At 42.5% G+C, this 115,343-nt stretch carries 108 protein-coding genes, 3 tRNA genes, 2 pseudogenes and 1 riboswitch (1 of these 114 running past the window's edge); of the genes and pseudogenes, 41 read left to right on the forward strand and 72 right to left on the reverse strand.

Annotation, left to right across the window (positions count from 1 at the left end):
- Window positions 1-86 precede the first annotated feature (86 nt).
- The 4 genes from JC606_RS03430 to orn form a co-directional block, all read right to left on the reverse strand.
- Window positions 87-163 (reverse strand) — tRNA-Met (locus JC606_RS03430).
- Window positions 164-212: 49 nt separating this feature from the next.
- Window positions 213-288: transfer RNA gene (locus tag JC606_RS03435), tRNA-Gly, on the reverse strand.
- Between the two features lie 51 nt (window positions 289-339).
- A tRNA-Gly gene (locus JC606_RS03440) sits at window positions 340-415 on the reverse strand.
- Between the two features lie 180 nt (window positions 416-595).
- A complete protein-coding gene (gene orn / locus JC606_RS03445) occupies window positions 596-1,141 on the reverse strand; it encodes an oligoribonuclease (RefSeq protein ID WP_004741326.1) in 546 nt (181 codons plus the stop codon).
- A 149-nt stretch (window positions 1,142-1,290) separates the two neighbouring features.
- Here orn and rsgA point away from each other — a divergent pair, with 149 nt between their 5' ends.
- The 5 genes from rsgA (at window position 1,291) to JC606_RS03470 (ending at window position 8,245) form a co-directional block, all read left to right on the forward strand.
- Window positions 1,291-2,346, forward strand: a complete 1,056-nt coding sequence (rsgA, locus tag JC606_RS03450) for a small ribosomal subunit biogenesis GTPase RsgA (RefSeq protein WP_198777996.1) — start codon at window positions 1,291-1,293, stop codon at window positions 2,344-2,346.
- Between the two features lie 125 nt (window positions 2,347-2,471).
- A complete protein-coding gene (gene asd / locus JC606_RS03455; protein ID WP_102426556.1) occupies window positions 2,472-3,383 on the forward strand; it encodes an archaetidylserine decarboxylase in 912 nt (303 codons plus the stop codon).
- A 266-nt stretch (window positions 3,384-3,649) separates the two neighbouring features.
- Entirely contained in the window at window positions 3,650-5,065 is a 1,416-nt protein-coding gene (locus tag JC606_RS03460) for an SLC13 family permease (protein WP_198777997.1), read from the forward strand.
- A gap of 277 nt (window positions 5,066-5,342) precedes the next feature.
- A complete protein-coding gene (locus JC606_RS03465) occupies window positions 5,343-7,223 on the forward strand; it encodes a methyl-accepting chemotaxis protein (RefSeq protein WP_198777998.1) in 1,881 nt (626 codons plus the stop codon).
- A 134-nt stretch (window positions 7,224-7,357) separates the two neighbouring features.
- Window positions 7,358-8,245 (forward strand): DMT family transporter, encoded by an 888-nt coding sequence (locus tag JC606_RS03470; RefSeq protein WP_198777999.1) that lies wholly within the window; start codon window positions 7,358-7,360, stop codon window positions 8,243-8,245.
- 36 nt (window positions 8,246-8,281) lie between these two features.
- Here JC606_RS03470 and epmA read toward each other — a convergent pair whose 3' ends face one another.
- A complete protein-coding gene (gene epmA, locus JC606_RS03475; protein WP_198778056.1) occupies window positions 8,282-9,256 on the reverse strand; it encodes an elongation factor P--(R)-beta-lysine ligase in 975 nt (324 codons plus the stop codon).
- Between the two features lie 417 nt (window positions 9,257-9,673).
- Between epmA and frdA the strand changes: the two genes are divergently transcribed.
- From frdA to frdD, 4 genes are read left to right on the forward strand one after another with little or no spacing between them, the layout of a single operon-like run.
- Window positions 9,674-11,524 carry a fumarate reductase (quinol) flavoprotein subunit gene (frdA, locus tag JC606_RS03480; RefSeq protein ID WP_198778000.1) on the forward strand — a complete coding sequence of 617 codons (1,851 nt, stop codon included), beginning with the start codon at window positions 9,674-9,676 and terminating at the stop codon, window positions 11,522-11,524.
- Window positions 11,524-12,303: a succinate dehydrogenase/fumarate reductase iron-sulfur subunit gene (locus JC606_RS03485; protein ID WP_198778001.1), complete on the forward strand. Its 780-nt coding sequence runs from the start codon at window positions 11,524-11,526 to the stop codon at window positions 12,301-12,303. Before frdA ends, JC606_RS03485 begins: the two co-directional genes overlap by 1 nt.
- Before the next feature lies 1 nt (window position 12,304).
- Window positions 12,305-12,688 (forward strand): fumarate reductase subunit FrdC, encoded by a 384-nt coding sequence (gene frdC / locus JC606_RS03490; RefSeq protein WP_128162225.1) that lies wholly within the window; start codon window positions 12,305-12,307, stop codon window positions 12,686-12,688.
- Between the two features lie 12 nt (window positions 12,689-12,700).
- A complete protein-coding gene (gene frdD / locus JC606_RS03495) occupies window positions 12,701-13,087 on the forward strand; it encodes a fumarate reductase subunit FrdD (protein WP_004741337.1) in 387 nt (128 codons plus the stop codon).
- A gap of 109 nt (window positions 13,088-13,196) precedes the next feature.
- On the opposite strand, the gene JC606_RS03500 is transcribed toward frdD, so the two are convergent.
- Together JC606_RS03500 and JC606_RS03505 are read right to left on the reverse strand one after the other, a co-directional pair.
- The gene (locus JC606_RS03500) at window positions 13,197-13,625 is read right to left on the reverse strand and encodes a hypothetical protein (RefSeq protein WP_198778002.1); all 429 of its coding nucleotides are present in this window, start codon (window positions 13,623-13,625) and stop codon (window positions 13,197-13,199) included.
- Between the two features lie 205 nt (window positions 13,626-13,830).
- Window positions 13,831-15,234: an SPFH domain-containing protein gene (locus JC606_RS03505; RefSeq protein ID WP_004741339.1), complete on the reverse strand. Its 1,404-nt coding sequence runs from the start codon at window positions 15,232-15,234 to the stop codon at window positions 13,831-13,833.
- A gap of 379 nt (window positions 15,235-15,613) precedes the next feature.
- On the opposite strand from JC606_RS03505, the gene JC606_RS03510 reads away from it, so the two are divergent.
- Complete coding sequence (locus JC606_RS03510) at window positions 15,614-15,862, forward strand: hypothetical protein (RefSeq protein WP_137406281.1); 249 nt, start codon at window positions 15,614-15,616, stop codon at window positions 15,860-15,862.
- 440 nt (window positions 15,863-16,302) lie between these two features.
- Window positions 16,303-17,550: an aromatic amino acid transport family protein gene (locus JC606_RS03515; RefSeq protein ID WP_137406282.1), complete on the forward strand. Its 1,248-nt coding sequence runs from the start codon at window positions 16,303-16,305 to the stop codon at window positions 17,548-17,550.
- Window positions 17,551-17,985: 435 nt separating this feature from the next.
- On the opposite strand, the gene efp is transcribed toward JC606_RS03515, so the two are convergent.
- Window positions 17,986-18,552 (reverse strand): elongation factor P, encoded by a 567-nt coding sequence (efp, locus tag JC606_RS03520; protein WP_198778003.1) that lies wholly within the window; start codon window positions 18,550-18,552, stop codon window positions 17,986-17,988.
- 33 nt (window positions 18,553-18,585) lie between these two features.
- On the opposite strand from efp, the gene epmB reads away from it, so the two are divergent.
- Window positions 18,586-19,608 (forward strand): EF-P beta-lysylation protein EpmB, encoded by a 1,023-nt coding sequence (gene epmB, locus JC606_RS03525; protein ID WP_198778004.1) that lies wholly within the window; start codon window positions 18,586-18,588, stop codon window positions 19,606-19,608.
- Between the two features lie 196 nt (window positions 19,609-19,804).
- Here the strand turns inward: epmB and JC606_RS03530 are convergent, their stop codons facing one another.
- Complete coding sequence (locus JC606_RS03530) at window positions 19,805-20,782, reverse strand: DUF3187 family protein (protein ID WP_137406284.1); 978 nt, start codon at window positions 20,780-20,782, stop codon at window positions 19,805-19,807.
- A 433-nt stretch (window positions 20,783-21,215) separates the two neighbouring features.
- Between JC606_RS03530 and JC606_RS03535 the strand changes: the two genes are divergently transcribed.
- On the forward strand, window positions 21,216-21,704 hold the full coding sequence (locus tag JC606_RS03535; RefSeq protein WP_004741346.1) for an MgtC/SapB family protein: 489 nt from the start codon (window positions 21,216-21,218) through the stop codon (window positions 21,702-21,704).
- A gap of 75 nt (window positions 21,705-21,779) precedes the next feature.
- Here JC606_RS03535 and JC606_RS03540 read toward each other — a convergent pair whose 3' ends face one another.
- The 7 genes from JC606_RS03540 to JC606_RS03570 all read right to left on the reverse strand — a co-directional run bounded on the left by JC606_RS03540 (window position 21,780) and on the right by JC606_RS03570 (window position 29,052).
- Complete coding sequence (locus JC606_RS03540; RefSeq protein WP_137406285.1) at window positions 21,780-23,258, reverse strand: sensor domain-containing diguanylate cyclase; 1,479 nt, start codon at window positions 23,256-23,258, stop codon at window positions 21,780-21,782.
- Window positions 23,259-23,453: 195 nt separating this feature from the next.
- Window positions 23,454-24,011 (reverse strand): VC2662 family protein, encoded by a 558-nt coding sequence (locus JC606_RS03545; RefSeq protein WP_198778005.1) that lies wholly within the window; start codon window positions 24,009-24,011, stop codon window positions 23,454-23,456.
- Window positions 24,012-24,402: 391 nt separating this feature from the next.
- On the reverse strand, window positions 24,403-25,335 hold the full coding sequence (locus JC606_RS03550; protein WP_105025743.1) for a KpsF/GutQ family sugar-phosphate isomerase: 933 nt from the start codon (window positions 25,333-25,335) through the stop codon (window positions 24,403-24,405).
- The gene (gene kdsB, locus JC606_RS03555) at window positions 25,328-26,083 is read right to left on the reverse strand and encodes a 3-deoxy-manno-octulosonate cytidylyltransferase (protein WP_198778006.1); all 756 of its coding nucleotides are present in this window, start codon (window positions 26,081-26,083) and stop codon (window positions 25,328-25,330) included. The genes JC606_RS03550 and kdsB overlap by 8 nt, the downstream gene beginning before the upstream one ends.
- A gap of 3 nt (window positions 26,084-26,086) precedes the next feature.
- Complete coding sequence (locus JC606_RS03560; RefSeq protein ID WP_198778007.1) at window positions 26,087-26,650, reverse strand: KdsC family phosphatase; 564 nt, start codon at window positions 26,648-26,650, stop codon at window positions 26,087-26,089.
- 412 nt (window positions 26,651-27,062) lie between these two features.
- Window positions 27,063-28,709: a chaperonin GroEL gene (groL, locus tag JC606_RS03565; RefSeq protein WP_137406287.1), complete on the reverse strand. Its 1,647-nt coding sequence runs from the start codon at window positions 28,707-28,709 to the stop codon at window positions 27,063-27,065.
- A gap of 52 nt (window positions 28,710-28,761) precedes the next feature.
- The gene (locus JC606_RS03570; protein WP_004741353.1) at window positions 28,762-29,052 is read right to left on the reverse strand and encodes a co-chaperone GroES; all 291 of its coding nucleotides are present in this window, start codon (window positions 29,050-29,052) and stop codon (window positions 28,762-28,764) included.
- 554 nt (window positions 29,053-29,606) lie between these two features.
- Between JC606_RS03570 and JC606_RS03575 the strand changes: the two genes are divergently transcribed.
- The 4 genes from JC606_RS03575 (at window position 29,607) to JC606_RS03590 (ending at window position 32,451) form a co-directional block, all read left to right on the forward strand.
- Window positions 29,607-30,950, forward strand: a complete 1,344-nt coding sequence (locus JC606_RS03575; protein ID WP_198778008.1) for an MATE family efflux transporter — start codon at window positions 29,607-29,609, stop codon at window positions 30,948-30,950.
- A gap of 306 nt (window positions 30,951-31,256) precedes the next feature.
- Window positions 31,257-31,742, forward strand: a complete 486-nt coding sequence (locus JC606_RS03580; RefSeq protein ID WP_198778009.1) for a methylated-DNA--[protein]-cysteine S-methyltransferase — start codon at window positions 31,257-31,259, stop codon at window positions 31,740-31,742.
- Window positions 31,743-31,850: 108 nt separating this feature from the next.
- A complete protein-coding gene (locus JC606_RS03585) occupies window positions 31,851-32,102 on the forward strand; it encodes a type II toxin-antitoxin system Phd/YefM family antitoxin (RefSeq protein ID WP_004741356.1) in 252 nt (83 codons plus the stop codon).
- A gap of 1 nt (window position 32,103) precedes the next feature.
- Complete coding sequence (locus JC606_RS03590; protein WP_198778010.1) at window positions 32,104-32,451, forward strand: type II toxin-antitoxin system RelE/ParE family toxin; 348 nt, start codon at window positions 32,104-32,106, stop codon at window positions 32,449-32,451.
- A gap of 336 nt (window positions 32,452-32,787) precedes the next feature.
- On the opposite strand, the gene gpmM is transcribed toward JC606_RS03590, so the two are convergent.
- From gpmM to JC606_RS03680, 18 genes and pseudogenes are all read right to left on the reverse strand, one after another.
- On the reverse strand, window positions 32,788-34,320 hold the full coding sequence (gpmM, locus tag JC606_RS03595; protein ID WP_198778011.1) for a 2,3-bisphosphoglycerate-independent phosphoglycerate mutase: 1,533 nt from the start codon (window positions 34,318-34,320) through the stop codon (window positions 32,788-32,790).
- Window positions 34,321-34,859: 539 nt separating this feature from the next.
- Window positions 34,860-36,803 (reverse strand): polysaccharide biosynthesis protein, encoded by a 1,944-nt coding sequence (locus JC606_RS03600; protein WP_198778012.1) that lies wholly within the window; start codon window positions 36,801-36,803, stop codon window positions 34,860-34,862.
- Window positions 36,804-37,472: 669 nt separating this feature from the next.
- Window positions 37,473-38,639 (reverse strand): nucleotide sugar dehydrogenase, encoded by a 1,167-nt coding sequence (locus JC606_RS03605; RefSeq protein WP_198778013.1) that lies wholly within the window; start codon window positions 38,637-38,639, stop codon window positions 37,473-37,475.
- 83 nt (window positions 38,640-38,722) lie between these two features.
- Entirely contained in the window at window positions 38,723-39,157 is a 435-nt protein-coding gene (gene tnpA / locus JC606_RS03610; protein ID WP_198778014.1) for an IS200/IS605 family transposase, read from the reverse strand.
- A gap of 142 nt (window positions 39,158-39,299) precedes the next feature.
- Complete coding sequence (locus tag JC606_RS03615; protein WP_198778015.1) at window positions 39,300-39,848, reverse strand: sugar transferase; 549 nt, start codon at window positions 39,846-39,848, stop codon at window positions 39,300-39,302.
- A 5-nt stretch (window positions 39,849-39,853) separates the two neighbouring features.
- A complete protein-coding gene (locus JC606_RS03620; protein WP_198778016.1) occupies window positions 39,854-40,804 on the reverse strand; it encodes a UDP-glucose 4-epimerase family protein in 951 nt (316 codons plus the stop codon).
- Window positions 40,801-41,253, reverse strand: coding sequence for a PssE/Cps14G family polysaccharide biosynthesis glycosyltransferase (pssE, locus tag JC606_RS03625; protein WP_198778017.1), 453 nt, complete (start codon window positions 41,251-41,253; stop codon window positions 40,801-40,803). Before pssE ends, JC606_RS03620 begins: the two co-directional genes overlap by 4 nt.
- A 1-nt stretch (window position 41,254) precedes the next feature.
- Window positions 41,255-41,722: a hypothetical protein gene (locus JC606_RS03630; protein ID WP_198778018.1), complete on the reverse strand. Its 468-nt coding sequence runs from the start codon at window positions 41,720-41,722 to the stop codon at window positions 41,255-41,257.
- On the reverse strand, window positions 41,722-42,807 hold the full coding sequence (locus tag JC606_RS03635) for a glycosyltransferase family 4 protein (protein WP_198778019.1): 1,086 nt from the start codon (window positions 42,805-42,807) through the stop codon (window positions 41,722-41,724). Before JC606_RS03635 ends, JC606_RS03630 begins: the two co-directional genes overlap by 1 nt.
- The gene (locus JC606_RS03640; RefSeq protein WP_198778020.1) at window positions 42,804-43,664 is read right to left on the reverse strand and encodes a glycosyltransferase family 2 protein; all 861 of its coding nucleotides are present in this window, start codon (window positions 43,662-43,664) and stop codon (window positions 42,804-42,806) included. The genes JC606_RS03635 and JC606_RS03640 overlap by 4 nt, the downstream gene beginning before the upstream one ends.
- A complete protein-coding gene (locus JC606_RS03645; RefSeq protein WP_233090069.1) occupies window positions 43,658-44,497 on the reverse strand; it encodes an O-antigen ligase family protein in 840 nt (279 codons plus the stop codon). The genes JC606_RS03640 and JC606_RS03645 overlap by 7 nt, the downstream gene beginning before the upstream one ends.
- Before the next feature lie 486 nt (window positions 44,498-44,983).
- The gene (locus JC606_RS03650; RefSeq protein WP_198778022.1) at window positions 44,984-46,117 is read right to left on the reverse strand and encodes a polysaccharide pyruvyl transferase family protein; all 1,134 of its coding nucleotides are present in this window, start codon (window positions 46,115-46,117) and stop codon (window positions 44,984-44,986) included.
- A complete protein-coding gene (locus JC606_RS03655) occupies window positions 46,114-47,190 on the reverse strand; it encodes a nitroreductase family protein (protein WP_198778023.1) in 1,077 nt (358 codons plus the stop codon). Before JC606_RS03655 ends, JC606_RS03650 begins: the two co-directional genes overlap by 4 nt.
- Window positions 47,187-48,509, reverse strand: a complete 1,323-nt coding sequence (locus JC606_RS03660; protein WP_233090077.1) for a flippase — start codon at window positions 48,507-48,509, stop codon at window positions 47,187-47,189. The genes JC606_RS03655 and JC606_RS03660 overlap by 4 nt, the downstream gene beginning before the upstream one ends.
- 143 nt (window positions 48,510-48,652) lie before the next feature.
- A complete protein-coding gene (locus JC606_RS03665; protein ID WP_332873231.1) occupies window positions 48,653-49,033 on the reverse strand; it encodes an ISAs1 family transposase in 381 nt (126 codons plus the stop codon).
- Window positions 49,034-49,055: 22 nt separating this feature from the next.
- Window positions 49,056-49,415, reverse strand: a pseudogene (locus JC606_RS03670) (ISAs1 family transposase); the annotation flags it as partial.
- A gap of 422 nt (window positions 49,416-49,837) precedes the next feature.
- Complete coding sequence (locus JC606_RS03675; RefSeq protein ID WP_198778026.1) at window positions 49,838-50,158, reverse strand: hypothetical protein; 321 nt, start codon at window positions 50,156-50,158, stop codon at window positions 49,838-49,840.
- Window positions 50,159-50,242: 84 nt separating this feature from the next.
- The gene (locus JC606_RS03680) at window positions 50,243-51,352 is read right to left on the reverse strand and encodes a helix-turn-helix domain-containing protein (RefSeq protein ID WP_198778057.1); all 1,110 of its coding nucleotides are present in this window, start codon (window positions 51,350-51,352) and stop codon (window positions 50,243-50,245) included.
- Window positions 51,353-51,640: 288 nt separating this feature from the next.
- Here JC606_RS03680 and JC606_RS03685 point away from each other — a divergent pair, with 288 nt between their 5' ends.
- The 3 genes from JC606_RS03685 to JC606_RS03695 all read left to right on the forward strand — a co-directional run bounded on the left by JC606_RS03685 (window position 51,641) and on the right by JC606_RS03695 (window position 53,161).
- A complete protein-coding gene (locus JC606_RS03685) occupies window positions 51,641-52,054 on the forward strand; it encodes a hypothetical protein (protein ID WP_198778027.1) in 414 nt (137 codons plus the stop codon).
- Window positions 52,054-52,518: an N-acetylmuramoyl-L-alanine amidase gene (locus tag JC606_RS03690; protein ID WP_198778058.1), complete on the forward strand. Its 465-nt coding sequence runs from the start codon at window positions 52,054-52,056 to the stop codon at window positions 52,516-52,518. The genes JC606_RS03685 and JC606_RS03690 overlap by 1 nt, the downstream gene beginning before the upstream one ends.
- A 307-nt stretch (window positions 52,519-52,825) precedes the next feature.
- Window positions 52,826-53,161 (forward strand): hypothetical protein, encoded by a 336-nt coding sequence (locus JC606_RS03695; RefSeq protein WP_102424685.1) that lies wholly within the window; start codon window positions 52,826-52,828, stop codon window positions 53,159-53,161.
- A gap of 715 nt (window positions 53,162-53,876) precedes the next feature.
- Here the strand turns inward: JC606_RS03695 and JC606_RS03700 are convergent.
- From JC606_RS03700 to JC606_RS03740, 9 genes and pseudogenes are all read right to left on the reverse strand, one after another.
- On the reverse strand, window positions 53,877-56,048 hold the full coding sequence (locus tag JC606_RS03700; RefSeq protein WP_198778028.1) for a polysaccharide biosynthesis tyrosine autokinase: 2,172 nt from the start codon (window positions 56,046-56,048) through the stop codon (window positions 53,877-53,879).
- Window positions 56,049-56,199: 151 nt separating this feature from the next.
- A complete protein-coding gene (locus JC606_RS03705) occupies window positions 56,200-56,640 on the reverse strand; it encodes a low molecular weight protein-tyrosine-phosphatase (RefSeq protein WP_137406311.1) in 441 nt (146 codons plus the stop codon).
- Window positions 56,641-56,778: 138 nt separating this feature from the next.
- Complete coding sequence (locus tag JC606_RS03710) at window positions 56,779-57,915, reverse strand: polysaccharide export protein (RefSeq protein ID WP_198778029.1); 1,137 nt, start codon at window positions 57,913-57,915, stop codon at window positions 56,779-56,781.
- A gap of 719 nt (window positions 57,916-58,634) precedes the next feature.
- On the reverse strand, window positions 58,635-60,920 hold the full coding sequence (locus JC606_RS03715) for a YjbH domain-containing protein (RefSeq protein ID WP_198778030.1): 2,286 nt from the start codon (window positions 60,918-60,920) through the stop codon (window positions 58,635-58,637).
- Complete coding sequence (locus tag JC606_RS03720) at window positions 60,920-61,843, reverse strand: capsule biosynthesis GfcC family protein (RefSeq protein WP_198778031.1); 924 nt, start codon at window positions 61,841-61,843, stop codon at window positions 60,920-60,922. Before JC606_RS03720 ends, JC606_RS03715 begins: the two co-directional genes overlap by 1 nt.
- 22 nt (window positions 61,844-61,865) lie before the next feature.
- Window positions 61,866-62,573, reverse strand: coding sequence for a YjbF family lipoprotein (locus tag JC606_RS03725; RefSeq protein ID WP_198778059.1), 708 nt, complete (start codon window positions 62,571-62,573; stop codon window positions 61,866-61,868).
- 83 nt (window positions 62,574-62,656) lie between these two features.
- Window positions 62,657-62,902 carry a hypothetical protein gene (locus JC606_RS03730; RefSeq protein WP_004741388.1) on the reverse strand — a complete coding sequence of 82 codons (246 nt, stop codon included), beginning with the start codon at window positions 62,900-62,902 and terminating at the stop codon, window positions 62,657-62,659.
- Window positions 62,903-63,127: 225 nt separating this feature from the next.
- A pseudogene (locus JC606_RS03735) lies at window positions 63,128-63,355 on the reverse strand (sugar transferase); the annotation flags it as partial.
- A gap of 434 nt (window positions 63,356-63,789) precedes the next feature.
- Entirely contained in the window at window positions 63,790-64,911 is a 1,122-nt protein-coding gene (locus tag JC606_RS03740) for an LPS O-antigen chain length determinant protein WzzB (protein ID WP_198778033.1), read from the reverse strand.
- 428 nt (window positions 64,912-65,339) lie between these two features.
- Between JC606_RS03740 and wecA the strand changes: the two genes are divergently transcribed.
- Entirely contained in the window at window positions 65,340-66,404 is a 1,065-nt protein-coding gene (gene wecA / locus JC606_RS03745) for a UDP-N-acetylglucosamine--undecaprenyl-phosphate N-acetylglucosaminephosphotransferase (protein WP_198778034.1), read from the forward strand.
- Between the two features lie 1,013 nt (window positions 66,405-67,417).
- Here the strand turns inward: wecA and JC606_RS03750 are convergent.
- The 10 genes from JC606_RS03750 to rfbB form a co-directional block, all read right to left on the reverse strand.
- The gene (locus tag JC606_RS03750) at window positions 67,418-68,542 is read right to left on the reverse strand and encodes an acyltransferase family protein (RefSeq protein ID WP_198778035.1); all 1,125 of its coding nucleotides are present in this window, start codon (window positions 68,540-68,542) and stop codon (window positions 67,418-67,420) included.
- Between the two features lie 387 nt (window positions 68,543-68,929).
- Window positions 68,930-69,481, reverse strand: a complete 552-nt coding sequence (locus tag JC606_RS03755) for an acyltransferase (protein WP_198778036.1) — start codon at window positions 69,479-69,481, stop codon at window positions 68,930-68,932.
- A 104-nt stretch (window positions 69,482-69,585) separates the two neighbouring features.
- Window positions 69,586-70,734, reverse strand: coding sequence for a DegT/DnrJ/EryC1/StrS family aminotransferase (locus JC606_RS03760; RefSeq protein ID WP_198778037.1), 1,149 nt, complete (start codon window positions 70,732-70,734; stop codon window positions 69,586-69,588).
- Window positions 70,735-70,748: 14 nt separating this feature from the next.
- Window positions 70,749-71,732: a hypothetical protein gene (locus tag JC606_RS03765; RefSeq protein ID WP_105025714.1), complete on the reverse strand. Its 984-nt coding sequence runs from the start codon at window positions 71,730-71,732 to the stop codon at window positions 70,749-70,751.
- Window positions 71,733-71,736: 4 nt separating this feature from the next.
- Entirely contained in the window at window positions 71,737-73,002 is a 1,266-nt protein-coding gene (locus JC606_RS03770; protein WP_198778038.1) for a capsular polysaccharide export protein, LipB/KpsS family, read from the reverse strand.
- Entirely contained in the window at window positions 72,971-74,269 is a 1,299-nt protein-coding gene (locus JC606_RS03775; protein WP_198778039.1) for a hypothetical protein, read from the reverse strand. The genes JC606_RS03770 and JC606_RS03775 overlap by 32 nt, the downstream gene beginning before the upstream one ends.
- Window positions 74,253-75,650 carry an oligosaccharide flippase family protein gene (locus JC606_RS03780; RefSeq protein ID WP_198778040.1) on the reverse strand — a complete coding sequence of 466 codons (1,398 nt, stop codon included), beginning with the start codon at window positions 75,648-75,650 and terminating at the stop codon, window positions 74,253-74,255. The genes JC606_RS03775 and JC606_RS03780 overlap by 17 nt, the downstream gene beginning before the upstream one ends.
- 34 nt (window positions 75,651-75,684) lie before the next feature.
- A complete protein-coding gene (gene rfbC / locus JC606_RS03785) occupies window positions 75,685-76,230 on the reverse strand; it encodes a dTDP-4-dehydrorhamnose 3,5-epimerase (protein WP_004741399.1) in 546 nt (181 codons plus the stop codon).
- Window positions 76,231-76,239: 9 nt separating this feature from the next.
- Window positions 76,240-77,115 (reverse strand): glucose-1-phosphate thymidylyltransferase RfbA, encoded by an 876-nt coding sequence (gene rfbA, locus JC606_RS03790; RefSeq protein ID WP_004741400.1) that lies wholly within the window; start codon window positions 77,113-77,115, stop codon window positions 76,240-76,242.
- The gene (gene rfbB, locus JC606_RS03795) at window positions 77,115-78,200 is read right to left on the reverse strand and encodes a dTDP-glucose 4,6-dehydratase (protein WP_004741401.1); all 1,086 of its coding nucleotides are present in this window, start codon (window positions 78,198-78,200) and stop codon (window positions 77,115-77,117) included. Before rfbB ends, rfbA begins: the two co-directional genes overlap by 1 nt.
- Before the next feature lie 288 nt (window positions 78,201-78,488).
- Here rfbB and JC606_RS03800 point away from each other — a divergent pair, with 288 nt between their 5' ends.
- The 5 genes from JC606_RS03800 to JC606_RS03820 all read left to right on the forward strand — a co-directional run bounded on the left by JC606_RS03800 (window position 78,489) and on the right by JC606_RS03820 (window position 83,047).
- Window positions 78,489-78,923, forward strand: a complete 435-nt coding sequence (locus tag JC606_RS03800) for a rhodanese-like domain-containing protein (RefSeq protein ID WP_004741402.1) — start codon at window positions 78,489-78,491, stop codon at window positions 78,921-78,923.
- A 98-nt stretch (window positions 78,924-79,021) separates the two neighbouring features.
- Window positions 79,022-79,489: a protein-export chaperone SecB gene (gene secB, locus JC606_RS03805; RefSeq protein ID WP_004741403.1), complete on the forward strand. Its 468-nt coding sequence runs from the start codon at window positions 79,022-79,024 to the stop codon at window positions 79,487-79,489.
- A 177-nt stretch (window positions 79,490-79,666) separates the two neighbouring features.
- On the forward strand, window positions 79,667-80,731 hold the full coding sequence (gpsA, locus tag JC606_RS03810) for an NAD(P)H-dependent glycerol-3-phosphate dehydrogenase (protein WP_198778041.1): 1,065 nt from the start codon (window positions 79,667-79,669) through the stop codon (window positions 80,729-80,731).
- Between the two features lie 204 nt (window positions 80,732-80,935).
- Complete coding sequence (gene cysE, locus JC606_RS03815; RefSeq protein WP_102424919.1) at window positions 80,936-81,757, forward strand: serine O-acetyltransferase; 822 nt, start codon at window positions 80,936-80,938, stop codon at window positions 81,755-81,757.
- A gap of 138 nt (window positions 81,758-81,895) precedes the next feature.
- Window positions 81,896-83,047: a murein hydrolase activator EnvC family protein gene (locus JC606_RS03820; protein ID WP_137406328.1), complete on the forward strand. Its 1,152-nt coding sequence runs from the start codon at window positions 81,896-81,898 to the stop codon at window positions 83,045-83,047.
- Between the two features lie 53 nt (window positions 83,048-83,100).
- Here the strand turns inward: JC606_RS03820 and JC606_RS03825 are convergent, their stop codons facing one another.
- Entirely contained in the window at window positions 83,101-83,739 is a 639-nt protein-coding gene (locus JC606_RS03825) for a TetR/AcrR family transcriptional regulator (RefSeq protein WP_137406329.1), read from the reverse strand.
- Between the two features lie 108 nt (window positions 83,740-83,847).
- Window positions 83,848-85,011: a nucleotide sugar dehydrogenase gene (locus JC606_RS03830; protein ID WP_198778042.1), complete on the reverse strand. Its 1,164-nt coding sequence runs from the start codon at window positions 85,009-85,011 to the stop codon at window positions 83,848-83,850.
- Window positions 85,012-85,163: 152 nt separating this feature from the next.
- Here JC606_RS03830 and rfaD point away from each other — a divergent pair, with 152 nt between their 5' ends.
- The 3 genes from rfaD to JC606_RS03845 all read left to right on the forward strand — a co-directional run bounded on the left by rfaD (window position 85,164) and on the right by JC606_RS03845 (window position 88,389).
- The gene (gene rfaD, locus JC606_RS03835; protein WP_198778043.1) at window positions 85,164-86,105 is read left to right on the forward strand and encodes an ADP-glyceromanno-heptose 6-epimerase; all 942 of its coding nucleotides are present in this window, start codon (window positions 85,164-85,166) and stop codon (window positions 86,103-86,105) included.
- A gap of 120 nt (window positions 86,106-86,225) precedes the next feature.
- Complete coding sequence (lpxM, locus tag JC606_RS03840) at window positions 86,226-87,179, forward strand: lauroyl-Kdo(2)-lipid IV(A) myristoyltransferase (RefSeq protein WP_198778044.1); 954 nt, start codon at window positions 86,226-86,228, stop codon at window positions 87,177-87,179.
- Between the two features lie 10 nt (window positions 87,180-87,189).
- Complete coding sequence (locus JC606_RS03845; RefSeq protein WP_198778045.1) at window positions 87,190-88,389, forward strand: O-antigen ligase family protein; 1,200 nt, start codon at window positions 87,190-87,192, stop codon at window positions 88,387-88,389.
- On the opposite strand, the gene JC606_RS03850 is transcribed toward JC606_RS03845, so the two are convergent.
- The 5 genes from JC606_RS03850 to JC606_RS03870 are packed head-to-tail and all read right to left on the reverse strand — an operon-like array spanning window position 88,322 to window position 93,402.
- A complete protein-coding gene (locus tag JC606_RS03850; protein ID WP_198778046.1) occupies window positions 88,322-89,431 on the reverse strand; it encodes a glycosyltransferase in 1,110 nt (369 codons plus the stop codon). The genes JC606_RS03845 and JC606_RS03850 overlap by 68 nt on opposite strands.
- Window positions 89,428-90,477: a glycosyltransferase family 52 gene (locus JC606_RS03855; protein WP_198778047.1), complete on the reverse strand. Its 1,050-nt coding sequence runs from the start codon at window positions 90,475-90,477 to the stop codon at window positions 89,428-89,430. Before JC606_RS03855 ends, JC606_RS03850 begins: the two co-directional genes overlap by 4 nt.
- Window positions 90,478-90,479: 2 nt before the next feature.
- Window positions 90,480-91,559 carry a glycosyltransferase family 4 protein gene (locus JC606_RS03860; protein ID WP_198778048.1) on the reverse strand — a complete coding sequence of 360 codons (1,080 nt, stop codon included), beginning with the start codon at window positions 91,557-91,559 and terminating at the stop codon, window positions 90,480-90,482.
- 10 nt (window positions 91,560-91,569) lie between these two features.
- Window positions 91,570-92,361 (reverse strand): glycosyltransferase family 2 protein, encoded by a 792-nt coding sequence (locus JC606_RS03865; protein WP_198778049.1) that lies wholly within the window; start codon window positions 92,359-92,361, stop codon window positions 91,570-91,572.
- Window positions 92,362-92,370: 9 nt separating this feature from the next.
- Window positions 92,371-93,402, reverse strand: a complete 1,032-nt coding sequence (locus tag JC606_RS03870) for a UDP-N-acetylglucosamine 2-epimerase (protein WP_198778060.1) — start codon at window positions 93,400-93,402, stop codon at window positions 92,371-92,373.
- Between the two features lie 132 nt (window positions 93,403-93,534).
- Between JC606_RS03870 and waaA the strand changes: the two genes are divergently transcribed.
- The gene (gene waaA, locus JC606_RS03875; RefSeq protein WP_198778050.1) at window positions 93,535-94,797 is read left to right on the forward strand and encodes a lipid IV(A) 3-deoxy-D-manno-octulosonic acid transferase; all 1,263 of its coding nucleotides are present in this window, start codon (window positions 93,535-93,537) and stop codon (window positions 94,795-94,797) included.
- Between the two features lie 16 nt (window positions 94,798-94,813).
- On the opposite strand, the gene JC606_RS03880 is transcribed toward waaA, so the two are convergent.
- Entirely contained in the window at window positions 94,814-95,527 is a 714-nt protein-coding gene (locus tag JC606_RS03880; protein WP_198778051.1) for a 3-deoxy-D-manno-octulosonic acid kinase, read from the reverse strand.
- Between the two features lie 95 nt (window positions 95,528-95,622).
- Here JC606_RS03880 and JC606_RS03885 point away from each other — a divergent pair, with 95 nt between their 5' ends.
- The 3 genes from JC606_RS03885 (at window position 95,623) to JC606_RS03895 (ending at window position 98,074) form a co-directional block, all read left to right on the forward strand.
- The gene (locus JC606_RS03885) at window positions 95,623-96,687 is read left to right on the forward strand and encodes a glycosyltransferase family 9 protein (protein ID WP_198778052.1); all 1,065 of its coding nucleotides are present in this window, start codon (window positions 95,623-95,625) and stop codon (window positions 96,685-96,687) included.
- Window position 96,688: 1 nt separating this feature from the next.
- Window positions 96,689-97,171, forward strand: a complete 483-nt coding sequence (coaD, locus tag JC606_RS03890) for a pantetheine-phosphate adenylyltransferase (protein WP_004741421.1) — start codon at window positions 96,689-96,691, stop codon at window positions 97,169-97,171.
- A gap of 147 nt (window positions 97,172-97,318) precedes the next feature.
- The gene (locus tag JC606_RS03895) at window positions 97,319-98,074 is read left to right on the forward strand and encodes a glycosyltransferase family 25 protein (protein WP_004741422.1); all 756 of its coding nucleotides are present in this window, start codon (window positions 97,319-97,321) and stop codon (window positions 98,072-98,074) included.
- 47 nt (window positions 98,075-98,121) lie between these two features.
- Here the strand turns inward: JC606_RS03895 and JC606_RS03900 are convergent, their stop codons facing one another.
- The 6 genes from JC606_RS03900 to radC form a co-directional block, all read right to left on the reverse strand.
- Window positions 98,122-99,126, reverse strand: coding sequence for an NAD-dependent epimerase (locus tag JC606_RS03900; RefSeq protein ID WP_004741423.1), 1,005 nt, complete (start codon window positions 99,124-99,126; stop codon window positions 98,122-98,124).
- A 91-nt stretch (window positions 99,127-99,217) separates the two neighbouring features.
- Window positions 99,218-100,027: a bifunctional DNA-formamidopyrimidine glycosylase/DNA-(apurinic or apyrimidinic site) lyase gene (gene mutM, locus JC606_RS03905; RefSeq protein ID WP_004741424.1), complete on the reverse strand. Its 810-nt coding sequence runs from the start codon at window positions 100,025-100,027 to the stop codon at window positions 99,218-99,220.
- 17 nt (window positions 100,028-100,044) lie between these two features.
- Entirely contained in the window at window positions 100,045-100,560 is a 516-nt protein-coding gene (locus tag JC606_RS03910) for a hypothetical protein (protein ID WP_198778053.1), read from the reverse strand.
- A 202-nt stretch (window positions 100,561-100,762) separates the two neighbouring features.
- Complete coding sequence (gene rpmG / locus JC606_RS03915; protein WP_002535344.1) at window positions 100,763-100,930, reverse strand: 50S ribosomal protein L33; 168 nt, start codon at window positions 100,928-100,930, stop codon at window positions 100,763-100,765.
- A gap of 13 nt (window positions 100,931-100,943) precedes the next feature.
- Window positions 100,944-101,180: a 50S ribosomal protein L28 gene (rpmB, locus tag JC606_RS03920; RefSeq protein ID WP_004728407.1), complete on the reverse strand. Its 237-nt coding sequence runs from the start codon at window positions 101,178-101,180 to the stop codon at window positions 100,944-100,946.
- 291 nt (window positions 101,181-101,471) lie between these two features.
- Window positions 101,472-102,146, reverse strand: coding sequence for a RadC family protein (radC, locus tag JC606_RS03925; protein ID WP_004741426.1), 675 nt, complete (start codon window positions 102,144-102,146; stop codon window positions 101,472-101,474).
- Between the two features lie 225 nt (window positions 102,147-102,371).
- Here radC and coaBC point away from each other — a divergent pair, with 225 nt between their 5' ends.
- From coaBC to lpxL, 3 genes are all read left to right on the forward strand, one after another.
- Window positions 102,372-103,619 carry a bifunctional phosphopantothenoylcysteine decarboxylase/phosphopantothenate--cysteine ligase CoaBC gene (gene coaBC / locus JC606_RS03930; protein ID WP_137406346.1) on the forward strand — a complete coding sequence of 416 codons (1,248 nt, stop codon included), beginning with the start codon at window positions 102,372-102,374 and terminating at the stop codon, window positions 103,617-103,619.
- A gap of 169 nt (window positions 103,620-103,788) precedes the next feature.
- The gene (gene slmA / locus JC606_RS03935) at window positions 103,789-104,379 is read left to right on the forward strand and encodes a nucleoid occlusion factor SlmA (protein WP_004741428.1); all 591 of its coding nucleotides are present in this window, start codon (window positions 103,789-103,791) and stop codon (window positions 104,377-104,379) included.
- 17 nt (window positions 104,380-104,396) lie between these two features.
- Window positions 104,397-105,380: an LpxL/LpxP family Kdo(2)-lipid IV(A) lauroyl/palmitoleoyl acyltransferase gene (gene lpxL, locus JC606_RS03940; protein WP_061033129.1), complete on the forward strand. Its 984-nt coding sequence runs from the start codon at window positions 104,397-104,399 to the stop codon at window positions 105,378-105,380.
- A gap of 91 nt (window positions 105,381-105,471) precedes the next feature.
- Here the strand turns inward: lpxL and pyrE are convergent, their stop codons facing one another.
- Both pyrE and rph read right to left on the reverse strand, forming a co-directional pair.
- The gene (gene pyrE, locus JC606_RS03945) at window positions 105,472-106,113 is read right to left on the reverse strand and encodes an orotate phosphoribosyltransferase (protein WP_004741430.1); all 642 of its coding nucleotides are present in this window, start codon (window positions 106,111-106,113) and stop codon (window positions 105,472-105,474) included.
- 107 nt (window positions 106,114-106,220) lie between these two features.
- Complete coding sequence (rph, locus tag JC606_RS03950; RefSeq protein ID WP_004741431.1) at window positions 106,221-106,937, reverse strand: ribonuclease PH; 717 nt, start codon at window positions 106,935-106,937, stop codon at window positions 106,221-106,223.
- A 248-nt stretch (window positions 106,938-107,185) separates the two neighbouring features.
- Here rph and JC606_RS03955 point away from each other — a divergent pair, with 248 nt between their 5' ends.
- Window positions 107,186-108,052: a YicC/YloC family endoribonuclease gene (locus tag JC606_RS03955; RefSeq protein WP_061033127.1), complete on the forward strand. Its 867-nt coding sequence runs from the start codon at window positions 107,186-107,188 to the stop codon at window positions 108,050-108,052.
- Window positions 108,053-108,130: 78 nt separating this feature from the next.
- Here the strand turns inward: JC606_RS03955 and JC606_RS03960 are convergent, their stop codons facing one another.
- The 3 genes from JC606_RS03960 to JC606_RS03970 all read right to left on the reverse strand — a co-directional run bounded on the left by JC606_RS03960 (window position 108,131) and on the right by JC606_RS03970 (window position 110,957).
- Window positions 108,131-108,763: an alternative oxidase gene (locus JC606_RS03960; protein WP_063525479.1), complete on the reverse strand. Its 633-nt coding sequence runs from the start codon at window positions 108,761-108,763 to the stop codon at window positions 108,131-108,133.
- 212 nt (window positions 108,764-108,975) lie between these two features.
- Complete coding sequence (locus JC606_RS03965) at window positions 108,976-109,401, reverse strand: phosphate-starvation-inducible protein PsiE (protein WP_063525624.1); 426 nt, start codon at window positions 109,399-109,401, stop codon at window positions 108,976-108,978.
- 185 nt (window positions 109,402-109,586) lie between these two features.
- Window positions 109,587-110,957: an NCS2 family permease gene (locus JC606_RS03970; RefSeq protein WP_198778054.1), complete on the reverse strand. Its 1,371-nt coding sequence runs from the start codon at window positions 110,955-110,957 to the stop codon at window positions 109,587-109,589.
- 58 nt (window positions 110,958-111,015) lie between these two features.
- Window positions 111,016-111,115: riboswitch (purine riboswitch) on the reverse strand.
- A gap of 301 nt (window positions 111,116-111,416) precedes the next feature.
- Here JC606_RS03970 and gmk point away from each other — a divergent pair.
- The 4 genes from gmk to recG all read left to right on the forward strand — a co-directional run.
- Window positions 111,417-112,040, forward strand: a complete 624-nt coding sequence (gene gmk, locus JC606_RS03975) for a guanylate kinase (protein ID WP_004741436.1) — start codon at window positions 111,417-111,419, stop codon at window positions 112,038-112,040.
- Window positions 112,041-112,159: 119 nt separating this feature from the next.
- Entirely contained in the window at window positions 112,160-112,432 is a 273-nt protein-coding gene (gene rpoZ, locus JC606_RS03980; protein ID WP_004741437.1) for a DNA-directed RNA polymerase subunit omega, read from the forward strand.
- Window positions 112,433-112,471: 39 nt separating this feature from the next.
- Window positions 112,472-114,598, forward strand: coding sequence for a bifunctional GTP diphosphokinase/guanosine-3',5'-bis pyrophosphate 3'-pyrophosphohydrolase (spoT, locus tag JC606_RS03985; RefSeq protein ID WP_063525476.1), 2,127 nt, complete (start codon window positions 112,472-112,474; stop codon window positions 114,596-114,598).
- 418 nt (window positions 114,599-115,016) lie between these two features.
- Window positions 115,017-115,343, forward strand: partial view of an ATP-dependent DNA helicase RecG gene (gene recG / locus JC606_RS03990; RefSeq protein WP_198778055.1) — the beginning only. Its footprint extends 1,752 nt past the window's final position; the window shows 327 of its 2,079 coding nt (coding positions 1-327); its start codon is at window positions 115,017-115,019; its stop codon lies off the right edge, out of view.

The raw sequence follows: 115,343 nt of genomic DNA on the forward strand, positions 1-115,343 counted from the left end.
CCGATGACCTCAACCTTGGCAAGGTTGCGCTCTACCAACTGAGCTAGTATCGCATGAGTTAACCGCTGTCGCGTTTAACTGTAATGTGGTTGCGGGAGCCGGATTTGAACCGACGACCTTCGGGTTATGAGCCCGACGAGCTACCAAGCTGCTCCATCCCGCGTCCGGATGCATTGTTTAAGTCAATGAGTCTTGCCTTTAAAAGGCGAATTTGGAGCGATACATCGGGTTCGAACCGATGACCTCAACCTTGGCAAGGTTGCGCTCTACCAACTGAGCTAGTATCGCATAGAAAGGTCTTTCACCTTCTGATTACCGCTTTCGCCATAATCTACAAATTGGAGCGACACACGAGGTTCGAACTCGTGACCTCAACCTTGGCAAGGTTGCGCTCTACCAGCTGAGCTAGTGTCGCATTCTGAAAACGTCTTTCGCCGTTCAGGGCTGCGAATTATAAGAGCATTTTTTTGTGATGCAAGTCCTTAATGCAAAATTACGAAACTTTTTATTCAACTGCTGTAAAAGCACACAGATTTGCAAAAAAATTGGCTCTTATGTCCCTGAAAAGTTAGACAAACGTGATCAGTTTATCCGGCTAGATGTTAATAATTGTTTTTCGGTAGTATTGCAGTTCGGCAATTGACTCGCGAATATCGTCTAATGCTAAGTGACTTCCTGACTTAGAAAAACCATCTAATACTTCAGGTTTCCAACGACGAGCTAGCTCTTTAAGCGTACTGACATCTACATAGCGGTAGTGGAAGTACTCTTCTAATTCAGGCATGTGCTTGTATAGGAAGCGGCGGTCTTGGCCAATGCTGTTACCACAAATCGGCGATTTACCTTTTGGTACCCACTTTTCAAGAAACGCGATCGTCTGTTCGATAGCGTCTTGCTCAGTGATGGTGCTTTCTTGAATACGCTTCACTAGCCCGCTGCCAGTGTGCGTCGTTGTACACCACTCGTCCATCTTGTCTAATTCACTCTGAGGTTGGTGAATAGCCAAAACAGGTCCTTCAGCAAGGATGTTAAGCTCACTATCAGTCACGATAGTCGCAATTTCAATGATTTTATGAGTTTCAGGATCCAGTCCCGTCATCTCTAGATCTACCCAAATTAGGTTCTGATCGCTAAAGGACATAAGGCGTCGCCTATTTGTTTATGTTTAAAAGAGGTACTATACCCAAATAACTATACTCAAACTAGCTTTAGGACCATCGAAATCAAATGGCACCAGCAACACCAGTTTGAGTTCCCAATCATCAAGTTAGATGTGTTAAGTGAAAAATTGTGGCTAAAAAAAAGAAGTTAACTAAAGGTCAGGTACGTCGAGTACGTAGCAACCAGAACAAGCGACTCAAGAAAGAAGATTCTATCCAGTGGGATGAGAACATGCTTGGTGGCACCAAAAGCGGACTCGTGATTACACGCTTTGGTCAACATGCTGATATCGAAGATCTTGAAACAAACGAAGTTCATCGTTGTAACTTACGCCGTAGTATCGAGACTTTAGTTTCTGGTGACCGAGTGACTTGGCGTGCAGGCTTAGAGTCGATGGCTGGTATTTCAGGTGTTGTGGAAGCGGTTGAACCAAGAACCTCAATGCTGACTCGCCCAGATTACTACGACGGCCTAAAACCGGTTGCGGCTAACGTAGACCAGATGGTTATCGTGTCTGCTGTACTTCCAGAGCTATCGCTTAATATTATCGACCGTTACTTAATTGCTTCAGAAACAGTAAAAATCGCACCGCTTGTTGTACTCAACAAGGTCGACCTACTGACTGAAGAGCAAATTGCTGAGTACCAAGAGACACTGAAAATTTACGAAGAGATCGGCTACAAGGTGATGTTCGTGAGTAAAGAGTCTGGCTACGGCATTAAAGAGCTAGAAGCTGAACTTAAAGGCCGTATCAACATCTTTGTTGGCCAATCTGGTGTAGGTAAGTCCAGCCTAGTGAATGCGCTAATGCCGACACTCGACATCGAAGAAGGTGAAGTTTCTGAAAACTCAGGCCTTGGTCAGCACACCACTACAGCAGCTCGCTTGTACCACTTCCCTTCAGGTGGTGACCTAATCGATTCACCTGGAGTTCGTGAATTTGGCCTATGGCACTTAGAAGCCGATGAAATCACCGAAGCTTTCGTCGAGTTCAAACCTTACCTTGGCGGCTGTAAGTTCCGCGATTGTAAGCACAATGATGATCCAGGATGCATCCTGCGTGAAGCCGTTGAGGATGGGAAGATCAGTCGACTGCGCTTCGACAACTACCACCGCATCATTGAGAGCATGGTCAACAACAAAGACAATCGTCAGTATTCACGAAACAAAAAAGCAGATCTTTAATCGCGTTTTTGTGAACAAATATGTGCAGTTACTGACAATTGGCGCGAATTTAAGTAACATCTCGCGCCCTAAAGCGTCATCGACAGATTGAATTGAAAAACACATAGCATTGGAAAATTAATACAATGGATAAGATTAAAGTTGGATTGCAGTACTGGATTCCACAACATGGACTAACTCGTCTAGTCGGCAAACTGGCGTCTGCTAAAGCGGGCGGCTTAACGACAGCGATCATCAATTGGTTCATCAAACAATACAAAGTGAACATGGATGAAGCGCTACATAGCGACCCAAAACACTTTAAAACATTCAATGAATTCTTCGTACGTGAATTGAAAGACGGCATGCGCCCTATCGCTGAAGGCGACTCTGTTATCGTTCACCCAGCAGACGCTCGCGTAAGCCAATTTGGCCCAATTACTGACGGCCAACTGATTCAGGCGAAGGGCCACGACTACTCTGCACGTGAGCTGCTAGGTGGTGATGCCGGTCTTGCTGAAGAGTTTAAAGACGGTGAATTCGCAACGCTTTACCTATCTCCAAGTGATTACCACCGCGTACACATGCCATGTGACGGTACGCTGCGTCAGATGATCTACGTTCCAGGTGACCTTTTCTCTGTTAACCCATTAACAGCTGAGAATGTTCCAAACCTATTCGCACGTAACGAGCGCGTAGTGTGTATCTTTGATACTGAGTTTGGCCCAATGGCACAAGTGCTGGTTGGCGCAACTATCGTAGGTAGCATCGAGCAAGTATGGGCTGGCACGATTACTCCACCTCGTGGCAACTCGGTTTACAAGTGGGATTACCCAGCACAAGGTGACAAAGCAATCATCTTGAAGAAAGGCGAAGAAATGGGCCGCTTTAAACTTGGCTCTACCGTGATCAACTTATTTGCAAAAGATGCAATCAAGTTCGACGACACGATGCAAAATGGCGAGAAAACGGTTCTTGGTACGCCTTACGCACACATCGCTGGTAAAGACGTTGAGACTGAAGCTGTTGATTCAGTAGAGAACACAGACCAAGCGTAATAATTTGAGCGAACTCATGTAGCTTTCAAGGCACGTTATTTGAATGAATAACGTGCCTTTTTATTACCCAGCCCTCTAACCTTCCAATACCCCTAAGCCCTGACCTAAAAAAGCAATGCATAAATCAGCGCTATAAAAGATTGACCAAAAACAAAACAGTTGCCGAAACCTTAAACAACTTTTTGATTTTCCAACCCGTCTCCAAGTACCAAAAATCCAGATAACTTACTCTATTTGAAGATATTTTATTCATAGGGTCTTTGTACATGCCTAAACTCAATGTTGGCGTTCTGGTCAAGCTGTTGATTTGTTTTGCGATTCCCTTGGGCGTGTTATTCATGCCAATAGATTCAATACCTATCGATGACCTGACGCTGATTCAACACCGCCTGCTAGCGATATTTCTACTTGCTGCCCTACTTTGGGTACTTGAACCCGTTCCAGTTTTCGCCACCTCAATACTGATCATTGCACTTGAACTGGTGATGATTTCCGACAAAGGTCTGCACCTATTTCGAAATCCACCAGCGGGACACGATCTCGGTGAATTAATTAAATATACCGACATATTCGGTGCATTTTCATCACCAATCATCATTCTATTCATGGGTGGCTTTGCTCTCGCAATCTCGGCATCTAAGTACGAACTCGATAACAACCTAGCTCGAGTGCTGCTGAAACCATTCGGTACAGAACCGCGCTTCATCATGCTTGGCTTAATGCTGATCACCGCCGTGTTCTCAATGTTTATGTCGAATACCGCAACCACTGTCATGATGCTAGCTCTGCTTGGGCCTATCTTAGCTTCTGCACCAAAAGGCGATATGGGGATCAAAGCACTCGTATTGTGTATTCCGATTGCCGCTAATACTGGTGGTATCGCAACACCAATCGGTACGCCTCCCAATGCCATCGCACTGCAATACCTGACCGGTGAAAACACCATCGACTTCCTGAGCTGGATGATGATGGGCTTACCCTTTGTGATCATCCAGCTCACCATTGCTTGGTTCCTTCTTCAGAAAATCTTCCCTTCCACGCAGAAAAACATGGTGCTTAAACTCGATGGGCAATTCAGAAAGAGCTGGCGAGCGATCGTGGTTTACGTCACCTTTGCCGCCACCATCTTATTGTGGATGACCACCAAGCTGCACGGCATGAACACCTATGTGGTCTCTATCATTCCACTGGCGGTCTTCACCTTGACGGGCATCATGGGTAAAGAAGAGCTCAAGCTGATCAACTGGGATGTGTTGTGGCTAGTCGCCGGTGGTATTGCGATTGGTATCGGCTTAGATAAAACAGGCTTGGCCTCTGCATTAGCACACGCGATAGACTATGAGTCGCTGTCCCCTGCAGCTGTAGTCATCACGCTATCCATCGTGTGTTGGTTAATGGCAAACTTCATGTCGAACACCGCTACGGCCAACTTACTAATGCCAATAGCCGCTGCGATTGGCGCTTCAATGGAGAGCTTGGCAACGATTGGTGGCTTACAAGGATTATTGGTTGTGGTTGCCTTCTCAGCATCACTCGGCATGATTCTTCCCGTATCAACGCCACCTAATTCACTGGCTTACTCAACCGGGCTTATCGAAAGCAAAGACATGGCGAAGATGGGGATCATATTGGGTCTTGTCGGCTTGCTGTTGGTCTACCTCGCCCTGTTTATCATCACCTAGTAGACGCTAACCCTCCCTTTTGATTCTCTAGGGCGCTAAATTTACATTTAGCGCCACATTTAAATAGGCAGTAAATAACTGATACTAAAGTCAATTGTGGAAATGTGATTCTACTTCATTATTTATAAAAAAGCAGAATAGATATATTCAGTTTTTTGATATTAAACACATTTATTATCCTTCAGACAACGACACTATTCGGCCAACAAAGACACACCCATTTCCCCACTCAGCACGTCGCTACCAATAAGGTTTTGTCTAAAAAGAGGAGTGCACCTTGAGACACACAATCAAATTTAAAATCCAAATGGCAATTACAATTATCATTGCCACTGTGAGTGGCGCTCAAGCTTGGATATCAGTAAATCAGCTCACTCAAGAGACGGAAGTCGCGATCAATCAAGAAATGAAGAATGTAAGCGTAGGGATAAACAACTACATTGCAGATTGGATCTCGACTCGAAGTAATATGATGTTGGCCAATGAGCCGACCATAGCAAATAACAGTAACTCTGACCGTGAGCTATTATTGACTAAACAAGCTGGTCAATTCCTATCGGTTTATGCGGGTTTTAGTGACGGTACGATCGCTTATGGTGATAAAACGGAAAGCTGGCCAGCAGACTACGACCCTCGTACCCGCCCTTGGTACAAGGATGCCAACACCGCATCCGATCTTATCATTACTGAACCGTATCAAGATTTCGATGGCAGTATCGTCATCAGCTTTGCGAAAGCCTTTAGCGGCCAAAAGCAGGGCGTACTGGCTGCGGACTTAACCGTGACGAGCATTATCGATACGGTTCTTAACGTGAAACTGGATAACGATGGCTTCGCCTTCTTGGTGGATGGTAACAACAACATCGTTGCGTACAGCGATGAAGCGTTAAGTCAAAAACCACTCACAAGCTTAAACCCAGAGTTGACCGCAAACCGAGTGTCACAACTGATTCAGAACCAAACCATCACCACATTAGCTTGGCCTGGTCAGGGAGATAAGTTGGTTTACATTGCTAACGTGCCGAATACCGATTGGTCTCTGGGCATTGTTATCGATAAAGGGCTAGCGTTCTCTGCGGTCACTGATGCGATTCAATTCATCGCACTAACCTCACTTGTTCTGTACATCGTAATTTCAATCGCTAGCACCATGGTCATCAACCGACTGCTTTACCCATTACAAACCTTGTCAGAAGCGCTGACCCAACTTGCTCAAGGTCGAGGTGACCTTACTCAACGTATCGATATCACCCGCATGGATGAGATAGGTAAACTTGCTGAGCTGGTAAACCAATTCTTGAGTCAAATGCAGAGCATGCTGAAAGGCGTCGTTGAGCACAGCCACGATTTAAACAACCACGCCGAAAAAGCCAACCAACTGGCAACGCAATCCTCTATTCGAGTGGAGAATCAACAAAACGATATCAACCAGATTGCGACTGCAATTCATGAGATGTCGGCTACCGCAGCCGAAGTAGCGAGCCATGCAGAATTAACCGCATCCGCTTCTCAAGCCTCTGCAACCGCGTGTAATGACGGCCAAGAAGTGATTCAACAGAACCGCGATGCCATCACTCGCCTTGCGAGCCAAGTGGAAGACGCTGCCAATGTGATCCGAGAACTGGAAAACAACGCGCAAAGCATCAACCAGATCTTATCCACCATTCAAGGCATCGCCGAGCAAACTAACCTGCTGGCATTAAATGCTGCCATTGAAGCAGCTCGTGCTGGTGAACAAGGTCGTGGGTTTGCGGTTGTCGCCGATGAAGTGCGAGTGCTCAGCCAAAGAACGCATGGCTCGACGGAAGAGATCCGCGTGATGATTGATACCCTGCAGAAGAATACCGAACATGCCGTAGAAAGCATGACCACCAGCACTCAACTGGCAGAAAACAGTGTTGGCTTCGCAGAACAAGCACACGACAGCCTGTCTAAAATCACCCAAGCCATCAGTGAAATCAACGACATGGCTCTACAAATAGCGAGTGCAGCCGAAGAACAACGAGCAGTGAGCGAAGACATCAGTCGTAATACACAAGGAATCAAAGATGCCTCTGACGACCTAGCCCAACAAGCGGAAAGCAGCCGCAATAGCTCAAATGAAATGAGTAGCGCTGCTGAGTCGATGCGTAGAGATGTGGAGCGCTTTAAAGTGTAACGCGTAATTAATCACATCAAGCTAAGCCGAGCTGTAAACCTTCATGATTCTTTTGTTAAGAATCACTTTGTTCTCAGTTCGGTTTGATGCATATTGATGAGCTAATTTATCCCAGACAGAAGGACTGTTAATCGATGGGTTTTGAATGGTTGGCTCTCGCCGCTGCTTTTCTTTGGGCTATCGCAAGCCTAATGTCCGTAAAGCCTGCTCAACACTTAGGTTCTTTTGCCTATAGCCGATGGCGCATGGGCTGCACTGCGGTCATCTTATCAAGCATGGCTTGGTTTACTGGTGGCTGGACAACCGTCGAAACAGAGCTAATCACGCCGATGATGCTGTCTGGCCTGATTGGCATCTTCATTGGTGATACTGCCCTATTTGCCTGTTTGAACCGAATGGGCCCGCGCCAAGCTGGCTTGCTGTTCTCTTGTCACGCCGTGTTCTCTGCGATTCTCGGTTACTTCCTGTTTAGTGAGAGCATGACCTCGGGCGAGCTTATTGGCTCGGCCTTGGTTTTCAGTGGCGTATTAACCGCGATATTCTTTGGTCGTCGAGGCCAAGCTAATAACCAACTTGAAACCATCAAGGGCACCGTGTGGATTGGTGTCGCTCTCGGAATCACGGCGGCTATCTGCCAAGCATTGGGGGGGATCATCGCAAAGCCCGTGATGCAAACTAGCATCGACCCGGTAGCTGCCTCTGCGATTCGAATGATCACCGCCTTTGTTGCTCACTCCGCATTTCGTTTAACGGGCGCCAAACTTTCACGCGCAATCAACCCAATGAATGGTCAAATATTCGCGATTACCGCAGTGAACGGCTTTCTTGCAATGGCGGTAGGAATGACGCTGATCTTGTATGCACTGCAAGAAGGAAATGTCGGCATGGTTGCTCTACTCTCTTCAACCACACCTATCATGTTGCTGCCAATTCTATGGCTGTACACCAAGCAGAGACCAAACGCCTATGCTTGGATCGGTGCCATTGTTGCCGTCGTTGGCACTGGTATTCTTGTCAGCTAGTCGATCTGCTCGCTAACTTCTACTAGCTAACTAACATTAAGAACGTGGGAATGGGAAAGCGGTCACGTCATCGATATGGTCGTAACCTAAAGCCAACATGATTAGCCTATCGATACCCAATGCAACACCCGCACAATCAGGCAAACCCGCTTTTAATGCCTCAATCAAGAGATGGTCAATCGGTTGAGGCGATAAGCCCATATCGATACGCTTAGCATTGTCATCTTCAAAGCGCTGCAACTGCTCTTGCGGGTTATCTAACTCATGAAAGCCATTTGCCAACTCGATACCTTTGAAGTACACCTCAAAACGGTCAGCCACTCGCGAGTCGTTTAGATTAATCTTAGCCAGTGCCGCTTGAGACGCAGGGAAATCATAAACGAATGCTGGCACAGTTTGACCAATTTTAGGTTCTACACCAATGCTAAACAGTAACTGCAGCAAAGTATCCCTGTCTTGTTCAGGGTCAGCAATATCGCTCAAACCTAATGTACCAGCACAAACCTTTAGCGCTTCCATTGAACCTTCTAATGGACACACACCCAGCACTTCAAGAAACGCGTTTTGGTAAGTCATTCGTTCAGCCGCCCGAGAATTCAGCACCAGCTGCAACAAGTCATCCATCTCATCCATCAACTGATGGTGGTCGAAACCAACACGATACCACTCCAACATCATAAACTCAGGGTTATGGTAACGGCCGTTCTCTTCGTTGCGGAATGCCTTAGCTATCTGATAAATACAGCCGCTTCCTGCCGCCAAAAGACGTTTCATATGGAACTCAGGGCTGGTCATGAAGAACAGCTTTTGCCCACCCGCATACCCTGGCCCTACAAACTCAGTTTTGAAAGTATGTAAGTGCACATCTGTCACAGTGGCATGGCTCATGGCTGGGGTATCCACCTCCAACACATCACGCTCAAAAAAGAAATCGCGGATCTGACGAATCAGTAAAGCACGTTGTTTTAACTGCTTGATCGGCGCAGCTGGCTGCCAGTTAGCTTGGTTCATGATTTTAGAATTACTCACTGAAATAACTGGATCGAAAGATACCGTTTGTTTAGCCAAAAATCATCTCTTCTTAAACTCGACCTACCACACTGAGATTGATAATTAGCGTCAATAGCAATTAACAACATCAACAACAATGCACTCAATATCGATACATTTATCGACACGTTTCTTAACTTTTCGCAACGAACAAACTCTTGCTGTGATTAGCATCACATAACCTAGAATTTCTATGCCTCCACATGCATTACCGAAGCAAAAACCTAATTAAATCAATATTTGAAATTACACCCTCTCTTACACTGAACCTACCACTTAAGGCTTAGAGGTGATAATCGGTTGATGCCGTTTACTGCTCTCTAAATAGGCTTTTTATAATAACAAGCGGAATACTCCGCATCACACTGGAGAATAACTGTGAAGACAATTACCACAGATATCGCAGTCATCGGCGCAGGCGGCGCTGGTCTTCGTACAGCTATTGCAGCAGCTGAAGCGAATCCTGATTTGGAAGTAGCACTGATTTCTAAAGTTTACCCAATGCGTTCGCACACGGTAGCAGCAGAAGGCGGTTCAGCAGCGGTAATTAAAGACGAAGATAGCCTAGATAACCACTTCAACGATACGGTTGGCGGTGGCGACTGGCTATGTGAACAGGATGTTGTTGAATACTTTGTTGAAAACGCGACTCGCGAAATGATCCAAATGGAACAATGGGGCTGCCCATGGAGTCGTAAAGAAAACGGTGAAGTAAACGTACGCCGATTCGGCGGTATGAAGGTAGAAAGAACGTGGTTCGCAGCGGATAAAACTGGCTTCCACATGCTTCATACTCTGTTCCAGACTTCGATGAAGTACGACCAAATCAAACGATTTGACGAGTACTTTGTGGTGGACCTTCTTGTGGAAAGCAAAGACAGCGCTGAAGAAGGTGAAGTACAAGGCCTTATCGCGATTCATATGTCTGAAGGTGAGCTTGTTACCATCAAAGCAAAATCGGTTGTTCTAGCAACCGGTGGCGCAGGTCGTGTTTATCACTGTAATACTAACGGTGGCATCGTGACCGGTGACGGTATGGCAATGGCTTATCGCCACGGTGTGCCACTACGTGACATGGAGTTTGTTCAATACCACCCAACAGGCCTACCGGGCACGGGTATCTTGATGACCGAAGGTTGTCGTGGTGAAGGCGGTATCATCGTCAACAAGAACGGCTACCGTTACCTACAAGATTACGGCATGGGCCCTGAAACTCCAGTGGGCGAGCCGAAGAACAAATACATGGAACTGGGTCCTCGCGACAAAGTTTCTCAAGCATTCTGGCACGAGCAGCAAAAAGGCAACACCATCAAGCACCCGCTTGGTGATGTAGTACACCTTGACCTTCGCCACCTTGGTGAAGAGTACCTGCAAGAGCGTCTACCGTTCATCTGTGAGCTGGCAAAAGCCTACGTAAACGTCGATCCAGCAAAAGAGCCAATCCCAATTCGTCCGACTGTTCACTACACCATGGGTGGTATCGAAACTAACGGTACTTGTGAAACTCGCATCAAAGGCCTATTCGCGGTGGGCGAATGTGCGTCGGTTGGCCTACACGGTGCAAACCGCCTAGGTTCAAACTCTCTGGCTGAGTTCGTAGTATTTGGCCGCGTTGCCGGTGAACACGCTGTGAAACGCGCAGCAGAGTTCAAAGACTGGAATGAAGAGTCTATCGCTAAGCAAGTAAAAGCGGTTGAAGATCGCATCGCTGCGCTAATGAACCAAGAAGGCGACGAAAACTGGGCAGATATCCGTACTGAAATGGGTCACACCATGGAAGCGGGTTGTGGTATCTACCGTCAAGAAGACTTGATGCAAGAGACCATCAACAAGATCACTGAACTGAAAGCGCGCTACAAGAAGATCAGCATCAAAGACAAAGGCAAGGTGTTCAACACTGACCTACTTTACGCTATCGAAGTCGGTTACGGCCTAGAAGTCGCAGAAGCGATGGTTCACTCAGCGATCCTTCGTAAAGAATCTCGCGGTGCACACCAACGTCTAGACGACAACTGCACAGAGCGTGATGACGTGAACTTCCTAAAACACTCACTCTCTTTCTTCAATGAAGATGCAGCACCAACCATCGATTACAGCGACGTTAAGATCACCAAGTCTCAACCAAAAGCACGTCTGTACGGTGAAGCAGCAGAGAAAGCCGCGGCCGCTGAAAAAGCTGCTGCAGCGAATGTCGCTCAAGATGAGAACCGTGAAGAGGAGAAAGCGTAATGTCAGCGAATCGTATCCAAAAAGTAGACATTCTGCGCTACGACCCAGAGAAAGATGCAGAACCTTATATGCAGACTTTCGAAGTGCCTTTCGATGAGACCATGTCGGTACTAGACGCGATTGGTTACATTAAAGACCACCAAGACAAAGACCTTTCATACCGTTGGTCTTGTCGCATGGCGATCTGTGGTTCTTGCGGCATCATGGTTGATGGCGTGCCTAAGCTAGCGTGTAAGAGCTTCTTACGTGACTACCCGAACGGCCTAACTATCGAGCCGCTTGCTAACTTCCCAATCGAGAAAGATTTGATTGTCGACATGACACCGTTCATCGAGCGCCTTGAAGCGATCAAACCTTACATCATTGGCAACGACCGTAAGCCTGAAGACGGTACTAATATTCAGACCCCTGAACAAATGGCGAAGTACAAACAGTTCGCTGGCTGCATCAACTGTGGTCTTTGTTACGCAGCGTGTCCTCAATTTGGTCTGAACCCTGAGTTCATCGGCCCTGCGGCACTGACTCTTGCTCACCGTTACAACTTAGATAGCCGTGACAACGGTAAAGATGAGCGTATGAAGCTTATCAATGGTGAAAATGGCGCTTGGGGCTGTACGTTTGTTGGTTACTGTTCTGAAGTATGTCCGAAGAAAGTAGATCCAGCAGCGGCGGTTAACCAAGGTAAAGTTGAGTCTTCAATGGACTTCGTTATCTCGATGTTCAAACCTGACGGTACATCAGTTAGCAAGAACCAAGTAAAAACAACAGAGGAGGTATAAGATGAGCAATCGTAAGCCTTATGTTCGTGAGATGAAGAGAACGTGGTGGAGCAACCATCCGTTCTATCGCTTCTACATGCTACGTGAAGCAACTGTACTGCCTTTGATTCTGTTCACGGTATTCCTAACCTTTGGCTTGGGTGCACTAGTGAAAGGCCCTGAAGCGTGGGCTAGTTGGTTGAGCTTTATGGCTAACCCTATCATTGTCGGTATTAATATCGTGGCTCTGCTAGGCAGCTTAATGCACGCTCAAACCTTCTTCAGCATGATGCCTCAAGTAATGCCAATCCGCCTAAAAGGTAAATTGGTAGATAAAAGAATCATCGTACTGACTCAGTGGGCAGCGGTGGCTTTTATTTCTTTAATCGTTCTTGTTGTGGTGTAAGGAGCTTTCGTTATGAACACAAACTACAAAGTTAAGCCTGTTAACCACAACCCTCAACGCTCTGATGAGCCAATCTGGTGGGGTCTATTCGGCGCTGGCGGTACTTGGTTTGCGATGATCACACCAATCACGATTCTAGTGTTAGGTATCTTAGTGCCAATGGGCATCATCGATGCAGAAGCAATGAGCTACGAACGTGTGTCTGAATTTGCCACCAGCATTATCGGTGCACTATTCATCATCGGTACGCTAGCACTGCCTATGTGGCATGCTATGCACCGTCTTCACCACGGCATGCACGACCTGAAATTCCACGTCGGCGTTGCTGGTAAAGTGGGCTGCTACTTCTTTGCAGGCCTAATTAGCGCATTGTCTGTTATTTTCATCTTTATGATCTAAAAGCAGATTCGGGATTCGAGTAATCGAGATGCGAAAAGCTTAAGAGCAGAAAAGCGAAAGCAGAGCGAGATTATCTCGTTCTGCTTTTTCACATATACATTTTCAAGCTTCACTGATTCAGTAATTTTATGCTGCAATTGACCGCAACATTAGAACTGATAGCGCGTGGCCTACCATCTGGATGGTAGGCTTTCAACCTTGCCTTTGTGACTTCCCCGTTAGAGATTGAAAAATGCAGTTGATAAGTCGCGCCTTTTACTGTCATGGTGCCAGATGGGCCGAAAGCCCCTTTTGACCTCTTTGCATCATTCACCGACCGGTATTGGGTTAAGCAGTGATGCATCTTACCTAATTTCCCTTTTAGCGCTACGCCATACTTTTGTGCGCTGTACTCGTCTATCGTATAGGGTGAATCTGCGCTTAATGAATGGATTTCAACATACTCTTTCCTGCTATGGTAAGTGAGCAACTGCAAGGCAATATTTAGAGTTACTACAGTTACCACTCCTATCCATAATACTGATTTGTTGTTTTTCATTTCTTTACTCATTATTGATTATTCGCATTAATGGCTTTCGCTAAGTGATGAGTTCTTTCACAACAACTTGTTATCAATGAACCCATGTTGGCGGCCTTACTTGTCGATGCGCAGCTAGAGTAGACAGATAAAGAGGCCAATACCCGTATATTGGCCTTGTTGTTCTATATCATTGAGCACTTAGAGCTCTTGATTACCCATGCTCTTATTGCTGTGTAACCTTCTTGGTTTGGTCCATTAACCCCAATGCTCCGAAGCCTGTAATGACATCGAGGTTGGTTTTCAAACCCGTTTCATCACTGCCGCCGATATAGTTTTGTGGCATCTGAACCTGGAAGTTCTGCAGGTTGTTATACAGCGAGTTAGCGACCTCACGGTTCAACTCGGCCAGATACACCTCGCGGTTGGCCCCTAGCGCAGCATATTTCGCTTTCAACACTTCCGCTTCCGCTCGACCTTTTTCAAGAATCGCTCTTGCTTCAAATTCAGCAGATAATGCATTGGCCTTTTGAATCGCCAAATTGGCTTCTGCGGTTGCCAATTCTTTCTCTTTTTCAACTTCAGCTAATCGCTTAGTCTTCTCGACTTCGACAATTTCACGTTCAGCAATTTGACGAGCTATTTCCACTTCTTTCTGCTGGGAAATAATCGCTAACTCTTTGCCTCGTTGTGCGTCTTGGACTTCTCGAGTACGCTGAATCTCTTTACGGAGTTGCTCGGTTTCAGCTTGCGCTTTTGATGTTTCTTGCTCCTGAATCGCACGGATACGGTCGGCCACCAAACGCTTCTTATCCGCCAGTAACTGATCAAGTTGCTTTTCTGGTTGCGGATCACCAATCGTGACCTGGGTTACTTGAATGCCGTATTGTGATAACGGGTTGTCCTGACGGATAGGCTGACCCGTGTTATCCACCACCGGCACTGTCTTCCAAACCAGTTGATTGGTTCGTTGCAATTGATTCGAGTTCGATTGATTGACCCCGACCGGCGCAAGATCTAACTCTTCCACTTCAACCTGACGACGCTCCGTCAGGTAAATGCCTTCGCGTAGCTGATCGCCCAATTTAGATTTAAATTGGTTTAAACCACCTTGGAAGAACTCCTCGCCCGTGTATTGAGTCGCCGTAATCACTGTCACATTACGCGCATTTTTAACCAACAACGCATCGATCAAATTACTGTTGTTGCGAAACTCCTTATGCATCTTTTCCACTGCCTTCGGGTCATTGCTGAGCTTAAAGCGGAATGTCACCGGAATCTCACCAATGTACGTATCAGCAAAACGCACCTGCACCGGATCTAACCTTTGATAAAAATCTTCCCCTTTGCTGTTGCCAAAAGAGACTGTAATCACCTGATCATACTGGGTTATCTTGGATAAAAACGGCATTCGAAAATGAATACCGGGCTCGGTAAAGACATCCAACTCACCAGTAATATTGTTTTGATGCACGTAGCTGTAACCGGCATCGGTCATCAAAACTGAGCTATTAATTGTTAAGCCTAAAGCCAGCAGTGGTACGCCGAATACTGCCGCTTTCAGCCCTTTATGTAGTAACTGACGTCGTTCTTCTATTTTCAAACCTCTTCCCAAGCCTCGATTTTCCATGTCATTCTCCTTTAGGGTTGTCATTGAGTTAAATCGAAATAAATCAAACTGATATGCAACTCGCTGACCACGAGAAATAATGTATCAAATTGTTACACTTCGGAACATTCGAAAGATTCATCAAATAAATAAGTTTTTACCGAACAATAAAAATAACCTCTACATTCACAAGCTTTGAATTTATGAACTTTGGCTGTTCAGAACGGTAGGAAAATTGAAGCGGTGATCAAAAGGAAAGACCGACACTACTTAGGAATAGAAAGGAGAAAAGTTACACTTTCCAAAGAACGGACTATTGATTGCTCAAGGCGCCATTTATGCGTTGATAGAGAGAAGCACCTATACTGTTAGATGCTAAATCGCGTTTGAGGATATCATTATGAAAATTGTTTCACTTACCTGTATTCTGGCTCTATCTTTACCAACCACAGCCTTGGCTGTCGATGTCACGAAACTGGCAGAATCTGTAGACAAGGAAAAAGCCACTGAATCTGTTGATGTAGAAGAATTGAAATCATCGGTTGATGGGACCGACATTGATTATCAAAAAGCTTATGAAGCTATCGATAAAGAAAAGGCGAAAGAAGCCGTCGATGTCGATAAAGCAAAGGCAGCTCTGCTTGAATAACAATGCTAATCAGAGATAAAACAAGCAAAAGCAACCCCAGTGTTAGCACGCTTTATTCGCTGATATACGAGCGTGCTAACGCAGGAGTTATCTCATAATAATGAAATATCGGCGTACCCTACTTTTTATCCGTCACTCGCGTCATACCACTCAGAGTTTTCATCAATTCAAACGTACACCCGCCCCTTCCTCTCACATCGGCCTAAAACCCAAAGACGACACCGAAAATGAGCGTTCATAAATTGATAATAAGATCACAAAAAACCACTGAAACATCTTTTCCTAATCAGTGGATATGAAGGTGAGGAACACGATCCCAGTCACTAATATGTAGCAAACCAGTGATATTTTTGCGATTGCCATAATCTCAACATATTGTTGAATTTGAAGTTATTTACAAATGAGATAGTATCCATTTTTTTCATACAAGTGGTCTCCTCATGCACCAACTAGATACAGCCTTAAATAATAAAAGCGGGCGCTGGACACAGCACGATACTCAATGGGTGTTGAGTTTATTTGGTACAGCTGTCGGCGCTGGTATTCTCTTCTTACCGATCAACCTAGGCCTCAGTGGTTTCGTTCCATTGCTCATCATGGCAACCTTAGCGTTCCCTATGACTTTCTTAGCGCACCGTGGCTTTACTCGGTTCGTTCTATCTTCCAGCCAAAAAGACGCAGACTTTACCGATGTCGTTGCTGAGCACTTTGGAGCCACTGCGGGACAAATCATTTCACTGCTGTACTTTTTATCTATCTTCCCGATTTTATTAATTTATGGTGTCGGGCTAACGAATACCGTCGATAGCTTTATGGTTAACCAAGCTGGGCTAGAGTCACTGCCGCGACCTTTGCTTTCGGGGGCCTTAGTGACAGGGTTAATCGCGGTGATGATCGCTGGCGAGAAGATCATACTTCGTACACTCTCGTTGATGGTTTATCCCCTAGTCGCGATTCTGCTATTTTTGTCCGTATACTTGATTCCAAGCTGGCAAGCTCCTGAACTGACAATGCCTTCATTATCTTCTTTGGGCAGCACGCTTTGGCTATCGACGCCAGTAGTGATCTTCTCATTCAGTCATTTAGCAGCACTCTCTTCTTTTGCCCACGCTCAACGCAGCCATTACGATGACAGCGCAAGAGTAAAATCAGAGCACATCTTACAACGCACCAGCATCATGCTGATCCTGTTTGTGATGCTGTTTGTATTTTCTTGTGTTCTGACACTGTCTCCTGAACAGCTAGCACAAGCGAAGGAACAAAACGTGTCGATTCTGTCTTATCTGGCCAACGTTAAAGACAACCCGTTTATTGCGACACTTGGCCCGATTGTGGCTTTCCTAGCAATAACATCATCATTTATTGGCCACTTCTTGGGCGCGAGAGAAAGCATGGTCGGGATGCTAACCAAAAGTACCTCCCTATCCACACCTTTGGCTCATAAAGTGACAATAATCTCGCTGTTTGCATCGATCTGGGTGGTAGCGATTGTCAACCCGAGCATTTTAGGGATGATGGAAGCCTTGTCTGGGCCTGTAATTGCGATGATCTTGTTCGTTATGCCTATGGTGGCCGTGTATAAGGTAGAGGCATTGCGCCGCTACAGAAAGGATTTATCCTGCGTCTTCATCTTGTTGGTGGGTGTCGTCGCCGTGAGCGCTTTAGTGTTTAGCTTGCTTAAGCCATAGCGGGTTAGGGACGAAAAGCAGATACGGGATTCGAGTAAACGAGTATCGAATAGCTTACGAGCAGATACGGGATTCGGGTAAACGAATATCGAAGCGCTTAAGAGCTGATACGGGATTCGGGTAATCGAGATGCGAAAAGCTTAAGAGCGAAAAGACTAAAAGCAGAACAATACAATTTTGTTCTGCTTTTTTTGTTTTTCATATCTCATATACTCTCATCTGCCCTTCAAGCTCTTCGTATCCCGTATCTCGCTTACGCGCATCTGCCTTTCAAGCTCTTCGCATCCCGTATCTCGCTTACGCGCATCTGCCTTTCAAGCTCTTCGCATTCCGTATCTCGTTTACTCGCATCTGCTTTTTAAATGCAAAAAAGGCCGCACAAGCGACCTTTTTCATTTCATTGAACCACCTTAAATCAAGGTGAGCACAATCAAATTACTTTACACGACCAACGTATTCGCCAGTACGAGTATCGACTCTTACCACTTCACCGATAGCGATGAATAGAGGTACACGAACGACCGCGCCAGTGGCTAGAGTTGCAGGCTTACCACCCGTACCTTGCGTGTCGCCTTTTAGGCCAGGATCAGTCTCAGTAACTGCGATCTCAACAAAGTTTGGTGGAGTTACTGTGATAGGGTTATCATTCCACAACGTTAGAGTACATACGTCGTTTTCAACTAGCCATTTAGCTGTCTCGCCAACTGCTTTTACTTCAGCAGCGATTTGCTCGAATGTCTCGTTGTTCATGAAGTGGTAGAATTCACCATCGCTGTATAGGTAGCCTAGTTCAACGTCTACAACGTCAGCTAGTTCTACTGTGTCGCCTGACTTAAATGTTTTCTCTAACACTTTGCCTGACAGCAGTTTACGAAGTTTTACACGGTTAAACGCTTGGCCTTTACCCGGCTTAACGTATTCATTTTCGATAATTGAGCAAGGCTCGTTATCCATCATGAATTTTAAACCGCCTTTGAATTCATTGGTGCTTACTGACGCCATGATTTCCTCTTACACATCTTTGAGTTGATTTCAATGCCGCATATCATAACCCGAAAAGTCGAATCTGTTGAGCAAAACTGGCTCAAACAACTATCGAATGCGATCTCAGACCCGACAAAACTCCTTGAAGCATTGGAAATAGACCCAACACCATGGCAAGCAGGCTTTGCCGCACGCAACCTATTTGCGTTGCGAGTACCGTTAAGCTTTGTCGAGCGAATGGAAAAAGGCAACCCGCATGACCCGCTATTACGCCAGGTCTTGCCATTGAGCGAGGAGTTCGAAGTTCATCAAGGCTACTCTGCCGATCCATTAGAGGAGCAAGACAACGCGATCCCGGGGTTATTGCATAAATACAAAAACCGAGCCTTGATGATTGTGAAAGGTGGCTGTGCGGTCAACTGCCGTTACTGCTTTCGACGCCACTTCCCGTATCAAGACAACAAGGGCTCAAAGTCGGTGTGGCAAACCAGCCTCGATTATGTCGCTCAACACTCTGAGATTAACGAGGTCATCCTTTCGGGTGGCGACCCACTGATGGCCAAAGACAGCGAAATCGAGTGGCTGATTCACGCTATCGAACAAATCCCACATGTGAAAACCGTTCGTATTCATAGCCGTTTACCCATCGTGATCCCAGCTCGTATTACTGACGAACTGTGCCAAATTTTATCTAAGACTCGCCTCAATGTAGTGATGGTGAGCCATATTAATCACGCCAATGAAATCAATGCAGAGCTCAAACAAGCCTTCCTTAAATTAAAGCTTATTGGCGCGACTCTGCTTAACCAGGGCGTGATGCTAAAAGGCGTGAACGACAGTGCTGACGCATTAAAAGCACTCAGTGAAAAGCTATTCAACGCTGGCATTCTACCGTATTACATGCATGTACTGGATAAGGTTCAGGGCGCCGCTCACTTCTGTATCTCAGATGAAGAGGCGAAGCATCACTTCAAGGGATTAATCTCTGAGGTTTCGGGCTACCTAGTACCCAAGTTAACCCGCGAGATCGGTGGCCGCAGCAGTAAAACACCTCTCGACCTACACATTGAGTGATAAAGCATAATATTGAATGATAAAGCAAACAAAAGGGCCAGCAACATCCGTTGATGGCCCACAAGTCGGTTAATGGTTCTTAAACCCTTCACATTTTCACTCAAACACGGCTTAGGTTAGCGGCTGTTTAATTAAGTCCCTTTTCAGTTAGGTAAAACAATAACCTTTGGCCACGTACAGCACACGATCAAACACATCATAGGAAGTAACGAATACCGAGCCCAAAAGCAATGTCCGCAGAATTATCCATGTTGATAATGTTTTCGATCATACTGGCTTCTAACATGGCGTTGCCAAGGTTCAAACGATAGCCCAGAACCACTTCATTAGAGGCTTCAGAGAATGCCCCCTCATCTTCCAACAAACCTTGGTACCAGTGATATTCAACAAGCACTTCATGAAAATAGCCAAATTTGTAGCCATACCCAAAGGCGACCGCTCCGGTAAAATCGCGGATTTCAGTGCCTATTAACGCACTATTGTTGTCATTGTGCGTGACACCAGCGCTCGCAAAAAATGAACTCGCCCCTCGGGCAAGGCTGTAATTCAACTGTACAGCTTGCTCAAAAGCACTTTTTTTGAATGGACCGCTGTCGACATTTTTATAATAAACGCTTCCCCCGATGGCAAGAGCACTCGTATTCGAAGAAAAAAGCTGGTACTGAGTGTACCAATGCAAGGCTTTCGCTAACGCTTCCCCCTCGAAATCATCAATCGATACACCGTATTCATCACTGGATATATGGAATTGATGTTTGCCTGCTTCATCACGTCCGTTTTGTCCAATGCCGAAAAAACTGTGGAAATCCATGGTCAATGAATCTAGGTGATTATTGGCCGCATAGGTGTATTGATATTTCACTTCAGTTTGCAATTGAGGGTTTACCTGCCAATTAGCACCGACGAAAATGTGATTCTGGTAATAATCAAGATCTGCAGCAGCAGAGCTTGCCCAAACACTCGCCATCGTGCCCGATGCAAACAGCTCTACACCATGGTTTCCAACCGGAAAAGCTGAACGTAGCTCCGTGGTTAAATGGGTCGATTGCTCGGGAGATTGGGCATAAGTACGAAGCGGGGTTGGAGGTTGAGCTGCGATAGCAGAGAGTGAAGTAAAAGTCGTCGCAATAAGAAACAGAATCGATATGACTTTATTAGAGAGAATCTTAACCATTACAAAACATCCTATAGTTATTAACTTAATGATAGTTAAATAAATTAAATGCTTCTAGAGAATGTTGGGATTTCGAGCTTATTTTTTTGCGCCTTAACAGTATTTCCACGTCAAGCGTGATAGCGATGCATAACATAACAATATCAATAACTTAGAAAACCATTCAAAGCGGTGACACCCTTGATACTCAAAGGAAAGATAGACAGCCAACGCGCTGATACCTTACTGAAAAGAGTATGCCCAAAAGCCATCCCTATTTTGCTCTCACTGATCGCTCACGCCCCTCTTAGCCGTAGAATCAATAACACTTGTATGTTCCTTTTATCCATTGCGGGATCAATAAAATTAATCGAGAAGACAACAAATATTTGTTCGATCGTCAGGCTGATTATCAGCATACTCGGCTCTATTCTAAATTTTTAGGAGGGGTGATATGTCACAATTTATAGAACAAACGTTAAACCTTGCCCCCTTTAGCTGGGCAGGGCTAGCAGTGTGTATGCTGTGTGGTTCGTTAATCGGTATCGAGCGACAAACACGCGGCAAACCAGTAGGTATCAGAACCTCGATTCTGATCATCAGCGGTACCTATTTCTTCCTTACCATGGCGATTAGCCTATCTCCAAACACACTCGATCAGGCTCGTGTACTTGGCCAGATCATTACTGGTGTTGGTTTCCTGGGTGCGGGTGTGATGATGACACTCGATGGCAAAATTCATGGTGTGACTTCAGCTGCCATTATTTGGGTATTGGCGGCACTTGGGATGATGATAGCGCTTGGTCACCTTTCACAATCGGTTATTATCACGCTATTAGCGTTGGCGATCTTACTTGGTGTCGACAAAGTGGAAAACAGCTTCCAGAGCCTACGTCGTGGTGTTCACCAAAAGTGGATGAGAAAAGGCCGCGTGAAGAAATAAAGCTGCACTCAGTCACCTGTGAGCAAGACCACAAATACAAAGAAGCCTAGTCACACGACTAGGCTTCTTTGTATATCAATGAACGTGGATACACAGTTGATTTGCGCCCAAGGACTTAGCAATGCTCAGCTGTTTACTTGAAGAACGGACACTCTGATTTTTCCATAGGTGTCCGATACTCTCGAACTTATGTAAAGAGTAGAGCACTGCTCCCCCAGAAACCGAAATAGCCACTTTCTCTCCTGTCGAACACTGGTAGTTCTGTAAACTAATATCGCTCTGGATTCGTTCAAATATTGAAGAAAGCAATTCTAACGACTCTCCCGCAATCGCCACCACGAACTCCCGGCCATCAAATCTCGCCACGATATCGTGTTGCCTCACGCTGTTGACGATAAGTTTAGCAACGTGACAAATCACCCTATCACCAATCTCATTGCCATACCGATCGCAGATCGCCTTTAAATCATCGATTTCAAAGACACCAATCCCTAAAATATTTCTCTCATCTTGCGCCAAAAATTGCGCTTCAAAGCCACTGCGATTGAGTAACCCTGTTAATGGATCGGTCATTGAAAGATCATTTAAGCGGCGGTGTCTTTGCTCACGATAAAATCGCCATAGCCGCCATGCTGCAACCACATACAAGAACAAGAGTACCAGTAACCCTTTGTAGTCCCTTTCCAGTATGTGTAAGAAGTGCTCGCTCTTCGTTTCTTGAATGGTCAAATACAGCTGCGTATTCACCCCATCCACGTACAAGGGTTGTGAAAAAGAGTAATCCAACAAGCCATATTTATTCCTGCCGCTGACACTAGTAATCTCATAGCCATGCTTCGCATTCGAAAATAAGCTAGAGGTATAGCCATCAATACCTAATACCCCTTTAAACTCACCGTTGATATAGATCCCTTTGGTTAAGGTCACCACTTTCTCACCAGTCAGGTAATCGTCGTATTGGCCGGTATACACAACCTTATCTCTATTTTGAGATACGCCATAGCGGATGGTATTGATCCAATAGGGCCGACGACTAACGATCGAGTCAAACGTATCGCCTTTCATATATTGGGCAATATCCGAGGGGGCCGAGATGATAAATTTATCTTTGGAAATAAAATAAATGGCGGAGACACTACTGATGGTGTTCGTAAAGTAAGCCATCGTTGGAGCAATAAACAGACGCTTGCTCGCTTCCCTATACAGCGCAGATTGAGAGTCACACATCTCGGTAGGGCCTGAGAACATAAAATCAAAAAGAGGGTCTTTCTGCCCTTCACTAATAAAATAGCAGGTATCGTCCTCCGTCTTTTTTTCATGCGAAAAGGTATAAGTCTCACCATGTAATGGGTGGAGCGCTGTAATGTTGTACTCTAACGCATTCAGTATCTGAGTGAGCTCAGTGAGTGCATGGGTTACGCCTTGGTTTTCTGATCCATACTGTGTGTCTGATTCTTCCGCTGAATCAACGAGCAATAAGCTCAAAACTACTAAAAAACTGGCGGTCAGGCCTAAGAAAGCCTTCTTAAAATCGATAGTATGGGGATTAATCAAAGCATATAAATCATCGTTGTGAATTTAGCGCACATTGTACTTATGAATAAACTCACTGCAACAATAAATATAAAACAACATGCTTATATTATTCAGTACGAGAGAGTTTGAACCTGGATATTAAAATACAGAGTAGAAATAACGCCTAAGTAAGAAGCACTTAGGCGTTACGAATCAGAGTAGTAAAACTATACCTTACTTCGCAAAGTTCACAATTGGGAAGCACGGGAAGAAACCGTTATCCGCACAGTTGAGCAAGCCTATTTGTACACCTTCAATTTTTTTAGTTTTGTTGAAGATGCCAACCTGTACCGTAGAAGCCTCTGAAAGGTTCGCCGCACCAACATCAACCATAGTGTCGCCTTCAGAGTAGTTTACGAAGCTCACGTTGGCACCTTTTACATCGTTAGTGATGTTCACAGCACCTAGGTTAAGACCCGTTGTTTTACCCGTATTCCAGTTGAAGAAACCTAGCGATGCACCTGTCATCTCTTGGTTCACTTTAGATGCACCAAAAATACCAAGGTTCACACCCGTTGTTGTTTGAGTCTCAGACATACCCACAACCGCAAGGTCGACACCCTTAAGGTCGTTTACTTGTCCGTGAAGCAGAGCCAAGCGCACACCACCAACTGCATCTGAATCAGGTGCGTTGAAGCCGTTGATTGTTGAAAACATAACAGGCGAAGAAGCGAATGCCGCTGGTGCCATTACTGCTGCCGACACAGCAAGTACTGAAAGTAGTTTTTTCATTGGGGAGTCTCCACTGACTTATTGTTAACTTGATTTATACATTATCAATCAAGCGTTTATTGTCCTTTATTCAACAGCTATCCATGTTATATCAATGTCATAACTGTACTGTTGAATATAAGACGGTAAATCAGAAAGAGCAATATAAAGAAAGGGATACGATAAGAGGTAAGAGTAGCCATCGACACACATTTCGATGCATAACACTAAAGATTACCTATTACACTCGCATCTCGCTGTAGGGAATGACTATGTCAGAACATAAAAAAACGGAGACCGAAGTCTCCGTTTTCAAGGTGTTAGCATGGTTAAATAATGACGAGAGATGTGGAGATAGAAAAAGCCCCTTACCTCTTTAATAGAATCAAAGCCAAAACCACAAAGCCCACAACTATTTTTTCAAAATACCCACTACAGAATTATTCTCTACGACGATCAATGAGGTAATTCCTTTATTCTCCATTACCTCGTAAGCCTCTTGTACATGCGCTTCAGGAGATATTGAGGCTGGGTTGAGCGTAGCAATATCTTTTGCAACAAGATCAAAAGCATCTCGTCCTTTCGACTCCATCGCTCTTCGCAAATCCCCATCTGTGATAATAGCTAAAGACTCATCATTCAAATTAACCAATGTTAAGCCTAAATGGCTCGATGATATTTTATGGATGATAGATGTAAAATCTGCATTTGATGCAACACTAGGAAGGCTATCAGAGAGCATTTCATCTTGTACCTTAGACAGCAGTCTTCGACCTAAGCTTCCCCCAGGGTGGAAACGAGCGAAGTTTTCGGGTTGAAAACCACGAACGTCCATAAGGGCTACAGTCAAAGCATCCCCCATAACCAGAGTAGCTGTTGTTGAAGATGTAGGGGCAAGCTGCAAAGGGCACGCTTCTTTAGGCACAGCAATATCTAAATGACAGTGTGAGTTTACTGCTAGTGTAGAGCTTTCTCTTCCTGTAATAGCAATGATGAAGTTTCCATTATCTCGTAAGAAAGGTAATAGCTTCAAAACTTCATCCGTCTCACCTGAGTTCGAGATAGCAATAAATACATCTTCAGATTTGACCATTCCCAGATCACCATGAAAAGCTTCTCCAGGGTGCATGAAAAAGCTAGGAGTGCCTGTACTCGCAAAAGATGCAGCTATTTTCTTTCCTATAATCCCAGATTTTCCCATCCCACAGATAATGGTACGGCCTTTGGTATTAATAATAGCGTTTATAGCAACTTCAAATTCAGAGCCTAATCTCTTTGCCATATAATCCAAACCGTCAATTTCAGTCTGAATTACTTGTTTTGCGATATCAATTGAGTTAGCCATCGGTTTTTTCTTCCATTATTTTTCTAGTATTTTCATAGTCTTCAATAGTATCAATCCCATGAGGTACAGCCCCTTCAAACACTATTGCACCAATATTCATGCCATGGCTCAAGGCTCGCAATTGTTCTAGCTTTTCATAATTCTCAAGCTCATCTTCAGGATATGAACAAAATTGTTTTAGAGATGAAGCCCGATAAGCATAAATTCCGATATGTCTTTTGGCCAATGACAAATCATTTGGGGTATCACGGTTCATTGGCGATGCTGAGCGAGTAAAGTACAGTGCACGACCATTATGGCCAACAATAGCTTTGACCACATTGGGATTAACAAAATCATCAGCAGAAACCAAAGGAACGACAGCTGTTGTGATATCATATGAAGTATGTAACTGAGTAAAAGATACAATCCGTTGAATGAGTGCAGGAGGGATCATTGGTTCATCACCTTGCACATTCACAATGATAGTATCTTCACTCCAACCTTTAATGAAAGAAACTTCATTTATACGATCAGTACCAGATTGGTGCTCTGGTGAAGTTAAAACCACTTGAATATTTTCAGATTTTAATGCATCGACTATGCGTTGATCATCAGTCGCAACAAAAATATCATTCGGCTCAATACCAGCTTCTTTACAACGTTCAATCACATGCCACACCACTGGCTTTTCAAGCAACGTGAGTAGAGGCTTTCCTGGCAGCCTAGATGAACCATATCTTGCGGGAATTACTACTTTAACACTCATCTTTTATTGCTCCATTGTTGCCACATCATCAAGGCGAATCTTATCAAGCAAAGGTTTGTAAACTTCTTTTAGTGAAAGGTTGAGTTGGTTCGTCAGAAGTAAATCGACAAACTCTCTGACCATCCCGTCTCCCCCCTTCAGACTTGATACCCAATCAGCACTGCTAATAGCTAGACTATGAGCATCAATAGGAGCGACGGCTAACCCAACTTTTTCGAAGATAGGGATATCTAGGACATCATCTCCCAAGAATGCAATTTGATCTGCTGATATTTTATATTTAGAGCAGATATCAATCAAAGCAGGTAATTTATTCTTACAACCGGTAATTATTTCATCAAACCCCAATTGCTGACAACGAGTATCTAAAGCAGCACTTGCTTTACCTGAAATAACACCAACAAGAATATTATGACTACGTAATAACTCGATAGCTAAACCATCTTTAACATTAAATGATTTAAAAAACTCACCGTCTTTATTAATGTATATGGAACCATCAGTCATAACACCATCAACATCAAGCAATACCATTTTTATATTTTTACAAACTAACTTATCCAACATAACTAGACCAACTTAGACTCAATAAATGCTCTTGCGATGAACTGCTTCATCGACTTCCGATAGTTTTCCATATACTTACGTGGCAATATAGTTGGGCTATCACGCAATATTTGTTCAGCCCCTGAGAGTCCCTATAAAAACTCATGTTGTACATATTGCCGACTGATTAGGCAAAGTATGTGTTCCATACTTTTGAATATGGAGCATCCTAAAAATTTGAGGGGTATGATAACACTCCTGCTGAATGTTGAGTACCCATGCATACAGTGCCACTTCATAGTCTTGTCGGATTAATTATTAACGACGCTATTGAAGTCTTCAGAGGACAACATTCAATTATTCCTAATGGTCTGTAACAAAAAACGGAGACCGAAGCCTCCGTTTTCAATTTCACTATGAATAGCGAGGGGGATTACATCATACCACCCATGCCACCCATACCGCCCATGCCGCCCATATCAGGCATTGCTGGAGCTGCTTCTTGAGGCTTGTCTGTAACCATTGCTTCTGTTGTGATCATAAGACCAGCAACTGATGCAGCGAACTGTAGTGCAGAACGAGTAACCTTAGTTGGATCTAGGATACCCATAGCGATCATGTCGCCGTATTCGCCAGTCGCAGCGTTGTAACCGTAGTTACCTTCGCCAGCGCGAACGTTGTTAGCAACAACAGACTCTTCGTCACCTGCGTTCTTAGTGATTTGACGGATAGGCGCTTCCATTGCACGTAGTGCAACGCGGATACCTACGTTTTGCTCTTCGTTGTCGCCTTCAATGTTAGCCACTTTAGATGCAGCACGGATAAGTGCAACACCACCACCAGCAACCACACCTTCTTCAACTGCAGCGCGAGTTGCGTGAAGTGCATCTTCTACGCGGTCTTTCTTCTCTTTCATCTCAACTTCAGTCGCAGCGCCAACTTTGATTACTGCAACACCGCCAGCTAGCTTAGCAACGCGCTCTTGTAGTTTCTCTTTGTCATAGTCAGACGTTGCATCTTCGATTTGTTGACGGATTTGAGAAACGCGACCTTGGATCATCGCTTCTTCACCCGCGCCATCGATGATGGTTGAGTTTTCTTTAGTGATAGTTACACGCTTAGCTTGACCTAGGTCTTCTAGCGTTACTTTTTCTAGGTCTAGACCGATCTCTTCAGAGATAACCGTACCGCCAGTTAGGATAGCGATGTCTTGTAGCATTGCTTTACGACGGTCGCCGAAACCAGGTGCTTTAACAGCAGCAACTTTCACGATACCGCGCATGTTGTTTACAACTAGAGTTGCAAGCGCTTCGCCTTCTACATCTTCAGCGATGATTAGAAGTGGACGAGATGCCTTAGCTACTGCTTCTAGAGTCGGAAGAAGTTCACGGATGTTTGAAACTTTCTTGTCGATAAGAAGGATAAATGGGCTTTCTAGATCAACAGAACCTGCTTCTTGGTTGTTGATGAAGTAAGGAGATAGGTAACCGCGATCGAACTGCATACCTTCAACTACGTCTAGCTCGTCTTGTAGAGCCTGACCTTCTTCAACTGTGATAACGCCATCACGACCTACTTTTTCCATCGCTTCAGCAATGATGTTACCTACAGTCGCATCAGAGTTTGCTGAGATAGTACCTACTTGCGCGATAGCTTTAGTATCAGCACATGGAACAGAAAGGCCTTTTAGCTCTTCAACAGCAGCTGTTACTGCTTTGTCGATACCGCGCTTAAGGTCCATTGGGTTCATGCCAGCTGCAACGGCTTTTAGGCCTTCAGTGATGATAGCTTGAGCTAGAACTGTAGCGGTAGTTGTACCGTCGCCCGCCGCGTCGTTCGCTTGCGAAGCCACTTCTTTAACCATTTGTGCGCCCATGTTTTGGAACTTGTCTTCAAGCTCGATTTCACGTGCCACAGAAACACCATCTTTAGTGATCGTTGGTGCGCCAAATGATTTGTCTAGAACAACGTTACGGCCTTTAGGACCTAGCGTTACTTTTACTGCGTCAGCCAGAACGTTTACACCTTCTAGCATTTTAACTCGTGCGTCGTTACCAAATTTAACGTCTTTAGCAGCCATCTTTATTTCCTTTAAATTCTTTATTCAGTCAGTTCAGTTTGTATAGCGCGGATTACTCAACGATCGCCATGATGTCGTTTTCAGACATGATCAGAACTTCTTTACCGTCGATTTTTTCAGACTTAGTGCCGTAGCCTTCAGCAAAGATAACAGTGTCGCCAACTTTAACGTCCAATGGTTGTACTGAACCGTTTTCTAGGATGCGGCCTTTGCCTACAGCTAGAATTACACCGCGTGTTGACTTTTCAGCGGCAGAACCAGTTAGAACGATGCCACCAGCAGATTTAGATTCAACTTCTTGGCGCTCAACGATAACTCGGTCGTGTAGAGGACGGATATTCATCGGTCGTATCTCCTGATAATTTCCATTTAATTTGATAGTTGCCACGATTGGCATGGGGTTAAAGAGTATGTTGGGGCGAAGTGAAAGATCCCAAGGGGTGGAAGGGAAATTTTGTGATCTAAGGGGCAGATAAGGGATGAGAGCAGATACGAGTAAACGGGATGCGAGATACGAAGAGCTTGAAGACTAGATACAAGTATATGAGAGACGAAAAGCAAAGAAGGCGGCACCTACTTTCTCCGCTTTTAGCTCTTCGATACTCGTTTACCCGCATCTGATCTTTAAACTTATCCCGTCATTCCAGAACTGAGGAACGAAGTGTCTGGAATCTCAAACAACACGTGGATAACTAGATAGTCGCCAGAGATTCCCTACTGCACTCGTGCCTCGCTATAGGGAATGACGAAGATTAACCTCATTACTCATTAACCTCAGATATATTTTCTTAAGCTTTTTGCATCTCGTTTACTCGAATCTCTCATCTGCTTTAGCTTTCCTTCCCTTCCCGCCAACATCTGTTTATCCTACACCTTTCGTTCCAACTGGCGTTTTACATGCAAGATAAGCACGGGCTATTAACCGCCCCAATTGCGAGTACATTACGTACCATGACCATTCCGACTATCTTCGGCATGGTTGCGATCTTGATGTTTAACTTGGTCGATACCTTCTTTATCTCACTACTCGGCACACAAGCACTTGCAGCAGTGAGCTTTACCTTTCCAGTTACCTTCGCCATCAATTGCATCACCATGGGCATCGGTGTGGGGCTTTCTACCTGTATTGGGCGCTTGCTGGGCCAAGGCTGCGCACAAAATGCCGCTCGCTTTACTTGCCATGGATTATTGCTTGCTGTGTTGCTTGTTGGATTTGCATCAACACTGGGGCTTGTAACGCTAGAACCCATGTTTACCTTATTGGGGGCAGAACCAGAATTACTGCCACTGATATCTGAATACATGACAGTTTGGTACTTAGCCATTCCGCTGCTTGTTATCCCAATGGCAGGCAACAGCGCGATACGAGCGAGTGGCGATACCAAAACCCCCGCAAAGATCATGATGTTGGCAGGCCTAATTAACGGCATTCTCGATCCGCTGCTGATCTTCGGTTACGGGCCTTTTCCTGAGCTAGGGATTCAAGGCGCAGCCATTGCAAGTGGTTTCAGTTGGTTTGGTGCGTTATGTGGCTCACTGTATGTGTTAACCATACGAGAAAAGCTGCTTGCTCCACCCAAACTAAAAAACATCATTGATGACTGGAAACAAATCCTCACCATTGGAACACCCGCCGCACTTTCAAACGCGCTAAACCCACTCGCGGGGGCCATCATTATGATGATGCTGGCCAAGCAAGGCACCGAAGCTGTTGCAGCTTATGGCGCTGCTCAACGCATTGAATCGATTCTGATCATCGTCTTGATGTCTCTCACTTCCGCTCTTACCCCTTTTATGGCGCAAAACTTTGGAGCAGAGAATCCACAACGCAGCTTCAAAGCCCTGTTCTTAAGCATGCGTTTCGCCGTGCTATTCCAAGGTTTGATCTTTTTAATGATGGTACCACTGAGCATTCCTTTAGCCGCCCTGTTCTCTCAAGAAGAATCCGTGCGAGGTATCTTGTGGCACTACCTGTTAGTCGTGCCATTTAGTTACGGGTTCCAAGGCATTGTGATGATGCTAATAAGCGCAATGAATGCCATGCATCAACCACTCAAAGCCTTCCAATGGAGCTTCATGCGCCTTTTCGTATTTACCCTGCCATTTGCCTGGGTAGGCAGCCAACTTGATGGTGTCGAAGGCCTATTTATTGGCCTAGCACTAGGAAACATCATGGGTGGCATTTCAGGGTACCTGTTTGCGCTTCGTATAAGAGTTAAAGCAGATGCGGGATGCGAGTAAACGGGATACGAAGAGATTAAAAAGCAGATGCGAAAGGATTTCGGAACAAATATCAGGCTCAAGTGACATTCGAGTTCAACCCATCATTCCCTATAGCGAGGAGCGAGCCTGGTAGGAAATCTATTCTCCATTGCTAATACCGCGTTGTTTGAGATTCCAGACACTTCGTCCCTCAGTTCTGGAATGACGATTTAAGTTATTACGATATATAAAGCAGATTCGAAATACGGAAAGGGTTAAAGCGTCAAACGGGTACGAAACTCTAAGTGCTTTAGAGTAGAAAAAGACTAAAAGGAGGAAGATGACATGGAAGGCAGTACTCACAAAATGCTCTACGAAGCACCAATTGGCAAGATGATCATTGTTAGCAATGGCGAAGCAATTATTGAAATTGACCATATAAACCATGATGAGGCTATTGATTGCAATCCCAATGAATTATGCCTCAAAGTATCTCGCCAACTCGACGAGTATTTTGCTGGTCAAAGAACTGAATTTGATTTGCCATTGAGAGCGACAAAAGGCACGGACTTTCAAAAATCAGCTTGGCAGGCTCTCACTTCTATTCCTTATGGCGAAACTATTAGCTATGGCGAACAAGCAAAGAGAGTGGGCAACCCCAAAGCAGTGAGATCGGTGGGTGGTGCGAACGGCAAGAACCCGTTTAGCATCGTAGTCCCTTGCCACCGAGTGATTGGTGCCAATGGCACATTAACAGGCTATACCGGAGGCATGAACCGTAAGGAGTGGTTACTCGACTTTGAGCGTTCGGTTATAGATAGAACGCAATAAGCCTTATCACGCTAGATCGATAATATAAAAGTTCACCATCAAGAAGTGCCGTTGTCATCAGACTAAATATAGTCTACATTTAAACTTCTACATTAAGAGATAATGATAATGTCCACTGAAACGATAAGTTACTTAAAAAAGCACGCGGCTAACCTCGATTTATCGGAGCCTATGACCATTACTCAAAATGGTAAACCCGCTTATACGATTGAATCTTATGAAGATCGAAAGCGTAGAGATGAAGCGATAGCATTAATGAAACTATTATCATTTTCTGTTGATGATGAAAAACATGGCCGAGTAAACTCCAGCGCTCAGATTCGAGATAAATTGGCAAAGCGTAAGCAGTCGGTTCAATAATATGACAACCATCGAGTACACAGACACCTTTGATCAATTACTTGATGCATTAATTAATTACTTAAGTGATTATTCTAGTGAAGTGGCTGTCATAGAACGCATAGAAGCTCTTCTCGACCGATTTGAAGCCTTAGTTTCTGATAACCCTCATGCTGCAAACATTGCCCCATCTTTACTAGAGCTTGGAGTGAAAAACTTTCGCGAATTTCACCTCGATAGCTTTCGTATTATCTACCGAACGTTACCGTCAGCTCACCCGAAAGAAACGAGAGTAATGGTAGATGTGGTCGCATTACAAAAACAAAACTTAGAACAACTGCTCATTCAACACTGCATACTCTACAAATAGCGTTTAGCTCTTCGAATCTCGATTACCCACATCCCGTATCCGCTCTTTCTCATTACACTTTTTACAACGTCATTCCCTACAGCGAGGCACGAGCGTGATAGGGAATCTCTCTCAGGGTATTGAATATGACACATCAACGTGACATGAGATTCCAGACATTTCGTTCCTCAATTCTGGAATGACGGGATAGAGCAGATGAGAATAGCGAGTGACGAGATGCGAAAAACACTTCGAATCCCGTATACTCGTATCTCGCATCTATTCTTCAAGATCCAGATACAAAAAAAACGGCCACACTCGCGTGCAGCCGTTCTGGTATTCGATGGCAGTTAAAAGTTACTTAACTAAAACATCACCTGACATTTCAGCTGGGATCTCTGTGCCAGTTAGAGATAACATTGTTGGTGCAAGGTCAGACAGTTTACCGCCTTCTTTGAACTCAACGTCTTTGTTACCTACGTAGATCAGTGGCACTGGCAGGTTTGTGTGTGCAGTGTGGATGCCGCCCGTTTCTGGGTTAACCATCATTTCTGCGTTACCGTGGTCTGCTGTGATAAGCAGTTGGCCGTCAGCTTCTTGAATTGCTTCAACCACTTTACCAAGACATTCGTCTAGAGACTCTACTGCTTTCACTGCTGCATCGTAAACGCCAGTGTGACCAACCATGTCACAGTTAGGGAAGTTACAAACGATAGCGTCGTATTTGCCACCTTTGATTGCTGCAACTAGCTTTTCAGTTAGCTCTGGTGCGCTCATTTCAGGCTGTAGGTCATAAGTCGCTACTTTTGGAGAAGCAACAAGCTGACGCTCTTCGCCTTCGAACTCGTCTTCGATACCGCCATTGAAGAAGAAAGTCACGTGCGCGTATTTCTCTGTTTCTGAAATACGTAGCTGCGTTTTACCTTGCTTAGATAACCACTCACCGTAAGTGTTCTCTAGAGAAGCCGGTGGGAATGCACATAGCAATGGGATATCAGCAGCGTATTGAGTCAGCATCACGAAATCGATAGCTGGGAATACGTTACGCTCAAAACCAGCAAAATCAGCAACGAATGTGCGAGTGATTTGACGAGCACGGTCGGCACGGTAGTTCATGAAGATAACTGCATCACCATCAACGATAGCTGCAGACTCTTCACCTTCCGCTTTAATTTCAGTCGCTTTAACGAACTCATCATTTTCGTCACGAGCGTAAGCGGCTTCTAGGCCAGCAACCGCCGTGTCGAATGTGAACTCTGCTTTTGCTTCCGTTAGCAGCTCGTATGCAGTTTGAACGCGTTCCCAGTTGTTATCTCGGTCCATTGCGTAGTAACGACCAACCAAAGAAGCCACACGGCCTTTGCCCAGTTTAGCGAACAGATCTTGGAAACGTTGTAGAGAGTTTTCTGCACTACGTGGCGGCGTATCACGGCCATCTAGGAATGCGTGTAGGTAGATTTTCTCTGCGCCACGCTCTGCTGCCATTTCAACGGCTGCGTAGATGTGATCTTCATGAGAGTGAACGCCACCTGGTGACATAAGACCCATGATGTGAACCGCTTTATCCGCTTTCACAGCTTTGTCGATAGCATTCACTAGCGCTTCAGTTTGACCGAATTCACCGTCTGCAATTGACTTAGTGATACGAGTAAGATCTTGGTATACCACACGACCAGCACCAATGTTGGTGTGACCAACTTCAGAGTTACCCATTTGGCCATCAGGTAGGCCTACATCCATGCCAGAAGCAGAGATTAGCGTGTTAGGTTGGTTAGCAATAAGACCATCTAATACTGGTGTCTTAGCGTTCGCGATAGCGTTGTCTTGGTTGTCTTCACGGTAACCGTAACCGTCAAGGATCACTAGAGCCATTGGCTTCTTAGCTGACATAGGACTGACCTCGTTCAATTCAAAATAAATCGGTATAAAAACAAATTAGCGTAATTTTACTACAGTTTACAGTCAAAACTGTAGTGGAAGATCAAGAAACGTCTCAGGTAGGCCGATCGGATGTGAAAAAAATGTCATTTTAGGAGGGAGTAAAGTAGGGATATGAACGTTTATATCCCCACAATATAGATTCAGAAAGCTTAATAACAATAATTTGATAGCTCTTTAGTGCAGAAGGTCAACCTCAGTTTCATGCTCTTCATTATCGTCATTTGGCTTCAGGTGACGTACCAAAGGCTGGTCTATCATTGTGGTTTTGTTAGTAACATACTGAAAGCTAGAGTCATCCCACAATATTTAATCCAAGCTTTCCTCAATTTCTTGATTAGACGAAATATCGATTATCATGAATACCGCCTCATATCTGTGTCAAAGCTCACAGTAGTTATGGACAATAAACATAACGTTTTCGAAAGATTTGTGTAAAAAAACCGGCTAACAGGAGGTCATAATCTACATAACAGAATCCAATATCACCTCTAGATTCTAGGTTCGAGAAGGAACTCTTGTTTGTTTTGAGCTGCATTCCAAACCAAATCCCCGACGCCATCTGTCGGCTTAAACCCTGTTGGCGCATCTAGAAGAAGCTGGCGAATCGTATCATGTTGTAGGTTATGACAAGCGAAATCCAATGACTCAAGAAGCGTGTCATATTCGTTAATTGGTAAGAACACTTCTTGTGCTGTCATGATTCGCTCATGAGCTGTTGGAGATACGTTATCGCCAATCAACAACTCTTCATAGAGCTTCTCACCAGGGCGCAGACCTGAAAATTTAATCTCAATATCACCATGAGGGTTCTCTTCATTTTTAACAGAAAGCCCTGAAAGGTTAATCAAGTTTTCAGCCAGATCTGTAATTTTGACCGATTCACCCATATCAAGAACGAAAACATCGCCGCCTTTACCCATAGCGCCCGCTTGAATCACCAATTGCGCCGCTTCAGGAATGGTCATAAAGAAACGGGTAATATCGCGATGGGTAACAGTAAGTGGGCCACCGGCTTTAATCTGCCTTTTAAATAGAGGAATAACCGAGCCAGACGAGCCAAGTACATTGCCAAAGCGAACCATACAGAAACGTGTACCGTGCTCTTTTTGGTTCTCTTGCTCAGCCAAAGCTTGCAGGCCTAATTCCGCCATACGCTTGGTGGTACCCATCACGTTAGTTGGGCGTACCGCTTTATCTGTCGAGATAAGCACAAAGGATTCAACCCCCGCCTCGATCGCGGCTTTAGCCGTATAGTAAGTGCCGTAAACATTATTACGCACACCTTCGACAACGTTATACTCGACGAGAGGAACGTGTTTATAAGCCGCGGCATGATAAACCGTTTGGACACCAAAAGACTGCATTGAGGTCAATAAGCGATGTGAGCGCTGAACGGAACCTAGTAGAGGCACGATTTCAACATCGTAACCTTTGTTTTCTTTCACTAGGGAAAGCTCACGATCAATTTGGTACAAGCCAAACTCAGACACTTCAAAAAGCACTAATGTTTTTGGCTGTTGTTTGAGAATTTGACGACATAACTCAGAGCCAATAGAGCCGCCAGCACCGGTTACCATTACCACTTTATCTTTAATGTTAGCTTCCATCAGGGATTGCTGAGGCGTAACGGCATCACGGCCTAGTAAATCTTCAATAGGAACGTCGGTAAGCTCATCGATTTTCGCTTTGCCTGAGACAATATCCGCCATTTCTGGTACGGTTTGAATTTCCACGGGTAGTGGTGCCAACAAGTCCAACACTTGTTTACGACGAGCGCGAGAAGCACTAGGTATGGCGAGCAAGATCTTAGAGACGTCGTGCTTCTCAATCAACCCTTCCGCCTTACCTAAATCAATAACAGGCAGACCTAAAATCATTGTATTAGTCAGCGTTTTATCTTCATCAATGAACGCACGTACTCGATAGTGATCAGAAGCCCTAAGTGCGACAGCCAACTGCCGACCACCAGAACCCGCGCCGTAAATTAATACTTCCTCACGTGAATCTTTCAACGGAGACGTTGTCGCCACAAGGTTGCGAACGACCAAACGAGAGCCGCCGCACAACAAGGCTAAATACGCACAGTAAATAATAGGCACTGTGCGAGGGATTGGTTCTTGTAAGTAATAGGCAAAAACGGCCAATGATATTGCCGATAATAACGCACCAGCCGTTACTACAAACAGTGCCTGGAAAGTAAGGTAGCGAAGGACGGCACGGTAAAGCCCTAGTTTAGTAAAAATGGCTACCGTTGTTATTACTGTAAAGCCTGTCAGTAATAACTTATCGCCATCAGTCAGAAGTTGAAAATCACCTAGCCTTGTCCACAACGCAATATGCAGAGCAAAGAGAATAAGCAAAGTATCAATCGTGACACTGATGATCCGCTTTTTTAAGCGAGAGAGTTGCCATATAAAATTTAGACGTTGCATAAAATGATTCTTAATTATTAATAGTTATTTATAAAGCCACTGAACAGCCTGAGTTTAGGCCAAATTTTCAAATCGGTATCATACCGCTAAGCAAAACATGAACAGCCATTACCCATAGTCATAATGATGATAAGCCTCTGCATTTTCCTTAAGTTTAGGTTCGGTCATTCACCACAGTATGGGCAGCATTGTATTTCGATCTAAGTTTGCCATACAATCTCGCCAATACATGCCAGTTGATGATGGTACGCAAGATCTTCTTCATTCGCCTCATGAGTGACACAAAGCAGCCATGCCACACTCTCACGAATAAATCAGTGTTCTCTACACTCACAGAGTAAAGGATCTCTGATGTTGAGACAATGGATCACGATCTCGACGTCTAAAAAGATGATTCTAAAGAAATTAACAGAAAATCCGTCTCACAAAGTTTTCCAAATGAAATTTTAAACGTTGAAAATCAATAAGATAGGAATTATGAACATGACATCCCCAATAGTGCCAAGAACCGGACCTATTGGGATATTTACGTGGAGTCTCAAAAGAAGGATTTTGGACGATCGCCTGTCTCAGGGCTGAGACAGACTATACATTAAGATCATGATTAGCTGAACAAAATCAGGGCAGAAAAAGATCAGCCCCAATAGGGCTGCACACTATTAGTGAAAATTAGTCAGAGCCAAACAAATCACGCGTGTAGACTTTATCTGCGACATCTTTAATTTCATCGACCATACGATTTGATACAATCACATCGCAACTTTCTTTGAATTCATGTAGATCACGTATGACTTTTGAATGGAAAAACTCATCGTCTTTCAAAACAGGCTCATATACGACAACTTCCACACCCTTCGCTTTAATACGCTTCATAACCCCCTGAATACTCGAAGCGCGAAAGTTATCAGATCCAGACTTCATTATAAGGCGATAGATACCAACACGCTTAGGGTTCTTACTTAAAATTGATTCCGAGACAAAATCTTTACGCGTGGTGTTTGCATCAACAATAGCTCCGATAATGTTATTCGGAACATCAGCATAATTAGCTCGCAATTGCTTGGTATCTTTTGGTAGACAGTAGCCACCATAGCCAAAAGAAGGGTTGTTATAGTGAGAACCAATACGCGGATCTAAGCTAACACCTTCAATAATCTGACGAGAGTCTAATCCATGTAATTCAGCATAAGTGTCTAATTCATTAAAATAAGACACTCGAAGAGCTAAATAAGTGTTAGAAAACAGCTTCACCGCTTCAGCTTCTGTAGAGTCCGTAAACAAAACTTCAATATCTTTTTTCAAAGCCCCTTCAGCCAACATATCAGCAAATATTTGAGCTCGCTCGCTACGTTCACCTACAATAATACGAGAAGGGTATAGGTTATCGTATAACGCTTTACCTTCACGCAAAAACTCAGGAGAAAATAGTAGGTTCTCACAACCTAATTCTTCTTTAATCCGGGCTGTATAACCAACAGGGACGGTCGACTTAATAACCATTGTTGCATTTGGGTTAATCGCCATAACATCTTTAATCACAGCTTCAACCGATGAGGTATTAAAGTAATTAGTACCTACATCATAATCTGTTGGTGTTGCGATGATGACATACTCTGCGTTTGAGTATGCTAAACGTTTATCTAGTGTTGCAGTGAAGTTTAACGGTTTATTCGCTAAAAAGTCTTCAATTTCAACATCGACGATTGGAGATAATTTGTCGTTAAGTAGTTTCACTTTCTCTTCAATAATATCAACCGCGACAACTTCATGATGTTGAGCCAACAACATCGCATTTGATAAGCCTACATAGCCGGTACCGGCAATTGCAATTTTCATAAATAACCAAACATGTTTGTAAGTAAATTACCACCTTCTAAAGAAGGTGGCTTTGTGTGAGCCCCCTAAAAGGGGGCCTTTGTTTAGTCCAACGCCAGTTGCTGCTGCTCCACGCGCTCTTTTTTCTCTTGATGTCTTACATAGCGTCGAATGATTTCTTCATTAACCCCTACGCTATCGACAAAATAGCCCCTTTGCCAAAAGTGGTTCCCCCAGAGTTTGTTTCTCCTTAAATATGGAAATTTACTAAAGAGTTTTAAAGCTATTTTGCCTTTCAATACGCCCATCAACTTGGATATCGATAACTTAGGCGGAACTTTTACTACCAAGTGCACGTGGTCAACTTGAACGTTTAATTCAACGACTTCACATCCATGTTGATTACAGTAAATGTTTATACACCGATAAACTTCTTTACCTACATTGTTTTTCAAAATCCTAAATCGATACTTTGGTGTCCACACTATGTGATATTGACATCTCCAAAATACGTGGGAAGCTTGATTATATCTGCTCATGTTATTTGTCCTCTTTGACTTCGCTAAAAATCAAGGGAGCATTTAACATGGGTAGAACTACAGGCAAAGCCAAACTGAATGATAACCACCTACTGAAATAGGTGGTTTAGGGCTAAAAATTAAAATAAAATAGGGATATACCCTACTTAACTGCGTCACCAGAGCCACTACCAGTTGCCGTCATCAAGATATACTTAAAGTAATCTTTCAATGTCAGTGACTCAATCATTTGTTTATCAACTTTAGCTAACAACTCTGGTGTAGACATATCGATATTTTGCACTTGAGCTAATCCAGTAACCCCAGGTAACACATCATATACGCCTAGTGCATCACGCTCTTTAATCAGCTCTTCTTGGTTAAACAAGTTAGGGCGAGGGCCAACTAAACTCATTTCACCTTTAACCACATTAATCAATTGAGGCAGCTCATCAATTTTAGTTTTACGCAGAAAATTACCCAGCTTAGTAATAGATGCATTGTTAGCTAAGTGACTGGCAACAGACTTAGTCTCGACCGACATAGTGCGAAACTTAATCAGTTTGAACGGCTTTTTGTTTCGCCCCACTCGTTCTTGTACGAAAATTGGTGAACCTGTATCAAAAAAGCCAATGATCGAGACAATAAGTAAGATAGGCCATAAGAAAAGCAGCCCAAAGAAAGCGGCAAGAAAATCTAATAATCGAATCATAGTCATTACTTCTTTTTTGATTGCAAAAATGCTTGGGCGGTTTCTCTAAAGCCATCTTCTAGGCTTTGTGGTGGTGTCCAGTTCAGTGTTTGTTTGGTGTGTGTGATATCTACCTGCAAAGCGCCTAACAACCTATCGACTACATCCTGCTTACCAAGCAGTTTGCCTGTGAGCCTATAACACCACTTGGGAATGGGAAGTTGCCACTGTGGCTTGCCTAGCGCTTTTGCCATCTGAGCAACCATCTCAGAGGTTGATACATCATTGTCGTCAGAGACTAAAAACGTTTGATTCGCTGCTTTAGGGTGATCGATACAAGTTACTATCAAATCAACCAAGTTCATCACCGAAACCAAACTACGGCGGTTATCCTTAATACATCCAAATGGAAGGGGAATACCCTTAGAAACAAAATTCATCAGCGAAGCAAAATTAGCCTTTACACCCGGCCCGTAAACCAATGTAGGCCTGATGATAACGACCTCCATACCTGTTTCGTCACCTATAGCGTATAGTTCTTTCTCGGCCTCAGCCTTGGATAACCCATAATCATCTTGAGGAGCTCGATCATCAGCAGAGGTAAAGGGGACATTTGGCTTGGTACCTTCACCGTTGACCTTAATGCTACTAACAAAAACAAATCGTTTCACTCCAGCTTTTGCGGCTTGACGAGCGAGGTTATTGGTTCCACGACTATTAACTTCGCGGTACAATTCGATTGGGTTTGCCTCAACTTCATGCATCGCATGCACTCGTGCAGCTAAGTGGACAATAATGTCAACATTACTTAATGCTTCAGAGTAACAGTTAGTACTATTAATATCTTGTTGGTAAAACTTAGATTCTGGAAAGTTATCAGGCAAATCTCTACCTAACGCCTTGACCATTATGGGATCAAGCTTTCCAACTAGTGCAGCTCCAACAAAACCAGAGGCACCTGTTACGAGTAGATTCATTTTAGTAATTCTCGAATAATGCTATGTCCAAAAAACTTATCGGATTGATATGATTCAAAATCCATACCCTTCGCTTTATAAATACAAGCCTGAATCTCAGTTAGATCGAAGCATGAGACAGCGAAATTGTTACCTTGGACATACCTAGCAAGCTCAATTTGATGGTTATCTGCACGTGTCAAGTTAGGAACAACCACCAATTTTTTAGCAATCTCGAGCATAGAGTAGACAGATCCTGCACCTGCGTGGGTAATAATCAAGTCTGCGGAATCCACATAAGATTGGAAGCTATCACTAAACTCGAAGAAATCAATGTTCTTTGGAGTGTAACCTGAACTCGATGAAGTCTGAGCAATAATTTTTACGGACGAATCATTTTCAAATTTTTTATCTATGATTGCGATCAGTTCATCAAAAGCTGTTGTGCCTACTGTAACTAATATATTCATACTAAAACCTACCTACGTACTTTCCGTAAGGTATCGACTCTTTTAACTCGATATTCTGGATAAAGATATTCTTAGTAAGATACTTCATCACTTTAGTTGTCATTGTTGGTGAGTAAAACTTTGACCAAGTTTCAAAATGGATAATAGAGCACCCGGTGATTTTAGCCGCGACTCCCACAAAAATAGCAACACCTGGACCGAAAGAAACCAATGTCGACACCTTATTTTCTCGAAGAAACCTGTAAGCTTTGTAGATATTCGAAACGAACTGAATGGGCGAAACTTTTTTGCCAGAATACTTATCTCTAAACGGTTCCAAAACGAGAAAGCCTTCACACCAATCAGGGGAGTTCCCCTCGTCGGTAATACCATAGAACTCAGCGTCTCCATCGATTGAAAACGTTTTAAAAAATCGATTTGCCTGTGCTCGATGCCCCCCACAGCCAAAAACGATGGCGACCTTTTTCATTAATTGTAGCCTCTCGTTAAACGGGTCTTAAACTCTTGGTGAAGATTGTCAATAACTTTACATGACGAATAATTGTTCGCAGTATCTACAGCAAGATCCACGAGAGCTGAGTATTCTTCAACTGTCATATTAATAGAAGATTTTAATGCAACTTGAAGCTCATTTACATTACCTGGTTCAAAAGACAACTTCACCATATCTGACGTAATATAGTCTTTTGCTGCTCCAATATTGGAACAAGCAACAGGGGTACCGCACATCATCGCTTCAATAGGAATTAGCCCCAAGCTCTCCGAAAGTTTTGATGGAAAAACTAAAATCTTAATTGCTTGATAAAGTGCGACCAGTTCTTGTTGGTCTTTACCTTCCATAACGGTGACACCACTCAATGAGCGTGTCATTTCTTCTAGCCTTTCCTCACAACTACCACTACCAACAATAAGAAGCGAAACGTCAGGGTATTCTTGCTGAATTGATCGGTATGCGTTTAATAAATCAAAGACACCCTTGCCTTCTTCAATTCGACCGACATAACCAAAAGTAAACGTCTTTGTTGAATGATATGAAGTATTAAAAACCAAATCATCTACACCTCCTGATGGGCTCACAATCACTTTTTCAGGTAGCACATCGTATTGTTCAAACAACACACCTTTAAAGTAAACAGATGGTGATACGACCAATGTTGATATATTTAAGGCTTGTCTAGATAGAAGCATTTTTGCTTTAGAAAAAAAAGACTTCCCCTCAGGAATAATATCGCTACCATGTACATTTGATACAATAACAAGGCTTTCCTTTGATTTAAAAAAAGAAGCCAGAATCAACCCAAGAGATGAATGTGATGTGTAGTGTATGTAATGAACCTTAGTGCTATTCGACATCAACCCGGAATAAAAAGCTTTAAAAGTAAATAATAAGTAACCAAATAGCTTCATTAATTTATTATTACCAAAATCCTGTAAAGCTATCAAAGATACGTCACAATCCCTATCTCGAAAACCTTCCAATATATTCCTAACAAAAGTTCCTTTGAAAGGCTTATCTTTAGAAGGGTATAGGTTTGACACAAAAATAACTTTCATCGTCGAAATCTTCCTTGGTAAGAACCTAAAACCACTTTAATAAAGACTTTATAATCCAAGTCAAAAAGATACTTATAGCACTTTGAACTAAAAAAAAGTTTAATTAGTGAAACTCTGGACATAGAGTTAGATGAGTAGTTAATAATTCGATTAAAAGTAAATACAGAAATCGTTCTTTGCGTTAATAACAACCTAACATTGTCCAACCAAATATTCGCCGGCTTTGGGTCTACGGAAGATGAGATTCGGCTTCCTTTATCATCATCAGTCATGTGAACTAGTACAGATTCGATAAAAGTGAATTTCGCATTAAAGCACTTTTGAGCCCTAATAATAAAATCTGTATCTTGAAACCTTTTAAGACTAGGGTCAAACCTTACATGCCTCGCAAAACTGGTTTTCATAAATAACGAAGATGTCTGCATCGTTTGTCTTTCAACTATGAGATATTCATCAACATTCCACTTATTATCAAAGGCAAAGTCTGGCTTGATTACACCTCTATCTTGAATTTTTGAATAAAGTATTTCTTGCTTTTCCACTCCCCTAGCAACACATTGCTCTAATTTTTCTGGATGCCACAGGTCATCAGAGTCTAGAAAAGCAATATATTCACCATTTGAAGCGTCAATACCAGTATTCCTAGCTGCGCCGCCATGTAAATTAATTTCATGGCGAATATAGTTAATATTCAGATCGTATTGGTCGAGTATAGCCTTTAAAGACAAGCTATCGCTTGAACAATCGTCAACGATTATCACTTCAATATTTTTATATGTTTGTGCCGTGATGCTATCTAGTGTTTGACTAATAACATGAGAGCGATTATAGACTGGCACAACTACTGAAACTAACATTTTCCAACTCTTTGACTAAATGACAAACCTATCACAGACGCATAGGCAACAGATAACATACCAGATGTCCATACATGACCAAAAAAAACCGCGATGAAAGTAAGAGCAAGGTGAACATATAACGCCTCTTTCCAAAACTTCAGCTTATCCCTAGATGAAAATATTATGCAAGCAAAATATACAGTTATAACTATAACAACCGACATACCAATTAAGCCAGAAAGAGAATATAGATCCACTAAATCTGATTCAATGAGAAGCTTACCTTGTGTTGCTTTTGTACTGAAGTAGAAACCAGGACCAAAAATCATCGATAAGTATATCGACTGACTAACACCATGCTCATATAAATAATTTATATACATACTAAGCCATATTTCCCTTCCTGAAAATATTGCATTAATGACATCATGGCTATCTAATTTGTACAAAACCCTTTCTATTGTGGATATTGTTTGAATAATACTACCAAACTGATAAAAAACGCCTCCAAAAAGAACAATAGAAAAAAGTAGCATTATGAACAATTTAATAGAAGACTTCCACTGACCGATAATTAATTTCGCATACAAAGGATATAAAACAAATGTTAAGGTTAACAGGAGGATTGATGATTTCGTCCCAATGCAGATAGATATAAAAATTGAGAACAGCATAAACAGCGAACTTACTACCCACTGACCAGCTTCAATAAACTTGCCATAAATTAATATTGTGAATAGTATGAAGAGAGCGCTTAGTTCGTTACCTGCAATAAAAAAACCTTTAAACCCTGTATTTGTGTTAGGATAAGTATACCCTCCCACTCCTATAAATCCTAAAGAAACATTCAAAACTACAATTACGTATGATATATAAACCATTCGATAGAATATCTTGTAGCAATCTTTAACCCTCGAATAATAGTCATAAAAATAATAGACAAATATAAGAAATGAGACATACTTAAGTACGTAGTTCAACTCTAGCAAAAAGTAATCTTGAGAAAATAGAATTGACCTAATTATAATTGGGACAACAAAAACCAGCACTATCGACAGAAATGAAGTTAATTTTGCCTTACATCTAAGCACTACCATTAGAGACATAGACAATATCAATAGCTTTATTGATACTGATATTGGAAGGTGGACACCTAGCGTACCAATAAAAAAACCATTTATAGAGTCAAATAAAACATAGAAACAAATAACCGTAGTATGTATTATATCACCAAGCTTAATTGACAATATATTTGAAATAGGTTTATCTCTGGTAATCATCACGTATAATTTCACTGAATATAGAATTTACGGCAGGATTTTTTCCTGCCATGTTCTTTAAGAAATATTGTCAAATACCTTATTCCACATTTCTATGACTTTTTGTTTTTGTACCAAACTTGCTTTAGAAATTAGCATCGTTACTTCTTGATGATACTCCTCGTCAGCCAATAGGTCGTTCACTAACTTGTTAGTAGCCTCTTGATCTGATGTGTCTACCAAATACTTAAAAACGTCATAGTCCTTCAGCAAACACTGATATTTGTGACTCCAACCAGTTGCTATAACAGGTACTCCTTGACTGAGAGCACTAACCAAACCGTGGAATCGAGAACTTATAACAAGTCGCGACTGACCTATAACCCACTTTATCTTTAGAGGATCAATTGGTTCTAAGATGTCTATATTATGAGAGCATCGAGTAGCCACTTTTTCGGCCAACTCTCTATCAGCCTTGCCTTCGTGAACCAGCAGGAATGGTTTTTTACCACATGAGTTTACATTCTCAATGGTATTCACAAGAAAATCAACATACTCATCACCTAGCTTTGTTTTCTCCAACATCTTTGTGTTTGGAATAACACAAACTTCATGCTGCTCTGCATCAAACAAATTACACGGCGTTCCTTCTACTAAATTGGTAAAATCTGGACACTCTTGCAATTCTGTATTGCCACAAATAGGCTGAGCAAAAGAGTAAGACTGAGGGTCGCGAGCAAATACTAGATTAGCGTTGCTGAAGATGTGCTGAGCACTCTTCTTAGTTGCCTCATCCTCGAATGGCCCTAAGGCTTGAGGAAGTAGAACAACCTTCTTTCCTTGCTTTTTCAAACTCTCAATTGTCGTTCCCAAACGATAATCAACAAGTTTAGGCCCCCACTGGTCGCCGTATGAAAACCCTGAAGCATCTAGTACAACATCAATATCTCTAGACTTGACAATACCAAAAACATTGAGCAACTTGTTCGGCATCAGTCCTACAAGGGCACCAATATCGACACCAAACTTTGTGACACGCGCTTTTTGGTACAGCCCATGGTACGCTCTTAACTGATAGTCACCGTATGGCTCAACTGCAAAGCGAGCATCTACACCACGTTGCTTGAATTGCTCAATGATAGCAACCAGCATTAGTTCTGCACCTTTGTTAGGGAAACCAATACCTTTAACTTCTACAGTTAGTTTACTCATTTATAGTTCTCTAAAGTTGTTTTCATAATTGAAAGCGATTTTTTGGAGGAGTACGCAATCAATGACTCTGGATCTGCATACCCTACACTGATCATCATTACGACTCGCTTATGTTCAGGCAATGAAACTTTACTTCTTAAATTTTTCTCATTTTCTTCATTTACCGGCCAGTTGATTGGACAGCTACTTAGCCCGAGAGTCTCAAAAGCAAGCATAAGCTGCATACTGGCCAAACTAGCATCGATATAAATCACATTCTTATCAGCTTCTGTTGGGTAGCAAGAAAGGTCACCAACAACAAGTATGATACACGGAACTTGGTGACTAAACCCTGAAGTACCAGCAGCGATACTTGTCACTTCAGGGGCTAGTATCGGGTCATTAATTACTAGAAACTCATATGGCTGTCGATTACATGCACTCGGTGCAGTTTTGGCTAATTCGATGGCTTGATCGATTAACTTCTCCGGAATCGGCGCTTCTTTGTACCAGCGAACAGATCTTCTCTGATCTAACAATAATTTTAATTCGTTAGGCGTAATATGTGATTTTTCAGCGACTAACGAACGTTGGTAAGGGATATAGCTTCCCTTGGCCTTAGTATTGTTTTCTAATCCATTATATTTGGTCCTCGCAAGGTCTATCACCTCGCTACTACCGACAGTGTTAAAATAGTTTGATAAGATATCTTCCGCCCACTGCTTCTCTTCAACACACCAATCAGAAGCACCACGAGCATTGGAGAACAATTCGACAGTTTCAAGAATAAATGCTTCCCCAAAAACATCTCTCCTTGTTTTCATAATGAGACCTTTTTCTAATCGGTGGATATTTCTTCTAAGCTGAGGACTTGATTCACTGAATGCTGTTTTTTTTCTATTAAACTCCACTCTTCCAGACAGCACTGCTTGTTGCTCTCCTTTATATGAACCATTGAAAATAGCATAATAAGCGCCCGTAAGAAGCTTACTTTTTGATACTAATCCAATCCCCTTCGCTTTTGCTTCATTTATCAAACGTCTTATTGTTCGTCTACGTTCTGCACTTAGACAACTACGAATCACACTTTTCACAAACACACCTTACTCTTAAACTTTTTAAAAACTCTAGCTATAGCACCAATAATGTTAAAACTCTTCGTCATCACATTAAAATAGCCTCTGGTGCGCGGGCTAATAGAGAGTAACAAATAATAAGCCACTAAATAACTTATCACAGTAGCCCATGCAGCTCCGATTGCTCCATACTGAGGAATAAAGATTAAATTCAACAATACATTGGTTAAAGCCGCCACGGCATGGTTAATCAAAGAAAAATGGTATACACCTTCATTTAAAATCCACTTACTAAATAGCGCTCTAGAAAAAACAAGAATCCCACCGAAGATATGTATTGACAATATATTTGCAGATTCCAAATACTCTGAACCAAACAAAACATAAATTATCTCATTTGATAACACCAGCATCACGATTGCAATAATAAAACCAATTGCAACTAAAAAGTCGTTAATTTCTTGTAGCCTCCTCTGATACTCTACTTGACTACTTTCCTTAGCCTTTATCAATTTTGGGAAATAAGAAGCCGCAATGATATTAGGTAAAAAATACCATACTTCTGATAGTCGTACGGCTACAGAATATATACCTACCTCGCTATCGCCTCTCATCTCTGCAATCATAAACTGATCAATTTTCAGACAAATAACGCTCGCAATTGTTGAAAATAGCAACCATTTGGATTTTTTTGCTAGCTCCAAAGCATAACTGATATTTACAGCTCCCCTTTTTGTATTGAACCTAGATATTTTTAGAGCTAATACATACCAGAGAGCTAATGCTGCTGGCTCTAATATTGCTGTATAGAAGAAGTAATCAAGAGGGGCTTCTGATACCAATAAGAAGCACTTTATAGCAAAAAAAACAGTCGCATTTGAAATTCTAGCAAACACTGAGTACTTTGATTCTACCTTAGCTTGAAACAAAAAATCAAAAAGATAGAATGTAGAAGATAAAGCAGAGACAATACTCAGCCTAATCCAATAATTATCTATCGAAGTAACTAAAGAAAACTGAGCGATAGCTAGTAAAACGATAGAAAAAAACAGTGCACCTACAAATCGAACAAAAAGAGAGGTAGCAATAACATCACTTTTGTTTTTGGATTTTAAGTACTCCTTGATAAAGATCGCATTGACTCCAATTGGAGACATTAATACAACCATACTATTTATACTTATTAGAAGACTTAATTTTCCAAATTCACTGGGGCCTAAGTATCGGGCCAGCATTACATTCACCACAAGAACTAGGAAAAGGTTAATACCCTTTTCAGACATTAACCACAATATGTTCTTGTTTTCTTTGGAATGCAATTGTCTAATTAAATTCATAATCAAATTCAGGGTTCCCGCATAAACATTTTTCAATCACCAAACAACACTTTTTCTCGATATTCAATATTAGGGCAAGATTACGAAGCCCCTTGTCCCGCAAGGCAGGGCTCCCGCATAAGTTGCAAAGTTATTAAAAACACTTAAGTACCAAACAAAACTCTCTCTCGGAACTCTGTATTTAACGCGCATTTCAATTGTCGCCGTTTTAAGGTCCTTTTCATCTCTACAAGCTTAATAAAGTTCATACACATCTGACGAATTCGGGACAGGTTTTCGGATACGTGCTTGTAGGTGATTCGACTGTCATCTTCATTCATTACGGTATCCAACCACCAGTGCATACTTTCAACACCCCAGTGACCTCGACATAACTTACCAAATTCTTCGGCTTTCATTTTCTTAGAAGAGATGAAGTATCTAACCCCCAAACTGCCTGAAGGCTCACCATTTTTATTTTGGTAAGTCGTTGCTATACATAAACTTTTCAAGCCTTTCCACTTGGCCTGAAAGTCACAAAACACAGAAAATTCATGAACTTCCCCGTCAATAAAGGCTTGCTAGAACCTTTAAAAGGTACTCACAATTCATCGCTCTTTTATGTTTAATGCTCGCTTTGAGAGTCGTTTCACTCTTCAGCATGTTTAAGCACATTTGCCTGATCCTTGCAAAACTTTCTGCACCTTCATCTACTCGTTTTCGGCTGGCATCTTCACCGAAAGCGGTATCTAACGACCAGTGCATCGACTCAACCAACCAATGTGAACGTGTGGCATTTAACAATTCATTAGCACTTAATTCCTTCGAGTTAATGTAGTATCTAACCGTGAATTCTGACTCTTTCGCGACCTCTTCCTTTTGTCGCAAAGAAACAACGATACCCATTGTTTTTAGCTCTGGCCATTCAGGGCAAGATTTGATAATCGAGGGTATCTAAACCATGAGCTCGTTCAAAATGAACTTTGACGTGAATTTTTCTGAGCAATTTTCACAAAACCACCTCAGCATTAAAAACCTACTGAGACACTTTTCATTCATTTTGAGACAGTCTTTTTTCGACAATCCCTTATAAAACCTAGATTTTGCTTACTTTTTAAAAATCGTCCCAATAGGCCACAAAAACAGTCTTTTTGCAGCTCGTAGCCCTTTTGACTTGCTCGCCATCCGAATTTGGGTACGCTACCGCCCTTAGGTTTGGCTCCTAAAGGCAATAAATCATGGCTGTTCACCGTACTTCATTCTAATGCGGTTTTTATACGGTTTTTTTGAAGGCCGAGATTGTAACAAAGTGTATGCATATTGACTAGTTTGAAATTTGAACCAAGATCTCACCATGAATTTACCCAACGAAAGCATTGTACGTCTTGCAGGTATTGCGTCCCTATGTAGTATCGGTTTTCTTGTGCTGCGTCGCAGTAGCGCTTCTCTATATCGATGAATATTTTGCCGTTACGGTACAAAGAAACAAAACTGGGGTTGGTGTTCACAGCCAGCATTGCTTTGATTTCAGTGCGGGTTAAGCCTTGTGGGTAATGGCTCACCAGTAATTTTAAGAACTCTCCAATTCGCCCTTCTACTCGCGCGACTTCTTTGGCCAAAAGCGTGGCTTGCTGTTCGGTGGTCAGTTTTTTTAAGCTTGTATCTTCCATGTTATTTTCTTCCTTGTTTACATTACTGCTCACTTCCGTTGTGTGGTTTTGGTTGCGCCCTGTTTGGGTGCGCCGAGCTTGGCTTCACTCAGTGTCATCTTTCATCTGCGCTTTCGATTGAATGAGCGCTTTAATGCGTGCTTCAAAAGGGTTGTGGGTGTTAGTACTTTGGTATTCAGCCAGAGCTTGGGCCACAGGTGTTGTGGCTGATTGGCTATGCTGATGAGGTAAGTGCTTACTTCGTGGTTGTTCTTTCGTAAGGTTTGCTTGCGCCAGCTGCATTGGCAGTTTTCGCTTGATTGGCCTTGTCCCTTTGGTTCGCTTTATTGGTGTGAACGCTCCTTGCTTGGTTTTGGCTTTCGCGCTTCTTCTTAGCCAGCCATTCACAAAATGGCCAATATGCTCAAACGGTTTACGTTTATCGGGGTTAATGTACAACCAGGCTTGCATGGCGTGCAGTTGTTGCAGTACGTCTAAGCTGGGATAGGTGCTCTCTAATATGGTAAAGAACTCGTGATAAATCGGTGCACTTCCCTCTTGAGTAAGCAGGTGAATCACCGCGTCATCTGGGCTCTTGGTGTCCGAGTTTTTGGCGTCCGAGATTTCAGTGTTAGTGCTTGTGATGTCCGTGCTTTTGCTCTTCGAACTGTGCGTATCCGTTGTGATGGTATCTCCTCGTTCTACCACTGTGTTTTCTGAGGGACTCTTTTCGAGCGTGTTAGTTTTTAGGCTCAGCCCTGTTTTATGTTCTTTATGAGAGATTATGTGTGCCAGGGGATCACTCTCCGTGTTGGATCGGTTGGCCTCCTGGTGGGTGTCGGATTGATCCGTATTAGGGTTGTGATTGGCTACAGGCTCCGTTACCGATACAGTGGCGGGCTGTGGGGTGTCATGAATTAAGTTGCGCTGTTCAATATGACAACCTTCAGGCACACGCAGTTGGTACAAGTTACTGCGCTGGCGCCCTGAATCATCAAAGCGCTTTATCCGCTGTAAAAAACCTTGCTTTTCCAGCTCGTTAACATGTCTTGTTACGGTTCTTAGCGACACTTCGCAATATTGCGCTAAGTAATTCAACGAGGGGAAACACACGCCGCGCGCGTCGGCATTATCGGCCAATTTTAACAGTACCAATTTGCTAATTGGCGAACCGGTTTTCAGTGGCATAAAAGAAAGAATGAGAGAAACACACATCATTAACGCTCCTTGTTATCGGTTGATTCATCAAGAGATCCATTGATAGTCAGAGCATTAACAACACTTTTTTAAGGATTGGGGGCGCAACGCCCGTGAGATAAGTTGTAAGAAAAGATGTTTAGTTAATTGGCTCGAACTGATATGCAACATCAAACCTATCAAACAGGTATTTTGGGAAACACCTCTCACTTTTTAGCTAAGCCTTTTTTTAATGATGAGCAACGGCAACCCTAATCGCAAACCTTGAATTACATTGCCTCCCCCGTAGCAACCATAAGGTGTTCAATGAAGGTAATCATCTCTCTTTTTATTTCCGTCTACCGAGGCAACATGGCCAGTGCAGAGTGCTGCTCTTACTCCCTCCCTTATGCGCACTCTAACTCTCGCTGTTGCTCAGATCAGAACTCGGCATATGGCGCATCATCAGAACACACTGGCTTTGCTGCTGTTAACTACGAGGATGTTTGTTGGGCAATAAGCCGAGCAAGCAAGCGCGAAACCCTTGGCTATTACATTACTTACCTTCGCTATGTGCGCTATCACGACGCTTACGTGAAAACAGTGGAACGTGCTTGGCTGAAACGTAGCAATTTGGAACTAAGCCAGGTAGCTGCATCCCAGCAATGGTTACAACAACATGAGGAAGCATTTTGTCACGCACTCCACCAGCAACTCATCGAACTCAATGGCCGCGATTAATGGGTCAATCTTCATCCCTTGGTTCCATTTTGTGTCACCTTCCCGCCGGTTTGGCTTTCTCTTTTATTACCGTGCATTGCAGCGCCACGTCACCACAGCAAGACATAGGCGTGCATGACATTCGCTGCTGGCATAAAAAGAGAGGCTGGCGCGATGTGGGGTATCACTTTGTGATTCGTCGTGATGGCAAGGTAGAGCTAGGTAGGCCGCTATCGCAGACTGGCGCACATGTGAAAGGGCACAACAAAAGTAATATTGGGGTTTGTATGATCGGTGGCTGTGACGCAAAGCAGCAACCAGACGACAATTTCACGTTTTCGCAACGTAAGGCACTGTTTGGCTTGGTGGCAGCGTTGCAAGAACAGTTCTCTATTTCAGATGAAGCGGTAAAGGGCCATAAAGATTGGGGAGTGAATAAGGCGTGTCCGGTGATGAGATTAAGAGAAGATGCGAGATACGAGTAAACGAGATGCGAAAAGATTAGGAGCAGATGTGAGTGGCGCGAGAACGAGGAGCGAAGAGACTAAAAGCAGATTCCAGATACTTCGTTCCTCGCCTCTAAAGCAACAGAATGGCGGAATGACGGAGTCGTGGGACTATTAACTTAATAAAACTAGTCGTCATTCCCTACAGTAAGGGACGAACGTGATAGGGAATCTAATTCAAGGATCAATGGTAGAGGAGAGGCCTCGCTAAGGTTGTCGAAGCATAAGGTTAGTCAGTCAAAGGCCATATAGGCGGTCAAAGCCAATCAATAAACTAAGGAGCAGTATGACGTTGTTCGGGAGAATATTTGGAAGCCAGTCTTCCATTAGCAAAGGGTTAGATGCAATCACCAACACAGGAGATGCGATGTTTTTTACTGATGAAGAAAAGGCGAAGCACAAGCTAGCACTACTGAAAGCGTATGAACCTTTTAAATTGGTGCAACGCTACATTGTATTGTTGTTCACCATACCCTATGTCGCACTTCATGTGATGGTCATTGTTGGCTGCATGCACGGTTACGATTGGAAACCGTTGGGAGAAATGACCAATGAAGCGTTTGGTTATCCGGTGTTAGCTGCGATTGGATTGTATTTAACGGGAGGGGTGATTAAAAAGTAGAAGAGCAGATGAGGGATACGAGTAAACGCGATTCGAAGAGCTGAAGAGCGGATGCGAGTAGCGAGATGCGAGTAGCGAGATTCGAGTAAACGAAGAGCTGAAGGAGCAGATACTGGTGACGGGTATCGAGATACGAAGAGATTAAAAGCAGATTCCAGATACTTCGTTCCTCAGTTCTGGAATGACGATTTCATTAATCGATAAAACGTAATGATGAAAAAGCGGGTGGCAGAGAGCAAGCAATATGAAAATCAAAGACAAGAGTATGCGAGTTTTGCTTTTAGCTCCTCCCCTTTATCACGATTGTTACTTGGCAAAAAATATTAATATAAGGGGAGGTAGGGAGGGGTTGGTTAGACACCGCTAGCATCCCCCTCTGACTCCCCCTTCTATCAACACCATCACTCACAATAGTCCAGTGTTCAAGGGGGAGAACCAAAAGCTAAGTCTTCGAATAATTTGAACTGCAGGTACGAGGGGATAAAAATAGGTACGGGTGACGTATAGCGAGACGCGAAGAGATTAAGAGCAGATACGAGTAACGGGTAAACGGGATGCGAAGAGCTGAAAAGAATAGACGCGGGTAGCGGGTAAACGAGTAACGAAGAGATAAAAAAGATGAAGAGCGGATTCGAGTGGTGTTTTTCATTCTCGCCACTCGTATCTGCCTTTTAGCTTTTCGTTTACCCGATTACTCGCATCCCGTTACCGCTCTTTATTTCTTATCGCTCGAATATGCGTAGTTGTAGTAACCGTAGCCGTATGAGCTTGATGCTTTCTTCTCGATGGCGTTGAAGATAACGCCTTTCACTTCGATGCCTGATTGTTCGAAACGGTTGCGAGCAACGTCGATCTCTTTAAGGGTGTTTTGACCGTAACGTGCCACCATTAGTGTGGTGCCAGCAAACGCACCAACGATGCTTGGGTCGGTTACCGCTAATACTGGCGGAGTATCGACAATCACCAAATCATACTCTTTTGATGCCCAATCCATCAACTCTGCAAAGCGTGGGTGCATTAGCAGTTCCGATGGGTTTGGTGGCACTTGGCCGCGAGTAAGAATGTCTAGGTTTTCTACTGGTGTTGCTTTCACTGATTGCACAAACTCTTGTTTGTTGCTCAACACATCAGAAAGGCCGTTTTCCCATTTCACACCAAAGCTTTGCTGTAGGTAACCCTTACGCATATCGGCATCAATCAACAATACCTTTTGACCTGTTTTAGCCGCTACTGCGGCAAAGTTGGTCGAGATGAAAGATTTACCAATACCTGGCGCCGGGCCAGAGATCATTAACACGTTGTTTTTGGCTTCAAGCATCGCAAAGTGCAAGCTGGTACGAAGGCCACGTAGCGCTTCTACCGACAAGTCTGCTGGGTTAGATTCTGCCAGCAGTGCCTGCGCGCCTTTGGTCTGTGTTTTCTTCGATTTAAAGCGGTTGGTTAGCTCAATTTGCAAATCTGATTTTGGTACAGCCGCATAAACGGGTAAACCAATTTGTTCAATTTGATCTGGGCTTTCAACACCTCGGTGAAATGCCGCTTTCACTAATACAAACGCCACACTCAACATACCACCTAGCAAAGTCGCTAATACTACGATCAGTGGCTTCTTCGGTTTTACAGCGCGCTTATACGCTTGGGCGTCGTCTAGAATACGAACGTTACCTACGGTACCCGCTTTAATGATGCTTAGCTCTTGCACCTTGTTTAACAGCTGAATGTAGATTTGTTGGTTCACTTCTACATCGCGTGTCATACGCAGCACTTCACGCTGTGTTTTCGGTAACTTTTGAATCTGTTCGTTCAGGCGGTCTTTCTCACGTAGCAATGTTTTACGCTTATCAAGCAGTGATTTGTAAGCGGGGTGATCTTTGGTAAAGCGCTGGCTGATCTCGCTCTCTTTAAACGTCAGCTCATTCAATTGCGCTTCAAGCTCTACCATTACTTTTAGGGTAGATTGCGCTTCTAAGCCCAAGTCGATCGATTCGTTCTTCTGGCGGTAATTGTTTAGTGTGTCTTCATAGCCCGTCAGCTCAGACTTAATACCTGGAAGGTGGCTTTCTAAGAATTCTAGGCTCTTTTCTGCTTCCGCTGAATTGCGCTTCACATTTTGTAAAAAGTAGATCTGGCTGATGTGATTAAGAATCTCAGTAATCTGTTGTTTGTTTTCGCCTTCAAAGCTCAACTTCAGAATACCGGTTTGCTTACCTTGCTCAGACAGAGACAAGGATTTTTTCAACCATTCGATCGCTTCTAGTCGGCTTTGTTTAGCAATAGAGAATTCGAAACCGTTGTGAGATTCAAACCCTGCCACAAACAGGCTGTAGTCATCGGCCGTTGCAAGCGCACCCACTTTACCTTGTAGGATAACGCGTTCATCATCACGCAACAGTTGATAAGTGCCTTGTTCGGCATCAAGAATCTGGATAGTGTGTGAGTAATCGCTCGCATAGCTTGGCAAGGTAAAGCGGCTTACCGCAATATGGTTGATATCACCGGTTAAGCGTGCAAAGCCTTTACCAACGATCGGTGCGTAAATTGGTGCAGTCACCGTCGTTAGGTTAAATTTATCCACCGTTTCGCCTAAGATCATGCGCGATTTGATGATCTCGACTTCGGTGGTTGCTGATGACTCTTGTGAGAATAGCTCGCCCATATCGCCGACCATAGAAGAGATGCCGCCAGAGCTCTTCTCTTCAATTTGAATCAGCGCATCGGCTTTGTAGATCGGTGTTGAAAGCAGCGCAAACGCAATACCAAGCACAGCAAAGATGAATGTGGTGAGCATGATTAGCCATTTAGCATCTAATAAGATGCCAAGCAGTTTTCCTAAATCGATCTCATCAGAGTTATCTGTATGCGATGGCTGGGAGGGTTGTGTTGTCATTTGTTTGCTACTTCCTAAATTATTGCTATTCAAGAGGGTGAACGACGCACCTCTTGTCTATGATTCTGTTATTGTTGCCTTTGTGACGGTTCGCCGCTTCAACGCTTCAACGATAAATAGCGTATACGCAAATTAAAGACGAAACCTCAAACTACAGCTTTTTTGCCCACGCTTGTGCGGCGTCGTCTATCAACTGATAAGCGTATTCAAATGCTTCTCGGCTTTGACGGTGCGGATCGGGAATGTCTTTCTGACCAATCCACTGGCCAAACAACATGGTTTTACCGCGTGCTTCTGGTGAGATCTGAGTGAGCGCTTCTAAATGGCCCTTCTCCATCACCAAGATCAAATCGTATTGAGCACAGAGCTGAGGTGTCACTTGTTGGGCTTGATGGTTTTCGACATCTACGCCATTTTCTGCTGCGATTAAAATCGCGGTCTCATCGGCTGGCTTACCAAGTAAACGGCTCTTTTCGGCCGCGATTCCGGCAGAGGCTATCTCTTTGCCTGGAAGTAATTGTTGAAGAACGCGCTCTCCTGTTGGAGAACGGCAAATGTTGCCCACGCACACGACTAAAATTTTATTAAACATAGCTGTCTCTAATTGTATTGGGCTTGTATCCCCAAGCGACTTTAATAGGCAGGATTCAAGGATCCCGAAGTGACTTGGGTATAAACATAAAAATCAGGCCGCATTTAACATACGACCTGATTGCCATTATCTCTTAGCCTACGGCCAATTACGAATACGCAATGCACCTTCAGTCAAGTTGTTGAAGCCGTTGATTGTCGGTAGCAACTGACCAATCACACGGTTCCAGCGGCTGATTGGTGCTGCTGTTACGTAAACCACATCATAAGGTTTTAAATCAAATTCGGTACCAATCACTAAGGCTGATGCGTCTTCAATGTCTAGTTGGTAGATGTCTGCCATACGCTCCGATTTATCATCAGAGGTACGAATCACAAACACACCCGTCGCATCTGCAGTCAGTTCGTTGATACCGCCAACATTGCTTAGCGCTTCGGTTAGGCTCATGCCCACGCGGTCGATCTTAAGAAGTTTAGGCTCTTTCACTTCACCCATTACGAAGACTTTTTGATTATCGTTACGCGGCACGTGAACAATGTCACCCGCTTGCAGTAAGCGGTTTTGTGTTAAATCACCACGCTGCATTAAGCCATAAAGCGATAGGTTCTCTTCTACCCCGTTGCGCGTTAATGACACATTACGCCAATCCGCATCTTCTGAAAGGCCACCAGAGCGGTTAACGGCATCAAGTAGCGTTAATGGAATATTGGTGAGCGGCTGCTGGCCCGGTTTAGACACTTCGCCAGTAATGTAGGTTTTTTTAGAACGAAACGCCGCTACGTTAACATCCACTTGTGGGCTTTCGATGTATTTAGCCAAACGCGTCGCGATGTCAGCTCGAATTTCACGAACGGTTTTTCCTGCCACTTCTACCGTACCAATGTAAGGATAGAAGATGGTGCCATCGGCATGTACCCAGTTACCGGCCTCGGTACTACTACGGTAAGAACCTGCAGGAATGGTCAACTCAGGGTGATCCCAAATCGTAATATTTAAGATGTCACCAACGCCGACTTTGTATTCGTATTTTGCGATGTCTACGTCTAACTCAGGGTTTGCTCTTGAAACCGACACTTCGCCCGTTTGATAAGTCGAGACTGACTGTGCGGTAAGTGGGTAAACGTTCACCACTTCAGAAATATCAGACTCTTGCTGATCTTCAGAGGCCTGAATCACATTCTTGCCACCCGTAGATAGGTGACTACCTGGAGTCGTACACCCTGCAAGTAATACAGGAAGGAGCGCCAAAAGGAGACGATTTTTATTAATCTTCATGTTAACCAAGTTCTAGAAACGGAATGTGTTGTGATACCCCAAAGGACACCCATAAGGGATTAAACGAATCATTTTATCAGTTACGCTGCATTCAAAAGAGCAGAGGGCAACACTAACTGTGACCTTGCTTCCAATTGGTATCAAAAGAATGAACCCCAAAAGACGCTACCGCCCCTTGGTACTCCGCGACACCACACTGCGTATAAAATGTATCCCCATCAATCTATGATTTATCTAGGGATTTTGAACTAAAACGTAGCAAATCGAGCGTTTACGTGACGTTTATTTAATCCGTATGCATTATCCACAAGATTGTGTTTATTATCAACCTAGTTGAATGGTTTTAAGGGGGTAAGAGCAGTAACAGATGCGAGTAAACGGGATGCGAAAAGCTTAAGAGCGCAAGAGCAGATGAGAGTAACGAGGTACGAGTAAACGAAGAGCCGTGACGGGAGGCTGAGAGGGGTTGGTAACACATAGATAAACATCCCCCTCTAGCTCCCCCTTTGATTAACATCACCGCTCACAAACGAACGACGTTCAAGGGGGAGAACCAAAAGCTAGACCCCATTAATATCACGAGCTCTTAAGCTATTCGTTACTGAATTATTCGAGACTGCTCTTTCCCTGCTTTTCGTATCCGGCTTACTCGTTAACCGTATCTATCTTTTCTCGCTCTTCGTATCCCGATTACTCGTTGCTCGTATTCGCCCCTAAATCTACTTAACGCTACTTGGCCTTTGGAACCAAGGCGAACGCGCATCGGTTTGCTCGAACAAGTTGTACTGCTTATTCAATACTTGACCACCATCACGCGTGATCGGCAACCAGGTGAAGCCACCACGGCTTGAGCTTGGTTTCACCGTCATTAAATCAAACGGAATCGACACGTAGAAACCTTTGGTATAGCTGCCCTCACCGTACTCTTCAGTAGTCATGTCGGTGATGCTGACAAATGCACCGGCAATCACGCCACTCTTAAACTGCTTCGAGAAGTCAATACGAGTACCAATATCACCCGCCAAGAACTTACCCACCCCAACTTGTAGCAAGGTATCGCTCAAGAAGTCCCATTGCGGTGTGTAGTAACCGGTAATAAAGCCTGTACTGCCTTTGTCGATAACTTTGTACGTTCGGCTGCTGTTATCTGGGTTAATTTGGGTCGCTTGATCAAACGTGCCAAACCAGCTTTCAGGATCTCGTTGGCTTATTGCCGTCATGTCTGCGCCAATAGCCCAATTTTGATTGAATGGTCGATACAAAATTTCACCACCGACCCCAGCGAACATGCTCTCTAAGTAGCCACCGTAAGCTTGAGTGTAGATACCGCTGCCGTAGTCCTCGAACCACGTCAGTTGTAAGCGGTCCAAACGGACCGGATCGTCAACATAAGAGCGAAACAAGGTGCGTACTCTTGGCGTTTGGTCGGTGCCATCTGGTGGCACGGTGTAGTTAAACTTGTCGTAGTTATCGATTAAGTTAACGTAAAGCGACCCCGAGAGCTCGACATTGTTTAGCGCCCAGAACGAAGCATTGGTGTATAAACCCAAACTGTATAAGTAGAAGTTTTCAGCCGAGCCGAACGATTGAGCAAGGTTAGGTGACACCGACACATCAAAGCGTTCACGGCCATCATGATAAATAACCGCTCGCTTACGCTCCAGTTCATGGGTGTTGGTTGCATCACTGGTTTGAGCATTCAGATAACGGTTATTTGCTGCCGCTTTGAACGCTTGAGCATCTATCGTTGTCTCAGTAAGTTCCAGTGACTTATCGTTTTCGATGATCTGGTAGGTATCGATGTAACTCGGCACACCGTTAGCAATCACGGTCGCACCGCGTTCAAGGGCGATATCTCTGTCTCGGTATTTCACCTGAGAGCCTTTGACCACAATGCTATTATCGTCGACCAAGATTTGTGCTTGTTCATAGCCAGCGATCGTTTCAAGGTCTGCCGCAAGGGCCGCCATATCAATATCGTCCACCGTCTCGACACCGCTTGGGCGCAAGTCTGCCTTCTCCGTATCTCGCCACACAGAATACATGTCATTAAAATTGGTCGAAAGATCAAAACCAAGGGTTAAAGTATCGCCTCGCTCATAGCTCACTTTGGCAGAGCCCCAATCAGTAAAACGATACACAGCACCCAGGTTCCATGGCGTGTGTTGTGTCATGTCGACACTCCCACGTACCACTGGGAAGTCTTGAGAGTAATCGTTGGCATCGTATTCAAGCTTTAAGGTGAGCGGCTTATAAGGGGTTTGGTATTCCAAGCCGCCATAAATGGCCGCATCGCCTTTAAACCAGCGCTCAAAATCGACACTGCCACCATTACCTTTAAAGTCAGATGGGCGTTCGCAATATTTATCACTGGCTTTACACAGTGGATTCGTGAAATTGCCACTGGTGCCCATGTATCCCCAAGCCATACCCAAGGTGAAATCAACGGGTCCAAAGCGCTTAGTTGCTGCGACAAACTCACCATCAAATAAGCCAGTACCACCAAAGTCACGCATCCCCACGGAAACTTCCGGCAAGTAATACCCTTCTTCGAGCAAGCGCAGTTTAAAGTCGATGCCTTTATCTGTGTATTTAGTACAACCACTGAAGGAGTTTTGCGAACAATCTTGACCAGCGCCTCCTCCGCTATATAGAAGATCTTGCACTTGTGTATAACGTATGGTGGTTTCTAGCCAAGGCATCACCTGCAAGCTGACGTTATAAAAGTAGTATTCGTTATTAAACGAAGCACTCACGTTAAACTCGCCTTCAGGCGCCATTCGCCCTGTTGGCATTTGCATTAGGCCAACACCACCAAAGTTCATTTGCGATGTTCTGTATTCAGTGGCGTCGAATGGTGTTTTTTCTGCCCGAATCGAAGAAGAATCAATGGCTGTTTCGGCAAAAAACGTCTCTGCAAATACAGAAGTACTGTTGGTCATTAACAAGGCGCAGGTAACCGATGTGCACACTGCCGATAGTGGGAATGATTTCTGTTTCAGCATTACAGGCCAACCTTATTACGTAGCAAATCGACAATATCTTGGTTCAACGTTGAGTACTCCGATGGCAGAGCGTCAAACGCCATAAATACCATGGCACCTGGTGCTAAATAAACCGGCTGTTCGTTCCAGTATGCATATTGAATGGTTTGCACCACGCCATCTGGCTGAACAACATATGCCACGCTTTTATCCGCTGATTCACCAATAAAGCCGCTCGGCAATGCGTCGAGATAGTCATTCAAGGTGCCATGCTCTATCAGATTCATGGTGACCGACTCTTTCATTGCCCCCACCAACTGAATTGACGTTGGTCGTTTTGGTAAGTACAGAGAAAACCTTTGAGCTTGAGTTGCCGATGTTTTATCTAGATTAGAACGGGAAACCAGTAACGGGTTCTTACCTGATTGCGAGATAACCGCATTACGATCTAATTCAATAAAAACTCGATTGAGATATTGGAAAGAGGCTAACTGTTGCTTCACTCGTTTTGCTTCTGGTTCTTCTACCGAAAAAGCGTCAAGCTGCTTAAATACATGGTGCTTTTGGGCTTCGATATCTTTGTTAAGTCCGTTAGCTTTAGTATTGGTTTTATCAAACAATTGAGCTGAAAGAGGGAAATAACCAATACTGCTACTGTTAGTCACGTTAGAGCCAGCAGTCATGTTAGAGCTCGCATTCGCGTCGTCCAACACCTGAAGCAATCGAACGCTAGCTTTATACTCAAGCGTTACACCTTGAAGAGGAAGCTCAATGGTTGTTTTAACCGAAGGCGTAACAACGTTAGACGCTGAAGAAGCGAAGCTAAAAGTACACAGAGATAACAGCGCACTAAACGTCAACAGAACTCTCATCGTTAGTGTAGAACTCATAACAGACAGCCGACACTCCGTCATTTTTGATGCGTGACTCATATTATTCATCATTTTAATTCGTTACTCAGACTCGTTAATTACTTTGGTAAGGCTTAAGGACGGTTAGCTCAAGCCTTGTCATATTTGGGCCTAAATACTGTATGGTTTTAACCACTTGACCTTTACTGTTGACCCAATATGCGTTCGTCATCTCTTGCTCTAACATCGGGAAGTTCACTTTTTCTTGGAATTTCTTGGTGTCGATGGACGCTAACGGTGTTTCAACCGTTTCATTCCCTGCATACGTGCGGGTGATATTGGCTTTGTAGCCGAATCGATAATTTGGTTGCCAATCGTAAACCGCTTGCCATTTTTTGGCTCCGGGGTTAACTGACACATCAAACACAGAAGAAGAATCTGGTGACGAGCTGTTTGCTGACGAGAACGTGTTTAACGGATGGAATGCCAAACCAGAGAGGTTTTCGTAAGGAAGCAATAAGGTTTGTACAATACGTCCATTTTCAGTGACGATCATCGCTTTGTCAGAAGACATCCACTTTAGCTGTTCTGCGCCAGTTTGAGGATTTTTCCCAACGTAAGCCAAAACCATGAAGATTTTGCCTTGGTCGTTTACTTCCGCATAGATGCTGGAATAAGGTAAGGTTTGAATATATTCCTTGGACAGCTCAACATCGGAACTTCCAAAAAAGGCGGCATCGAAAGTGGCATTAACGTCTTTGGCTTTTTGAGAACAAGCCGTTAACAAGAGAGCAGTAAAGAGTAATAAGATCGTTTTATTCATGAAAATCAGAACCAAGTATAATGGTGGCATAAAAAAGCCACTTTACACATGTATGTAAAGTGGCCTTTAAGCTCAAAAATCGATTACTTTTGAGCTGTCACTGTCGTTGCACCGCTTTCATTAGAAGCAACGGCTACTGCTGCCGCTGCCGCTACTGCTGCTGTGGTTACTGCAACGGTAGTTGCTGTGCCAGCTGCTGCTGCAGATGCACCCGCACCCGCTGCTGAGCCAGCGCTTGAACCAGCACCCGCTGCCGCAGTTGATTCAGCAGCAAGTGCTGCACCAGAAAAGCTCACTGCTAATGCAGCCACTAAAGCCATCTTTTTCATAATAATTTCCATTGATATAAACGTTTATATTGACGGTGACATTCACACCAGCAATCAGCTGTTCAGCTTAAACAACTGTATGCTCATCATAGGTAATAACCACATTCAAGTAAATGGGTAAATCATAAACAATACCTTATAAAGCATCATATTAGAGCTCTCTAGTACGCAAAACTGTAAAGTTTGGCACAGATCTCATATAGCGTGAGCCTCAAGCATCGCTATTTACACTCGATCACCCGCCCCTTTACCTAATACCGTTTGAATGATGTATTGAAAGTAAAGCTTGGTCGTTAAGGTCTTGATCATACGTTGATCCCATTCCGCCAGTAGCTTGGGTGTCGACATATCGATATCGATGATTTGAGCCAGTCCTGTGACACCGGGCCTTACTGCCAGCACACCTCTCGACTCTCTTTCACTGAAGAGTTCTTGTTGGTTTAATAAGCCTGGAAGCTCAGCTTCCTAGCAATCTAGTTACTGATGTCCCATCATCAATGAATCAATTAGATATAAAAAACCACTTTATGCTCTCACATAAAATGGTTTTAAACGCCCACAGACAAATTATCGAGTAGTTGTTACACCGCTTTCGTTAGAATCAACCGCTACTGCTGCCACTAGAGCCATCTTTTTCATAATGGTTCCCATTAATATACAAGTTTATATGAAAAAGGTGATTCTCCTTCCCACCCAAAAGATGCTCAGCTTAAACAACTGATTGGGCATGATGAATAATGACCACAGTCAAGTACATGTATAATTGATAAACGCGCCACAGCGATGCAAAATCATCAAGCTAGTATCATGGATAGTTAGATCTTCATTTACTATTGAAATCATAAGTAACTCAGCCTTATAGGGCGCGCACGCTATCGATGCAAAAGCTAATTTTCTTTCCTAAATACAAACCTTATAAGTACAAATGCGACACTAAAGAACCCACCAAACAAAGTGGAAAACAAAATTATCAGTACACGTTTGGGCTTGTCTTGAGTCACTGGCTGACTAACATTTTCAAGGTAGCGGAACGTTTGAAATTCAATATTTCTATCGACTTTGAAGTTAGCTAGCATTTCCAATTTAGCATTAATTTGTTGCAAACGAGGCTCTATGACACTTAGGTTTTGTACCGACTCCAAAACCTTAACTTTGGCTTGCAAACCTTTTGAACCTAAATCAATACTAAAGCGCTCTTTATCATCACCGGTTTGGATCGGTTTCTCTACCCCAGCAGCTAATGCTATGTTCATTGAGTATTTAGCTCGTGCTAATTCTACAGCAAGTTGACTTTTTGCATGAGTTTCAAGAACCTTTTTTTGCTGGGTCAACTCATTCCATTTACCGTTAATCATCGCCTGAAAATCATTAAATACGTCTTGATGTACTTTTGATTCAGTCATCAGGATGTAATCACCTAGCAAGTCGAAACTACTTTGTTTTGTCGTGGCCTGAAAAGTCACATTGTAAGATGACTTTGAATTTCTTTTATCAACAGGAGATGCTTTAATTCTGTTAAACCATTCCACATACAATTTTCGTTCAGCGTCTTCAGAATTGTCAGCATTATCAATACGAGTCGTCTTAAATGCTATAAAATCTGCATTATCGTTTAAAAAAGCACGCTTGTTGTTATTAGAATTAAATGTATCCACGAAACGTTGAAACAATAGTTTGGGATCAACCAAAGTTTCTAGCTCATCACTAACTAACACCGTACCATCTTCCTGATAAACATTGAAAACAGGTTGAAGTTTAATCACTTGTTGCTGGTACGCCGAGATATCTTGAAGCTGAGCTTTAGCAACTTTTGCGCTAGAAGACCACCACTCCTGTGTTAAAAAAGCAAAACCAGTACTAGCTACCGCAAACAAAGTAGTCGTCAGTATAATTATCAGTTTACTGGCCCAGAGAGCTTTAAATAGTTCTCTAAAATCAACTTCATCATTTGGTGTGTACACCTGCTGGTTTTGTGGGGTATACGGCTGTGATTGAACCTGCTGCTTCACTATAAATCTCTCAAGATATCTAAATTAATGACGGTCGAATATTATCACATCAGTATACTGTTAGTACTGTTAACTTTGTAAAAACTCTTCCCATAGAAGTTGACCTTCATAACGTTTTAGCTCAATCGAAGCCTTAATTACAAGACCAAATGGGATAGCAACTGCTGAAAATCAGAACATGTCAAATAATGTGCAAGATCGACCTCAGCCTTCAAAAAGTAACGATTAATATAACGTAATTAGGGATATAAACCATACACCTGGAAGATACAATCATAACCACAACCGCCCCATGCCTATGCAAACAGGCTGATAACTCAAAAAAACTTCCAAACGATAAAGAAAGATCACGTTGACCATTTATTCCTCTTTTATATCGAAGTCAAATGCATTAAAATTCACCCCAAATACATTACAAGGCTCACGCAGTGATCATTTCTTTCCTTGCCCTTTCTTTTCTTTTCTTCTTTTCTTTTGCAACGATTTTCATCATGCGTAAATTTGCAAAAAAAGTCGGGCTAGTTGATAAGCCAAATGCGAGAAAACTACATGATGGTGCAATCCCTTTAGTTGGAGGGCTATCAATTTGTATTTCTCTTCTCTATTTTTTATTCAACAACCCAAACATCCTGCCACACACGGAACTTTACGCTGCATGTATCCTAATACTTGTTAGTGTCGGTGTTTTGGATGACAAATATGACATAAGCTTCAAACTGAGGTTTGCAGTCCAAGCTGGATTATCCGTTATTATGATGGTCGTTGGTGATATTGAACTAATTACTATCGGTGATGTATTTGGTACTGGCGATGTAATCACGCTGGGTTGGTTTGGCTTCCTTGTAACGATATTCGCGGTAGTTGGGGCCATTAATGCATTTAACATGGTAGACGGGATTGATGGTCTGCTCGGAGGTCTATCAATTGTTACTTTTGGTGGGCTCGGTATTATGCTTTACTTTGATGGACAACATAACTTAGCTTATATTTGTCTAGTCCTTGTCGTAACTATCGTTCCGTATATCTTACTTAACCTTGGCGCGTTCGGGCGTAAAAGGAAGGTATTTATGGGAGATGCTGGAAGTATGCTAATTGGTTTTACTGTCATATGGTTACTTCTACTTTCTAGCCAAAATGGAAGTAAGCCACCTCTACGCCCCGTGACCGCATTATGGTTAATTGCAATTCCTTTATTAGATATGGCCGCGATAATGATTCGTAGAATAAAAAGAGGGGACTCTCCTTTCAAGCCAGATCGCGAGCACTTACACCATATATTCCAACGCTTAGGGTTAAGTTCGACACAAACTCTAATCGTAATCAGTTCAATAGCATCTGTATTTGCAGCAATAGGTATTTCCGCTGAAATGCTTAACATTCCAGAGTATGTCATGTTCTACGCTTTTGTGGCCTGCTTTGCAGTTTACCTTCTGCTATTAAGCAATATCTGGAGCATCACAGCCTATATTAGAAAGAATTTTTCAAGAAATTGATCCTAGTTTATAACAATATCTTTAATACTTTGTCTAAGGGCAGTTATCGGAATAATGAAGGACTGTCGCTTAGACTTAAGTAAAGAACCTACCAACCTAACCACTATCCCTACTATAAAGAGTAGCCTCGCATATTAACCCTTGTAAAAAAGAACCGATAGGAATTAGTACAACCAAGCGCTAATTCATCTTAGTTGTCTGACCTTTTTAATTAATTAAAAATGATGAGTGATTGTAAAGTAAACCGGGTTAAGAGCTCAGTAAAAAATGAGAGATGCAATACAGCATTTTCTCATTGATATGCCTGTAGGGATTATGAATAGAAATTGACAAGGCATGATACAAGCTGTAAGGAAAAACAGCGTGTTGCGGTCGCTACAAGTCATGAGCTAAGTTTATCGAATCGTATCGATGGAAAAGTGCTTCCCAATTAACTCTAGAAAAATACAATCTTTTAGGAGTCTAAGCCTCACCATTGACTGCCACTGTTATATGGTTCAAAAAGGATTTAAAAGTAACGAAATTGTCCCCCCAAACCTCCACTATCGAAACAGTGATGTATAGAATTAAACCGTTGCGGAATATGACTAACTTTATAAAAATGATATTACATTGCTATGTAAGGCTTGTACTGTATTCAAGTGCTGATTGAAAGGTATTGTAGGTTGGGTAACCTCTTTATCTAAAGCTAATAACTCAACAAAGGTTACCTAGCTTTAGTTTTCGATATTATTTCACCTCAGGCGTAGAACTTGACAGATCAACGTCCTTATTAGACGTAAAGCTATGTGGTACGCTGTTAGAACGTTCCCCCTGGACATTCCCGGGGCTTACCGTAACAACGCTAAGCGTTGCAAAATTACAGCTTACGCTGTAATTTTGGAATTGGCATCCATCCACGGGGAAACCTGTGGTTTCTGTGCTGACAGAATATGCCATATATCTTAAAAGGACGAACGATACTTTTAATGATGACTAACCATTAGGTCTTCACATACTATCTATCAGATTATTCATGCTTTCTTACTTTCCTCATGATAAATCAATTTATTTGAAAAGTATCGACCTAACTTTATAAAAAACTTTTCAAAAGTAAAGAACACACAACTAGAAATCAATATAGAAAGAAATGTAAAGAAAAATAGCTTTGAGAAGCCACTAAACCCAGCGTAAAAAAACTCGAATCCTGGAAGTCTTCTTGAATAAAAAAACATTTGAATAGGAACGTGAAACAAATATAACGAGTAAGTAAGCGAGCCTAGAAATATGAATATTTTGGGTACTATTAAACCTCCAATTTTCTCCCAGATCAACATTGACATAACAATTACAGCACACCAAGGCCCTACTATTATCAACCTATTATATGGCATAGAAATCATAGTTAAATAGGACAAGCATAACAATATTAAAAATAAGCATATAGCACCGACAACATGGTTGTTTTTACTCGGTAAAACCATATAAACCTCAGCCAAGATCATACCAACAATAAAATAAAGCATCATCGGATTAGCAAGCACACCGTAAATAGATGTCAGTATTGATAGATCAGGTAGACTTAGTTTTTCATGAGTATTTAAAGAAACAAGATCAGAAGAAAAATATTGTAATGATATTACCAGACTCACTATAGCAACGGAGCAAATAGCACTTCGATACTTACCATTAATAAGCAATGATATTGAAAATATTAGATAAAATATAATTTCATATATCAAAGTCCAAGTAACGATAAGGAAACCATATCCATATGCAGGAGCTTGAGCTGATGAGTCAATAGGAATAAATAGCAAGCTTTTTATGAAATCACTATTACTAAACAGATCTGATATGGAGTAACCGGAAGCCAGGCCATAAAATAACATAGCTATCCAGGCCAATGGCACTACACGGAAAAATCTTTTTGTTAAAAATAGAGTTGCTACCTGTTCTTTTCTATTATCTGTCACATAAGTGATAATAAAACCAGATATGATAAAAAATATGTCAACGCCTACAAACGCAAAAGAAAAAAGGTTCTTACCCATATCAGGATAAACATCGTCAACCCAGCTATAACTATGCGCCCATACAACAAGCAGCGCACATATCCCCCGAAGCATTTGTATACTATTAACTTGCTGATTGTTTCTCATACTTTCACTTTTGGTATTTTTTGTTACGAGATTCGATTTGTATCTAGAACTAGCTCATTTGAGCATGTTGAGTTGAAAAAATATAGGCATAAAAGTTATCAATAACTTGATCATGACAGAATTTTATATTGCCAAGTAATTTTAGAGCTTAACCAGATTAGCAGTCGCTTTTAGGAAAAAGTTTATGATAGTTACAGTGCGTTTAGGTAAATTACCAAGAAATTGGAGGAAAGTGGGTTGCACAACTAAAATAAAGCAATTTCGTTTGGACGAGTAAAGCAACTACCAAATCAAACTGTATAATGATAGGCCTTTGTGTGATAAATGCAGACACGAGAGTTTTCAACGAAGCTCTACGTGTTTATTGAAGAAAATAAAAATACTAACTTACACTTTAACCCACTTCATTTTTTCTTTATCATATACCTTCAAAACTTTTGCTGGATTACCTGCAATAACACAATAGTCTGGGTAAACTCCGCTAACAAACGAGTTAGCTCCAACAATACACTGCTCGCCTAAAACTGTTCCAGACTGTATAACAGCACCGAAACCTATAAAACAGTTTTTCCCAATGATTGTCTCTTTGTAAATAGACTTTTGAGACAATACGTTCTCGCCAATAGATTGGTACTCATTATCAAAATTATTAATAAATACATGAGGGGCTATAACTGTGCCTTCTGAAATACTGAGTTTACCACCAGAGATAATATGAGCATTTTGTCCTATGCCAACATTCTTTTCAATATTTATATATGAATCATCTCCATGAACCTCAAATCTAGCCCCTGGAAAAATTCGAACCCACTTATCTATCGATATTTTACTCGGTTTGTACAGAAAAGTTGGCTTACCTATATATGACGGGAAGCCAACTTTTTTAAAGAACAATCGATACATAATTGCTCTTGCAATCCATATTACTTTATACAACATAAGAAAAGTTAAACCTTGGTTATAAAAAATAGGCGTAAATATGAGATACAGTGATTTTAAAAAGTGAGGTAATATACTAATTACCTCACTAATTCAGGAACTAATTATCTGCTCATAAAATCATGAATGAGATCACAAATATATTCAACATCTTCATTAGACATGGACTGATGGATAGGTAAGTTCAAAGTTGTCGCTGTCGCTTTCTCCGAGCCACTAAACTCAGGCATATTATCGTAGCTGAATAAATCAACTTTATGTAATGGCCAGTACCTAAAGGTACAGTAAACACCATTAGCCAAAAGGAATTTGGCAAGTTCATCTCGTTTTTCTGTTTGAACCCAAAAAAAGTAAAATGATGATTCATAATCGAAATCTGGCTTTGGAGGCAAAAGCAAGTCATTAATGGTGGAGAGTTTTTCTCGATATAAAGAATCAATCTCAGCTCTACGGGAGATAAAGCTCGGTACTTTATCGAGTTGCACCAACCCAATAGCAGCAGTAATGTCGTTCATTACAGCACGACGACCTGGCTTAGTGATATCAAACTCCCACCAGCCTGCTGAATTATCATCAGCTGACTTATCTAAGCCACTTTTTTCCTTTGCAGGTAAACCTAAATACAACCACTCAGATGCAGAAGTGCGATCATTTTCATCTTTAAAATAGATCATTGCACCATCGCCAGTAGTTAGTGTCTTCATTGCGTCAAAAGACCAAAATGCCATATCACCAAACGTACCACAACGTTTGCCCTTGTAACGACTTGAAATGGCACATGCAGAATCTTCGATCACTTTAATATTATGAGTACTACAAAACGACATAATATCGTCCATATCTGTTGGGTAGCCGCCATAGTGTGTAATAAAGATAGCTTTTGTATTCTCAGTCACTAAATGCTCAAAGTGTTTCAACTCGACATTCAAACTACGAGAGTCTATATCACAAAATACTATTTTTGCACCTGATTCTAATATGCTGCTAGCCACAGATGGAAATGAATTAGTTGGTACGATAATTTCGTCGTTTTGGCCAAAATCAAATATCTTTGAGGTCAAGAATATGGCCTCCGTACAACTTGTAGTACTGAGGACATGTTCTTTTGTTGAATCTAAGTGAAGAGCAAAGTTTTCTTCAAACTGTGAGGTTTTTGGGCCCTTTCCAATCCAGTTACTTTCGAATACCTTTGCCACTTCAGCTGCTTCTTCCTTTCCTAAGCAAGGCTGGAATAAATTAATTTTTCTAGTCACGTTTTTCACCATTATTATTTAGTATAACCATTAATGACATTGTATATCCAATGATCTAGGTGGTTTGATTTGATTTTCTCATTGAACTCATTGTTAAATGGTGTCTCAAAAAAGCTCAAATCTACCTTAGGGTTCTTTCTATCCAATATGTATATATTATCGGGAGTATAGAAATCATACTTTGCAATTTCACTATTGGTTGTAATTAGTTTACAACCGGCTCCAAGTGACTCAAATGTCCTAGACGTTAACCCTTTTTGGCCAGGATGATTTATATCAAGAATAGCCTGCGTACAAGAGAAAACCTCAGCAATATCCGTACTTGAGATCTTGGCAAAGCTTAACTCAGATTTCTTCATGCTGAACATTGAGCGCGATGTAAATCGTCTAAAATAGTATAGGACACGACTAGGCATATACATGAACTTGTAAAATCTAACATTTCCTTTACAAAGTTCCGAAATGATTTTATATCTATCGGAGTGAACCGTACCTATAAAGGATATATCATATTTGGTCTCTTTCCTTTCTAGAGAGTAGCTTGACTCATAGAATAAAGGAAGAAATTCAACATTGTCATACCTTTGAGAATCTTCAAGATCAAAGGTTATTATACTATCTGCATAATCAAACAACTGAATAGAATCACGTTTGTTCGCTATCGAATCCCACATATAGATTACGATTTTTGAGTCTAATTTTGACCTTATTTCTTTTAAATATTCCTCTTGAATAGTCTCAGGACTAATCAACAAGATCACGTCAGGATTATACTCATCTAACTTATCGAGTACTTTACTATAGTACTTCTTAATTTTATTTTTTATTAAAAAATCGTATCGTAGCCTCAAGAGTGCTTTTGTTAAAAAATCATTCGCAGGGCGTTCATCAATAAATATTGCATCCCCTCCTTGCTTAACAATTGATTTAATTATCGCATCAGGGTAACCAAAAAAATCAGGCCCTAATATAGCAATTTTTTTATCTTTTAAATTCATGATATCAACCGAGTACTATTTTCAATTTTTTTGCAACTAACTTACTTACTGTTAAGGTATCATCTCTGTAATGACCTGGTAACAAGTAATTGTACACAAGTGAGCTTAAATACCTATCAACCATGTCATATTCAATCTTTGAGTTAATCACATTTTCGATAAAGCAATCTAAGTTATTCAGGCTTTCCACCTTAAAAACGCACGGAGCTTGATCATAATAAGAGTCACCAAGAACAATTACTTTTTTGTAATGTGATAGCGCATCCAAACCACTAGTGGAGTTGTTAACAACAACTATTTCCGCTTTTTTAAATGTATCCTCGACTGAAGCAGACTTGTCCAAGAATACATCATCAGAGCAAGATATAAAGTCATACAACTCTTTTTCATATCTCATTTTATAGAGTGGATGCTCCCTAACTAAAATTTTACTTTTGACAGGCTTGTTAGAATGAATAGTTCTAAGCATCTCAAAATGAGACGAGAAATGTGGATTGTGATGGGTAAAATTTGCATCATGAGGCACTTGCAATATAAGTAATATATACTCAGAGTCTTTACTTATTTCTTTTATATCTTCATATTCTTTTACTGAAACCACTTTATTTGAGGAATACTCTCGATTTTCATATGGGTATACTTCATGTGTTCTAAAGAGCTTATCTATGATTTTGTCTAGCCCTCTATATATTGGGTTTCGTCTGAACTTTTTATTTTTATTAGGTTTCGAGAATTTCTTGCTGCAAGATTCATTTGATAACTGAAAATTACTTCTAAATGAACAATATGAGTTAACTCCTTGTTCATCTATAATCGTTGTTCCATAAGGCCCTTGCTCAAAATAAACAGTTTCTATATCATTTATTTTCGCCAAATCAATTATTATTCTTTCGAGCATGCGGCAATCACCGGGCATGACAACTAAATCAAATTTTTGGCTTTCAAAAACACTAGATATATAGCTGTAATAGTTACTAGCTTTTATAATTAGTTTCTCTTCTAAGGCCGGCGTTAATATCTCGCAAGATCTATTATATTTTAAATAGCTATCGTAGTCTATTTCAGTAAGAATCGGTTCATGCTTGTTAATACATGATTCAACATTTATCAAATGACAATTTTGTTTATGTACTTTACCATACAAGTAACCACTTAGATTAAAGTACCAAAATGTTGACTCTATACCTATAAGGTTTTTAAGTTCGTTTGATACTGAGGAATAAAACCTTGCATAGTCATCATAGAAACCTACAAATAACACTTTCTTCATTTTTCACTTGTCCTAAAAAACATTTAACAGTTTTCAGTAAAATATAAAATATCGAGGCCCATATTAGAATTTTAATATATGGGAATATACTATAAACCATCCATCGAGGAAAAAGAGTTATTGTTATCAATGGTATAAGCATTATTAATGTTGAATTCTTCCTAATTGATAACATTTTTCTAAACAAAAAAGAAAATAATATAACACCCAACGGACCTAAAAATAGATATGCATAAGTGGTAGTAAAACCACCATTACCAGGAATAGGAGTATACTTCATAGCTTCTATATTGATAAATGTTTCATCTGGTGCCATTGAGGAAGGAATAAAAGCGGTTAAAAATTGTGATACAAAGCTTGTAAGCCTAAAACTTGAATCAAAAACGCCTTCTTTTATTAGACCTAAGTAAGCAACCGAAGCTGCTGTCACTCCACCTTGGTTGTTTGAGTATTGACCGTTTTCTTTTAAGCCAAATAATAGATAGTTTATTGTGAGAGTATATTCTGAATCTCTTACGACACCTAGTATTTGTACAGCAATCAAAGCTAATAAAACTAATCCTATCAACTTTTTTTTCGATAGCTTACTTTCGAGGAAAAAGAGATAAAATATCATCCCACACAATATGAAAGGTAACCTTTTCCCGTATAAAAGTGGCAATATCATAGAAAGGCCAATTGCAATAAATAAGAGAGATACTTCAAGCTTGCTTTTCGAATGACAATGAATGCAAGCAACCAATAGTGGGATAACAACATATTCTAGTAATATCGTACCTTCATTAAAGCTATTTTCATAGCCGACAGTTAATATTGTTCTACTAGAAATCACAGTTAAAAAATTAAAGGAAAAGGCCACCAATATTGACGCAAAAAATATATTAGCAGACTTGTTTTCATATACGCTTTTTATATTGATTGGTTTACATGTTTTCTCTGTAGTAATTAGACGCTGAAAGATCACCTGCATCAAGACGACCTGAGTAGTTAACTCAGATGTTTGGTAAGTGTCATAAATATGATAATGGATACCATAAATAAAAAAAGGAACGAGTGCCAACCAATAGGTAAATAAGAAAAGGTTAATTATAAGTAGTGAATTTTGGGACCTATATAATAATTGAAGATTTGATATTATCGCTAAAGCTATAACAAATGTACTTATATCATATCCAGAGAAATGATTATAAGACAAGAGCATAATTGCAATTAAAACAAAAAATGAGTCCGTGATAGAACTAAATACAGTTTTATCTTTTATATTCATTGATTAATTCTCTAATGAGCTTCATATTAAACAAGATGGTTACAATAATTATGCAACTAATTATTGGTAGTTTAAAAACGATATCCTTGTATATGACAAACTCTTTGAGTGATATTATTTCAGATAATTTATAGCAAGCTAGGAAGGTGATAAGGTAGGTTAAAACCTTCAATAACGGTAATCCCAATGCCACTTTGAATTTTGATTTTACTATGTAGCTACTACTTAACTTTAAAAACACCAAGCTACTAATTGATGCTATTGCAGCCCCTTCACCACCAACAATAGGAATTAATACGATGTTTAATATTGCATTCAATCCAATAGCTATTGATGATATTAATATAACTGTTTTTCTTTTTTTATTCCACAATAAGTATTCGGTTGGAACTCCAAATGCTGTAATAATCGTAAAACCACAAGTGAGTATTAACATCGCATAATAAATATCGACATATTCATTACCAAATATAAAAAGAACGTGCTTGCCATATACTATAAAAAATATAGATACTAATGAAGACAATAAAACTGAAATACTAACGTTCTTATTATACTTTGCAAATACCTCTGGTTTTGAAAGTTCTAATGCATTAGTTTCAGTTGATTTAATAAGAGCTAGTAATGGATAGAACGTGAATATACTCAACGAGTATGCTATATCATAAAGTGCAACATTCCTAACATCACTAAGTTGCCCTAGCATTATGGAATCTAGGTGTATCATCAAAACAGATGTCAGAGCAGTCAATCCAAATATGATAGATTCACTAACTTTATTAAAGTACCTTTTCGGTGAAATTTCATTATTAGCCGATGTAATATTCGATCTTATAACATAAAGAGAGATAATAACTAAAGCTAATTGTGAAACCACATAGCCAAGGAGAATACCAAGAGCGTTGGGATAAAGAAATACAAAACCAATTACGATAGTGAATCTCAATATCCTCTGGATAACATTTGATATAAAAAATGATTCATTAACTTTATTTACAGCTCTTAATGCAGCATTTGAAATATTAAATGCCCCCCAAAGAGGAACCATTAGCAGTCCGAGGTAATATGTATAGTCCACCTCTAGGTTGACAAAAACACAAGAAATTAAAATTGAAAGAAAAAACAAAAAAGATATTGTTAGAAACACTTCTTCTAAAATTATTTTTTTTCCTTCTCTTTGATAAGACAGTACTAATATATTTTCTCGCCCCATCATAAATAACACTAATGCTATTGAAGCAACGTTTAAAGCATATTTGGCTTCTCCATATGCTTCAACAGTTACGGTCCGTGTAATATATACTGTTAATATTAACAATAATACACTGCCGACTATCGATGATACAAAGCCAAATAAGATGTTATTAATTTTCTTCAGCATGATGAGGCTCTATAGAAATGAAGGTATAGTAGCTTTATTTATCGAGGGTAAGACAAAAGCTTTTGAAGGTTTCTTGTAATGAGTCTTTACTTGAGATAATCGGTTTTTCTATTTTCCAATCAATATTCAAGGTCTCATCATTCCAAATGATACCACCTTCATCAGAAGGGTCATAAAAGTCTGTGCATTTATATTGAAAGTCAGCAACATCACTTAAGACACAAAAACCATGGGCGAAACCCGGCGGTACATAGAATTGAAGTTTATTATCCTCATTTAATATCACACTTTCATATTGGCCAAACGTAGGAGAATCTGGTCTCAAATCTACCGCAACATCTAAAACTTCACCACTGGTTACAGTTACGAGCTTTCCTTGGGGTTTAGTTTTCTGGAAGTGTAATCCTCGTAATACATTTTTTGTTGATCTAGATCTGTTGTCTTGAACAAAATCTAAATCGATGCCTATTTTTTTATACTTCTCACTTTGAAAAGTTTCCATAAAAAAGCCTCTATCATCACCAAACACTTTAGGCTTTATTATGATGCATCCAGCGAGACTCGTATGCGTTACTTCCATGATAGCTCCTTACTTATGCTCAGTTAATTGATATAAATATTGCCCGTATTCATTTTTTAACATCTTACTTGCTATCTTTTGTAATTGAGCATTATTAAGCCAACCATTCCGCCATGCTATTTCTTCCAAACAAGCAACTTTAAGGCCTTGGACATGCTCAATTGTTTGTACAAAAGAAGAGGCTTCGTGAAGGCTTTCATGAGTACCGGTATCTAACCAAGCAAAACCACGACCTAGTAACTCTACGTTTAATGTGCCATCCTTGAGGTACATATCATTGAGAGTTGTAATTTCTAACTCTCCGCGATGAGATGGTTTGACTTGTTTTGCCATTTCAACCACTCGGTTATCGTAGAAATACAATCCTGTCACCGCATAGCTAGATTTGGGTGCGCTCGGCTTTTCTTCGATTGATATCGCTTTCATATCTTGATCAAATTCAACAACACCAAACCTTTCAGGGTCTTTAACTTGATAACCAAATACCGTCGCAACTCCTGCCTCTGTTAACTCGCGTGCGTTTTGTAACTGTTGGCTAAATGCCTGGCCATAAAATATGTTATCACCAAGAACTAAACACACACTGTCATCACCAATAAACTCTTCACCAATAATGAAAGCTTGAGCCAACCCATCAGGGCTTGGTTGAATTGCATATTCAAGGTTAATACCAAAATCAGAGCCATCACCTAGCAAACGCTTAAAACCTGCATTATCTTCTGGCGTCGTGATAATCAAAATATCTTTGATACCAGCGAGCATTAATGTAGAAATCGGGTAAAATACCATTGGCTTGTCATAAATCGGCAATAATTGTTTCGACACGCCACGTGTCAGTGGATATAAACGTGTTCCTGAACCACCGGCTAATACAATGCCTTTCATTATTTATCTCCTGCCATAACACCTAGACGCTCACGCTGATAGCTACCATCTTGTACATTTTGACACCACTTGGAGTTATCTAGATACCATTGAACCGTCTTACGAAGACCTGTCTCGAACGTCTCCTCTGGCGTCCAACCCAATTCACGTTGCATCTTAGATGAGTCAATGGCATAACGACGGTCATGACCTGGACGATCTTGAACATACGTTATTTGCTCTGCATATTTGGTCGCTTTCGGTACTAGCGTGTCAAGGATGTCACAGATAGTATTAACCACTTCAAGATTCTGTTTTTCGTTATGACCACCAATATTATAGGTCTCACCGACTTTACCCTCGGTCACGACTTTGTAGAGCGCTCGAGCATGATCTTCTACAAACAACCAGTCACGAATCTGGTCACCTTTACCGTAGATAGGAAGATCTTTTCCTTCTAAAGCATTCAAGATGACAAGTGGGATCAATTTTTCAGGGAAGTGATATGGGCCATAGTTGTTTGAGCAATTAGTGACGATAGTCGGCAGGCCGTAAGTACGTAACCATGCACGCACTAAATGGTCACTTGATGCTTTTGAAGCAGAATAAGGGCTAGATGGCTCATAAGATGTCGTCTCCAGGAACATTGGGAGCTCAGTTCCCTCAGGGACTTCATCTGGGTGAGGAAGATCACCATAAACTTCGTCTGTAGAGATATGATGAAAGCGAAACTCTGCTTTCGCTTGATCTTCAAGATTATTCCAGTACTCGCGTGTCGCTTCCAATAACGTATATGTTCCAACTACGTTCGTTTCAATGAATGCAGCTGGGCCAGTGATTGAGCGGTCAACATGCGACTCAGCGGCTAAGTGCATTACTGCATCCGGTTTATGCTCAGCAAAAACACGGTCAAGTTCTGCACGGTTACAAATATCTACTTGTTCGAATGTATAACGTTCATTTGAATCAACATCTACAAGTGACTCTAAGTTACCTGCATAAGTGAGCTTATCAACGTTTACTACGCTATTCGATGTACTATTGATAATATGGCGAACAACTGCAGAACCGATAAAACCAGCACCGCCAGTGACTAATATCTTCACAAAAACCCCTAACCTAACTTTTTAACTCATGAACCGTGCACAGTGTAAACATCTTTACCAAGCACGCTACCGCCCATTGGTAACAAAGCGAAAACCACACTACGCATTAAAATTTAAAAATGTAAATAGGTCTATTATCTATCTAACGGAAAATATAATCAAAAAAAATCGTTAAACTTTGCTCCTGGTGCTGTTCAAAGATTCAGATCACTATGTACACAAAACTCCAAACCTCGCTATACTCCTACCTTATAATTTTCTGCCCAATAACGGATAAGAGTTCAAGACATGCAAGAGTTAGTTCCATTTGTTCAAGAGAATATGATTTTAGCCATCGTATGGATCGGCTTGGTTGTTGCCATCATTGCGAACGTAATCAAAACATCAAACGCAGCCTACAAAGAGATCACTGCGGCGCAAACCACACAACTGATTAACCGTGAGAACGGCGTTGTGGTTGATATTCGTACTAAAGATGAGTTCAAAAAGGGCCATATTACTGACGCACTTCACATTTTGCCGTCAGACATCAAATCAAATAACTTAGGTAGCCTTGAAAGCCGTAAAGCTGACCCAATCATCGTAGTATGCAAGACAGGTCAAACTGCTCAAGAAAGCGCTAACTTGCTGGTTAAAGCAGGCTTCGAAAACGTAAGCGTGCTGAAAAGTGGCCTAGTGGCTTGGAGCGAAGCTAACCTGCCTTTGGTTAAAGGTAAGAAATAGTAAAGGTAAAAAGCAAGCAGACCTAGTAAACTAACTTTCGGGTTTTGTTCAACAGATATTACGAACCAAACCTAATTTAAATTTTTAAGGACAAGAAAATGGCTGAAGCAGCACAACAAGACGCACAACAGAACTTCGCAATCCAACGTATCTTCCTAAAAGACGTATCTTTCGAAGCGCCAAACTCTCCAGACATGTTTCAAAAAGAGTGGAATCCAGATGTAAAACTGGACCTAGACACTCAAAGCCGCGAACTTGGTCAAGGTGTTTACGAAGTAATCCTACGCCTAACGGTTACTGTGAAGAACGCAGACGACACTGCATTCCTTTGTGAAGTTCAGCAAGGTGGTATCTTCTCTGCAAGCGAAATGGAAGCGGGCCAACTAGCACATTGCCTAGGCGCATTCTGCCCGAACATCCTATTCCCATACGCTCGTGAAACAATCTCTAGCCTAGTGGTTAAAGGTACGTTCCCACAACTGAACCTAGCACCTGTTAACTTCGATGCTTTGTTCATGAACTACCTACAAAACCAAGCTCAACAAGCTGAAGGCGAGCAGGCTTAAGTCTCAAAGTAGAACTTAACCCCAACGTTTCAAACGCTAGTTAACTCTTAAATGCACATCGTAACTTCTGCGGTGTGCATTTTTTCTTTACACTGTACTGAGATAGAAAGCCCTCTAACTTTAGTAGGAAGCTTTTCCAGAACTCTTAGATTTGCCTCATTATTTTTAGGTGGAAGCATGACAGATACTACTCGCCCGACTCACACGACAAGCGCTTTTGGTAAAGACAGCTTTTACGGCAAAGATATCGCAATGACTGTCATTGGCGCTGGTTCTTACGGGACCTCTTTAGCTATATCTCTCGCGCGTAACGGTGCAAATGTTGTTCTTTGGGGGCATGACCCTATCCACATGGCCCGCCTTGAATCAGAGCGCGCTAACAATGCATTTCTTCCTAATATCGATTTCCCAGAAAGTCTGATCATCGAGTCAGACCTCGAGAAAGCGGTGACAGCAAGCCGTGACCTCCTAGTCGTCGTTCCTAGCCACGTGTTTGGCACCGTTTTAAATAGTCTAAAGCCTCATTTATCAGAGAATTCTCGCATCTGCTGGGCAACGAAAGGGTTAGAGCCGGAAACAGGTCGCCTACTCAAAGATGTCGCACACGATGTACTTGGTGGCAATTACTCTCTAGCGGTTCTATCCGGCCCTACTTTTGCCAAAGAACTAGCGATGGGTATGCCGACAGCAATTTCAGTCGCGTCACCAGATGAGACCTTCTTAGAAGAGCTTCAAGAAAAAATTCACTGTGGCAAGACATTCCGTGTATACGCAAACTCAGATTTCATTGGTATGCAGCTTGGTGGTGCGGTTAAAAACGTTATTGCGATTGGTGCTGGCATGTCGGATGGTATTGGCTTCGGTGCTAATGCACGTACAGCGTTAATTACCCGTGGTTTAGCTGAGATGAGCCGACTGGGTGCTGCTCTTGGTGCACAACCAGAAACCTTCATGGGTATGGCGGGACTTGGCGACCTAGTACTAACATGTACCGACAACCAATCGCGTAACCGTCGTTTTGGTTTAGCGTTAGGTTCAGGTAAAGATGTTGATACCGCCCAAGAAGAAATTGGTCAAGTGGTAGAGGGTTATCGCAACACTAAAGAAGTTTGGTTACTATCAGAACGCATGGGCGTTGAGATGCCAATTGTTGAACAAATTTACCAAGTGCTGTATCAAGGAAAGGATGCACACTTAGCTGCGCAAGATCTACTTGCTCGAGATAAAAAGTCAGAAAGATAATATGAGCAGATGCGGGATGCGAAAAGAGTAAAAGCAGATACGAGATTCGGGTAAACGAGATACGAAGAGAGCAAGAGCAAATTGAGCTCTTAATGACGGCTACTTTTCGTTACTCGAATCTCGGTTACTCGCTTCTGTTCTTGTAGCTCTTAGAAACTCTCATCTCGCCATCGCATCAGCCCCTGATAAAGAATGGATGGAAAAATGAAACACTGTGAACAACAAAAAGTTTGGCAATGCATCGTAAAAGAAGCTCGACAGCAGTCTGAGCAGGAACCTATGCTTGCGAGTTTTTACCATGCCACGATTATCAACCATGAAAGCCTAGGGGCCGCACTCAGTTACATTCTTGCTAACAAGTTAAAGACAGCCTCAATGCCTGCGATGGCAGTGCGTGAAGTTGTTGAACAAGCCTTTGAAGAAGATGACTCGATCATTGATGCGGCCGCTTGTGATATCTGCGCGACAGTTACTCGAGATCCGGCTGTAGAAATGTACTCTATGCCATTACTCTACCTTAAGGGCTACCACGCACTGCAAGGTTATCGCGTGGCTAACTGGTTATGGAAGCAAGGGCGTATTGCACTTGCCACTTACCTGCAGAATCAAATTTCAGTCGCATGCCAAGTGGATATCCACCCTGCAGCACGTATCGGCAAAGCTATCATGCTCGACCACGCGACTGGTATTGTTATCGGTGAAACGGCGGTAGTCGAAAACGACGTATCCATCCTTCAAGATGTTACTCTCGGCGGTACCGGTAAGGAAGGCGGCGACCGTCACCCTAAAATCCGTGAAGGCGTGATGATTGGTGCTGGTGCGAAAATACTCGGCAATATTGAAGTGGGTGAAGGCGCTAAAATTGGCTCTTGTTCTGTGGTACTACAAGCTGTACCACCACATACTACGGTCGCTGGTGTTCCCGCTAAGATTGTCGGTAAGCCAAAGACAGATAAGCCTTCTCTTGATATGGACCAAGGGTTCAATGGTCGCTCACAAAGCTTTATCCATGGTGATGGGATATAAAACAGCACTAACGGGATACGAGTATCGAGATATGAAGAGATTAAAAGCAGAAGCGGAAGTCAAGTAACCGAGATACGAAGCGAGTGTGGATTCGATTCAGCGGAATTCGAAAATTTAAGAGCAGATGAATACAACTAAATGACGATAATGATGAAACATATTCGAGCTATCAGCCGAACTCTTCTTATATCTACCAGCCTCAGTGCTGCGCTTTTATCAACATCGTCATTTGCCGCATCTCAAGGTGAATTAAAGGGTGTGTCTAGCGAGATCTCTCGCCAGCAAAAAGCCCTCTCTTCACAGCAAAAGAAGCTCGATAGTCTACAAGCGAGCCTAAAAAAACAAGAGCTATCAATAGCTGCACTGGGAAAAGCCATCCAAGACAGTAAAAAGCAGCTTAATACGGCGAATGCCAATATTGCTAGCTTAGATGCTAAGATCAAAGCTCTTACCGCTCAGAAAAAAGCTCATACCGATAAGTTGGAACAACTGATTCAAACTTACTATATGACAAGCCGCGCCAAAGCCTCATCTAACATTCTCAACACGGGCGTCGAAGAAGATCGTATTAGCCATTACTACCAACATCTTGCTAAAGCCCGTTCTGCAACAATCAAAACCATTGAACAAACACAACTTGAGTTAGAAGAAAGCCATAAACAGCGCCAACTTGAACAAGAGCAGATCGCAACTCTGTTAAAACAACAGACAACAAAACGCGATAAATTAGCCCAGACTCAAACGCAGCGTAAGAAAACCGTTGGCAGTATTAAGAAAAACATCTCAGGCGATAAAAATTACTTAGCCGAGCTGCAGCGTAATGAGACTCGCCTCAAAGCGGAGATCGCCAAAGCAGAGAAAGCTGCACGAGAAAGACGTAACGCGGTGCCTATGGATGGCTTAGCAAAACGTAAAGGAAAACTACCTTGGCCAATCAAAGGAAAAGTTCTGCATAACTACGGTTCACGCCAAACCGGACAAGTTAATTGGAAAGGGATGGTAATCAATGCCAAATATGGTCAGCAGGTTAAATCTGTTTACTCAGGCACCGTTGTATTTGCTGAGTACCTGCGAGGTTATGGCTTAGTAGTCCTTCTTGATCACGGTAAAGGTGACATGACGCTTTATGGCTTTAACCAAGCACTACTCAAGAAGGAAGGCGATAAAGTGAAAGCCGGTGAAGCGATTGCCCTTGCTGGTGATACTGGTGGTCAAACTCGCCCATCCCTCTATTTTGAAATCCGCAGAAACAGCCAAGCTCAAAACCCAAAGAGTTGGTTGGTCAGATAAAAGCAGCTACGGGATGCGAATTAGTATCCCATACCGCACTTACTCGTATCTTTCTATTTAGAGTTCAACGCCCTTACACCATCTTCCAATAATGTCAGCTGTTCAAAACCTTGCGCGGTGGCAATTGGTTTAACGGTCGCGATCATCTGCAACATACCTTGATGAACAACCTGCTCCGTTATTTGCGCTTTTGGGGACATCGCAGACTGGTAAGCTAACCAGCCCGATGCAATCAAGTGAAGAGACGTCACCATCGATTTCATCTCTGAATCGGACGCTTTCAGCAAGTTCAATTCAACAAAAGCTCTCATAATATCGACAAGGTTAGTTTGTAACCTTTCTTGCACAGCCATGTAATCAAGATGAAGTTTCTCGTCACGAGACAAGATTTCAGGAAGGTTTGCGTAGAAGAATCGGTACTTCCACATCAGAGTAAATATCGAATCTAGATAGTGTTTTAATAGAGTGAGGCTCTCTTTCTGACCTTGGATCGGGGTAAACCTTTCCAGCAATTCAGTAGAGTAGAGGGTAAAGATATCACGGACAATTTCTTGCTTGTTACGAAAGTGGTAGTAGAGGTTACCAGGGCTGATCTCGATGTGGTCAGCAATATGATTAGTCGTAATACTACGCTCACCATGCTCGTTAAAAAGCTCTACAGCAGCGTAAACAATCTTGTCACGTGTTTTCATTATTTATTAGTATCCCTATCCGTTTAGTGGTTCAGTATATCGCCACTAAACAGATAGATCGAGCTGTTAACATCTGGTCTAATTAGCACTAGCTAAAATAGAACCAAATCAATCACTGCCAAATAAATCTCGTGTGTAAACCTTATCTGCCACATCAGCGATCTCTTTTACCATTCGATTGGAAACAATCACATCAGACACCGCTTTAAATTCAGCAAGGTCAGAATAGACTTTCGAATTGAAGAAGTGCTCTTCTTGTAATACCGGTTCAAACACAACCACTTCGATGCCTTTCGCTTTCAAACGCTTCATAATCCCTTGAATTGAAGAGGCACGGAAGTTGTCCGAACCTGCCTTCATGATCAAGCGATAAATGCCGACCACTTTAGGGGAACGCTTGATGATTGAATCCGCAATAAAATCTTTGCGGGTACGGTTAGCGTCAACAATAGCACCGACAATGTTATTTGGTACATCTTGGTAGTTAGCTAATAGCTGTTTGGTATCTTTCGGTAGACAATAGCCACCATAACCAAACGAAGGGTTGTTGTAGTGATTGCCAATTCGAGGGTCTAAACCCACACCCTCTATAATCTGGCGAGAGTCTAATCCATGTGCTTCCGCGTAAGAGTCAAGTTCATTGAAATATGCAACACGCATTGCTAGATACGTATTAGAGAAAAGTTTTACTGCTTCAGCTTCCGTAGAGTTGGTGAACAAAACATCGATATTGTCTTTTTCAGCTCCTTCGACAAGCAGTTCTGCAAACACTTTAGCTCGCTCAGAGCACTCGCCAACAATAATTCGAGAAGGGTTCAAATTATCGTACAACGCTTTACCTTCGCGTAAAAACTCAGGGGAAAACATGATATTTTCGCAGTCCAGCTCTTGCTTGACCCGTTCAGTATAGCCAACAGGTACCGTTGATTTGATGACCATTACAGCTTTAGGATTTACAGCCATCACATCTTGGATAACAGACTCAACGGAGCTGGTATCAAAATAGTTGTTTTTAGGATCATAATCAGTAGGCGTTGCAATAATGATAAACTCAGCATCTTCATACACTGATTTATCGGTTGTAGCCCTGAAGTTCAGCGCTTTGTTTGCCAGAAAGTGTTCTATTTCAGCATCAACAATAGGCGACTGCTTATTGTTAAGCATCGTCACTTTTTCATCGATGATATCTACTGCGATCACTTCATGATGCTGTGCTAGCAACATCGCATTTGAGAGACCTACATACCCTGTACCGGCTACTGCAATCTTCATGATAATACCTATAGTTTTGAGAAATTAACTCAACAAGATTTATAACTTAGCTTGCCGTATCATACTCTGGTTGGGAAATTATTCCACTAGCCCGCCTTATCCATTCCTTGCTATACTCGTGATAGTTTTTTATTCAAAAGAGTTAGAGAATTATGATTATCGTAACCGGTGGTGCTGGCATGATTGGCAGCAATATTGTTAAAGCGCTTAACGAAGCGGGCCACAACGATATTCTAGTCGTCGACAACTTAAAAGACGGTAAGAAGTTTAAGAACCTTGTCGATCTAGACATCACAGATTACATGGATCGAGATGACTTTCTAACTCAAGTAATGGCTGGCGATGACTTCGGCCATATTGAAGCGATCTTTCACGAAGGTGCATGCTCTACGACCACTGAGTGGGATGGCAAATACATGATGCTTAACAACTATGAGTACTCAAAAGAGCTGCTTCATTACTGTGTTGAACGTGAAATTCCGTTCCTATATGCCTCTTCCGCAGCAACGTATGGTGAAACTGATACTTTCATTGAAGAGCGTGAATACGAAGGTGCATTGAACGTATACGGTTACTCAAAACAACAGTTTGACAACTACGTTCGTCGCCTAACGGCTGATGCAGCAGCGCACAACGAGACACTTTCACAAATCGTAGGCTTCAGATACTTCAATGTTTATGGCCCGCGCGAACAACACAAAGGTAGCATGGCATCCGTTGCCTTCCACCTGAACAACCAAATGAACGCTGGTGAAAATCCAAAACTGTTTGCAGGCAGCGAAACCTTTAAGCGTGATTTTATTTATGTTGGCGATGTGGCTGCGGTAAACCTCTGGTTCTTAGAAAGTGGCACTTCTGGTATTTTTAACCTGGGCACCGGCAATGCAGAGTCATTTGAAGAAGTAGCAAAAGCGGTAATCAAACATCATGGCAAGGGAGAAATTGAAACCATCCCATTCCCAGACCACTTAAAAGGCGCTTATCAAGAATTCACCCAAGCTGATTTAACTAAACTACGCGGTGCAGGCTGCGATATTGAATTTAAGTCTGTCGCCGACGGTGTTGCCGAATACATGAAGCTTATTAATGCATAATAAGTGAGAAAACACTAACTTAATGATGGACTCTCTTGATGGGTCCATCACTGAAAAATATAATCATTTCCTGAGTCGCGAGCTATTAGCCCGTTTCCCTAATAAAAATGTAGTGTATTGATGACCACACAACGCAATGACTTTGACCCAAAAGCATACAATCCTGAATTTGAATGGGGCTTTTTAGCACCGAAGTACTGGGGCACCTGGGTCGCAGTACTGCTATCTTCGTTAGTTAGCTTTTTGCCTAATAGTATTCGTTTATTTATAGCTAAATTTATGGCTAGACAAGCCGTAAAAATAAAGAATAAAGCCAACCGTCGAGCGCGTGTAAACCTTGAGATGTGTTTTCCTGAACAATCAATCGAACAGCGCGAAGAAGTCCTTTATAAGTCATACGTTACATCCATCTCATTTTTGATGGGCTTTGCATCCCTAACCCTCAAAAGTAAAGGTTGGTTAGAGAGTAATACGTCAATTAACGGTCTGAGCAACCTAACCGATATTACGAATAGTGGCGAGAATGTTATCTTGTTAGTACCACATACATGGGCTATAGATATCCCAGCAGTGTTGCTAGCATCACGCAACCTACCAGTATCTGCAATGGCGAAAGCCCAAAAAAACAAGCTCAGTGACTGGCTGATGCATCGACAGCGCGTACAATACGGCGGTCGAGTTTATGACCGTAGCGGCGGTATAAAACCTTTCATTAAATCTGTACGAGATGGTTACCTAGGTTATTACCTTCCTGATGAAGACCTTGGTCGCGAGCATAGTGTCTTCGTAGACTTCTTCGCGACACAAAAAGCAACTATTTCAGGCCTTGGTCGATTATCTAAGCTGAGCAAGGCTAAAATTGTTCCACTATTCGCTCAATACGATAGCAACACTGGCCAATACACTCTGGACTTCTACCCCGCTTTACCATTTCCAACAGGAAGCGAAGAACAGGATGCGCGTATGATGAATCAATGCATTGAAGATTACGTGAGCAAAAAGCCTGAGCAATATATGTGGATCTTAAGACTGCTTAAGACTCGTCCGGATAGCAATATTAACCCTTATACATAACATGTGAAACATGCCAAATTTAAATTTAAAAAAAATCATCGATATTATTATCTTACTTCCAATAATATGGCTATTTAGTGGTTTCCTAATAGTTCCTGGTGCTGATAAAAGTATAGTTATAATTTTTTTGATATCTATAATAGTATCGATTGGATATCATAAACTTGATAACATAAAGAAAAATTACAAAAATCCTTATATACTAAGTCTTTTTGTGATTTCTATATTTAATGTATTATTTTATGAAACAATTGGATTTGGCTCTGGTGAGTTAAGGAGTTACTTAGCAGCTATGCTTTATCTTTTGGTATTACCTAAAGATATTTTAAATTTTAAAAATTTAAAATGGTTGTTATTGTTTGCTGCGTTCCTGTCATTTTTAATGCTGACTTATAACAGATATGGATTAGATATTGAGAGAGGAATTCGAACCGTCAACCCAATACCTTATTCGATAACTTTAACATTATATGCAATATCTGCACTATACCTATGTTTATTTAAGAAGTGTAAAATATCGATTGTGAGCTATACATTATTAGTTATGGGAATATTTATAACTGAAACCAGAGGCGCCATATTCCCACTAATAATAACATCTTCCCTTCTTGTTTTTTTATATTTAATAAATAACAAGAGTATAAAGATGAAACACTTATTCGTTACAATCATTTCATTGTCTGTTATTTTTATGGCTTCGTTTGAAGTTATAAAAAACAGAACTGAAGTTACACTAGTTGAAATTCAGAGATTATCAGATGGTGACATGAATTCTTCGATCGGACTGCGTTTCCAATTTTGGAAAGCAGCCCAACAATTATATGCACTTAGTCCCATTTACGGATTAGGTGACTCTCATGCAGATGAATTAAAGACATTAAATCGAAAAGGTAAAGTCTCTGATGCTGTAGCTAGATACTCGCCGACACATTACCATAACCAATATATAGATAAACTAGTGAAAACTGGGATAATAGGTTGTATACTATTACTAGCGATTCAGGTAATCCCATGCATAATATCCTTTCGTAAAAAAACAAAAACTAGAGTTCTTGTGTACACATTAACAATGTTAATCGCCTTAGCATGTTTAACTGATACACCAATGAGCCAACCTTTTTCATTGCTACCAATTTTACTACTCACTTATTTCTTGTTGAATTGTAATGAAGAGAGTGTAAATTATGATACTGAGATGAAACCTCACTAGCTAAAAACTTGTTAGGGAATGAACATTGAAATTCATCCGGTGAAAGAATTAGACTATCCATCATGTTAGATAGTTTTTCTGTATCATGATTAGGGGAGATAACATTTTCATTATCTCCTATAATTTCTCTAATACCTCCACTACAGTCAGTAGTAACTACTGGAGTATTCAGTGCAATCGCTTCGATCAATACAGTAGGAAGACCTTCAAAGTCAGAGCTTAGAACTAGACCTTCTGCTTTTTTTAAATAAGGATATGGGTTGTCTGTGAACCCTTTAAATATAACCCTATCTTGTAGACCTAAATCACTAACTAATTTTTCTGATTCTGACTTTAAACTTCCGTTCCCAACAAGCAATAGCTTTACATCACTATTTTTAATTTTGGAAAATGCTTTAATCAACCGGTCATGACGCTTTTGACGGTTAAATCTTCCTATATGAATAAGATATCTAGCCTCTAGATCTTCTACTATTGAATTTGACAAAGCTTGAAGGTCAGACAACTCTGTTGGGTTATAGATAACTTGATTATCAAATGGTGAATAGAACTCCTCATTATATTCAACTTCTGCAGCTTGGGAAACGAATACTAGTGGGTGATTGCGATACAATTTATTGATATTATTTTTTATTTGAATTTTTTTAAAAAAACCTTTGCCCGATAAAAATGCTGTCTTATAGGAATTGTGTATTACGTGATGGACTTTTAGTTTACTCTCAGACATAATTTTATCAGAGAGTAACATATTACTCAGTATAAATGCATCTTGAGATATATTATTACGTATATAATCATCTACAGCTTTTGCTACATTTTTTTTATATATAAGACGCCTTAATCCTTTTTTTGACACATTACAAAAATCACTAACAAAGTGTACCCTGTATCCTTCAATATTATGCTCAACCGCTTTCTCTATAGAAACAATATGACATTCATAGCCTTGATATTTTTCCATTGCTTTGTAAAGGTTAAGCACGAATTTCTCAGCACCACCACCACGTAGAGCTGATATTACAAAAACCATCTTTCTTATCAAAATAATGCCTCTAAACGTTTATTTAAGTCTAAAAGACTTTGTTTCCATTTATTATATATATCAGCCTGTATCTCAGCTTCATCATCCTTTATTAAGGTCACTCTACGGCAAAACCCTTCAAAGCCCATACCAGCGCTAGAGTAAACAGATAAGATCATTGGTGAATTTGAAGAAGAAAATACTAATAATTCCAATGGAATTTTACTTTTTATAAAATTTGACGTTGGGAATGCACTTTTGTACTTACATTCGTTTTCTCTAGGATGTACTTTAAAAGCATATGTCCAATTTTTAGCTTCAAGATGCTCCATCATTCTTCGGTAAATATTGATATCATATCCCGAGTCACTCATTCCTGATATAGATATAGGTTGAGTTGCAATGATCACATCAGGAACATCAACACTCGAATTATCCAATTTAAATATTGAATATAAAAATGTATTTACGTTATTAGAATCGATAAAGTCTATACGTTGTACTTTATTTTCAATCTGACTAGCTGCTAGTTCTGGCTGTAATAAATAAATAATTTTACAACGTTTATCATCTCCAATATAACGCCGACCTTTTTTATTAGACAAAAATCGATCTGTGAGACTTAACTCCGAACCTGTATAATTAGATAACCCATCCTCTATAACCTCATAATAGGGAAAAGCCAAACGTATTAACCTGGAAAGTCGGTTTCGGTCATTAAATAAAAATAAACGAGTTTTGTTTTTTGAAAATGGTTCACTCAATATGTCATTTTCATATAACTTTCTAGCTGTTCTTTTTTTGAAAAATTCATTCTGACAATTGGCGGCAGCAAAACATTTATGAATCATCCCTAAACTACCTCTATATATTTCTTTAAGGCATTTTTTTCTACCTATAAATTTCACCGTAATGGTGCTAGGTAAAATAGATAAATCAAAACTATCAGGCTCCAAACCTTGCTGGTCAGTAACAACTATTATTCGGCTTTCCTTCTCTACTTCTTTTAATGACCTCAATAAAGCAAATAGAAAGTGACGCAACGTAGAACACAAATACAGGTTCATAACTATTTACTCAACAATCTATAAAAAAATTCCAGATGCTTTTTCACTGTTACTCGTGAGCTAAAGCTTTCATCTAGGCGCTTCTTGGCCGCTTCACTCATGGCTGTGCACTTGGCCTTGTCTTGTGCGAGCTTGTCCATAGCCTCACCCAATGCTTTAGCGTCTCCCGTAGGGACAATATAACCCGTTTCACCATCCACAACGAGTTCAGGTGCTCCACCAGTAGTCGTGACTACAGAAGTAGTACCATTAGCCATTGCTTCAACAATAGTGCGTGGTAGCCCTTCTCCGCTGATCGATGGTTGAACTTGAAAGTCTGCCATACACATGATCGAAGGAATGTCAGTTCGATGACCAATGTAATGAATTCGCTCACTCATAGGACTCGCTTTCATCTCATCAAAGTGAGGCTCATAGCCGCTACCCGCTAAAATAAGGTGGAAGTTGGGTGCCGAAATGTATTTGGTCGCTTCAAGCAAAACGGAAATACCTTTGCTTGGCCTGACGTGCGCTGCAGTAATCGCAACAACATCCTCTTCACTCAAACCAAATTCAGAGCGCTCAGTTGGTGGTACCTTGTACCAATCCAATTCATGCCCTTTGTATATGGTAACAACGTTATCTTTGTTCTTCCAAACGCGCTTCACTACATCCTGTCGCACTGCTTCAGACACACATACAATGCCATCTACACGAGGATGGAGCTGAGTTAGGTAAGCACTTGGGTCATGTCGATATAGCCCGCCAGTAGTACCTCGATAAACAACCAACTTAACGTCAAAGCCAATACACGCAAAAGCTGCATTGGGTATTGTCTTAGAGTTAAAAGCATAGCAGATGTCGTAATTGTGCGTTTTTAACTCATGACGGATCTTTTTAATGGTATCAAAACAAATTTTACGTTTAGGATAGCCATCAACAACTCGGATGCCGTGCTCTTCTAGCTTCGATACGTGCTCAGATTCTCCCTGAGTCATGATCGTCACTTGATGCCCTTGACGAGCTAGCTCGATAAAAATCGCAGCCTCTGGACGCAAACTGTTCCATGCATGTAAGTAAGATGCACAAACTAAAATCTTCATCTCTCGGTCCCTATTTAGCTTGGTCTGTTGAACTGTCTTCTGAGCGATTTTCAAGAATCCACAAACCGACATATTTATTGAAATTCACTTGAGCGTAAGTCATAGCCATAATGAAACCGACACTGCCATCCATAAAACCACGACGGATAATATACACAAGGAAGAACGTCCACATCGCTCGAAGTAGAGCAAGGAATAAGCCGTGTGATTTCTTACCTTTACGGTGATATTTTTGAGAACCAAGCCAAGCATATTGCGCCGCTTTATCTAAGCCGTGCCCATAATCTCGATGGGTGTAGTGGAGTAAGTATCCTTTCAGGGTACCCGTCGTTCCTTGTTCCGGCACAACGGTTTCGTGCACTTCATCCAAGGTATATCGAGAGCCCTCTCTTTTGAAGAGTCTCAACACAGCACGAGCACTACGGCCATACTTAAGTGTTGTTCCATAGAGCGTTACTCCCCAAGGAAGTTTATAAGCGGTATGTTTAATTTGATCTTGTTTTAATAACTCAACAAGAGCATTACTCATTTCAGGGTCTAAAGCTTCATCCGCATCGATTGATAACACCCAATCACATGTCGCTTTATCTAATGCTCTTTGCTTTTGCTTACCAAAGCCCGGCCAATCGGTGATGGTCACGTTGTCTGTGTATTTTTGGCATATCTCAACGGTTGTGTCCGTTGATCCGCTGTCTAACACAATTAGCTCATCGGCAATATCAACCACAGATTTTAGGCAAGTTTCAATTCGGTCTTCTTCATTCTTGGTAATAACAATGACAGACAGGGTATGTTTTCTCATTATTCAGCCCTAGAATTTCCAATAGTTTAATGATTTACGGATTTTAAAGTTACGAATCCAATTTTTTGGTTTTTTATCCTGCCAACCGCTTTCTAGCACATCCGTAATAGCACTCAGAACTCTCGCTGAGGATTGACCGTCCAAATATGGCGTTATTGACGGACCATAATTAGCGATGGCTTTGTCTCTTACTTCATCCGGTAGCATCGCTTGTTGAATTGCGGATTCTAACTGCTCTGCTTGGGTAATATTGATGACACTCGCTTGAGGGGCTCGGTTATTTACCGTAACAACCGGCTTATTGAGCAACAAAAACTCCTGAAAGATCGATGAGTTGTCACATACCATCACATCAGCACGATGCTGCATTTCAATCACTCGATCATTGTCGAAGAACAGAAGGTTGTCCCCTTCCAACGCCTGGTATTTTTCTCGTGTCTCTTGCTTCATTTTAGGATGCAATGTGACTAACCATTGCCACTGGCTCAGTTTGCTTAGGCGCTTAAGCTCTTCATAAACCAATTCAGCACAGGATAAACTTGGCGAAAAAGTGGAAGCGAATAGAATTTGAGGTCTTTCAAAATGCTTGTCACTGGCTTGGTAATTTAACAAGCTATCTAGCTTCAACCAACCAGTCTCTTTGACTTGAAAGTAGCCGCGCTGCTTAGCTAATGGCTCCAATGAGTTGCTTCTTTCATGGCCTTCTGTGCAATACAAATCAAATAGACCACGCTCAGGATATAAGTTCCCTCGTTTACTCTCATTCAAACCGTGAAACACTTGCACTTTCAACCCTGGAATGAAAGCAGGAACGCGGTCTCCGGGTACTAAAACAGCAGAAGGATTATAGGCGACAGCTTCTGTCAAAGACACGCGCTGCTCTTGCTCTAATAAGAGATGTTCAGAAGCATCCTCACCAACGAGCAACCACTTTACGTCATGGCCAAGTTGCTTCGCGTAGTTATAAAATGGACGAAGGATAGCAAATGAGTAGTTCTGCTCGACATAGAGCAAAAAACGATAGGATTGATCGGTTTGAATAAGCGATGAGATAGAGTTCACCATTTCCGTTTGAAAGTGTCACTAAGCATTTAATTATAACGCTCTTTACTTTCGAGATTGAAGAAAATACTCTTCTGATTACTGATTTTACCCTCTGGTGTCACTGTTCTTATGCTTATACGACTTATATACACTCTTATATTGTCATTGGCCTCTCCACTGCTCCTCTATGGGCTTTACAAGAGCAAACCCGGAAAGCCAAGTTTCGGCAAGCGCTGGAAAGAACATTTCGGTATCACGCCACAAGTTCAAGGTAAAAACCCTATCTGGATTCATGCGGTGTCGGTGGGTGAATCTATTGCTGCGATACCTATTATCAAGCAATTGAAGCAGCGAGCCCCAAATCAAGCCATCATCGTTACCACGACAACCAGCACAGGTGCTGAGCAAATAGACAAGCTGGGTGATTTGGTCGAACATCGCTACATGCCGATTGATTTTTCTTGGTGTGTAGGAGGTTTCCTTAAATCAGTAAAACCAAAGCAAATGTTGATTATGGAAACAGAGCTTTGGCCAAACACGTTGCATTGCGTCGCGAAAGCTGGAATTCCTATTTCAGTACTCAACGCTCGCCTTTCTGAACGTTCGTGCCAACGCTACGCCAAATTCCAACCCGTGTTTAACCTTCTAGCTAACAACCTTTCTCAGGTACTCTGCCAATACCCTAGTGATGCGGAGCGTTTTGTTAGGCTAGGTCTAGATAAAGCATCTGTGCATGTGACGGGCTCTATCAAGTTTGATATTGAAGTCTCTGCTGAACAAGTTGAAAATGGCAAAGCATTAAGGGAGCAATTTGGCTTTGATCGCGATGTCTGGATTGCAGCTAGCACTCACCAAGGTGAAGACGATGTTGTTTTAGATGCTCATAAGCAACTTATAAAAAACAATCCGAATGCGCTACTCATCATCGTGCCTCGCCACCCAGAGCGATTTAACCAAGTGGCAGAGCTCGCTAAGCAGCACAACTTCAACACCGTCACTCGAACGAGTCAGCAACCATTAACATCTGATGTTGAAGTCTATATAGCTGATACGATGGGAGAAATGTTGGTACTGCTCGGCGGCGCTGATGTCTGTTTTATGGGCGGAAGTCTTGTAGGCGATAAAGTAGGTGGTCATAACCTGCTTGAACCAGCAGCCCTGCAATTGCCTCTACTGAATGGTCCTAGCTACTTTAATTTTAGCGAGGTTACCGACAAACTGCTTGAGGCGCATGCTGTCACTATTTGTCAAAACAGTAATGAGATTACTGGCCAGCTCAAAGAACTATTCGCCCAACCTGATTTGCGTAAAGACAGAGGGTTAGCGGCTTACCAAGTAGTTAAGCAGAACCGAGGGGCATTGGATAACACCTTACAACGCATCATTGGCTAACAACCATTCGATTTCGTTAGCCTTGGTAGCCTGTTAAAAGAGGCTCCCAATCCGACTCTTGCCATTGAATCTGGCGCTTGTTTACTTCTTTTAGGAATGAGCGCTTTAAGCGATTCAAGTTGCCTTCTTTCCAGTCATCACCCGCTTGCTGACTACACTTGTCAAAGTCAATAATCCACACCTTTTGTGAATCATCAAGCAGGATATTATGAATGTTAAGATCAGTGTGATTAACCCCAGCATCGTGCATTTTACGTATCTCTTGACCAATTTTTTGATAAATATCCGCACCTAGCGAATTAGCTACCAAGACATCAACCAGATCTTTCGCATTGGGAATCCGCTCTGACATCAGATCTGCACGATAAAATAGCCCGCTTTTCGTCGCCCGAGCCGCAACTGGCCTAGGTACATTCACGCCAGCGTTAGCCAATACGTTAAGCACATTAAGCTCCATCGCGCAGCGCGTACTTTCCCAATCAGAGAATCTATATTGATCTTCAACGAGTTTGCCAAATAGCCCACCACGACGATAGTGACGCAACGCGGCTTGCATTCCATCAAGTTGAATAAACCAGGTGGTACCACGGCCCTGTGCACTCCCTGAAATAGCATCACGTTGCTGCCAGTATTTTGCCTCAAAGATCTGAACCATCTCACCCTCCGGCACTTGTGTCAGAAGTTCAGGGTCATACCAAATTATTTGGTTCTTAGTGTTAATCGTTTCCATCTATGAGGCCTTTGGGTCGCTTTTCGTCATTGCTATTTTACAACTAATGCGAGTATCTGCATAATTCTGATGTTATTCACTTTTTCGGACTCTTTATGTCACTGTTCTCAACTGCACCTCAATCTCTTTGCATACTTCGCCTATCCGCGATTGGCGATGTTTGTCATGCTATTTCTGTGGTTCAAGCCATCCAGAAGCAGTGGCCTGAAACGAAAATTACCTGGATAACCGGAAAAATAGAGGCCATGCTTATCGGCGACCTGCCAGATATTGAAGTCGTTGTTTTCGATAAGAAACAAGGCTTCAAAGGGATGCGTGAATTATGGCGCCAATTGTCAGATCGCAAATTTGATGCGCTGCTACACATGCAAGCCGCACTCAGAGCCAGCGTACTTTCCTGGGGAATAAAGGCGAAATTTAAGGTAGGATTTGGCAAAAACCGTACCCGTGAAATGCAATCACTCTTTACTAATCGCCACCTGCCTATTTCAGACAAGTTTCATGTATTAGATAACTTTGCCGAATTTGCTCGCTACATTGGTGTGCCCTTCGATAAACCCCAATGGGATATTCCTCTAACACCGGAAGACGAACAACTAGCCATCGACACCATGGCTGGGAAACAAACCTTAGTTATCTCTCCTGCTGCAAGCAAAGATTCACGTAACTGGTTAACTGAACGATATGCCGCTATTGCCGATTATGCAGTAGAAAAAGGGATGCAAGTGGTACTGTGTGGCTCTCCAGCGCCAAGAGAGGTAAACCTTGGTAAGGACATCGAGTCGTTATGCCAATCTCCTGTCATCAACTTAATTGGCAAAACTAACCTAAAGCAACTCACCGCTGTACTGAAACATGCGACCGTGGTAATCGCACCAGATACCGGCCCAGCGCATCTAGCGACGACACAATCAACACCTGTTATCGGGTTATACGCACACAGTGATCCTCGAAGAACAGGGCCCTACAATGACCTTGATATTGTGGTCAGTGTTTATCAACAGCACGTAGAGGCGCAACAAGGGAAACCGGTTAAAGACCTTCCATGGGGAACTCGAGCAAAAGGCGATGATTTAATGAAAGACATCACGCTCGACATGGTAAAACAGACATTAGACAAAGCTATAAACTCGATTAAAACACCAAGCAAGGACAGCTAATATGACCACACACGTTATCTACCCAGGTACTTTTGATCCGGTAACCAATGGTCACCTCGATATCATCGTCCGTGCTGCAAGCATGTTTGATCATATCACCGTCGGTGTCGCCGCGAGCCCAAGTAAAAAGACCATGTTTAAGTTAGATGAACGAGTAGAACTGTTACGTGATGCCGTGTCTCACTTGCCTAATGTATCTGTTGAAGGCTTTTCTGGTTTGCTTGTCGATTTTGCCAAAGAGCAGAAAGCTAACGTATTAGTACGTGGCCTAAGAACAACTATGGATTTTGAGTACGAATTTGGCCTCACTAGTATGTACCGCAAGCTTCTCCCCGGTCTTGAAAGCGTGTTCCTAACTCCTTCGGAAGAGTATGCCTTCCTATCTTCGACGATTGTTCGTGAAGTCGCGATACATGGTGGGGACATAAGTCAGTTTGTGCCACAGAAAGTTGCAGATGAAATCAAACTGAAAACAATGAAATAACCCTGTATTCAAAAACAAAAATAGCGCTCATTGAGCGCTATTTTTATTCGAAACTATCAATTAAAACCAGTCAGAAAAGAGAACAACCATTACAAAAACTCAAAGTGAGTGATAACATATCATTCTTGTATATAAACAAATACTGTTATGAAAGCATACTGCATTACTCTAAAAGGCAATAATAGCCGGCAAACTTCAACAACGTACGCTATTAATAGTGTTCTCGCTGATTTTGATTTCTTTATAGGTGTAGATGCTCGATCCGATAGGCACCCTCTATTGGCAAAAATTAAAAATAAAGCATTTTTATACAATATGGGAAGACCTCACGCGATAGGAGAGGTTGGGTGTTATGCAAGCCACTACCTTGTGTGGCAGAAATGTGTTGAACTCAATGAACCTATATTAGTCTTCGAAGATCATATTACCCTTAACGCTGATCTCTTTCGTAAGTCTTTAAATATTACTAAACAACATATCGAGAAGTGCGGTTTTATTCGCCTGCAAGATAGTAAAAACAAATTACTTTACTCGGTTGAAGAGTATGATACTCAACAACTTGTAAAATACTTAAAGGTACCTCAAGGGACTGCATGCTATGCTATAACTCCAGATGCAGCAAGAGCTTTCATTAAGCACAGTTCAACCTTCAAATACCCTGTTGATGTATTTTTGAGAAACACATGGATACATAAACAACCGATGTTCGGGGTTCGTCAAGCAGGCTTACAGCGAAGTCAGCAACCTTCAATTATAGGTAATCGTAAGCATAAAGGCAGAAAAAACTACTTTGTCGCTAGTATGAAAATCCTAAACAAAATAAAAAGCATGACACTCAATCTAGCGACTAATATTTATCACCTGCTTAGTTTAAGCATTGAATATAGACCTAAGTTAAAATGATAAAAAATAGCGCTCGTTGAGCGCTATTTTTATGACTGCAATTAGGTTTACAGTGAGTAGTAAGCTTTATACCAATCCGCGAATGCTTTGGCGCCTTCTTGGATTTTTACTTGTGGCTTGTAGCCAACCGCTTCAAACAAATCTTCAGTATCGGCGTAAGTCGCGTACACATCACCGGGTTGTATTGGCATGAAGTTCTTCTTGGCTTCGATGCCTAAAGCCGTTTCCAATGCTTCAACGTAATCCATCAATTTAACTGGGCTACCATGACCAATGTTGAACACTCGGTATGGTGCTGAGCTAGTTGCCGGTGAGCCTTGTTCTACTGTCCAATCTGGCTGTTTTGCTGGAATTCGATCTTGCACGCGAATAATACCTTCTACAATATCATCGATATAAGTGAAGTCGCGCATCATGTCGCCGTTGTTGTAAATATCGATCTCTTTACCCGCTACGATTAAATTCGCAAACTTGAACATCGCCATATCAGGGCGGCTCCAAGGGCCATAAACCGTAAAGAAGCGTAGACCTGTTGTCGGTACATCGTATAGATGAGAATAGGTATGCGCCATTAGCTCATTCGACTTCTTAGTCGCTGCGTACAATGAGATCGGGTGGTCAACGCTGTCTGCCGTGTGGAATGGCATTTTCTGGTTCAAGCCATATACCGAGCTTGATGAAGCATAGACTAGGTGTTCAACCTTGTTATGACGGCAGCCTTCCAAAATAGCTAAGTGACCAACAAGGTTGCTGTCAGCATAAGCCATTGGGTTATCGATTGAGTAACGAACGCCAGCTTGTGCCGCTAAGTGAATAACGCGGTCGAATTTTTGCTGTGCGAAAAGCTCAGCGATACCCTCTCTATCAGCGAGATCAAGCTCGATAAAGGTAAGGTTTTCATGTTCGATTCGCTTAAGGCGGTCGTGTTTCAGAGAGACTTCGTAGTAGTCATTTAGGTTATCGATACCAATAACCTCATGCCCTGCCGCACATAGTCGCTCTGACACTGCAGAGCCAATAAAACCAGCAACGCCAGTTACTAAATATTTCATTCTACTATTCTCAATTCATATAATTAGTACAATTGTAGCTACTCGCTAGCCTATCGACTAGCAATAAAAAGTGAACACGAGTTCAGATTTTCTATACTTGGCACTCTTCGCAATAAAACGTATTACGTTGTCCGATTTTTAGCTCTTGAATCAGCGCTTCGCAGCTTGGGCATTTTTCACCTGCTTTACCATACACTTGCAGCTCTTGTGCGAAGTAGCCTGGTTTACCGTCAGCCTGAGAAAAATCTTTCAACGTAGTACCACCTTGCTTGATAGCCGTCGCGAGCACTTGTTTGATCTCATCGGTTAACAAGATCCATTCTGCTTTGGTTACTTTGTTTGCTGATCGTAACGGGTGGATTTTTGCAGAGAACAAAGCTTCATTAGCATAGATATTCCCGACACCGACCACCACTTTGTTGTCCATGATGAACTGCTTAACCGCGACTTTACGCTTTTCTGCTTTTTCAGCGATATAGTCAGCGTTAAAGTAATCCGTTAACGGCTCAGGGCCAGAGCCAAGCAACACAGCGTGGACTTCATCAGGTGCTGACCACAACCAAGCACCAAAACGACGCGGATCGTTATAGCGCAGTACTTTGCCGTTAGTGAGCTTGAGATCCACGTGATCGTGCTTTGCTGCTGGGAAATCGGCATCTAATACGCGCAGTGATCCCGACATTCCAAGATGAACAATTGCAGTTCCTGTATCAGTTTCAATCAACAGATACTTAGCACGACGTGAGATCGCACGAATCACCTGCCCTTCTAGCTTTTTAAGCTCTTGTGGGATATCCCAGCGCAGCTTTGGCGTACGAAAGGTCAGTGTCTTAATGGTCTCGCCGACTAAATGAGGTGAGATCCCCATGCGGCTTACTTCGACTTCGGGTAATTCAGGCATAATCTAATCGTCCGATTTTAGGGATTCTCTGAGCTAAGACTTGGAAACAGGTAGCTCTCTTCAATAGACACCGCCAACCACTGATCATTCCAGTTTTTTAACAGCCAAAACTCAGGCAGCTGATAATAAGTAATGCGTTGCGGCTCTTCTTGGTCTTGATACCACACTTCTATGGTATGCGGGGTATTAAGCTGAGAAGCAAGGCTAGTATAGGTTTGTGAGTCCACCTCGGTGCCAACAAGTTGTTGCCAGCGTTGAGCGCGTTCTTGAGCGCTAATGCTTTGAGCTGGGGCGGAGCCTTTCAATTGATAGCCCCACTGGCCATCTTCGAGTACCAATGACCACTTAGCAAAGTGCAACGCTTGAAGCTCTGCTCCAGGATTTAACAGATAGGGATAGGGGCTACTAACCTGTTGCTCAGGTTCTGGCTCGATAAGATACGCTTTGATCAAAGTAGGAAGGTTGAGCACCCCAATAAAAGCGATCACGCTTAACATGAGTATGTTGTTCCACCTGCGTCCACGATATCTCATCTGATTCTGCCATCTAACCTATTGAGTCTTCAGTATATCGTGAAAGTGGCGATACTTTCTATGTTGCTATTTGTACCGGCTAGATCCTTATAAAAACTAAAAGGTACGTGAGGTCACCAAATTTTAGGTATAAAAAAACCCAGCGATTAAGCTGGGTTTTTCAATTCTTTCTTCTACTGAAGAAGAGCCAAAAAAGCATCAATTACTTGATTTTCGCTTCTTTGTACATAACGTGTTGGCGAACTACTGGATCAAACTTTTTGATCTCAAATTTGCCTGGCATGTTACGCTTGTTCTTATCAGTTGTGTAGAAGTGACCAGTACCTGCAGAAGATACTAGACGAATTTTCTCACGAATGCCTTTAGCCATTGCTTAATTCCTCTTAAACGTTTTCGCCACGTGCACGAATATCAACAAGAACAGCATCGATGCCTTTCTTATCAATGATACGCATGCCTTTAGCAGTTAGACGTAGTTTAACAAAACGTTTTTCGCTCTCTACCCAGAAACGATGAGTTTGTAGGTTCGGCAGAAAACGGCGCTTAGTAGCATTGCGTGCGTGTGAACGGTTGTTACCCGTTACTGGACGCTTACCAGTTACTTGGCATACTCGGGACATGAATGTCTTCTCCAATCGTTTCAGCTCGATATCAACCTTGGTGGCCGAACCTCTCTATCAATTAAAATAGAAGGTAAAAACCGTTATGGAAAATCCATACAAGGCTATCAAAGGTCGCGCATTATACTAACTTGACACGCATTGCTCAAGACCCGAACAGATCCTTTTTGCGGATTTCGTGATCTTTTTTTGTGCAGCGCAGCTTGCTTGAGTAATCAGAGCTGATTTTAGGTCTAAAAATGTGGGCGGAATGATAGCAGATTTAACGTAGTTAACAACCTAAAATGTGATTCAAATCCATCCGCGCTCAGCAAAAGAGACAACTTCACCGTCTCCGACAACAAAATGGTCGAGAATTCGAATGTCCACCAGCGCCAAGGCATCGGTCAATCGGCGAGTTATTCGCCTGTCAGCTTGGCTCGGCTCTGCGATACCCGAAGGGTGATTATGTGCCAATATGAGGGCGGCAGCATTATGATGAAGTGCCCTTTTAACGACCTCTCTGGGATAAACCGATGCAGCATCAATCGTCCCCTCAAACATTACTTCATCCTTTATTACCCTATTTTGATTATCAAGGAACAATATATAGAAGGCTTCTCGCTGGCGGTCGCGCAGCATACTCGACAGATAGAGCTTGGTATGACTCGGGCTGGTCAGTGCATCGCCTCGTGATAAGGTCTCAGCAAGGTAACGCTGCGTCATCTCCAGTACGGCTTGCAATTGAACATACTTCGCCTGCCCCATCCCCTTGTGAGCACAGAACTCAGCTTGTGTTGCTGAAAAAAGGTGCCTAAGCGAACCAAAGTCCTTAAGCAGCTTGTCTGCCAGCTCTAGAACGTTCATTCCTTGCGTGCCCGTTCGAAGAAATATGGCTAGCAGCTCTGCATCACTCAAGGAATCAGGCCCTCTGGTGAGTAGTTTCTCTCTTGGCATCGATTCTGCGGGCATTTTATTTATCGGCATAGAAGAGCAAATCCATTGCTTATGAACATAACCCATCAGCGTAACTATCGTGTATCCAGAGATCCTTTAATAAAGAGAAAGTCAGCCGAGCCATCAACAAAATCGTGTAATTGATAAGTTTGATAACGCCAATTTGATGAGCGTCAAGTCTGTTCAAGTTCTGCTTCTAGGCACTCATCCTTTGTTCTGATATCGTAAGTCGCAGAAAAATTAAGGAACAGAATCATGCAAACACAGGTTAATCCACTGAGTAACGCTGACCAACAAGGCCTAGCAGGGAAAAAAATTCTTCTTGGTATTAGTGGTGGTATCGCTGCTTACAAATGTGCCGAGCTGACTCGACGTTTGGTTGAACGTGGGGCACAAGTGCAGGTCGTTATGACCAATGCAGCCAAAGAGTTCATCACTCCACTGACCATGCAGGCGGTCTCGGGAAGGCCAGTGTCTGATAGTTTGCTTGATCCTGCTGCTGAAGCTTCAATGGGTCACATCGAACTCGCAAAATGGGCTGATTTAGTATTGTTAGCACCGGCGACTGCCGATCTTATTGCACGCATGACTGCAGGCATGGGTAATGACCTACTGACCACTTTGGTTTTAGCGACCGATGCACCAGTTGCGGTATCACCGGCGATGAACCAACAAATGTATAGCCACCCTGCCACTCAAGAGAACATCGCGACGCTAAAACGTCGTGGTTGTGAGATTTGGGGGCCAGCGGCTGGCGAACAAGCGTGTGGTGATGTAGGCATGGGCCGCATGTTAGAGCCAATGCAGCTTGTACACCGCTGTGAAGACTTCTTCCAACCTAAACCACTTGCTGGCCGCTCTGTACTTATTACTGCAGGGCCAACTCGTGAAGCCATTGACCCTGTACGTTACATCACCAACCATAGCTCAGGTAAAATGGGCTACGCGTTAGCTGAAGCCGCAGCTAAACAAGGCGCAACGGTCACTTTAGTGAGCGGCCCTGTGTCACTCGCTACACCAGACAAAGTGACTCGCGTCGATGTCGATAGTGCTCAACAGATGTTTGATGCCGTTACTGATCGCGCCGCTCAACACGATGTTTTCATCAGTTGTGCCGCGGTTGCTGATTACCGCCCTGAGACCATTGCAGACCAGAAACTTAAAAAAGTAGATGGCAAAGATGACATGACGATTCAAATGGTGAAAAACCCAGATATCGTCGCTTCTGTCGCGGCAATGACTGAAGGCCGTCCATTTACAGTGGGGTTTGCGGCTGAAACGCAAGATGTAGAGAAATATGCCCGCGGTAAGCTAGAGCGAAAGAACCTCGATATGATTTGCGCTAATGATGTTTCTGTCGAAGGCCAAGGCTTCAATAGTAGCAGTAACGAATTGCACCTTTATTGGAAAGGTGGCGATAAATCTCTGCCATTGGATAGCAAAGGTGCGCTTGGATTCCAGATCCTTGAGCAGATCCAACAACTGCTAGAAAAAAATCACTAACTCACTGATTAAAGCAATATTGTCGGATAAGTAGACAATTTTGAGCTGACAATCTGCTGACACCTCTAGATTCTGTTGACCTAGGGCTTACAAAACTAGGAAACAGAATTGAATGGTGTTTATAATCCTTCTTCACTCAATCCTCATCTTTAGGAAAGGAAGTAAATAGATGGCTGGTACTCGAAAATCAAACCGTCGTGAAGAAATCCTACAAGCTCTCGCACAAATGTTGGAATCGACCGAAGGTGCTTCTCGTATCACGACGGTAAAATTAGCCAAGCAAGTTGGCGTTTCTGAAGCAGCACTTTACCGCCACTTCCCTAGCAAAGCTCGCATGTTTGAAGGCCTTATCGAGTTTATTGAAGAAGCCTTGATGTCTCGAATCAACCGCATTCTGGATGAAGAGAAAGACACGCTAGAGCGCATACGCCTAGTACTGCAACTGATCTTAGTTTTCTCAGAACGTAACCCAGGCCTGACTCGAATTTTATCTGGTCATGCTCTAATGTTTGAAAACGAGCGCCTACGTGACCGCATCAATCAGCTATTCGAACGCATTGAGACTCAACTTCGTCAAATTCTGCGAGAGAGAAAGCTTCGTGAAGGAAAATCATTTCCCGTTGATGAAAAAATCTTAGCGGCACAATTGCTCGGCCAAGTTGAAGGCAGCTTGAATCGATTCGTACGTTCTGACTTCAAATATCAACCAACAGAAAACTTCGATGCTTATTGGGCACTACTCAGCGCTCAGATTAAGTAGCAATCCAACTTTAAGTGATGGTTATGACGAAAACTTCTCCGACAAGCAGCACTGCACAACACGTTATTACTAAGCCGCCTTTTACGCTGGCACTGCTTCACCCAAAATATTGGGGAGTATGGTTCGGCTTTGGGCTGTTGGCGCTTATTGTTAACGTTCTCCCTTACCGCTTGTTATTACTGTTAGGCCGATCATTGGGCACTTTGGGCGCTCGTTATGGCAAAAAACGCGTCGCAGTCGCCACTCGCAATTTAGAACTCGCTTTCCCAGATAAGCCAGCAGATGAAGTCGCGGCTATGGTGAGCGAGAACTTTAAGAATACGGGCATGGCGCTGATCGAAACCGGCATTACGTGGTTCTGGCCAACGTGGCGCTTTAAGCGAATCTTAGTAGATAAAGACACCCAAATGCTGCGTACGCACAAAGCCAATGGCAAAGGTGTTCTTCTTTGTTGTGTGCATGCCTTGAACTTGGAGATCACCGCGCGAGCAATGGCTGTACTCGGTATTCCTGGCTTAGGAGTGTATCGTCCACACAACAACCCTGCTTATGAGTTTATTCAGTACCGCGGTCGTACCCAAAACGGCAACCGCCTAATTCACCGTAAAGATGTGAAGCGCATGATCCGAATCCTGCGTCAGGGTGAGATCCTCTTCTACCTTCCTGATCATGATTACGGTCGCAACAAATCTGTATTTGTGCCTTTCTTCGCCGTGCCTGATGCGTGTACGACGACTGGTACTAGCATTCTGGCTTACACCAGCCGCTGCGCGATTGTTCCGGGTTCTGGCTTTAGAAACGACAACGGCAAATATGAAATCATGGCCGATGAGTCCATCGAAGATAACTACCCGCAAAAAGATGAGAAAGCGGCTGCCGCTTACATGAATAGCTATCTTGAAAAGATTATCTTACGCGCACCAGAGCAGTGGATGTGGCTGCACAAGCGTTTCAAAACTATGGAAGACCCAGAAGCTGAGCGCGGCATTCGTTATAAGTAGATTAGCTGCTATAGATAATATTCTGAACCAAAAGAAAAGGGGCTGATGATTCATCAGCCCCTTGTGCATTCTATAGCTATAACAAATTGTGTTAGATGCCGTACTGAGCGCGGTACGCTTTCACTGCTTCAAGGTGCGCTGCATCAGTGCCCTTCTCTTCAAGGAAAGTCACTAAGTCAGTCAGGCTAACGATCGAGATAATCGCACAACCAAAGTCACGTTCTACTTCTTGAATCGCAGATAGCTCGCCTTTACCTTTCTCTTGGCGGTCAATCGCAACAAGAACGCCCGCTAGATCAGCACCATTCGCTTGGATGATTTCCATCGATTCACGAATTGCAGTACCTGCAGTGATTACGTCGTCCACCAGCATGATGCGACCTTCCAGTGCGCTACCGACTAGGTTGCCACCTTCACCGTGGTCTTTTGCTTCTTTGCGGTTAAAGCAGTAAGGCGTGTCTACATCGTGGTGATCGGCCAGTGCAACAGCTGTTGTCGTTGCGATTGGGATACCTTTGTATGCAGGGCCAAACAGTACATCAAATTCAATACCAGAATCCGCCAGTGCTGCTGCGTAGAAACGACCCAAGCGCGCTAAGTCACGGCCTGTGTTAAACAATCCAGCATTGAAGAAGTAAGGGCTCTTACGGCCAGACTTTAAAGTAAACTCACCAAACTTAAGTACTTCTTTCTCTAGTGCAAATTCAATAAATTCACGTTGATATGCTTTCATGCTCATCCTCTATGTTTACTCAATAAAACTTAACTTACGCTCTGTACCACCCTTTCAGGTTTTACAGACAAAAAAATAGCCCCCAAATTGGGAGCTATTAAAATTGATTATTCTGCCAACGCCGACTTCTGCGCTTCAACAATATCGGCAATGCCCTTATTCGCCAGCGCTAAAAGCTTCATCAGCTCTTCGTGGCTGAACGGTTCGCCTTCTGCAGTACCTTGAATCTCAATCATCTTACCGTCTTCCGTCATTACAACGTTCATATCGGTATCGGCTGCTGAGTCTTCAACATACTCAAGGTCACACAGTGCTTCTGCACCAACGATACCCACTGAAACAGCCGCTACGTGGCCCTTCATTGGGTTCTTTTTCAACTTACCACTGTCTAGTAGGCTCTTGATTGCATCAGCCATTGCTACGCTTGCACCAGAGATAGACGCAGTACGTGTGCCACCGTCTGCTTGAATAACATCACAATCAACAGTGATCATGATTTCACCCATCGCTTTAAGATCCACAACAGCACGTAGGCTACGAGCGATCAGACGTTGGATTTCCATCGTGCGACCACCTTGCTTACCGCTCGCCGCTTCACGACGGTTACGAGTGTGCGTTGCTCGTGGCAGCATGCCGTATTCAGCCGTTACCCAACCCTTTCCTTGACCTTTCAACCAACGCGGTACGTTTTCTTCTACCGTCGCATTACATAGAACTTTAGTGTTGCCGAACTCAACTAATACAGAACCCTCAGCATAAGCTGTGTAGTTACGAGTAATTTTAATTGGACGAATTTGATCTACAGCGCGGTCATTTGGACGCATTGGTATCTACCTTATTAACAGTCTGAAGTGATTTACTATCGAAAGCGTGCATCACCTAAGAAAGGGGTGAGACATATTTGGTTGGGGCGAGATTATATAGCAGTTTACTGCGCAAAGCTATTTACCATTCGAAGACGCTGTTCAAGAAAAGTAATTCCTTAGCGAAAGTGATGAGCTTCGGCTGTCACCCGTATCGTGATACTATGCGTGCGCGTTATTTTCAGAATGATAAAAGACAGGAAAATTCGATGATTTATAGTATGACCGCGTACGCACGCAAAGAAGTAAAAGGCGATTGGGGCAGCGCAGTATGGGAAATCCGTAGTGTAAACCAACGCTACCTAGAAACTTACTTCCGTATGCCTGAACAGTTCCGTGGTTTAGAGCCAATCCTACGCGAGCGTTTCCGTAAGCGCCTAGCACGCGGCAAAGTAGAATGTAACCTACGCTTTGAAGCTAACCCAGCAGCAAAAGGCGAGCTAAGCATCAACGAAGGTTTAGCGCAGCAAGTCATTAATGCGGCGAACCAAGTGATGACCATGACAGGTGAAGAGAGCCGTCTTAACCCATTCCAAGTCATGAACTGGCCTGGTGTGATGGAAACACCTGAGCAAGACATGGATGCGATCAACAAAGACCTGCTAGCAGCGTTCAACGATGCGATTGCAGAGTTCATTGATGCTCGTGCTCGTGAAGGAGAGAACATGAAGGCGCTAATCGTACAGCGCTTAGATGCGATCACTGAAGAAGTGGTAAAAGTACGTGCACGCATGCCTGAAATCCTAGAGTGGCAACGTGAGCGTCTGCTTAACAAATTTGAAGAAGCGAAGATTGAGCTTGAAGGTTCTCGCGTTGAGCAAGAGCTAATCCTACTCGCACAGAAGTCAGACGTAGCCGAAGAGCTAGACCGCCTAGACTCTCACGTGAAAGAAGCCAATGCAGTATTGAAGAAAGGCGGCGCATGTGGCCGTAAACTGGACTTCATGATGCAAGAGTTCAACCGTGAATCAAACACGCTAGCGTCTAAGTCTATCAGCACTGACATCACTGCATCAGGCGTAGAGCTGAAAGTTCTTATCGAACAGATGCGTGAACAGATTCAGAATATCGAATAAACCAACGCTGAGTTAATACAAGTAGCCCCTGTATCGAAAGATGCAGGGGCTTTTCTTTATTTTAGTAATAAAGGACCATCAACATTGATGCTCAGGTAAGTCTTTGGTTTTGTATAAATTGGCAATGTCGTGATTCTTGTCGCGATGCTTAGCTTCATCTTCTCTTATACGGAAAAGTACATCTAAGAATGTCGCGTCCTCAGGTAGGCCGTAATAAGTCATCGCAATTCTCGGCGCAGGATGATTGGGTAGACTACCCTCTTCAATTTTGGCGATATACTCTGAGTAACTGTTGCAAGCTTCCTCTTCAAAGTAACCGACAATCCGATGTGCGGTTTTAGAAGAAGCTAAGTAAATCACGCTATAGATAATTAAGAAGAGGAATTGTAATAACATCACTAAGATGCGCTCTATGATGGACGGCTTGGTAACGGTTAAGAAGATCATCAAGTGCATCCGTTCATTGTCCGCTTCGTCCAGGAGCTCTTTGATCCAACCACCGTCATCTTTCATGCGACGCAATGCTTTAAGGTGATTAAATACCCCCGCGACCATGCCCGGAACAGCCGCAATGGTCTCCAATAACATTGCTCGTTTGGCTAAATGTTTCCCATAAAACAGATTAAGCGTTTTTTTTAGAAGTCGAGTCACGACAAGTGCAACCTTTTCGGAAAGAACTTCCGGTTGATAGTGGGTACTTTCAAAATGCATAGCGTGTTCCTTAATATGAGTCTAATACTCACCAATCAACATTCATGCCAGAAAACAAAGCCTTATATTTCAAGGAAAAGCCAGGCAAAAGAGTCATTAAGACACTTAAATCGGCCAAATCAATAAAACACTTAAATGTCTTTTTGACACTTCAAAGGTAGTAAAAAGCCCAGCGACATGGCTGGGCTTTAAATGATTTGTCAGTCGACGGTTTACTCGTCCGGTTGCTTGGTTCGAAGATCGACATACGGCCAATAGTGATGCCCAACTCGAATCAACAAGGTAGCGGCAGCTAAGATAAACGCGGCTAAAGATAACCAAACAATGAGAACCGCATCCAGCTCCTTCATCCCAAGTGTTATGTAACGAGCAATCGCCATAATCGCGATATAGATAGGGTAACGTACCGGAATCTTACCGTTCATCACAAATTGTTGGACCATAGCCAACACTTCTAAATAGATGAACATCAGAAGAATATCGGTCAGCCGAACTTGTCGCTCAACAAACAAATGCATGAACTCTTCAACCATCGCAAACACGGTAGCGAGAGTAATCGCCACCAACAGTACCGCTTCAAGAGTATGAAAGACTTTCAAGAAAGGCTTACTAAAAGATTTAGGTAAATGAGAAGGCATTGTCACTCTGCAAAAAAATTAATCCAATCTCTACAATAGCATGCCTCAATATAAGCCGCTCCTTCTCTAGCGGAGAAACCATCAATTACACACCTTATGTGGAGACAGAAGATACAAAAATGGCCCCACATTCACTGTAGAGCCATCTATTCATTCTTCGTTTCAACTTAAATCGCCGATTTGCCCTAAAGCAGAATCAGGTAAGTTAGAAACACTACACACAGACCGTAGATTAGCGGGGGAACTTCTTTACCCTTACCCGCGACAACCATAGTGAATGCGTAGCTGATAAAGCCCATCGCCATGCCGTTTGCAGGTGAGAAACTTAGTACCGTGAACATAATGGTGAAGAAAGCTGCGATGCGTGACTCTTTCTTCTCCCAATTAATCTGGCCAAGGCGGCCCACCATGTAGATACCAACTACGACCATCGCCGGCGCAACCATAGCCGCCGAGAAAATAGAGAAGATTGGGTACAGGAATAGCGAGATTAGGAACAAGCCTGCAACCATCACTGCCGCCAAACCTGTCTTCGCACCTTGAGAAGAGGCAATGCCAGACTCAGAGAAAGCCGTAATCGATGTGGTACCAAGAATCGAACCAATCACAGTACCACCCGCATCTGCCACTAGAGCAGACTTTGCATTTGGCACCTTACCGTCTTTATCGATGATACCCGCATCACGACCAACACCAACAATCGTGCTCAAGCCATCAAAGAAATCAACAATCAAGAAAATAAGTACGATGAATAATAGGTCGAACATTTTCTCAGCAGTAAACGCAGAGAAGTCGAAGATCGCTCCGAAGCTGCCTGCCATACTTGGTGGCATCGCCACTAGCTGCTCTGGGATTGGCGCATTTGATGTACCCATGAACACATCAGCCAGGATTGTCAGTGCAATCGCTGACACGAATGAGATAAAGGTCGCCAGCTTGATGTCACGAACCATACAGCCCAGGGCAATAAAGATACTGATGTAAGCGATGAGCACTTGTGGGTCTGAGATATCTCCTAAACCAACCAATACAAACGGATTCGAAACGATGATGCCCGCGTTCTTAAGTCCCAAGAAAGCGATGAACAAACCGAGCGATACCGTAATCGCCAACTTTAAGTCCTCAGGGATCGATTCAATCATCGATTTACGAATATTGGTCAGTGAGAACGCGAGGTACAAAATACCAGAGAGGAAGATACCAAATAGCGCTTCATTCCAAAGCACGGCAACAGAACCACTCAATAGCAGGCCTTTGAAAAAGCCATTCATGCTCATGCCCGGCGCTAGCATCACAGGGTAGTTGCCCCAAATGCCCATAATTAACGTCGAGATAGCCGCAGCCAAAGCCGTTGCAGTAAATACCGCCCCTTTATCCATGCCCGGGATACCGCCAAGAATTGCTGGGTTAACCGCCAGAATGTAGCTCATTGCCAAGAAAGTAATGAAACCAGCGTACAACTCAGTGCCAATCGTGGTCTTTCTTTCAGTGATTTTAAACATTGAATCAAGCGAACCAGAGGTGTTCTGGGCTTTCAGGGTGGAATCGGTACTCACAACAAAACCTTTGCAATAAATTAAGAATTTGGGGATTCAAATGCTGTGAGAATAGAGAAGTCTCTACACTAAAAACTGTAGTCACCAAGATAGGCTTGGTAGTAGAAACGTCTAGACCTTTTTACTAGACATATACAGCATTTAATCGTTTGCGCGAATTGTAAGGATTGAGATTAAAACTTCAATAAATTTTGTATAGATCACATAAAAAACTGCAGCTGATGAGTGATTACATTTCTAGAATGATCTTTGAAAGGATCATTCGCTAATAAATAACGATCAAGCCAGTTGTTCTCAATCACCTAAATATGCTACTCTTCGCCTCCATTTTTCTGACCTAATTTTCACCAATTGTCGTTATATACGTGCAATTACCGGAACGCAGTTAAGGTCAGTGCTATCTTTTATAGTGTCGGTTTATCGCCTTCACTCAATCCAACCAACAGTGGAAATATACAGATGGGCAAAGGTACTCTTTACATCGTATCTGCACCTAGTGGCGCAGGTAAGTCGAGCTTGATCTCAGCAATGCTAGAAACCAATCCAACCTACGCAATGAAGGTATCTGTTTCACACACCACTCGCGGTATGCGCCCTGGTGAAGAAAATGGTGTTCACTACCACTTTGTAGAGAAGCATCACTTCGAAGACCTCATCAAGAAGAATGAATTCCTAGAGTACGCTGAAGTATTCGGCAACTACTATGGTACTTCACGCGTTTGGATTGAAGAAAACCTAGACCGCGGTATCGATGTATTCCTAGATATCGACTGGCAAGGTGCTCGTCAGATCCGTGAACAGATGCCTCAAGCGAAGAGTGTATTCATTCTTCCACCATCAAATGGTGAGCTAGAGCGTCGCCTAAACGTTCGTGGTCAAGACAGCGAAGAAGTTATTGCGAAACGCATGAACGAAGCGAAGTCAGAAATCTCTCATTATAATGAGTATGACTACGTGATCGTGAATGATGACTTTGATGCAGCCCTAATGGACTTCAGAGCTATCATTCGTGCGGAACGCTTAAAAGAAGATAAGCAAGCAGCAAAATACAGCGGCATGCTTACTGCATTACTGGCGGAATAATTTAGCAAGGCTAGATTTTCCATTGAGATAAGTATACGGTGATCTAGAAAGTCTCTAGTTAAACTTGTATACTTTCTCGTCATCAAAAATTTATTAGTTAATTACTATTTGGAGTCCTCATGGCACGCGTAACTGTTCAAGACGCTGTTGAAAAAGTTGGCAACCGTTTCGACCTAGTTCTTATTGCGGCTCGCCGCGCACGTCAAATGCAAACTGGCGGTAAAGATTCACTAGTGCCTGAAGAAAACGATAAGCCAACGGTTATCGCTCTTCGCGAAATCGAAGAAGGTCTTATCACTAAAGACGTACTAGATGCTCGTGAACGTCAAGAGCAACAAGAGCAAGAAGCGGCTGAACTTGCAGCAGTAAGCAGCATCGCTCACTCTCGTTAAGAACGTCATTCGAACTAATTAACCTTCCGGGCCTTTAATTTGTATCTATTCGATAGCCTCAAAGACGTTGCCCAAGAATACCTAACAGAGCCTCAAATTGAGGCTCTGCGTCAATCTTATGTGGTAGCGAGAGACGCCCATGAAGGGCAAACCCGCTCAAGCGGTGAACCATACATTATCCACCCTGTAGCTGTTTCAAGAATCTTGGCAGAAATGCGACTGGATATCGAAACTCTACAAGCTGCTCTACTTCATGATGTGATTGAAGACTGTGATGTCACTAAAGAAGATCTAGAGGAAAAGTTTGGCAATACCGTTGCTGAATTGGTAGATGGTGTATCTAAGCTGGATAAGCTTAAATTTCGTGATCGCAAAGAAGCGCAAGCAGAGAACTTCCGTAAGATGGTTCTCGCCATGGTGCAAGACATCCGCGTTATCTTGATCAAATTAGCTGACCGTACTCACAACATGCGTACGCTTGGGGCACTTCGTCCTGACAAAAAGCGTCGTATTGCTCGTGAAACCCTAGAAATCTATTCTCCACTAGCTCACCGTCTTGGTATTCATAACATCAAGACCGAACTAGAAGAGCTGGGCTTCGAAGCCCTCTACCCTAACCGTTATCGCGTACTGAAAAACGTAGTGAAAGCTGCGCGTGGTAACCGTAAGGAAATGATTCAACGTATCCATAGCGAAATCGAAGGTCGCCTTGAAGAGGTTGGTCTACCTGCTCGCGTGCTTGGTCGTGAAAAGAACCTGTTCTCCATCTATAACAAGATGAAAACTAAAGAGCAGCGCTTCCACACCATTATGGACATCTACGCTTTCCGCGTGGTGGTTGATACCCCAGATACTTGTTATCGCGCATTGGGTCAGGCACACAGCCTGTACAAGCCTCGTCCTGGCCGCATGAAAGATTACATCGCGGTACCAAAAGCCAACGGCTACCAATCTCTGCATACATCAATGATTGGCCCTCACGGGGTACCAGTTGAAGTTCAGATCCGTACTGAAGATATGGATCAAATGGCAGATAAAGGTGTCGCGGCGCACTGGTCATACAAAGGCAATGGCTCACGCAGCAGTAATGGCACTACCGCACAGGTTAAAGCACAGCGTTGGATGCAGAGCTTACTTGAGCTACAACAAAGCGCAGGTAACTCATTCGAATTCATTGAAAACGTTAAGTCTGATCTGTTCCCAGATGAGATCTTCGTGTTCACGCCGAAGGGTCGCATTGTCGAACTTCCTGCTGGCGCAACAGCGGTCGATTTTGCTTACGCGGTACATACCGATGTCGGCAACATGTGTGTCGGTGCTCGTGTAGACATGAGCCCTTACCCACTCAGCAAATCGCTGAAGAACGGTCAAACCATTGAGATCATCAGTGCTCCCGGCGCACGTCCGAATGCAGCATGGCTCAACTATGTGGTGACATCACGTGCGCGTACTAAGATTCGTCAGGTTCTGAAGACTATGCGCCGTGAAGAGTCGATTACCTTAGGTCGTCGTCTACTGAACCACGCACTTGGCGAACACTCGATTGGTGATATCGGCCAAGAAAACGTTGAACATGTATTGTCAGATCTTCGTCTCGACAATATCGAAGACTTGCTGGCATCGATTGGTCTTGGTGAGCTAATGAGTATCGTGATTGCTCGTCGTTTACTGGGCGATGCTGACGAACTGACTGAAGTGGAAAACAACAGCGGGATACCAAGGAAGAAACTTCCGATCCGTGGTGCTGAAGGATTATTGCTGACGTTCGCCAACTGTTGTCACCCGATTCCAGATGATCACATCATTGCCCATGTATCTCCAGGTCGTGGTCTTGTGGTTCACCGTGAAACGTGTCCAAACGTTCGTGGCTACCAAAAAGAACCAGACAAGTATATGGCGGTGGAATGGTCTGACGATTACGACCAAGAATTCACAGCTGAACTTCAGGTTGATCTGCAGAACCACCAAGGTGCACTGGCTGAGTTAACTAACGTTATCTCGAAAACAGGCTCAAACATTCACGGTATTTCGACCGAAGAGCGTGATGGACGCTTGTACACAGTGACAATCTTGCTGACTACTAAAGATCGTGTTCACCTTGCGAGCATTATGAAGAAGCTACGTGTGATGCCACACGCGCTCAAAGTAAGACGCCGTAAGAACTAGCTAATAGAGCAGATGAGGGATTCGAGATGGCGAGATGCGAAGAGCAAAAGACTTCGTGACTCACTATCTTGGCTCCACATCTGATTTAGTTTTTTGAATATCGATAGATAAAGCGATAAGGCAGATGAGAGATACGAGTCTCGAGATGCGAAGAGCAAAAGCTTTTCACCACTCAACTTTTCGTATTTCGAGTCTGCTTTAGTTTTTTATAGCGCCCTATTACTCTCATATCCCATTTACATACACCCCGCACTCGCTCTTAGTCTTTTCGAATCTCGTTTACCCGCATCCCGAATCTGCTCTTATCTCTTCGTATCTCGTTTACTCGCATCCCGTATCTGCTTCTAAGCTTTATCCTGTACAAAAATCCAGTAAAATGCTTGAATAGATCATCACTCTTACGTTTATGAGCCTTGTTATGTCACAGCTTTTATCTGCTATCCCTCTCAACTCTTTATCTGGAGTCGGCGCCAAAGTCGCAGAGAAACTGGAAAAGGTTGGGCTTAGCAATGTACAAGACCTACTGTTTCATCTGCCATTACGTTATGAAGATAGAACGCGAATCTATCCGATCATCAAACTGCACGCTGGAATCTGGGCCGCTGTCCAAGGCAAGGTGATGAGTGTGGATACCATTTTCGGTAAACGTAAGATGTTGGCGGTAAAGATCAGTGATGGTAATGGCACCATTACACTGCGCTTTTTCAACTTCACCGCCGGTATGAAGAACAACTTTGCCGAGGGC

The sequence above is a fragment of the Vibrio sp. IB15 genome (assembly GCF_016406055.1).
Lineage (GTDB): Bacteria > Pseudomonadota > Gammaproteobacteria > Enterobacterales > Vibrionaceae > Vibrio > Vibrio chagasii.

Bases quoted from the DNA above. Each gene is read 5' to 3' on its own strand.
- JC606_RS03765 (WP_105025714.1), bottom strand. From the start codon at position 71,732: ATGAATTTAAAAGATAAAAAAATTGCTATATTAGGGCCTGATTTTTTT.
- JC606_RS03695 (WP_102424685.1), top strand. From the start codon at position 52,826: ATGACGTTGTTCGGGAGAATATTTGGAAGCCAGTCTTCCATTAGCAAA.
- JC606_RS03545 (WP_198778005.1), bottom strand. From the start codon at position 24,011: ATGAAAAAACTACTTTCAGTACTTGCTGTGTCGGCAGCAGTAATGGCA.
- JC606_RS03880 (WP_198778051.1), bottom strand. From the start codon at position 95,527: ATGGAAACGATTAACACTAAGAACCAAATAATTTGGTATGACCCTGAA.
- JC606_RS03955 (WP_061033127.1), top strand. From the start codon at position 107,186: ATGATTTATAGTATGACCGCGTACGCACGCAAAGAAGTAAAAGGCGAT.
- JC606_RS03825 (WP_137406329.1), bottom strand. From the start codon at position 83,739: ATGAAAACACGTGACAAGATTGTTTACGCTGCTGTAGAGCTTTTTAAC.
- JC606_RS03885 (WP_198778052.1), top strand. From the start codon at position 95,623: ATGTCACTGTTCTCAACTGCACCTCAATCTCTTTGCATACTTCGCCTA.
- gpsA (WP_198778041.1), top strand. From the start codon at position 79,667: ATGACAGATACTACTCGCCCGACTCACACGACAAGCGCTTTTGGTAAA.
- JC606_RS03620 (WP_198778016.1), bottom strand. From the start codon at position 40,804: ATGAATCTACTCGTAACAGGTGCCTCTGGTTTTGTTGGAGCTGCACTA.
- mutM (WP_004741424.1), bottom strand. From the start codon at position 100,027: ATGCCTGAATTACCCGAAGTCGAAGTAAGCCGCATGGGGATCTCACCT.
- JC606_RS03560 (WP_198778007.1), bottom strand. From the start codon at position 26,650: ATGTTGGATAAGTTAGTTTGTAAAAATATAAAAATGGTATTGCTTGAT.
- JC606_RS03710 (WP_198778029.1), bottom strand. From the start codon at position 57,915: ATGAAGATTAATAAAAATCGTCTCCTTTTGGCGCTCCTTCCTGTATTA.
- JC606_RS03725 (WP_198778059.1), bottom strand. From the start codon at position 62,573: ATGAATAAAACGATCTTATTACTCTTTACTGCTCTCTTGTTAACGGCT.
- radC (WP_004741426.1), bottom strand. From the start codon at position 102,146: ATGCCGATAAATAAAATGCCCGCAGAATCGATGCCAAGAGAGAAACTA.
- JC606_RS03900 (WP_004741423.1), bottom strand. From the start codon at position 99,126: ATGAAATATTTAGTAACTGGCGTTGCTGGTTTTATTGGCTCTGCAGTG.
- rph (WP_004741431.1), bottom strand. From the start codon at position 106,937: ATGCGTCCAAATGACCGCGCTGTAGATCAAATTCGTCCAATTAAAATT.
- JC606_RS03535 (WP_004741346.1), top strand. From the start codon at position 21,216: ATGTCACAATTTATAGAACAAACGTTAAACCTTGCCCCCTTTAGCTGG.
- orn (WP_004741326.1), bottom strand. From the start codon at position 1,141: ATGTCCTTTAGCGATCAGAACCTAATTTGGGTAGATCTAGAGATGACG.
- JC606_RS03585 (WP_004741356.1), top strand. From the start codon at position 31,851: ATGTCCACTGAAACGATAAGTTACTTAAAAAAGCACGCGGCTAACCTC.
- epmA (WP_198778056.1), bottom strand. From the start codon at position 9,256: ATGAACCAAGCTAACTGGCAGCCAGCTGCGCCGATCAAGCAGTTAAAA.
- JC606_RS03855 (WP_198778047.1), bottom strand. From the start codon at position 90,477: ATGAACCTGTATTTGTGTTCTACGTTGCGTCACTTTCTATTTGCTTTA.
- tnpA (WP_198778014.1), bottom strand. From the start codon at position 39,157: ATGAGCAGATATAATCAAGCTTCCCACGTATTTTGGAGATGTCAATAT.
- JC606_RS03770 (WP_198778038.1), bottom strand. From the start codon at position 73,002: ATGAAGAAAGTGTTATTTGTAGGTTTCTATGATGACTATGCAAGGTTT.
- JC606_RS03635 (WP_198778019.1), bottom strand. From the start codon at position 42,807: ATGAAAGTTATTTTTGTGTCAAACCTATACCCTTCTAAAGATAAGCCT.
- JC606_RS03705 (WP_137406311.1), bottom strand. From the start codon at position 56,640: ATGTTTAATAAAATTTTAGTCGTGTGCGTGGGCAACATTTGCCGTTCT.
- JC606_RS03865 (WP_198778049.1), bottom strand. From the start codon at position 92,361: ATGAGAAAACATACCCTGTCTGTCATTGTTATTACCAAGAATGAAGAA.
- frdC (WP_128162225.1), top strand. From the start codon at position 12,305: ATGAGCAATCGTAAGCCTTATGTTCGTGAGATGAAGAGAACGTGGTGG.
- lpxM (WP_198778044.1), top strand. From the start codon at position 86,226: ATGACCACACAACGCAATGACTTTGACCCAAAAGCATACAATCCTGAA.
- coaD (WP_004741421.1), top strand. From the start codon at position 96,689: ATGACCACACACGTTATCTACCCAGGTACTTTTGATCCGGTAACCAAT.
- JC606_RS03800 (WP_004741402.1), top strand. From the start codon at position 78,489: ATGCAAGAGTTAGTTCCATTTGTTCAAGAGAATATGATTTTAGCCATC.
- secB (WP_004741403.1), top strand. From the start codon at position 79,022: ATGGCTGAAGCAGCACAACAAGACGCACAACAGAACTTCGCAATCCAA.
- JC606_RS03615 (WP_198778015.1), bottom strand. From the start codon at position 39,848: ATGATTCGATTATTAGATTTTCTTGCCGCTTTCTTTGGGCTGCTTTTC.
- JC606_RS03685 (WP_198778027.1), top strand. From the start codon at position 51,641: ATGAAGGTAATCATCTCTCTTTTTATTTCCGTCTACCGAGGCAACATG.
- asd (WP_102426556.1), top strand. From the start codon at position 2,472: ATGGATAAGATTAAAGTTGGATTGCAGTACTGGATTCCACAACATGGA.
- JC606_RS03575 (WP_198778008.1), top strand. From the start codon at position 29,607: ATGCAAGATAAGCACGGGCTATTAACCGCCCCAATTGCGAGTACATTA.
- JC606_RS03775 (WP_198778039.1), bottom strand. From the start codon at position 74,269: ATGAATATAAAAGATAAAACTGTATTTAGTTCTATCACGGACTCATTT.
- JC606_RS03505 (WP_004741339.1), bottom strand. From the start codon at position 15,234: ATGGAAAATCGAGGCTTGGGAAGAGGTTTGAAAATAGAAGAACGACGT.
- JC606_RS03845 (WP_198778045.1), top strand. From the start codon at position 87,190: ATGCCAAATTTAAATTTAAAAAAAATCATCGATATTATTATCTTACTT.
- JC606_RS03780 (WP_198778040.1), bottom strand. From the start codon at position 75,650: ATGCTGAAGAAAATTAATAACATCTTATTTGGCTTTGTATCATCGATA.
- JC606_RS03515 (WP_137406282.1), top strand. From the start codon at position 16,303: ATGCACCAACTAGATACAGCCTTAAATAATAAAAGCGGGCGCTGGACA.
- JC606_RS03675 (WP_198778026.1), bottom strand. From the start codon at position 50,158: ATGGAAGATACAAGCTTAAAAAAACTGACCACCGAACAGCAAGCCACG.
- JC606_RS03460 (WP_198777997.1), top strand. From the start codon at position 3,650: ATGCCTAAACTCAATGTTGGCGTTCTGGTCAAGCTGTTGATTTGTTTT.
- JC606_RS03715 (WP_198778030.1), bottom strand. From the start codon at position 60,920: ATGCTGAAACAGAAATCATTCCCACTATCGGCAGTGTGCACATCGGTT.
- pssE (WP_198778017.1), bottom strand. From the start codon at position 41,253: ATGAATATATTAGTTACAGTAGGCACAACAGCTTTTGATGAACTGATC.
- frdD (WP_004741337.1), top strand. From the start codon at position 12,701: ATGAACACAAACTACAAAGTTAAGCCTGTTAACCACAACCCTCAACGC.
- JC606_RS03590 (WP_198778010.1), top strand. From the start codon at position 32,104: ATGACAACCATCGAGTACACAGACACCTTTGATCAATTACTTGATGCA.
- JC606_RS03860 (WP_198778048.1), bottom strand. From the start codon at position 91,559: ATGAAGATTTTAGTTTGTGCATCTTACTTACATGCATGGAACAGTTTG.
- cysE (WP_102424919.1), top strand. From the start codon at position 80,936: ATGAAACACTGTGAACAACAAAAAGTTTGGCAATGCATCGTAAAAGAA.
- JC606_RS03910 (WP_198778053.1), bottom strand. From the start codon at position 100,560: ATGAGATATCGTGGACGCAGGTGGAACAACATACTCATGTTAAGCGTG.
- waaA (WP_198778050.1), top strand. From the start codon at position 93,535: ATGCTTATACGACTTATATACACTCTTATATTGTCATTGGCCTCTCCA.
- JC606_RS03830 (WP_198778042.1), bottom strand. From the start codon at position 85,011: ATGAAGATTGCAGTAGCCGGTACAGGGTATGTAGGTCTCTCAAATGCG.
- JC606_RS03605 (WP_198778013.1), bottom strand. From the start codon at position 38,639: ATGAAAATTGCAATTGCCGGTACCGGCTATGTAGGCTTATCAAATGCG.
- gmk (WP_004741436.1), top strand. From the start codon at position 111,417: ATGGGCAAAGGTACTCTTTACATCGTATCTGCACCTAGTGGCGCAGGT.
- rpoZ (WP_004741437.1), top strand. From the start codon at position 112,160: ATGGCACGCGTAACTGTTCAAGACGCTGTTGAAAAAGTTGGCAACCGT.
- JC606_RS03895 (WP_004741422.1), top strand. From the start codon at position 97,319: ATGAAAGCATACTGCATTACTCTAAAAGGCAATAATAGCCGGCAAACT.
- JC606_RS03485 (WP_198778001.1), top strand. From the start codon at position 11,524: ATGTCAGCGAATCGTATCCAAAAAGTAGACATTCTGCGCTACGACCCA.
- kdsB (WP_198778006.1), bottom strand. From the start codon at position 26,083: ATGAGTGTTAAAGTAGTAATTCCCGCAAGATATGGTTCATCTAGGCTG.
- JC606_RS03690 (WP_198778058.1), top strand. From the start codon at position 52,054: ATGGGTCAATCTTCATCCCTTGGTTCCATTTTGTGTCACCTTCCCGCC.
- rfaD (WP_198778043.1), top strand. From the start codon at position 85,164: ATGATTATCGTAACCGGTGGTGCTGGCATGATTGGCAGCAATATTGTT.
- efp (WP_198778003.1), bottom strand. From the start codon at position 18,552: ATGGCGTCAGTAAGCACCAATGAATTCAAAGGCGGTTTAAAATTCATG.
- JC606_RS03700 (WP_198778028.1), bottom strand. From the start codon at position 56,048: ATGACAACACAACCCTCCCAGCCATCGCATACAGATAACTCTGATGAG.
- JC606_RS03580 (WP_198778009.1), top strand. From the start codon at position 31,257: ATGGAAGGCAGTACTCACAAAATGCTCTACGAAGCACCAATTGGCAAG.
- epmB (WP_198778004.1), top strand. From the start codon at position 18,586: ATGCCGCATATCATAACCCGAAAAGTCGAATCTGTTGAGCAAAACTGG.
- rfbA (WP_004741400.1), bottom strand. From the start codon at position 77,115: ATGAAAGGCATTGTATTAGCCGGTGGTTCAGGAACACGTTTATATCCA.
- gpmM (WP_198778011.1), bottom strand. From the start codon at position 34,320: ATGTCAGCTAAGAAGCCAATGGCTCTAGTGATCCTTGACGGTTACGGT.
- pyrE (WP_004741430.1), bottom strand. From the start codon at position 106,113: ATGAAAGCATATCAACGTGAATTTATTGAATTTGCACTAGAGAAAGAA.
- coaBC (WP_137406346.1), top strand. From the start codon at position 102,372: ATGCAAACACAGGTTAATCCACTGAGTAACGCTGACCAACAAGGCCTA.
- JC606_RS03720 (WP_198778031.1), bottom strand. From the start codon at position 61,843: ATGATGAATAATATGAGTCACGCATCAAAAATGACGGAGTGTCGGCTG.
- JC606_RS03600 (WP_198778012.1), bottom strand. From the start codon at position 36,803: ATGCAACGTCTAAATTTTATATGGCAACTCTCTCGCTTAAAAAAGCGG.
- JC606_RS03680 (WP_198778057.1), bottom strand. From the start codon at position 51,352: ATGTGTGTTTCTCTCATTCTTTCTTTTATGCCACTGAAAACCGGTTCG.
- JC606_RS03530 (WP_137406284.1), bottom strand. From the start codon at position 20,782: ATGGTTAAGATTCTCTCTAATAAAGTCATATCGATTCTGTTTCTTATT.
- JC606_RS03750 (WP_198778035.1), bottom strand. From the start codon at position 68,542: ATGAGAAACAATCAGCAAGTTAATAGTATACAAATGCTTCGGGGGATA.
- JC606_RS03470 (WP_198777999.1), top strand. From the start codon at position 7,358: ATGGGTTTTGAATGGTTGGCTCTCGCCGCTGCTTTTCTTTGGGCTATC.
- JC606_RS03820 (WP_137406328.1), top strand. From the start codon at position 81,896: ATGACGATAATGATGAAACATATTCGAGCTATCAGCCGAACTCTTCTT.
- JC606_RS03570 (WP_004741353.1), bottom strand. From the start codon at position 29,052: ATGAATATCCGTCCTCTACACGACCGAGTTATCGTTGAGCGCCAAGAA.
- lpxL (WP_061033129.1), top strand. From the start codon at position 104,397: ATGGTTATGACGAAAACTTCTCCGACAAGCAGCACTGCACAACACGTT.
- JC606_RS03500 (WP_198778002.1), bottom strand. From the start codon at position 13,625: ATGAAAAACAACAAATCAGTATTATGGATAGGAGTGGTAACTGTAGTA.
- JC606_RS03550 (WP_105025743.1), bottom strand. From the start codon at position 25,335: ATGGCTAACTCAATTGATATCGCAAAACAAGTAATTCAGACTGAAATT.
- JC606_RS03510 (WP_137406281.1), top strand. From the start codon at position 15,614: ATGAAAATTGTTTCACTTACCTGTATTCTGGCTCTATCTTTACCAACC.
- JC606_RS03630 (WP_198778018.1), bottom strand. From the start codon at position 41,722: ATGAAAAAGGTCGCCATCGTTTTTGGCTGTGGGGGGCATCGAGCACAG.
- rpmG (WP_002535344.1), bottom strand. From the start codon at position 100,930: ATGGCTAAAGGCATTCGTGAGAAAATTCGTCTAGTATCTTCTGCAGGT.
- JC606_RS03640 (WP_198778020.1), bottom strand. From the start codon at position 43,664: ATGTTAGTTTCAGTAGTTGTGCCAGTCTATAATCGCTCTCATGTTATT.
- rfbC (WP_004741399.1), bottom strand. From the start codon at position 76,230: ATGGAAGTAACGCATACGAGTCTCGCTGGATGCATCATAATAAAGCCT.
- JC606_RS03730 (WP_004741388.1), bottom strand. From the start codon at position 62,902: ATGAAAAAGATGGCTTTAGTGGCTGCATTAGCAGTGAGCTTTTCTGGT.
- JC606_RS03650 (WP_198778022.1), bottom strand. From the start codon at position 46,117: ATGAGTAAACTAACTGTAGAAGTTAAAGGTATTGGTTTCCCTAACAAA.
- JC606_RS03960 (WP_063525479.1), bottom strand. From the start codon at position 108,763: ATGCATTTTGAAAGTACCCACTATCAACCGGAAGTTCTTTCCGAAAAG.
- slmA (WP_004741428.1), top strand. From the start codon at position 103,789: ATGGCTGGTACTCGAAAATCAAACCGTCGTGAAGAAATCCTACAAGCT.
- JC606_RS03755 (WP_198778036.1), bottom strand. From the start codon at position 69,481: ATGTTGTATAAAGTAATATGGATTGCAAGAGCAATTATGTATCGATTG.
- JC606_RS03965 (WP_063525624.1), bottom strand. From the start codon at position 109,401: ATGCCTTCTCATTTACCTAAATCTTTTAGTAAGCCTTTCTTGAAAGTC.
- JC606_RS03660 (WP_233090077.1), bottom strand. From the start codon at position 48,509: ATGAATTTAATTAGACAATTGCATTCCAAAGAAAACAAGAACATATTG.
- rpmB (WP_004728407.1), bottom strand. From the start codon at position 101,180: ATGTCCCGAGTATGCCAAGTAACTGGTAAGCGTCCAGTAACGGGTAAC.
- groL (WP_137406287.1), bottom strand. From the start codon at position 28,709: ATGGCTGCTAAAGACGTTAAATTTGGTAACGACGCACGAGTTAAAATG.